An 81,063-nucleotide genomic window follows, 5' to 3' on the forward strand; every position below is an offset into this window, starting at 1 on the left:
CGGGGCGGCGGTGGCGCATGCGCTGCTGGCGGAGGGGACCGGGCTGCTGACGGTGGCCGATACCGACCCGGCGCGGGCGGAGGCGCTGGCGGCGGGGTTGCAGGCGCGCTTCGGCAGCGACCGCGCCACGGCCTGCACCGACCTTGCCGCCGCGGTGGCGGCCGCCGATGGCCTGGTGAACTGCACGCCGGTCGGCATGGCGAAGCTGCCAGGACTGCCGCTGCCGGCGGCGTTGCTGCGGGCCGAGCTGTGGGTGGCGGAGATCGTCTATTTCCCGCTGGAGACGGAGCTGTTGCGCACCGCCCGGGCATTGGGCTGCCGCACGCTGGATGGCGGCGGCATGGCGGTGTTTCAGGCCGCCGGCGCCTTCCGGCTGTTCACCGGCCTGGCGCCGGATCCGGACCGGATGCTGCGGCACTTTGCGGAGATGGCGGCGGCACCGGGTTAGGCCGCGGCGGCGCTGTCCTGCAGCAGGGCGAGCAGGCGCTGATCGTTGCTGCGGGCGACGTTGAAGCGCAGGCGGTCGCTCGGCTGGCGGCCGGGACGGAACAACTCGCCGCGCGCCAGCAGCACGCCGCGGCGCCAGGCTTCCTCGGCCAGGCGCCCGGCCTGCCAGGCGGCCGGCAGGCGTGCCCAGATGAACAGGCCGGTGGCGCTGGCATCGCCGATCTCCATCCCCAGCGCGGCGAGGTGTTGCGCCACGGCGCCACGGGCGGCGGCCAGCCTGGGGCGCAGGCGGTCGAGGTGGCGGCGGTACTGACCGCCGGCCAGCATTTCCAGGATCAGCAGTTCATCGACGGAGGAGCCGGTGAGCACCGACAGTGCCTTGGTTTCCAACAGCGCCGCCATCCGGGCGCGGGAGGTGGCGAGGTAGCCGACCCGCGCGCCGGGCCCGAGCGTCTTGGTATAGCCGCCGACATAGACCACCTGATCCCCACCGCCGAGTTGCACCAGCCGCACCGGGCTGCCGGGATGCAGGTCGCCATAGGCGTCATCCTCGACCAGCAGCAGCCCGTGCCGTTCGGCGATGCCGAGCAGCCGGTGCAGGTTGGCGGGAGTCGCGGTCCAGCCGGTCGGGTTGTGCAGCACGGACTGCACGAAGAACAGCTTCGGGCGTTGCTGGCGGCAGGCGGCCTCCACGGCGTCCAGGTCCGGCCCCTCGGGGTGGCGCGGGACGGGCAGGATGCGGACGCCGTGGCGTTCCAGCATCGGGAACAGCAGGAAGTAGCCGGGATCCTCGACCAGGACCGTGTCGCCTGGGCGCAGCCAGGTCTGGATCACCAGGGCCAGCCCGTGCGAGGAGCCGAAGGTGGTCAGCACGCCATCCAGGCCGATGGCGATGCCCTGTGCCGCCAGCCGGGAGGCGACCTGGTCGCGCAGCGCCTCGATCCCCTGCGGCGGGGCGGCATGTGGCAGGGTCTCGGCCAGGCGGCGCTGGAAGCGCGCCAGCACCGGGCCGGTCCAGGCGTCCCGCACCCACTCAAGCGGCAGGTAGCCATTGCCGGGGGACAGCGCGGTGCCCTGGGCATCGATCGCAGCCTGGGCGAGACCCAGCGGGTCCGCGGTGTCGGGCTCCGGCAGCGCGACGACGTCCTGCCGCAAGGTGGGCAGGCCGGCGAAGACGCCGGAGCCGGGCTGTGCCACGACCAGGCCGCCGGCGGCCAGCCGGTCATAGGCCTCCACCACCGAATGCAGGCTGACGCCGAGCCGGCGCGCGAGGCCGCGGATGGAGGGAAGCCGGGCCCCAGGCGCGACCTCCCCCTGCCGGATCGCTGTGGCGAAGCGCGTCGCGATCTGGTCCGCGACGGAGGCGGCGCCGCCACGCTCGACCGTGAAGACGAGGCTGGTTCCGGGGATGCGGGACGCGGGCGGCGGTTCGGGGGAAGGCTGCATGTCCGGCCAAGGTCGCGCCGCACCGTCACGGCCGCAAGATGCAACTGTATCGGCGCGCAGGCCAAACAGTTCGCTGTCATCCCGCTGTCACCGTACCGGGACGCCGCAGTGCCACGCGCCGATGCTGGGCTCAGGCGGAGGCAACGGTGATGGATGCGGCGCGGGACAGGCTGGCGGCAATCCGGGCGGAGGTGGCGCGGCAGGGCCACGCCCTGCTCGACGCCGGGCCGGTAGCCCCCGGCTTCGCCGCGAGCTTCGAGGACTTGGCGCTGGATGCGCATATGGGCGATGGCGGCCGCTACCGTCTGCGCCGGCACGCCACCTTTGCCGCGGCACCGGGCAAGGCCGGCATCGCGCGCCAGCCGCACCGGCCGCACCGTCAGGCGCTGGCGCATAACCGGCTGAATGGCGACGTGGATCGGTGGTTCGAACCGGTTTTGCCGGAGGTGGAGCCGGCGCTGGCGCCCCTCCTCGCCTTCTGCAGGGACCTGGCGGATGGCCTGCAATCGGCGCCCGCTTCCTGGGACATCGAGGTGCACCAGTTCCGCATCCTCGGCCAGCCCGGCACGCCGGGGCTGCCGACGCCGGAGGGGGTGCACCGGGATGGAGTGGATCTGGTGTTCATCATGCTGGTCGGCCGCCGCAACGTATCGGGCGGGCGGACGCTGATCCAGGACGCGGAAGGCCGCGCGCTGGCCGAGGTGGAGTTGGCGGAACCCGGCCAGGCGATGGTGCTGGACGACCACCGCATCCGGCACGGCGTCACGCCCATCGCTCCGCTTGAGGCCGGTGTGCCGGCGACGCGGGATGTGCTGGTGGTGACGCTCCGGCGGGCCTGACTACATGCCGAGGGCGCGGCGGTAGAGGTCGAGCAGGGTCTCCTGCTCCTCCACCTCGGCCGGTTCCTTCTTGCGGAGCGAGATGATCGCGCGGATCACCTTGACGTCGAACCCGGCCGACTTGGCCTCCGAGAAGATGTCCTTGATGTCGCCGGCGAGCGCCTTGCGCTCCTCCTCCAGCCGCTCCACCCGCTCGATGATCGACCGCAGACGGTCGACGGCGATGCCGCCGACCTCGGGGTCCGGGTCCTTCTCCTGGCGGTCGCGGCTGGCCTTGGCCTCCTGTTCGTCCAAATCACTCATCCGAGGCCTCCAGGCAGTATGGGGAGGCGCGGCGTATAGCGGCGGTCTGGCAGGCAGGCAAACCGGGCCAGTGCCCGGATCAGTGTCCCGGATTGGTCGCGGCAAACTTCGCCTTCTGCTCGGCCGAGGCCTCCTTCTGGTGCAGCGCCTGCCAGTCCTTGTAGGGCATGCCGTAGACGATCTCCCGCGCCTCCGGGTCCGTGATCTTGGTGCCGCGCGCGTCGGCTTCCTCGCGGTACCAGCGCGAGAGGCAGTTCCGGCAGAAGCCGGCCAGGTTCATCATGTCGATATTCTGCACGTCGCTGCGATCGCGCAGGTGCTGCACCAGGCGGCGAAAGGCGGCGGCTTCGAGTTCCGTCCGGGTGGCGGCGTCGATCTCGGGCATGGCGGGGTCTCCTGCTATCGTCCGGTAGATGGTCCATCGCAGGCCGCTTCGCCATACTGGCTGCCACAAGGGGAACCCGGATGGCCTGGACGGATAGCGAAGCCCGCGCGGCACTGACGAAGCTTTTCGCGGCGGCGGTGGCGAGCGCCGATCCACGCGTGGTGCTGGCGCGGCACCTGCCGGAGCCGCCTATGGCGGGCCGCGTCGTCGTGGTCGGCGCCGGAAAATCGGCCGCCGTCATGGCCGCGGCGGTGGAGGATGCCTGGCCGCATCGCACTTTGTCCGGCGTGGTGGTGACCCGCTACGGCCATGGCCACCCGACACGGCACATCGAGGTGCTGGAGGCGTCGCACCCGGTGCCTGATGCGGCGGGGGCGGCGGCTGCGCGGGTGGTGCTGGAGGCCGTGGCGGGGCTGACGGCGGAGGATCTGGTGCTGTTCCTGGTCTCCGGCGGCGGCTCGGCGCTGACCACCCTGCCCGCCCCCGGCCTGACGCTGGAAGACCTGATGGCCGTGAACCGGGCGCTGCTCGCCTCCGGCGCCACGATCAACGAGATGAACTGCATCCGCCGGCACCTGTCCGCCTTTTCCGGCGGCCGGCTTGCGCTGGCGGCGGCGCCGGCGCGGGTGGTGACGCTGGCGATCTCGGACGTGCCAGGCGACGACCCGGCGGCCATCGCCTCCGGCCCCACCGTGCCGGACCCAACCAGCTTCGCGCAGGCCCGTGCGCTGGTGGCACATTATCGGATGGTCCTACCCGCGGCGGTGACCGCGCATCTGGCGGCGGCGGCGGAAGAAACGCCGAAGCCGGGCGACCCCCGGCTGGGCAAGGTGGACTACCGCTTCATCGCGACGCCGCGCCTTGCGCTGGAGGCGGCGGCGGAGGTGGCGCGGAAACTCGGCCTGACGCCGCTGATCCTGGGCGATGCGCTGGAAGGCGAGGCGCGGGAGGTGGGCAAGGTGCTGGCGGGCATCGCGACGTCGGCGCGGGCGCATGGCCACCCCCTGTCCGGACCATGTGTCCTGCTATCCGGCGGCGAGACGACCGTGACCATCGGGACCGAGGGCGGCGGGCGCGGCGGGCGGAATGGGGAGGCGCTGCTGGGCTGCGCGGTGACGTTGGACGGCGCGCCGGGCATCTGGGCGCTGATGGGCGACACGGACGGGATCGACGGGTCGGAGGACAATGCCGGTGCGATCGCTGCGCCGGATACGCTGGCGCGGGCACGGGTGGCGGGGCTGGATCCGCGGGCGGTGCTGGGGCGGCATGACAGCTACACGCTGTTCAAGGCGCTCGGCGACCTGCTGGAGACCGGGCCGACGCTGACGAATGTGAATGATTTCAGAGCGGTACTGGTGGGGTAGGCAGCTCAGCCAACCCTCTCCCCCTTTCGGGGGAGAGGGCCTTGGGCAGAGGCTTAGCGCAGGACAATTTCCACGCGACGGTTCTGCGGCTCGCGCACGCCGTCGGCGGTCGGGACCAGCGGCCGGCTTTCGCCGAAGGCCTGCACGCTGATGTTGCTGCGCTGGATACCACGGCGTTCCAGCTCCGCCGCCACCGCACCCGCGCGGCGCTCGGACAGGCGCTGGTTGTACTGCGGCGTACCGGCGCGGTCGGCATGGCCGGCCACCTCGATGCGCGTCACGCCCTGGCCGGTCGCGTTCTGCGCCGCGTCACCGATGATCTGGCGGGCACGGTCGGTCAGGTCGGCGCGATCGAAGTCGAAGAACACCAGGTAGGTACGCGCCGGCGCCGGGGCGGCGGCCGGGGCGGGCATCGGCGCAGGCTCCATCACCGGCGGCGGCGGCGGGGTCTGGCCGAAGGCGTAGCGGATGCCGAGCAGGATGGAGTGGTTGTAGTTCTCCGACTTCGTGCCGCCGCGCGCCACGGTGAAGGCACCGCCGCCGCTGCTGGTGTCGATGTCGTGCTCCAGCGTGCCAAGGAAGCGGTATTCCGCGGTGAAGGCCAGGCCCGGCGCCCACTGCGTCAGCGGCACGGAGGCACCGACGATCGCCTGGTAGGCGAAGCGGCCGTCGCTGCCATCGGTGCGGACGCTGCCGCCCAGCACGTTGGCACGGACATCGTCGAACTCGCGCCAGATGTAGCCGGCGCCGACGCCGACATACGGCAGGAACGAGAAGCCGCCGAAGTTCGCGCCGACATCGAAGTCATACAGCGCGTTGGCCATCACGCCGTAGCTGCGCGCGGTGCCGGCGGCGCGGGTGGTGCCGCCGAAGCCGCCGATGCTGTCGACCTCGTTCTCACGGTAGCTGCCCTCGATCTCGGCGCGGAGGCCGTTGCCGAAGCCATAACCGAGGCTCACCACGCCAACCCAGCCCATGTCGAAGGACACTTCGCCACCGGTCGGCCGGCCGGAAAGGCGCAGCGTATCGGCCAGCTGGCCGGTGGAGGAGATGTCGGTGTCCTGCAGCCAGTTCACGCCGGCGCCGGCACCAATGTAGAAGCCGTTGACCTGCTGCGCCTGGCTCGCCGCCGGCATCATCAGGGGCACCGCCAGAAGCGGGGCGGCCAGAAGGGTCTTCCTGAAGCTCATCGATCGTATCTCCGGTCGGACGATTGTTCCGGGGCGGGTGATCTCCGGCCGCGGCGTCCTGCGGGATGAACGCGGTTCCCTGAAAAAGGCGGCATGGGCAAATTATTTTGGGAGGGGGTGTGGCAGGAATGCCGCAGACTGCCTGCCAAGCCACGCCCGCCTCGCTTTACTTAGCAAAGGTAAGCGGCAAATTCGGATTTGCAGCGCGTGCTTAGATCCCCTAAGCATAAGCCATGCGCGACCCCAATCTCGAAGCCTTGCTGATCCAGCGCGGCGCTGTCACCCGTATCGCAACCGCCCTCGGCATTTCCACCGCCGCCGTGTCCCAGTGGCGACGAGTGCCGGAGGATCGGGTGGTGGAAGTTGCCCGCGCCCTTGGCGTGCCACCCGCCACGGTCCGGCCCGACGCGCCGGAGGCGCCGCCCGAACTCCCTCGCCGCGAAGGATCAGCCCGCCCCATGGCCACCCGCCCACCGCTTCGCCGCCGGCGCCGGACCAAGATCATCGCGACACTCGGCCCGGCCTCCTCCTCGGCCGAGGTGATCGAGCGGCTGTTCCGCGCCGGGGCCGACGTGTTCCGGCTGAACTTCAGCCATGGCAGCCACGAGGACCACGCCGCGCGGATCGCCACGATCCGGGCGCTGGAAGAAAAGGTCGGCCGGCCCATCGGCATCCTGGCCGATGTGCAGGGGCCGAAGCTGCGCGTCGGCAAGTTCCAGGCTGGCCGCGTCCAGCTGCAGACCGGCCAGAGCTTCCGGCTGGACCTGTCGCCCACGCCTGGCGACGTGCGCCGCGTGCAACTGCCGCATCCCGAGATCATCCAGGCCGCCGGCATCGGCACCACGCTGCTGCTGGACGACGGCAAGCTGCGCCTGCGCGTGACCCACAAGCGGGAGGATCACCTGGAGACGCAGGTGGTGGTCGGCGGGCCGCTGTCGGACCGCAAGGGCGTCAACGTGCCGGACGTGGTGCTGCCGATCCCGGCGCTGACGGAAAAGGACCGCATCGACCTCGACTTCGTGCTGGCGCAGGGCGTGGAATACATCGGCCTGTCCTTCGTGCAGCGGCCGGAGGATGTGATCGAGGCGAAGCAGATCGCCGCCGGGCGCGCCTGGATCATGGTGAAGATGGAAAAGCCGCAGGCGGTCGAGAACCTCGACGCCATCCTCGCGGAGGCCGATTGCGTCATGGTCGCGCGCGGCGACCTCGGCGTGGAATGCCCGCCGGAGGAAGTGCCGCTGATCCAGAAGCAGATCGTCCGCGCGGCGCGGTTGCTGGGCAAGCCCGTGGTGGTGGCGACGCAGATGCTGGAGAGCATGATCACCGCGCCCTCTCCGACCCGTGCCGAGGCGCAGGACGTGGCGACGGCGGTGTTCGATGGCGCGGATTGCGTGATGCTGTCGGCGGAGACCGCCGCGGGGCAGTTCCCGTTCGAGGCGGTGAACATCATGGATCGCATCGTGGCGCGGGTGGAACAGGACCCGGATTGGCGCCGCCTGACCGACGCCGCCCGCCCGGCGCCGGAGAAGAACTCGGCCGGCGCGATCGCCGCCGCGGCGCGCCAGGTGGCGCAGACGATCGAGGCGGAGGCGATCGCGACCTTCACCTCTACCGGCTCCACCATGCTGCGCGTGGCGCGGGAGCGGCCGTCCTGCCCGATCCTCGGCCTGACCGCCAGCATGCAGACGGCGCGGCGCATGGCCGTGGTCTGGGGCGTGCACCCGATGATGACGGTGGAGTTGCATTCGATGACGGACATGGTCGCCAAGGCGATCCGTGCCGCCAGCCAGGAGGGCTTCGCCAAGGCAGGCGACGAGGTGGTGGTGACGGCCGGGGTACCCTTCGGCACGCCGGGCACCACCAACGCGCTGCGCGTCGCCATCGTGAAATAGCGCGCCGCGGTTGACCTGGGCGGCGGGCGCGCGTTCCCTGCGGCCGAAGTCTGGAGTTGCCGCAATGAGCCTGCGCCGCCTGTCCCTCGCCCTGCCGCTGCTGGCGGGCCTTGCCTTTCCCGCTTCCGCGCAGCAGGCGGGGCTGTATGACGTAACCGGGACGAACCTGGACGGCACCAGCTATACCGGGGTGGCGCAGATCCAGCAGGTTGGGCTGTCCTCCTTCACCATCCTGTGGCGCATCGGCAACCAGGCGGTGGAGGGCGTGGGCTTCGCCTCCGGCCGGACCATCGCGGTGGCCTATGGCCTGTCACGCCGCCCGGGCATCGGCATCTATACGTTGAACCCCGACGGCAGCATGGAAGGCGAATGGACCATCATCGGCGCGCCCGCCAATGCGCGGGAAAGGCTGGTGCCGCGCAATCCCCCCGCCGCCGCCGCGGCACCGCCGGCGGAGACACCGCCCGCGGCCGAGGCGCCACCTGCAAGGGAGGCACCGGCCAGGGACCCGGCGCCAGCCGCACCGGCCTCGCCGACCCCGCAATAAGACCGCATCGACCGACCGGTACGGGGAGCGAGCCATGCTGGACCATGTCTTCATCTCGGTCGCGGATGTCGATCGCTCGGTCGCCTTCTACGAACAGGCCCTGGCGCCCCTCGGCATCACCCATGGCATCGACTACGATGGCCGGGCAGGACCGCCGGGGCATCCCGACCTCAAGGGGTTCGGGCGGGAAGGCCGGACCTTCTTCTGGCTGCGGCCCGGCGAGGCGGACGGTCGCGCCGCCCATGTCGGGTTCGTCGCCGACAGCCAAGCCGTTGTGGACGCTTTCCATGCCGCTGCCATGGCAGCCGGGACGCGCGACAATGGCCCGCCGGGTCCGCGCCTGCACTACGACCCACGGTATTATGCCGCCGGAGTCCTGGATCCCGACGGCTACAGCCTGGAGGCGGTCTACAAGTCCTGGCAGCACCCAGGATAGGGCCTGGGCATCGGCCTGACCGGCTTCCCTCGACCTAACGCGACCGCGCCCGGCGTTCCCCGGCCAGCAGCGCCGCCTTGCGCGGCACGCCCCAGCGGTAGCCTGTCAGGTCGCCGCTGGCGCCGACGACGCGGTGGCAGGGCACCGCGAGCGCCACCGGGTTCTGCGCACAGGCGCGGGCCACGGCGCGCGTCGCCGCGGGCTGGCCGAGTTCCGCCGCCAGGCCGGAATAGCTGCGCGTTTCGCCAAGCGGGATGCGGGTCAACGCCTCCCACACCCGGCGCTGGAAGGCGGTGCCGCGCAAATCCAGCGGCAGGGCCAGCGCGGCGGACGGCTCCGCGATAAAAGCGGCGATAGCCTGGACCGAGGCGGCCAGGTGGTCCGGCGCCGGCGCGATACGGGCCTGCGGGAATCGGGCGCGGAGGTCGCCTTCCAGGGCCTCCGGCGGCTCCGCGAAGCCGATGTAGCAAATGCCGGCCTCGGTCGCACCGACCAGCAGCGGCCCCATGGCGCTGTCAGCGTGCGCGGTGTGGATCACCTCCCCCGCCCCGCCGCGCCGGGCGGCGCCGGGGGTCATGCCGAGATGGCGGCCAGGACTCTCATAGACGCGGCTTTCGCTGCCGAAGCCGGCGCCGGCCACGGCCTCCGCCACGCGGTCCCCGGCGGCGAGGGCGGCGTGCAGGCGGCGGGCGCGGACGCCCTCCGCATAGCTGCGCGGCGTCACGCCGGTGATGTCGCGGAACAGCCGAAGGAAGTGGTGGCGGGCGTAGCCGGCGCGGGCGGCGAGCGCCTCCAGCGAGGGGATGGTCTCGGCTGCCTCGATCATGGCGCAGGCGGCGGCGACGGCCTCGGCATGCAGGCGAGCGCGGTCGCCCTTCGGGTCGCAGCGCTTGCAGGCGCGGAAGCCGGCGGCCTCGGCGGCTTGGGCATCTGGGAAGAACCGCGTGTTGCGGCGGAGCGGCGGGCGGGCCGGGCAGCCGGGGCGGCAGAACACGCCCTGGGTGGTGACGGCGTAGAGGAAGCCGCCGCAGGGCGGATCGGCCTGGCGGTCCAGCACCGCCTGCCAGCGCAGGCCGTCGAGGATCTCGGGGAGCGGGGCTTCGGGCATGACGGTCACCACATCACTGCGTTGTCAGCCAACTTGGCACCGCAGCACCGGACGTCGCCATCCGCGGGTTGCGGCGCAACGCCTACAGCGCGACGCCGTCCACCCGCCGCACCAACTCCCGCCGCCGCTGGTCGCCGCCAGGCAGCTTCGGGTGCAGCGCCAGGGCGGCGTCGAGGCTGCGCAGCGCACCGCGCAGGTCGCCGGTTTCCTCCTGGAGCTGGGACAGTTGGACCAGCGCGCCAAAGTGCCGCGGCTCCAGCCGCAGCGCCTCCTGCAGGTCGCGCGCGGCGGCGGCCGTGTCTCCGAGGCGAGCATAGGCCTGGGCGCGTAGCAGCCAGCCATCGGCGGCGCCGGGTTCGAGCACCAGCGCGGCGTCGAAATCCTCCAGCGCGTCCGCGGTGGCATTCGCCTGGATGTTGCGGACGCCGCGTTGCAGCAGCAGCGCGGCGGCGGGGGAGACGGCACGGCTCCAGAGCGCGCGGATGCGGGCCTCGACGAGTTGGCCACCCTGCGTGTCAGGGGCAGCCTTCAGCGCCTCGAACAACTGGTCGAGCTGCGCCTGGCGGGTCTCGGCCGGGGTGGGTGCGGCCGGTTGCGCCAGCGCGGGCGGCGCGAGGAGCAGCAGGAACAGGGCGGCACGGAGCAGCATGGTTACAGCCTCCGCCGTCGGGCGTCGGGGACACCGCTTCGGCTCATGCGGCGGCACGGGCCGAGCGGGCGGTGGCCACGGCACCGGGTTCCGGGCCACCGGCCATCCAATCCAGCAGTTCCACCGTGTGAACGGTGGGCATCGCACCGCCGGCCAGCTGCGTCAGGCAGCCGATGTTGCCGGCGGCGATCAGGTCGGCGCGGGTGCGGTCCAGGTTGGCCAGCTTGCGGTCGCGCAACTGCCCGGCGATCTCGGGCTGCATCAGATTGTAGGTGCCGGCGCTGCCGCAGCAGATATGGCCCTCGGCAGGCTCCTTCACCGCGAAGCCGGCGCGCTTCAGCAACTCCTTCGGCGCTGTCGTGATCTTCTGGCCGTGCTGGAGGCTGCACGCCGAATGGTAGGCAACGGTAAGGTCCGGCTTCGGCAGGCTCGGCACGTAGTCGAACTTCTGCAGGACCTCGGTGATGTCCATGGTCAGGGCGGAGACGCGGGCGGCCTTCTCGGCCCAGCCAGCGGGCTCCGAGCGGAACATGAAGCCGTAATCCTTCACCGTGGTGCCGCAGCCGGAGGCATTGACCACGATGGCATCCAGCCCCTCCCCGTCCAACTCGGCCACCCAGGCGCCGATATTGGCGCGGGCCAGGCGCATCGCCGGGTCGTGGTGGCCCATGTGGTGGTCGAGCGCGCCGCAGCAGCCCTGGTCCTGAGTCACCACCACGTCCAGGCCCATCCGGGTCAGCAGGCGGATGGTCGCCTCGTTGATCGAGGGTGCCAGCACCTTCTGGGCGCAGCCGGTCAGCAGGGCGACGCGGCCGCGGCGGTGCCCCTCGGCCCGGTGCACGCCCGGCCGGTCCGTTGCACTGGCCGGCGGGACGCGGCCCGGGGCAAGCCGGAACATCGCCCGCAGCCGCTGCGCCGGCATCGACGTGCCCGGCACGAAGCGGGACAAATGGCGGCCGAGCACGGCACCGCGCAGCGCCAGGCGGAAGCGACCAGGATAGGGCAGCAGGGCCGACAGCAGACGGCGCAGCGCCCGTTCGGCCGGCGGGCGCTGATAGGTCTCCTCAATGTGGCGCCGGGCGTGGTCGACCAGGTGCATGTAGTTCACGCCGGAGGGGCAGGTCGTCATGCAGGACAGGCAGGACAGGCAGCGATCCACATGCTTCACGACCTCCGGCGTCGCCGGCCGGTCGTTCTCCAGCATGTCCTTGATCAGGTAGATGCGGCCACGCGGGCTGTCCAACTCGTCGCCCAGCAGCAGGAAGGTCGGGCAGGTGGCGGTGCAGAAGCCGCAATGGACGCAGGTGCGCAGGATGCGGTTGCTTTCGGCCGTATCCGGGTCGCGTAGCTGTTCGGCCGTGAAGGTGGTCTGCATCTCGATCTCCCACCTGCCCTACATAGGGTCTGCCAGGGCCGGCCGGAAGCCGCGGAGTGCGGGGCCCGGGGAACCGCCAGGCTGGCGCGGCGCTTTCTGAACTCCCATTCGCGGCGGCGTCCGCGGTGCGCGAGCCAGGCCGAGGAGACGCAGGATGCGCGACGAGACACGGATCGAGTCCGGCCACCGTCCGGTGACCAACATCCTAGCTCAGCCCGGGCAGGTCGCCCGGCTCGGCGCCACCGAGGCGGCGCGCCAGCAGGCGCTGCTGCGCATCGGCCGGCCGCAGGAAGCGGTTAGGCAGGACGGGCGCAGGGGCGACCGCCGCTCCGGCTGAGCCGGTTCGCGGCCGCCGCTATCCCCAGGCGGCGTCCGCATCCAGCGGGAAGACCGGGCGCGGCAGGCCGCGGAACGCGAAGCGTGACAGCACCGGGCTGACCAGGCCGGGCGCGTCAACCTCCAGCGTGCGGTCAGGCGTCGCGTAGATGTCGAAGCCGGCGCGGAAATGGCCGCGCGACTTCACCACGATGGTCCGCGCCGCTTCGACGTCGACGCCGAGGATCTCCAGCATCGCAGGGTCCAGGAGCTGCCGGCGCAGGCTGCCGACGGCCAGCAGCAGGCCGCTATCCTCCAGCTCCAGCAGCGCGGCCGGGCCGATGGAGAAGGCGCGGCCGGCGATGCTGCCGCGGCGCCCCACGCCGGTGCCGTCCGACAGTGCGCGCACCGTGGCGTTGGCTCGGAAGGTCTCGGCGAGGGGGCCGGGCGTCGCGTTGGCCACAGCCTCGATGCGGGCGCCCTGCCCGGCCGCATGGGCGGCTGCGGCGAGCACCGGGTCGATCAGCACGCCGAACACCACGCCACGGGCGCGTGATCCATGCAGGGCGGCCAGCAGCGCCGTGGTGTTGCCGCCACCGCCGCCGCCGGGATTATCCGCCACGTCGGCCAGCACCAGCCGCGGCACCGCCGGATCGGCCCCGGCCGCAACGGCCAGCGCCACCGCATCCGGGATGGAGGTCAGCGTCCGGGTCAGCGCCGCGCGATCCTGCCAGATGCGCTTCGCGAGACGTTCCGCGAGCGCCTTTGCCTTGGCGCCCTGCCCAGGCCGCGCCGAGGCCCAGACGCAGAGGCCGCATTTCGGAATGTCGGTATAGGCGAAGCCGCCGGTGACGGAGACTCCGACCAGGTCCGGATCCGCCTCCCGCGCCGCCACGCCCTCCGCGATGGCAGCGGAGTAGGGTGAGGCCTCCGCGGTCAGCAGGGTGACGGTGGGCGGCGTCATCGGCAGGCGGATGAAGTGGGTCTCGGGCCGTTCGCCGCTGGCCAGCATGTGGCGGATGGCGCCGGCGGCCTCCGAGGCGCGTTCGCGCATGTCGACATGCGGGTTGGTGCGGTAGGCGATCAGCAGGTCGGACAGCTCGACCTGGCGGTCGGAGACGTTGCAGTGCAGGTCGAGCGTGCCGACGATCGGCACATCCGGCCCGACGACCTCCCGCAGCATGGCGAGGATGGCGCCATCGGTGTCCGCCTCCTCCGCCGCGCGGCTGGCGCCGTGGCTGGCGACATAGACGGCATCGACCGGGCCGGCCGCTTCCAGGCGGGCACGCGCGATTGCCAGGAATTCCGGGAAGATGCCGGGCGCCATGATGCCGCCGGGGGGTGCGGTGATGACGATCAGCGGCACCGGCTCCCAGGGGCCGGTCGCGTCCATGCGGGTGTAGAAGCCGGGGATTTCGGTGGGGACGGCGCTGACCTTGGCGCGGCCGGCCTCGGTGATGGCGTCGCCCTCGACCCAGCTCTGTTGCTCGAAGTCCAGCCGCGTGGTGGGCGGGGAGAAGGCGTTGACCTCGAGGTGCAGGCCGAGGATGGCGACGCGAGGTGGGTTCACAGGCTGGCCCTCATGCGACCGGGGTTGAACAGGCCGCGCGGGTCGAGCGCGGCCTTCACGCGGCCGGCGATGGCGGCCAGGGCCGGGGCTTCCGGGGTCAGCACCGGCACGGCAGCGCGCAGCGGCGCAGGGGCGCGGAACAGGGTGAAGCTGCCGCGGGACGCCGTCGCTGCCTTCATCACGGCCTCATGTGCGGCCTCCGTCGCCGGGCCGGCGATCCAGACCAGGCCGCCGCCCCAATCCAGCAGCATCTTCCGGGCGGGATCGGCCAGGGCGGCGACCACGGCGGGGGCCGCGCTTGGGCGGACGGAGATGCGCCAGACGGCGTCCCCGGGCGCTGCGCCCAAGGGTCCCGCATCGCGCACGCGGCGCCACAATGCCTCCGATTCCTCGCGCGCCAGCAGCGTGACGTCGCCATGCGCCAGCAGGTCGTCGCGCAGACGGCCGCCGCGGTAGGCGACGCTGTCCGGGAAATCCTCCAGCCGCAGCAGCGCGGTGGCACTGCCATCCGGCGCCGGGATCAATGCCGCACCGCTGACGCCGTAGGGGCTGGCGAGGCCGGCAGACAGCGCGCGGATGCCGGTGGCGAGGCCCGCCACGGCCACCGACAGCGTCGCCTGATCGCGTGCCGCCGGCAGCACCTTCAGCGTCACCTCCGTCATCACCCCGAGCGTGCCGTGGCTGCCCGCCAGCAGCTTGCACAGGTCGAGCCCGGTGACGTTCTTCAGCACCCGCCCGCCGCTGCGCTGCACCTCTCCCATCCCGTTGACGAAGCGGATGCCGAGCAGGTGGTCGCGCATGGCCCCGACAGTGATGCGGCGTGGCCCGGACAGGTTGGTGGCGACGATGCCGCCGATGGTCGCCGGAAGCTCCGCACCGAAGAAGGCGGAGAGGTCGGGCGGCTCCGGCGCCAGCATCTGGCCGTGCTCGGCAAGCGCCGCCTCGATCTCCGGCAGCGGCGTGCCGGCGCGGGCGGACAGCACCAGCTCGGTCGGCTTGTACAGCGTGATGCCGGTCAGCGCGCGCGTGCTCAGCGTCTCCGCCGCCTGGACCGGGCGCAGCAGGGCGTGCTTGGTGCCGTTGCCCTCGATCGCCAGCGGCTCGTGGGCCGCGCGCACCACATCGGCAAGCGCAGCCTCGTCGCGTGGCTCGATCATGCGTTGTCCAGCAGCGGAAAAACCTTGTGCGGGTTCAGCAGCCAGGCGGGGTCGAAGGCGGACTTGATCGCCCGCTGCTGCGCCAGTTCATGCGGGTGGAACTGCACATGCATCAGGTCGCGCTTCTCCACGCCGACGCCGTGTTCCCCGGTGAGGCAGCCGCCGACCTCGACGCACAGCTTCAGGATGTCGCCGCCGAAGGCCTCCGCCTTGTGGAAGCTGGCCGGGTCGTTGGCGTCGAACATGATCAGCGGGTGCAGGTTGCCGTCACCGGCGTGGAAGACGTTGGCGACCTGCAAGCCGTATTGCGTGCTCATTTCCCCGATGCGCTTCAGCACATGCGGCAGCTCGCCGGTCGGGATGGTGCCGTCCATGCAGAGGTAGTCGGGCGAGATGCGGCCGACGGCGCCGAACGCCCCCTTGCGGCCCTTCCAGATCGCGACCGATTCTTCCGGCGTCTGCGCCACCTTCAGGCTGATCGGGTCGAAGCGGGAGCAGATGTCCTTGATGCGGTCGAGCAGCGCGTCCTGCTCGGCGACGCTGCCCTCCACCTCGATGATCAGCATCGCCTCCGCATCCAGCGGGTAGCCGGCATGGGCGAAGGCCTCGCAGGCATGGATGCAGGGCTTGTCCATGAACTCCAGTGCGACGGGGATGATGCCGGAGCCGATGATGGCGTCCACCGCGGCACCGGCGATCTCGGTGCCCTTGAAGGCGGCGAGCATGGCGCGCGCGCCTTCCGGGCCGCGCAGGATGCGGACGGTGACTTCGGTGACGATGCCGAGCATGCCCTCGCTGCCCGTCATCAGGCCGAGCCAGTCATAGCCGGCCGCATCCAGGTGGTCGCCGCCGATCTCGACGATGTCGCCGGTCGGCGTGACCATGCGCAGGCCGAGCAGGTTGTTGGCGGTGACGCCGTACTTCAGGCAATGCGCGCCGCCCGAGTTCATGTTGACGTTGCCGCCGATCATGCAGGCCAACTGGCTCGATGGGTCGGGGGCGTAGAAGAAGCCCTCATGCTCAACGGCCTTCGTGATGCCGAGGTTGGTGACGCCGGCTTCCACCACCGCCAGGCGATCCTCAAAATCGATCTCCAGGATGCGGTTCATGCGCATCAGGCCGATCACCACCGCATCCTCCAGCGGCAGCGCGCCGCCCGAGAGGCTGGTGCCGGCGCCGCGCGGAACCACGCGGATGCCGTTGTCGTGGCAGTACCGCATCACCGCCGCAACCTGTTCCGTCGTCGACGGCAGCACCACGGCGAGTGGCATCTGCCGGTAGGCCGACAGGCCATCGGTTTCGTAGGGCCGCAGGCGCAACGGTTCGCTGATCGTCCCCTCGCCCGGTACGATCCGGCGCAGCGCCGCGACGATTTCTCCGGCGCGGGCCAGCACCGTGGGCTTGGGCCTGGGCAGTGCGATCATGGATGGTCCCCCGCCACGCGACGATATGCGCCGGAAGATGGTCCGGCGGGCGTGGCGCGGCAAGGAGGGGCGGGTATCCGCATCCTCGGATTGATGATAGCAAATTGTTAATCAACCAAAGATTGGAAGAACCGCCATGCGTTCGACTCTGGCCGTGCTAGCCTTGTCCTGCCTGCTTGCCGTGCCGGCCCATGCGCAGCGGGCCGGAACCTATGCCGTCGAGGGTTCGGATGCCGCCGGCACCGCCTATGTCGGCACCGTGCAGCTTCAGCCCACCGGCCCGGACACCTGGCGCCTCACCTGGCGGGTGGCGGGCGAGACGACCAACGGGGTCGGGATCCTGCAGGGCGGCATCTTCGTCGTCGGCTACCAGTCAGGCCGCGAGACCGGCGTCGCCATGTACGTGCCCGAGCCAAACGGCAACCTGGTGGGGCTGTGGACCCAGGGAACGCAGGGCTCGGTCGGCAGCGAGCGCCTGCTGCCGCGCTGAGAGGCCACCACGACGAAAAGCCGCGCCGGGGGCCATCCCGGCGCGGCTTCCCATCATCACGCCGAATCACCGCCAGCCGAGGCTGGCGGCCAGGCCGGCGCCGGGACTGGCCCGGCGCCCCAGGCTCAGCCCTGGCGGGCCTTCAGGCGCGGGTTCTTCTTGTTCAGCACATAGGTGCGGCCACGGCGCCGCACCAGGATGCAGTTCTTGTCACGGACCTTGGCGGTCTTGAGGCTGTTGCGAATCTTCATGGTGATGGTCCTGCGAAGGCCGGGCGAAATACGAGGCGGGGGGCCGGGAGTCAACCTTGGCGGGTTCAATCCGCCGCCAGCTTCCCGGCCGCGCCCTCCGCCGCGATGATGCGCAGGAAGCCGTCGCGGGTCTGCGGCAGCTTGCGGCCGAGGATCTGCTCGGCCACCTGCGTCCGCAGCACCTGGGCCGTGCCGCCAGCGATGGCGAACATCCGGGCATCGCGCAGGTAGCGCTCCATCGGGTTGTCCTTGGAATAGCCCGCCGCGCCCCAGACCTGCAGCGCGTTGTTGGTGACCCGGATCGCCATCTCGCTGGCGAACACCTTGGCCTGGGCGGCGGCCAGGCGGTCCGGGAAGCCGGCCGGGCCGGCGCTGCGGGCGGCGCGGTGGACCAGGGCGCGGGCGGCCTCCACCTCGATCGACATGTCGGCCAGCATCCAGCCGAGGCCCTGGAATTCCGCAATCGGCCGGCCGAACTGGGTGCGGGCATTGGCGCGGTCCACGGCATGTTCATAGGCGCCGGCGGCGAGGCCGAGCGCCACCGTGGCGGCGCCGACACGCTGGCCATTATAGGCATCGATCAGCCGCCCGAAGCCGCGCTGCCAGCCGCCCGGCGCACGCAGCACCATGTCATCGGCCACTTCGAGGTCGGAGAACTGCAACTCCGCCTCCGGCATGCCACAGAGGCCGAGGGAGGGAATGCGCCGTGCCACGATCAGCCCGGCCGGCGTGCCTTCCCCGTCCCGCACCACCAGGAAGCCGCCGATGCCCTTGAAGGCGCCGTCCTCGATCACGCGGGCGAAGATCAGGTGCAGGCGGGAGACGCCGCCGCCTGTGATCCAGGTTTTCCGGCCGTTGATCACCCAGCGATCGCCGCGGCGTTCCGCCGTGGTGGTCATCTCGGTCGCGGCAGAACCGGCATCGGGTTCGGTGATGCAGATCGCGGGCTTGTCGCCGGCCAGGACCAGCCCGGCGGCGAGCTTCTTCTGCGCATCGGTTCCATAGGCCATGATGGCGCCGACCGCGCCCATGTTGGCCTCCACCGCGATGCGGCCGCAGACGGCGCAGGCCTTGGACAGTTCCTCCACCACCAGCGCGGCATCGAGCACGGAACCGCCTGGGCCGCCCCATTCGCGCGGAATGGTCAGGCCGGTGAAGCCGGCTTCCGCCATGCGCTTCACCATCGGCCAGGGGTACTGGCCGCTGCGGTCGGTCTCGGCGGCCTGTGCCGCGGCCTCGCGGGCGAATTCGCGGGCGCGGTCGCGCAGCGCGGATTGCTCCGGCGTCAGTCCGTCGGTGGGCGTCATGGGGCGAGCCTTTCCTCGATGGCGGCGGCGGCCTTGCGGTCCAGGCCGAGGGTCTTGGCGAAGCGGTCGAGCCAGGCGCGTTCGGGCGGCGTGATCTCCGCCATCGCCGCCACGGCGGCGGCGTAGAGGCGGGCGCGCAGCATCGGGTCGCCGGCCTGGGCGGCGAGCGCCTCCGGCGTCAGCGGCGTGTCGAAATCAGCGAGCACGAAGTCGCGTTCCTCCGGGGTGAGGTCGGCGGCGTCGAGTTGGCCAGCGATGCTGGCGCGTTCCGTGGCGTCCACCGCGCCATCGGCCTTGGCGGCGGCCACCATGGTGCGGACCAGCAGCAGGGTCTCCTGCTCCTCCGCCGCCGGCGGCGCCTCGGCGGGCGCGACGTACGGGGAGCCGGTTTGCGGGACGCGGCGGGAGGGAGCCTGGCTGGCGCCCGTCCACTCCGGCAGCGGGCGGGAGGGCGGCGGGGCGGAGGCCTGGCCCTGGTTGCGGGTCATTGCCTCGATCGCGACGCCGGCGAGGCCGGCCAGGGCGCGGACGATCTGCGCCTGGCTGCTGCGGCCGCCCAAGGCACCGCCGAAAGGCTGGGTCGTGCGGCGCCGCCGGCGCGGCGACCGTGTGGCGCCACCCAGAAGCGCGCCCAGGACACGGGTCAAATCCATCTTGCCACTCCCTGATGCCATTCCTAGGCCGGACACGCCGGCTTGGGAACCGTCACCGGCCGAGGAGACCGCGCAGGATATCGACCGGATCCGGGCGCGCCTCGGGTGCCGCGGGCTGTGGCTGGGACGCCGCGGGTTCGGGCGCGGGCGCGGTGGCGGGGACCGGACCGGCGGTGCCGCCGCGCGCCTCCGCCAGCGCCGCACTGCATTCCCCGAGAGGCGCGGCCGCCGCGCGCTGGCCACCACCGCCGAGAATCTCAGCCAGGGCCTGCAAGGACCGATCCGGCGTCCGCTGCTGCGACAGGAAGGCGCCAAGGCCGGCGGCGGCCGCGGCGCCGGGCTCCACGCCAACCCGCGGCGCCCGCCAGCCGCCGGCGATGTTCACCGGCGCGCGCAGCGCCACCGGGCCGGCGCGGAGGTCTGTCTGCAGGCGCAGCGCCAGGGTCTCGTCGCGCAGGTCGATGGCGCCGGTGCCGGCCATGCGGCCGAGCGCGCCTTCGGCATACAGCGTGGCGATGCGCAGGATGCCGCCCTCCGCAGGGGCGCGCAGCGCGAAGCAGCGCAGCGGGATGTCCTCGTTGCCGGGCGGCAGGACCATGCCCAGGACCTCCTGCGGCAGGGCGCGCAGCAGCGAACGCGGCACGCGGCCATCGACCAGCGCCAGCCCAAGATGTCCGGCGGCGCTGGCCGCGACGGCGCGGAGGTCGGCGCCGGTCCCGGCGAGGTCGGCATCGAGCTGCGCCGAACCGATCAGCAGCGGGTCGCGGCCCAGGGCGCGCGACAGCGCCGCCATGTCGAGGCCAGGCGAGGTGGCGACGACGCGCAGGCGGGGCGGGTCGGCACGGCCATCGGCCTCGACACGCAGGGTGACCGGCCCGGCCGGGGTCTGCGCCGAAAGCGGGGTGATGCGGGCATTGCCGTTGTCCAGCACCAGCCGGCCGGACACCTCGCGCCAGGGCTGGCCGCCGGCGGTGATGGCGGGGGCCATCAGGCGCAGATCGGCGTCCAGGGCGCGCAGCGCCGCGAAGGGTAGCGGCGTGGCGGGGATGACGCGATTGTCCGTGGCGGCCGGCGCCGGAGCGGGAGAAGCGGGTGCCGCGGGCGCGGCGGCCGGCGCCGGGCGGGCGGCGCGGAGCGCGTCCACATCCAGGCGCGGGAAGGCCAGCGTGCCGGTCAGGTTCGGGCGCGCGGCCAGCGCCAAGGCGAGGTCGCCCTGCACCGCGGCGGCCGGATGTTCCGCGCGAAGCCCGTTCAGCCTCAGACCACCTGCAAGGCCCGGCCCGGGTGCCACCAGTTGCGCCGCCAGGCTGCCCGGGCCGGACACACCGTAGGGCGCCAGGTCGGCGGCCTCCGCCGTGATCGCCAGGTCGATGCCGCGCAGCGCCAGGGGCTGAGCGATGGTGCCCTTGACGGTGCCGGCGACCCCCTGCCCCTCCAGGCGCAGGTCAACGGGCAGCGGTCCGGCGCCGCCGGCCAGCAGCAGCGCGGGCGTGCCGGCCTGGCCGGCGAGGCGCAGCGGCTGGCCTTCCACCGTCAGCTCCGTGGCCAGCGCGATCGGCGCCTCCAGCCCCGCCGCCGTCAACTCGGCGCTACGAATGGCGAGCCCAGGGCGCAGCGCGGACAGGTCCGAGGCGCCCACCACCAGCCGCAGGTCGCGCACTGCGGACACCGCGCCGCCGGTGCCGGCGACGCCAGCATTCGCCACCACGTTGCGGAGTGGCGGAAGCGCTGCGCCCTGCGCGAGCGGGGCGAGGCTGGAGAGGTCCGGCACGCGGGCCTCCACCCGGCCATCCCAGGCGGGACCGGTCAGCGTGCCGTTCAGCTTCGCCTCGGCGCCCGCCGCGGCCAGCGTCGCCGCCACCGGCCAGGGCTGCGCACCGCCGAACTGCGCCAGCGGTCCGGTCTCGGCGCTCAGCGCCACCGTCTGGCCGCGCAGCACCACCTCGCCCTGCGCCGTCATCGCGGTGCCGAGCGGGGCGGAGGCGTCCAGCCGGGTGATCTCGACGGTCTCCGCCAGGCCGTTGCGGGCATCGCGCCAGGCGATGCGGCCGCGTTCCAGGCGCAGCGCGTCGATGCCGAGTGCCAGCGCCTCCCGCACCGCTTCCTCCGGCGCCGGCTGGGTGGGCTCGGCGGGTTGCTGGGCGCGGGCGAACTGCCAGTTGCCGCGGCCCTGGGCGTCGACCTCCAGCAGCAGGTCGGTGTCCTCCAGCTCGATGCGGGAGATGCGGATCTCGCGGGACAGCAGCGGCAGCAGCGCGGCCTGGACCTGGACGCGGCGCGCGGTGAGCATCTGCGGCCGGCTGCCGCCCTCGGCATTGGCCAGCGCCACGTCGCGCAGTTCCACCGTCGGCACCAGGGACAGGCCGAGGCGCATCTCGCCCACGGTGAAGGCGCGGCCGGTGGCGCGTTCCACGGCGGCGACCAGGCGCGGGCGCAGCGACTCCGCATCGAGGAAGACGAGCGCCGCGCCGAGGACCAAAGCGGGCAGGCCGATGACCAGGGCCAGGAGGATCCAGGGCCAGCGGCGACGGCGGGGCGTGGTCTGTGTCATGCGGGTGTCTAGCACCCGCGGCACACCGGGACCTACCCCGCCCGTTTCAACTCACCCGGCGCGGCTTTGGCGTGCGGGGCGCCTCGAAGCCGTAAAAGGAAAATGTTTCCTTCATGTGCGGCGGCAGCGGCGCGGCCACTTCCAGCCAGCCGCCGGCGGGGTGCGGCAGGCGCAGCGCGCGGGCGTGCAGGTGCAGGCTGGCGGGCAGGCCCTCCACATGCGCGGCCTGGCCGCCATACTTGCCATCGGCCAGGATCGGGCAGCCCAGCGCCTCCGCCGCGTGGACGCGAAGCTGGTGGGTGCGGCCGGTCAGCGGCTTCATCTCCAGCCAGGCGACCTTGCGGCGCACCACGTCCAGCGTGCGGAAATCCGTGATGGCATGGGTGCCGTCCTCCCCCTGCTCGGCCGGCGCCGTGCGTTCGCCGCGCGGGCCGCCCTGGCGAACCAGCGCCATGTTGATGCGGCCGGCGGGCGGGCTGGGCTCGCCGAGGACCACGGCCCAATACGTCTTCTCGATATCGCGCCCGCGGAAGGCGGCGGCGAGGCGGGAGGCGGCGGACAGGGTGCGGGCGAGCACCAGGACGCCGGAGGTGTCGCGGTCCAGCCGGTGCACCAGGCGGGGGCGCTCGGCGGCGTCGAATTGCAGCGCGTCCAGCATGCCATCCAGGTGCCGGGCGATGCCGGGGCCGCCCTGCACGGCCAGGCCATGCGGCTTGTCCAGCACCAGCACGTCGGCATCCTTGTGGATGACCATCTGGTGCAGCGCCTTGACGTCGCGCTCATCCACCGGCTTTGGCGTGCGCGGCAGGTCGCGGGCGGGGTTTTCCGTCACTGGCGGGATGCGGACTTCCTGGCCGGCTTCGAGCCGGGTGTTGGCCTCGGCGCGCTTGCCGTCGACGCGGATCTGCCCGGTGCGCAGCATCTTCTGGAGGGCCCCCTGGGTCAGCGCGGGGAATTGGCGCTTCAGCCAACGGTCGAGACGGGTGTCGCCTTCATCGGCGGCGACTTTCTTGAGCTGCACGGTCATGGCGGGGGCATAGCATGGATGGGGCGGGTGCAAGGTCCTTGTGCCGGGATGACGCCAAGATATATGGTCATTCGAGATGACCAGTTGGACGGGACCATGCCCACCACGAAACTGATCGGCGCCACCGAGTTCAAGGCAACCTGCCTCGAGATCCTCGACCGCGTCGGCGCTGGGGAGTGGGAGCGCGTGGAGGTGACGAAGCGGGGCCGCGTCGTCGCCGTGCTGGTGCCGCCGACGCCGCCCTCGGCGGAGGTGGCGGCGCTGCACGGCTTCCTGCGTGGCAGCGTGACCATCCCGCCCGGCTTTGACCTGACGGCACCGGTCGCGGACGAACCCCTTGCCGCGGAACAGGGCCACCTGCACGGATGAGCCGCGATGGCGTGCTGCTCGACACCTGCGCGGTGATCTGGCTGGCGACCGGCGCGGCGATGGCACCGGAAGCGCTCTCCGCCATTCAGCTGGCCGGGCGCGGCGCCGGCATCTTCGTCTCGCCGGTCTCGGCCTGGGAGGTCGGGCTGCTGGCGCGACCACGGCCGAACCGCCCGGCGCTGGCCTTCCTGCCGGACCCGAAGACCTGGTTCGCCCGCGTGATGGCCGGCCCCGGCATCCGGGAGGCGCCGCTGACGCCGGGGGCCGCCCTCGACTCCTCCTGGCTGCCGGGCGACCTGCACGGCGACCCGGGCGACCGCCTGATCATCGCGACTGCCCGCGACCGGGGGTTGCCGGTGGTGACGCGGGACGCGGCGATCCTGGCCTATGGGCGAGCGGGCCACCTGGCCACCATCGCCTGCTGAGGTTGCCTATAAGGTTGCTGCCAAGGTTGCCCCTGGCCGCCCGGCGTTGTATCCGCGCCCGGACATTCCCCACCGCTCATTCAGGACTACCGCACCATGGCGAAGATGCAGGCCAACCAGATGCGCGCCGGCATGGTCATCGAGTTCGAGGGCCAGCGCTACACCATCATCCGCCAGAACATCATGATTCCTGGCAAGGGCAATGCGATCATTCAGGTCGACATGCGCAACATCAAGACCGGGTCCAAGAAGGACCAGCGCTGGCGCACGGCGGATACGGTCGAGCGGCTGATGACCGAGGACAAGGAGTTCACCTTCTCCTACGCCGAGGGCGACATGATCGTCCTGATGGACCCCGAGACCTATGAGCAGACGCAGGTGCCGAAGGACATCCTCGGCGACCGCCTGCCGTTCCTGGTCGAGAACATGACCGTCGGCGTCCGCCTGATCGAGGGCGAGCCGGTGGCCATGACCCTGCCGGAGCAGGTGACGCTGGAAGTGGTGGAGGCCGATCCGGTGGTGAAGGGCCAGACCGCGACCAGCAGCTACAAGCCCGCGGTCCTGTCCAACGGCGTGAAGACCATGGTGCCGCCCTTCATCACGGTGGGCGAGCGCATCGTGGTGAAGACCGAGGATGGCAGCTACTACGAGCGCGCCAAGAGCTGACGCGAAAGCGTCATCTCCTGGCTGTATTTGTTGCCCTCAGGCGCCGGGCGCGCGCTCCGCGCGCTTGGCTCGCCGCATAAGCGGCGGCGCCCGTTCGGGCGCTCGGCCGGCAAAGGCCGGCCGCCCATCTCGTGCCCGCCGCTCATTCAGTTCGGAATCCGTCCCATGGCCGTCTCGCCCCGCCTTTCCGCCTCCATGACGGTGCTGCAATCCGCCATGCAGAAGGCCGCCCGCCGGCTGCTGCGGGATTTCGCCGATGTCGAATCGCTGCAGGTGACCGCCAAGGGCGCCGGGGATTTCGTCAGCCAGGCGGACCTGCGCGCCGAACAGACGCTGCGCGAGGAACTGTCCCGCGCCCGCCCCGGCTGGGGGTTCCTGATGGAGGAATCCGGCGCGTCCGGCGCCGATGACTGGGATTGGCGCTGGGTGGTGGATCCGCTGGACGGCACCACGAACTTCCTGCACGGCATCCCGCACTGGGCGATCTCGGTCGGCGTCGAGAAGCGAACGGGGGAGAACACCTCCGAACTCATGGCCGGCTGCATCTACAACCCGGCAGGCAACGAGATGTTCTGGGCCGAGAAGGGCATGGGCGCCTTTCTCAACGACAAGCGCCTGCGCGTCTCGGCGCGGCGCGACATGGGATCCGCCGTGTTCGCCACCGGCATTCCCTTCGCCAAGGTGCAGCGCAAGGCGGAATTCTCGGCAACCCTGGCGCGGTTGATGCCGCACGTGGCCGGCGTCAGGCGCTTCGGTGCGGCAGCGCTCGACCTCGCCTGGGTCGCGGCCGGGCGGTATGACGGGTTCTGGGAACTCGGGTTGAACAAGTGGGACATCGCGGCCGGGCTGGTCATCGTGAAGGAGGCCGGCGGCTTCCTCTCCGACCCCGCCGGTGGCGAGACGCACTACGAAACCGGCGACGTGGTCTGCGGCAACCAGGCACTGCATCCGAAGCTGCGGGAGGTGGTGGCCGAGGGTATCGCCGCAGCCCAGGCGCATCGCGCCGCCGCCGTAACGAGCTGACGATGGCGCGGGCCCGCCTGACAGGCTAGCCTTTCGGAATCATGCGATTCCGCGCCCTTTTCGCTGCCTTGCCGATCCTCCTCGCCGCCAGCGCGGCGACGGCTGAAGGTGTCTCGCCGCGACCCGAGGGCGGCTGGCGCGTCGAGTTCTCGCAGGGGCAGTCGGCGCTGAGCACGCGGGACCGGCACGCCCTGGCCGGCATCGCGCAGACCCTGGCGCCGATTCCCGCCGGCCGCATCACGGTGCAGGCGCAGGCCAGTGGGCCAGCGGACGATGCCTCGATCGCGCGGCGGCTGTCGCTGGCGCGCGCGGCGGCGGTGCGGGATGCGCTGGTGGCCGCGGGCCTGGTGGCGACGCGGGTCGATATCCGCGCCCTCGGCCGGCTGGAACCGCCGGCCGACATTGCCGAGATCCTTCCGCCGGGCGTCCCGCGCGCCACACCGGGCACGAGGTAGCCGCATGACCAACCCGACCGTCTTCCTTTGGCGCATGCTCGCCTTCCTGGCGGCGGTGTCGCTGCTGGTCGGGCTGCTGTCGGGGGAGCTGGCCACGGCCTTCGCCGCCAACCCGATGCTGAACGGCGTCATCGCCGTGGTTCTGCTGCTCGGCATCGGCTGGAACATCCGGCAGGTCTTGGTGCTGACGGCGGAAGTCGAGTGGCTGGAGGCGTTCCGCAAGCCCGGTGCCACCGCCCCGCGCAAGCCGCCGCGCCTGCTGGCCGCAATGGCGAGCATGCTGGCGGGCCGGCGTTCCGAACGCCTGTCGCTGTCCGCCATGGCGATGCGCAGCGTGCTGGACGGTATTTCCTCCCGCCTCGATGAAAGCCGCGAGCTTTCGCGCTATGCGACGGGGCTGCTGATCTTCCTCGGCCTGCTCGGCACCTTCTGGGGGCTGCTGATGACCATCGCGGCGGTCTCCGACGTGATCGGCGGCATGTCGGTCGGCTCGGGCGACATCAATGCGATGTTCAACCAGTTGAAGACCGGGCTGGCGCAGCCGTTGCGCGGCATGTCCATCGCCTTCTCCTCCTCCATGCTGGGCCTTGCCGGAGCGCTGGTGCTGGGCTTCCTGGATCTCACAGCCGGGCAGGCGCAGAACCGCTTCTATTCGGAACTGGAGGATTGGCTGGCCGGCGCCACGCGGCTGTCCTCCGGCGCGCTGGGCAACGAGGGCGAAGGCTCCATGCCCGCCTATGTCCAGGCGCTGCTGGAGCAATCGGCCGAGAACATGGAGGAATTGCAGCGCGCCATCGGCCGTGGCGAGGATGGCCGGGCGCAGTCCAACCAGGCGCTGATGACGCTGACCGAGCGCCTGTCGATCCTGGCCGACCAGATGCGCGCGGCGCAGGTGCTGATGTCGCGCATGGCGGAAAGCCAGTCCCAGCTGATCCCGACGCTGAAGAACATGGCGGATGCCAATGCGCATGGCGCGCTGGACGATGCCTCCCGCGGGCATATCCGCAACCAGGAGCTCTACCTGGCCCGCATCCTGGAGGAGATGACCCAGGGACGCATGCAGGCCACCACCGAGATCCGCAACGAGATCAAGGTGCTGGCACGCACCATCGCGGCGTTGGCGGAAGACCCGTCGCGATGATCCTGGCAGCCTGATCCATGGCGTTGGGGGGTCGCCGGCGGCGGGGCGGTGGCGGGCTGGATGCCTGGCCGGGCTATGTGGATGCGCTCTCCACGCTGCTCATGGTCATCATCTTCGTGCTGCTAGTCTTCGTGCTGGGCCAGGGGTTTCTCTCGGTGGCGCTGTCCTCGCGGGACCGGGCGCTGGACCGGTTGAACCGGCAGGTCAGCGAATTGTCGGAACTGCTGTCGCTGGAACGCGGCCAGGCGGAGGAGCTGCGCGGCTCGCTCGGGCGGCTGACGGAGGATCTGCGGGTCGCCGTGGCGGCGCGGGATGTGGCGCTGGAGGGAGCCTCCGCGTTGCGCGAGGAGCGCGACCGGCTGGTGGGTGAGCGGGATGCGGCGCGCGGCGAGCGCTCCCGCCTTTCGGCGCGGCTTGCGGACCTGGAATTGTCGGCCCGCGATGGCTCGGCGCGCATCGCGGAGCTGGAGGGCCGGCTGGCGGAGGCGCAGGCACGGGCCGAGGCGGCGGGCGGCGACACCGCGCGCACCGTGCGCACGCTGACCGATGCGCAGCGGCTGCTCGCGGCGGAACGCGCCGCGCTGGAGGCGGTGCGGCGGGACCTGGCGACGGTGCGGGGCACCGTGGAGACTCTCGGTCGGGACCTGGCGGGTGAACGCTCGGCGCGGGAGGCCACAGCGCAGGACCTCGCCGTGCAGCAGCGGGAGGCACAGGCGCTGGCGCGCGACCTGGCGGCCGAACGCACGGTACGCGGCGCGACGGAGGCCGAGCTGGCGGAGGCGCGGGCGCTGTCGGCGCGGGAGCTGGCGGCACGGCGGCAGGAGGCGGAGGGACTGGCGCGCGAGTTGGCGGCGGCGCGGGCGGTGCTGGAGGCGGCGCAGCGGGACGCGGCGGAGGCGCAGGGCTCGGCGCAGGCATTGTCGCGCGACCTGGCGGCGGAGCGCGCGGCGCGGCAGGCGACCGCGCAGGAACTGGCGCAGGCGCGCGCCACCGCGGCGCGGGACCTGGAGGAACGGCGGCGCGAGGCGGCGGCACTGGCGGCGGAACTGGCGCAGGCACGGGCCGGGCTGGAGGCGGCGCGGCGCGACCTGGCGGCGCTGCGGGCGGAGGCCGAGCGGCTCGACCAGACCGTGACGGCGGACCGCGCGACGATCCAGGGCCGGCTGTCCGACATCGCCAGCCTGACGCAGCAGATCTCGGCCCTGCAGGCGCTGCGGGACCAGGTGGAACGCCAGGCGCAGCAGGCGCTGGCGCAGGCGGAGGGCGAGGCGCGGCAGCGGACCTCGGTGGAACAGGCGCGGGACGAGGCGCTGGCGCTGCTCCGAACTGAACAGGCGCGCGTGGCGCAGGCCGAACAGGGCCGGACCGCCGCGGCGCAACTGGCCTCGGAGGCCAATCGCCGAGCGGCGGAGGAGGAGCGGCGGCGGGCGGCGGCCGAGGCGCAGGCGGGCGAGTTCGGCCGGCTGTCCGAAAGCGCCCGCGCCCAGGTGGCGCTGCTGACCCGGCAGCTCGAAGCCTTGCGGGCAGAGATGTCCCGCGTCGCCGGCGCGCTGGATGCGGCGGAGGATGCCGGGCGGGACAAGGAGGCGCAGATCGTGGCGCTCGGCCAGCGTCTGAACGTGGCACTGGCGGCGCGGGTCGAGGAGTTGCAGCAATATCGCTCCGACTTCTTCGGCCGGCTGCGGCGCGTGCTTGGCGAACGGCCGGAGGTGCGTATCGTCGGCGACCGCTTCGTGTTCCAGTCGGAGGTGCTGTTCCCGGTCGGATCGGCGGAGATGTCGCCGGCTGGGCAGCAGCAGATGCGGGAGCTGGGCACGGTGCTTCTGGAACTGTCGCGGCAGTTTCCGGCCGATCTCGGCTGGCTGCTACGCGTCGATGGGCATGCCGACCGCAGCCCGATCCGTGGCGGCGGGCGCAATGCGAACTGGGAATTGTCAGCGGCGCGGGCGCTGGCGGTGGCGCGGCTGCTGATCGACGCCGGGCTGCCGGCCAACCGAGTCGCCGCCGCCGCCTTCGGCGACACCCAGCCGCTGGATGACCGCGACACGCCCGACGCGCTGGCACGCAACCGGCGGATCGAGCTGCGGCTGGAGCCGGCCCCCACGGGTTCGCTGCCCCAGCGGGCCGCGGCCCCGGCGGCGCCGGACCTGCGGCGCGTCCTGGCGGAGGTCGCGCAGGGCCAGGCCTGCGCGCGACTTGCGGTGACTGGCGACGACCCGCCGCGCCTGACCGGCGTCGCCCGGCGTGCCGCCGAGCCGGCGCTGCGCGGTGCCCTGCAGGCGCGCGGCGCGCCGGCGGAGGCCCTGGCGGTGAGTGGCTTCGAGGGGCCGTATTGCGAGGTGTTGGCCGTGCTGCGCCAGGCACCGATGGAGGGCGGCCTGGGACTGGTGGGCAGCGGTCCGCAGCCGGATGGGGCGGCGCTGCGCTTCGACGTCGCCATGCCGGGCTGGGGCGGGCAGCTTGCACTCTACTATCTGTCCACCAGCGGCGAAGCGGTGCGACTGGACCAGCGCACAGGGTTGCCGGCAGGGGCGCGGCTTCGGCTCGGCGAGGCCGGCTCCGGTCCCTGGCTGGTGGAAGCGCCGTTCGGCACGGACATGGTGCTGGCTCTGGCGAGCGAGGGGCCGCTGCTCGCCGCCTCGCAGTCGCAAGTGCAACCGGTGGCGGACTTCGCCGCGGCCCTGGCCTCGGCCATGGAGGCGGCGCGGCGGGAAGGGCGGCGGGTCGCGGCGCGGGCCATCGTCGTGCAGACGGTGCCGCGGTGATGGGCCAGGCGATCGGGCGAGTCACCGCCCTCACCCGCTTTCCCGTCAAGTCCATGGCGGGCGAGGCGCTGGAGGCGGCCGAGTTGCGCTGGTCCGGGCTGGCGGGCGACCGGCAGTACAGCTTCCTGCGTAGCACCAGCCGCAGCCATTTCCCCTGGCTGACGGGACGCCAGGTTCCGGGGCTGGTGCGCCATGCGGCGCGCTACCTGGAGCCCGGGAGCCTGCGGACTTCGCCCGTCGAGGTGACCGACCCCGACGGGCGCGCCATGGCGCTTGATGATCCGGCGCTGGCGGAAGCCCTGGCGGCGGAGGCCGGGGAGCCGGTGGCGCTGCTGCATCTCGGCCGCGGCGCTTATGATTCGATGCCGGTCTCGCTGGTGACGACGGGCAGCCTGGCGCGGCTCGATGCGGCGCATGGAACAGCACTGGATACGCGGCGCTTCCGCATCAACATCGTCATCGAGAGCGAGGCGGAGGAAGCCGGCTGGCAGTCCCGCCGCATCGCCATCGGCGAAGCGGAGCTGATGGTCAGCGGGCCGGCGCCGCGCTGCGCCATGGTCACCATCTGCCCCGATACGGCGCGGCGCGATGCCACCGTGCTGCGGACCGTGGCGGAGCATTTCGGCAACGACCTCGGCATCTATGCCGCCACCGCACGCTGCGGGCCGATCAAGGTTGGCGATGCAGTGCGGCTGATGGATTGAGACAGGATCTTCAAACGGATGCCGCCCATGTCCACCCTGCACATCGTCGACCACGCCCTGCTGGCGCACCGCCTGGCGGAGCTGCGCGATGCGGCCACCCCCTCCCCGCGCTTCCGCAAGCTGCTGGCGGAGATCGGCGCGATCCTGACCCTGGAGGCCACCCGCGACCTGCCGACGGAGCTGCGCGCTGTCACCACGCCGCTGGTGCGGATGGACCACCGGATGCTGGCTGCGCCGGAGCCGGTGTTGGTCGCGGTGCTGCGCGCCGGGCTCGGGTTGATGGAGGGTGGCATGCAGGTGCTGCCGGAAGCCCCAGTCGGCCATGTCGGCCTGGTGCGGGACGAGCATACGCTGAAGCCGAGCCAGTACATGCTGCGGATGCCGCCGGAAGTCCGCACCCGCGGCGCCATCCTGTTCGACCCGATGCTGGCGACCGGTGGCAGCGCCGTGGCGGCGGTGCAGCGGGTGAAGGAGGCCGGCGCGCCGCATCTGCGCTTCGTCTGCGTGGTGGCGGCGCCGGAAGGGGTGGCGCGGCTGGCCGCGGCGCATCCGGACGTGCCGATCTACACCGCCGCGCTGGACGAGAAGCTGGACCACCGCGGCTTCATCGTGCCGGGCCTCGGCGATGCCGGGGACCGCTGCTTCGGCACGGTGGAGTAGGCGATCAGATCAGCCGGGCCTCGAAGGGCGGCTTCAGGTCGGGCGCATCGAATTCCACCACCCACAGATCGGGGTCGCGCTGCACCTGGCGCTCGACATAGGCATCGGCCGTAGGCTGGTCCACCGGGGCGGTGCCGGTGCCGCGCATCCAGGCGGGGCGGCCTTCGGCATCACGGACCTGCGACAGCACCATCATCTCGTTGCGGGCGCGCAGCACGCACAGGATGCCACCCGCATCCGGGTCGCCCTTGCGCAGCACAGCCCCTGACCGGCCGGCGATATCTGACAGGCGCAGGGCCATGGAAACCCATATGCCTGCCTTAACCTTCGGTTCCATGCGCCGGATAATCTGCCCATGGCCGGGGCGGCGCAACCCACGGCGCGGTGCTTCAGCCGCCGCAGCAAAGGTGCGGCCGAACACCATCTTGCGAAGCCCTCGCCGCCGCGCCATTGACGCGGCGGACGGAGAGACCTCGCCATGGCGAAGACGCAGGAATTGACCGAAGGGCAGCGCGCCTATGAGGCGCGGAGGGCGGCGAAGGCCGGGGTCAGCCTCGACAAGTGGCTGGCCGAGAAGGACCGGCGAATCCGCGCCGAGGAAGCTGCCGCGGCGAAGCTGGCCGCGGCCGAAAAGCCGGCGGAGCCCGAGAAGAAGGGCTGGTTCGGTCGGCTGATGGACCGCGCCAACAAGCCCATCAAGTAGCTCCCGCCCCTACAGCATCCGCAGCAGCGTGCCGTCGCGCCGGATGGCGTGGTGGTAGATGGCGCCGCCGATATGCGCGGCCAGCAGCAGCGGGAAGGTCCAGCCGAGCAGGCTGTGCATCCAGTGCAGCACGCCTGCCAGGGCCGGCGCGGCTTCCATGAACTTCGGCAGGTCGATGAAGCCGAGGAAGGCGGTGGCGCCCTGCATGGGGAAGCCATAGGCATTGGTGGTGAAGAAGCCGAGCAGTGGCTGGATGATCAGCGCCGCGTACAGCGCGTGGTGCACGAAGGCCGCTGCGCGGCGCTGCGCCGCCGGCACGTGGTCCGGCAGGACCGGCGCCTTGCTGAAGCCGCGCCAGGCGAGGCGCGCCAGGCTCAGGCCGAGGATCAGCAGGCCGAGGCTCTCATGCAGCGCGTAGAAGGGCATCTTGGCGTCATCCTTCATGAAGCGGATGACCAGCCCCGTCAGCAGCGCCAGGAACAGCAGCGGCACCGTCAGCCAGTGGAACCACTTGGCCAGCCGCGAATACTGGCCGTCGGGGTGCAGCGTGTCCCGCCCCTTGATGGGCGCCTGCATCGGCGTCTCCGTCGCCAGGTCCATGCGCAGCCTGCCTCCCGTTCGGGCCGCGACTATGGCACGCCGGCCGGCGATCCATGAAAGCGAAACCATGATCGCGGCGCATGCGGATTGGAGCATCGCGCCAGGCAAGCGCTGGATGGCGGTGGCGCGGCGGCAGGGCGGAGGCTGGCAGGCGGAGGCGCCAAGGCCGGTCGGCGACACCGCACGCCTGCTGCCGGACCTCCTCGTCCCGGGTCTGCCGGTGGCGCTGGGGCTGGACCTGCCGCTTGGCGTGCCGCGGGACTGGGCGGCGCTGCGGCCGGAGGCGGATTTCCCGGTCTTTCTGGCGGGGCTGGTCGATGATCCGGGCTTCTTCCGTGTCGCGGCGACGCTGGCGGAGGTCGCGGCCACCCGGCCCTTCTACCCGGCGCGCGGCATCAAGGGGATGACCCGGGCGGGCCATGCGGCGGCGCTCGGCCTGGCCGGGCCGCAATCCCTGTCGCGGCTGTGCGACCGGGCGACGGCGACGCGGCCGGCGGGGGCGCCGGTGTTCTGGACGCTGGGCGCCAATCAATCGGGCAAGGCGGCGATTGCGGCGTGGCGGGACTGGATTGCGCCGGCACTCGCGGCCGGCGCGCCGGTTGCGCTGTGGCCCTTCGCCGGCGGGCTGCATGCGCTGCTGGCGCCGGGCCGCGTGGTGCTGGCCGAGGTCTACCCGGCGGAGGCGCTGCGCCAGCTCGGCCTGCGGCTGGCCGGCAGCAAGCGGATGCAGGCGCCGCGCAGGGCGATGGCGGCGGCGCTGAGGGCAGTGATGGCGCGTCTGCGGGTGGACCCCTCCCCGACCCTTGCCGCCGTCATTGCCGATGGCTTCGGCGCCGATGCGGCGGGGGAGGATCGGCTGGATTGCGTGCTCGGCCTGCTGGCGCTGGTCGCAGTGCTGGATGGGGCGCGGCCGGACCATGTGCCGGACGACCCCTGGGTGCGGCGCTGGGAAGGCTGGGTGCTGGGGCAGACCGACCTGCCGCGATGACAGGCGCCCGGAGCGAAACCGGCATCGCGCGCGTTGTCCGTCTGCCACCCGATCGCAGATGGAGCCGCCCCCGGTGTTGTTCGAAAGTTGGTTCGGGCTCCTGCGCGTGCTGGTGGTCGGCACGTTGGCCTATGCGGCGCTGGTCCTGCTGCTGCGGGTCTCGGGCAAGCGCACGCTGGCGAAGCTGGATGCCTTCGACCTGATCGTCAACGTGGCCCTCGGCTCGACGCTGGCGACGGTGCTGCTGAGCAAGTCCGTCGCCCTGGCGGAGGGATTGGCCGCCTTCGCGCTGCTGGCGGGACTGCAATATGCGGTGGCGTGGCTGTCAGTGCGGTCACCGCGCTTCAGCGACCTGGTGAAGTCCGAACCGACGCTGCTGCTGCATCGCGGCCGGTTCCTGGAGGGCGCGATGCGGGCACAGCGAGTGACGCGGGCGGAAATCCTGGCCGCCTTGCGCAGCTCCGGGGCGGCCGAGCCGGGACAGGTGGCGGCGGTCGTGCTGGAAACCGACGGCAGCCTGAGCATCGTCCAGGGCTCCGCCAGTGGCGCAGGTGCGCTGGAAGGCGTCGGTGGCTCCCGCTAGGCTTTCACGTCCGGGTACAGACCCGCCGCGCGCGAGGCCTGCTTCGCCAGCGCGACCAGCAGGTCGAGCTGCGGGGTCGGCGTGCCGGTCATCCGCGCCAGTTGCAGCGGGATTTCGAAGATGCCGTCGATCTCCATCGGCCGGCCGATCTCGAGGTCCTGCAGGATGGAGGGCTTGTGCGCCATGTTGGCGCCGGCCACGCGCTCGATTGCGGCATCGGGCAAGTGGATGCCGAGTGCTGCGGCAATCGCGCGGGCTTCCTCCGCGCTGCGCCGGGCGGCCTGGCGCAGCACCGGGTCGGCGAAGGTGTCGCGCACGCCGCGGCGGGACAGCACGGTGAGCGGGCCGTTGGACAGGTTCCCGAGCAGCTTGGACCAGACTTCGAAGCGGATGTCGGGCGTCACTGGCGAAGGCATGCCGCCGGCCGCCAAGACGGCTGAGATGGCCTGGGCGCGGGCGGAGACGGCGCCGTCCGGCTCGCCCAGGATGACGCGGATGTTGCCGTGTTCGGAATGCACCACGCCGGGGGCCACCACCTCGGCCGCGGAATAGACCACGCCGCCGATGGTCCGGCCGATGCCGACGGCGCGTTCCAGCGCGCCGTCCGGGTCGACCTCCGGCAGCCGGCGGCCTTCGTGCGGGCCGGGTTGGGCCAGGAAGTACCACCAGGGGATGCCGTTCATCACGAAGGCGACGGCGGTATCCGGCCCCAGCAGCGGGGCGATGCCGGCAGCGACCGCGGGCAGCGCCGGGGCCTTGACGGTGACGATGACGGCATCCTGCGCGCCGAGGTCCGACGGGTTCTCGCTGGCCTTCGGGTGGCTGAGATGGGTGCCGTCATGGGCGTGGACGGTCAGGCCATTCGCCTGGATCGCCGCCAAGTGCGCGCCGCGCGCCACCAGCGAAACCTCAGCCCCGCCGCGCGCCAGGCGCGCCGCGATATGCCCGCCGATGGCGCCGGCGCCGTAGACGCAGATTTTCATAGGCATGGCCTTCCCTGGATCAGGCGAGCAGTTCGAGCGCCGCGCGGGACAGCACCTGGACGCCGTTGCCGATGCAGGCCTCGTCGGGCTGGTAGTGTGCGTTGTGCAGGCGGTCGTCACGGCCGGGGGCGCCGCTGCCGATGCGGAGGTGGAAGGACGGCGCGCGGGCGGCGAATTCGGAGAAATCCTCGGAGCCCATGGAGGGTTCGCCCTCCTCCGTCACGTCGCCGAACTGCGCGGCGACAGCGGCCAGCACCGGTCCCATCACCCGGTCGTCATTCACCAGTGGCGGCACCATGCGCTGGTAGTCCAGCGCGCACTCCACCCGCATCGCGACCTCCAGCCCCGCAGCGAGGCGGCGGATCGCCGATTCGGCGGTGGTGCGGGCGGCTTCGTGCAGGGTGCGGACGGTGCCCTTCAGGTGCACCCGTTCGGGGATGATGTTGTAGGTGGTGCCGCCGGTGAACTGGCCGATGGTGACGACGGCGGGGTGCAGCGGCCTGACCTCGCGGCTCACCACGGTCTGCACCTGCGCCACGAAGCTGCTGGCGGCGACGATCGGGTCGATGGCGGCGTAGGGGTGCGCCGCGTGGCCGGACTTGCCGCGCACGACCAGGTCAAAGCGGTCCGACGCCGCGAGGCAGGCGCCGCGGGCGAAGCCGAAGCGGCCGACCGGCAGGTCCGGCTGGTTGTGGAAGCCGAGCGCGAGGTCCACCCCATCCGCCGCGCCATCGGCGATCATGGCGGCCGCGCCCTGCAGCACTTCCTCGGCCGGCTGGAACACGAGCCGCACGCGACCGGCCAGCATCGGCGCCAGGTCCTTCAGCAGGGCTGCGACGCCGAGCAGCGTGGCGGTGTGGATGTCGTGGCCGCAGGCGTGCATCTTGCCGGCGACCTGGCTGGCGAAGTCGAGGCCGGTCTCCTCGTGGATCGGCAGCGCGTCCATGTCCGCGCGGATGGCCAGGGTGGGTCCGGGGCGGCCACCCTCGATGGTGCCGATGACGCCGGTGCCGCCGAGTCCCGTGCGGTGCGGGATGCCCAGGCGCGCGAGTTCGGCGGCGACAATACCGGCGGTGCGCGTCTCCTCGAAGGCGAGTTCCGGATGCGTGTGGATGTCCCGCCGGATCGCAACCAGCGCGGGCGTGATCCGGGCGGTTTCCTCACGGATTCGGCGCTCCGGATCATTGATGCGCATTTCGGGTTGCTCCACGCAATTTCATGGCGCCATGGTAGGTGAAGAAGAGGTCATTACAAGGCCACCGGCTTGCGACGGCGGGAAGCACCGTGGCATAGGCTTAACAAAGCTCATTGGTCCAAGAATTGGGGAGACCTTCATGTCCATGCGACTGACGCGACGGAGCCTGGTTGGCGCGACCGCCCTGGTGGCTGCGCCGGCCCTGCTCGCGCCGCGGCCGGCGCGGGCGCAGGGCTGGCCGAATGGCCCGATCCGGCTCGTGGTGCCCTTCGCGCCGGGCGGCAGCACGGACCTGTCGGCACGGCTGGTGGCGGATGGGTTGGCGCAGCGGCTTGGCGTTCCCGTGGTCGTGGAAAATCGGGCCGGAGCGGGGGCGACAACCGGTAGCCAGATGGTCGCCGATGCGCCGCCGGACGGCCAGACCCTGGTGATGAGCAACATCGCCAGCCACGCCATCAGCCCGACGCTGTACGGCAACCTGCGCTACGACCCGGTGCGGTCCTTCACGCACATCGCCATGGTCATCACCAACCCGTCGGTCTGGGTGGTGCATCCGCGAAGCGAGATCGCCAATCTGGCGGACCTGGTGCGGCTGGCGAAGACGCGGCAGGGCGGGCTCGACATGGCGTCCTCCGGCGCCGGGTCCTCCAACCACCTGCTGATGGTGCGGTTCTGCGAGCAGGCGGGCATCCCCTTCACCCATGTGCCGTTCCGCGGCGCCGGCCCGGCGATGACGGCGGTGATCGCGAACCAGGTGCCGATGATGTCGGACAGCCTGCCCTCCGCCGCTGGCCATATCCGCCAGGGCAGCGTGCGCGCCATCGCGATGAGCAGCGCGCAGCGCCACCCGGGCTTCCCGGGGGTGCCGACCTTCATCGAGCAGGGCTTCGACCTGTCCAGCACGTCCTGGTTCGCGCTTTCCGGCCCGGCCGGCATGGACCCGGGGGTGGTGCAGCGGCTGAACCGGGAGGTGAAGGCGGTGGTCGCGACGCCGGACAGCCAGCGGCGCTTCGCCGAGATGGGCGGCGCGCCCGGCGACATGACGCCGGAGGAGTTCACCGCCTTCGTGGCGGCGGAGGTCGCGCGCTGGGCGCCGGTGGTGCGCGCATCCGGCGCGACGGTCGGCTGATGGCCCGGGACGATGTGATTCGGCTGGTGTCCTGACCTTTCGCGGTTGGCGCGGCAGCCGGGCTTGTCTAGGGTCTGCCGGGTTAAGGCGGGTAAGGCGGGTGACGGACCTGCCGCCCGGAGGCAGGCACGGGTGACGCGGCGCTGGGGCCGCGCCACCCGATTGGCGTAACTGGATCGGGCCGCATGCGGCCGGCAGCAACTGAGGTGCGGATGAAGATCAACGCGAGAGACCTGACGGCGGGGCTGATGCTCCTGGCAATTGCCGCCGCGGGGTTGTGGTTGAACACGGACCACACGCTGGGCGACGCGCGCCGCATGGGCCCCGGCTACATGCCGTTGCTGGCCTTTGGCACGCTGTTCGGCCTTGGGGCCGTGGTCTCCATCATGGCGCTGTTCAGCGGCCCGGACCCTCTGGAGCGCTGGGCCTTCCGGGAACTCACCCTGATCCTGGTCGCGCTGTGCGTCTTCGGGCTGATCCTGGAAAAGGCCGGGCTGTTCCTGACGCTGGCCGTCACCATCGGCATCTCGACCCTGGCCGACCGGACGCACAAGCCGCTCGGCGTCCTCGGGCTGACCGTCTTCCTGATGGCGCTGTGCTGGTTCGTGTTCATCTACGAACTCGACATCCGGATCAGCGTCTGGCCAACCGTGTTCGGGTACTGAGGGACAGATATCGATGGAAACCCTCTTCACGAACCTGGCCCTCGGGTTCAGCGTTGCCTTCAGCTTCGAGAACCTGGCCTTTGCGCTGCTCGGGGCCTTCATCGGCACCGCGATCGGCGTGCTGCCGGGCATCGGGCCGGTCGCCACCATCTCCCTGCTGCTGCCGATCACCTTCGGCATGTCGCCGACCACCGCCATCATCATGCTCGCCGGCATCTACTACGGCGCGCAGTATGGTGGCTCGACCACGGCCATCCTGCTGAATCTGCCAGGCGAGGTCAGTTCGGTCGTCACCGTCATCGAAGGCTACAAGATGGCGCGGAACGGGCGGGCGGGGGCGGCGCTGGCCACCGCGGCGCTCGGCAGCTTCTTCGCCGGGTCCGTGGCCACCGTCGTCGTCGCGGCCTCCGGCCCGCTGCTCACCTCCGTCGCGCTGTCCTTCGGACCGGCCGACTACTTCTCCCTGATGTTCCTCGGCCTGATTATCTCCGCCGTGCTGGCGCAGGGCTCGGTGATCAAGGGCGTCGCCATGGTGGCGCTGGGCGTCAGCCTCGGCATGGTCGGCACCGACGTGCAGACCGGCCAGCAGCGCTTCACCTTCGGCATTCCGGAACTGTCGGATGGCGTCGGCTTCGTCGCCATCGCCATGGGCATGTTCGGCATTGCCGAGATCGTGCTGAACCTGGAGCGTCCGGAATCGCGCAACGTGCTGACCCACAAGGTCGGCAGCCTGTTCCTGACGCGCGAGGAATTCCGCCGCGCCGTCCCCTCCGTACTGCGCGGCACGGTGCTCGGCACGGTGCTGGGCATCCTGCCGGGTGGTGGCGCCTCTCTGTCCTCCTTCGGCTCCTACATGCTGGAGCGGAAGGTCTCGAAGAACCGGCACCTGTTCGGCACCGGCGCGATCGAGGGCGTTGCGGGGCCGGAGGCGGCGAACAATGCCGCGGCGCAGTCCAGCTTCATCCCGCTGCTGACGCTGGGCATCCCGGCCAACGCCGTGATGGCGCTGATGGTCGGCGCGCTGATCATCCAGGGCATCCAGCCTGGCCCGCGCATGGTGGAAGCGCAGCCGGACCTGTTCTGGGGCCTGATCTGCTCCATGTGGGTCGGCAACCTGATGCTGCTGGTCATCAACCTGCCGATGATCGGCATGTGGGTGAAGCTGCTGGAAGTGCCGTATCGCCACCTGTACCCGGCGATCATGATCTTCTGCGCGATCGGCATCTATTCCATCAACAACAACGTCTTCGACGTCTACCTGATGGTGCTGTTCGGGCTGTTCGGCTACCTCTGCTCCAAGCTCAAGCTCGAAGGCGCGCCGCTGCTGATCGGCTTCGTGCTCGGGCCAATGATGGAAGAACACCTGCGCCGCGCCATGCTGCTGTCGCGCGGCGACGTGATGGTGTTCATCGAGCGGCCGATCTCCGCCACCATGCTCGGCATCGCCGCCCTCGCGATCCTGGCCATGGCGTTGCCAAGCCTGCGCTCCGGCAAGGAAAAGGCGATGGCCGAGGGCGGCTGAGGCTTTTTCTGAGCGCCACGAAACGGGGGCCGTCCTGCGAGGGACGGCCCCTTCTTCATTCCAGGAGAACTCGACATGGACCTGCAACTGGCCGGTAAGGTCGCGCTGGTGACCGGCGCCTCCGCCGGGCTCGGCCGCAGCATCGCGCGCCTGCTGGCGGAGGAAGGCTGCCGCCTGGCGCTGCTCGCCCGCCGCATGAACCGGTTGGAGGATTTCGCGGCCACCCTGCCCGCCAGCGCGGAGCCGCTGCTGCTGGCGGAGGACGTGACCGACCCCGGCGCCGCCGCCCGCAGCCGCGATGCCGTGCTGGCCCGATTCGGGCGCTGCGATATCCTGGTGAACAATGCCGGCGGCAGCCGTCCGCAGACCGACCTGGGGCCCGATGACGTCTGGCAGGAGTCGATGGAGATCAACTTCCACGCCGGCCGCCGCATGGCGCATGCGCTGATCCCTTCCATGCAGGCGGCCGGGTACGGCCGCATCGTCAACATCACCGGCAGTGACGAGCCGCACATCATCAACGCGGCCAACGCGCCCAACGGCGCCGTGCATATCTGGGCCAAGGCGCTGTCCCGGCAGCTGGGCCGGGACGGCATCACGGTGAACTGCGTGCCGCCCGGCCGCCTGCGATCCGAGCAGATCGATGCCCGCATCCTGCCGACGGAGGAGGCGCGGCGTGACTGGGCGGCGCGGGAGGTGCCGGTGGGCTTCATCGGCGAGCCCGATGACCTCGGCGTGCTGGTGGTGTTCCTATGCTCCCCGCGGGCGCGCTACATCACCGGGCAGGTCGTGCATGTGGATGGCGGCACGCATCGCTTCAGCCACTGACCCGCGTAACGGGCAAGCCTGGGGAACCCATCAGGGTCTAGGCTGCCGGCGGATCCGGATGACCCGCCATGACCGATGCCAAGCCGACCCATCTGCGCCGCACCATCGCCCGCGCGAAGCGGCGCCGCGCCAATGCGGCCCTGCCGCGTGCGGCCACCCTGCCCGACCGCCTGGCCGATGCGGTCGCGGCGCGGGTCGGGTCGTGGCGCTTCATCCTGGTGCAGTCAGGGCTGCTGGTCGCCTGGATCACGGCCAATGCGCTGGTCGGCCCGGGCGGCTGGGACCCCTACCCCTTCATCCTGCTCAACCTCGTCCTGTCCTTCCAGGCCGCCTACACGGCGCCCATCATCATGATGAGCCAGAACCGGCAGAATGGGCTCGATCGTGACCGATCTGTCGCCGACTACCAGGTGAACCTTCGCGCCGAGGCCGAAATCACGCTGCTGCACGAAAAAATCGACCTGCTGCGGGAGCAGCAATTGACGGAGATCACTGACCTGCTGCGCCGGGCACTGGATCGTATCGAGGCGTTGGAGGCTGCACGGGGGACATCGTCATGACCTGGTTGGTGCGGGGCCTGCTGCTGGCCGCCGGTGCGATCGCCGCGTTGTTCGTGGCGCGGGATGCGCCGAACTTCGCAGTGGTGGAGGGCATGGTGGCAGTGGTGCTGGTCGCCGGGATCGTACTGGCGGTGGCGCTGACCCGGCGGAAATAGGCGCGCTTTCCGCCGGTACGCTGGCGGCCATCGCGGGAACGGGCTTGCCTCCGCCCCGGCTTGCCCGGATACGCTGGACCCATGGAAATCGTGCAGGCCGTGCTGGCCCTGATCGCGGCCTGCATCGGCTTCGCGCTGATCGCCCGCCGGCTGAACCTGCCCTACGCCATCATCCTGGTGCTGGGCGGCATGGTGCTGGCCTTCATCCCCGGCCTGCCAAGCGTGACGCTGGACCCGCAGATCGCGCTGGCCTTCTTCCTGCCGCCGTTGTTGCAGGGCAGTGCCTGGCGAACGGATTGGCGGGCCTTCCGGACCAACCTGCGGCCGATTCTGCTGCTCGCCATCGGTGCCGTGCTGTTCAGCGCGGCCTGCGTCGCAGTGGTGGCGAAGCTGCTGATCCCGGACCTGCCCTGGGCGGCGGCGGTGGCGCTGGGGGCCATCGTGGCGCCGCCGGATGCGGTGGCGGCGGCGGCCGTGCTCAGCCGGCTGCCGATGCCGCGCCGCCTGGTGACGGTGCTGGAGGGCGAGAGCCTGGTGAACGACGCGACGGCCCTGGTGCTGTATCGGTTCGCCATCGCGGCCGTCGCCGTGGGCGGCATCTCGTTCGGGGAAGCCGCCGGAAGCTTCGTGCTGGTCGCCATCGGCGGCATGGTGGTCGGCTGGTTGTTCGGCTGGCTGGCGGACCATGCCTTCCGGCGGCTGCGCGATCCGCTGCTGGAGATCTCCGCCAGCTTCGTGGCCTGCTTCGGCAGCTTCCTGGCGGCCGACGCCATCGGGCTCTCGGGCGTGATCGCCGTGGTCACCACCGGGCTGATGCTGGGGCAGTTGCAGCACCGCTCGCTGAGCCCGGCCAGCCGGTTGAGCGCGCAGGCCGTGTGGGCCTTCGTGGAATTCGTGCTGACCAGCCTGATCTTCATCCTGGCCGGGCTGCAACTGCGCGCCATCCTGGAGCGGCTCGGGGAGCGTGGCGTGCTGGAACTGGCGGTGCTGGCGGTGGCGGTCTCGGTCGCGCTGATCGGAAGCCGGTTCCTGTGGGTGTTTCCGACCGCGCTGGTTCCGGGGGCGCTGCCGGGTCCGGATGGCAGGCGGGCGCCGGTCTCGCACATGGTTGTGGTGTCCTGGTGCGGGATGCGCGGCGTGGTCTCGCTGGCTGCGGCGCTGGCGCTGCCGCTGGATTTCCCGGAACGCGACCTGATGGTGTTCCTCGCCTTCTGCGCCATCCTGGCGACGCTGGTGTTGCAGGGCACCACGCTTGAATGGGTGATCCGCCGGCTTGGGGTGGCGGAGAAGCGCGTCGCGGGAATGCCGCCGACGGAGGCGCAGGCCCGGCGCCATGTCGCCCGCGCCAGTCTGGCCGAGGTGGAGCAGCGGGCGGAGGACATCCTGGAAGGTGCCGTGGCGCGCGACCTGCTGGCCGAGTACCGGGAGAAGGCGCGGGTGTTTCACGGCGTCGCCGATGGCGGCGGGCATGCGGAGTTGGAGGCGCGGATGCGCATCCGCCTGGCGGCCCTGCGGGCCGGCCGCGCCGCGCTGCTGGACCAGCACCGCGATGGCGCCTTCAATGACATGATGCTGACCAGCCTGGAGCAGGAAATGGACCTGGAGGAACTGCGCATCCTGCGCCTGCTCGGTGCGACCCCCGCCGCATGAGTGACGCCCTGGCCGAACAGTTGGAGGCGGCGCGGCGCGGGCTGCTGGACCTGTCCACCCGCAACCGCCTGCTGGCGCTGCCGCAGCCCGGGCGGTCCCGCGGCGTGGTGCGGCTGGATGACGAGGATGCCGGCTTCGTCCTGTCCGCGCTGCTGGACGGCCGCGGCTTCGGCTTCGAGGCGGCCCATGACGCGCCGGAAGCGGCCCCACGCCGTGGCCGCAGGACGGTGCGGGCGGAGGGTGTCGCCACGGCGGATGCGGATCAGAGCCGCGAGGATGCGCGCCGCGACAACCGCCTGCGCGTGCGCCTGCCGCGGGAGGACCTGGCGCGGCGCCTGCGCGACCTGATGCAGGATGCGCGCACGGCGCGGGAGGAAACCGGCATCGCCACGCTGTCGCTCGCCATCGGCGGGCTGCTGTGGCGCGACCCGGCGACGCCGGAGACCGAGCGTCTGGCACCGCTGGCGCTGCTGCCGGTGGCGCTGGAACGCCAGGGCGTCTCGCAGAACTTTCGGCTGAAGGGCAATGGGGCGGAGCTGGAGGAGAACCTGTCGCTCCGCCAGAAGCTGCTGGCCGAGTTTCGCGTCGAGCTGCCGCCATTCCCGGAGGAGGAGTTCGACCTCGCCGCATGGACGGCCGCGGTGAAAGCCGCGATCGGGGCCCGCGAAGGCTGGGACGTGGTCTCCGATTCACTCGCGGTCGGGCTGTTCTCCTTCCAAAAGTTCCTGATGTGGCGGGACCTGGACCCGGCGGCGAACCCCGGTCTGCTCACCCAGCCGGTGATCCGCGCGCTGGTGGGCGGCGAACAGCTGGAGACCACGGCGCCCTTCGGCGACGACGCGGATGTGGATGCTGAGATCCCGGTCGAGCGGCTCGACCATGTGATGGAAATGGATGGCAGCCAGTCGCTCGCCGCCGAGGCGGTCCGGCGGGGCGGGCATGTGGTGATCCAGGGGCCACCGGGCACCGGGAAAAGCCAGAGCATCGCCACCATCATCGCCCAGGCCGTGCTCGACGGCCGCACCGTACTGTTCGTGGCGGAGAAGCTGGCGGCGCTGGAGGTGGTGGAACGGCGTCTCGCCCAGGTCGGGCTGGGGCCGGCCTGCCTGGAGCTGCATTCGGAAAAGCAGTCGAAGCGCGCGGTGCTGGACGAGCTGCGCGCCACCCTCGCCCGGCCGCCGGTGGCGATGCCGGACCGGGCTCCGGTGGTGCGGCGACTCGGCGCGCTGCGCGGGCGGCTGAACCAGCATGCCCGCGCCATGGGGGCCGCGGTGGGCGAGAGCGACCGCGCCCTGCACGCGGTGGTGGGTGGGCTGGCGGCGCGGCGGGTGGCCGGCGTGCCGGTGCCGGATTTCGCGTTGGCCGCTGCCGAGTGGGATGCGGCGCGGATCGCCGCGGCGCGGGCGGCGGTGGCGGAACTGGCCGCGACGGCGGGCGGGGCGCGCAGCATCTGGCGCGGAGTCGGCGAGATCCAGCCAATGGCGCAGGAGCGGCTGATGGCGCGGCTGCCGGCGTTGATCCGGGCGCTGTCCGCCGGCGCCGCGGCGCTGGCCTCGGCGGGGTCACCGGGACGGCAGGAAGCGGGGCGCCTGCTGGCCCTGTCACGCGCCGTGGCCGCCGCGCCGGCGCATGACCGGGCGGCGATGGCGCATCCGGCTTGGGCAGCCGACCCGGGCCCACTGGCCCGCGCCGCGGCGGCCACGGCTCTGGTCGCCGCGGCCAGCCGCGACCCGCGCCTGAAGCCGGGTGCCCTGCGCGTGGGCGGGCTGGCGGAGGCGCGGGCGACGCTCGCGGCTGGCGGCGGTTTCTTCAGCTTCCTGTCCACGGCGCAGCGCAATGCAAAAGCGCTGGCAGCGCAGGTTGTGGCGGAAGGAGCGCCGGTGCTGCCGGCGCTGGAGGCGGCTCTGGCCGCGCAGGACGCCGCGCGCAGCCTGGAGGATGCCACGCTGCGCGCGGCCTTCGGCACGCTGTGGGGCGATGCGCCGGCCATGGCGGCGCTGGTCGACTGGCGGGCGCAGCATGGCGCGGCGGCCGCGGCGGCGCTGGCGGGTGGGATGGCCGTTCTGGATGCCGCGCCGGTCGAGGCGGCGATCGCGGCGCAGGACGAACTGGCGGAGGCGACTGGCTTCGACGTAACCGCCGCTTTCGGCGTGGCGGACCCGCCGCTGGCCGAGGTCACGGCGCGGCTCGGCGACTGGGCGGCGGAGCCGGAGGCCCTGCCCGCCTGGCTCGCCTGGCGTCGCGCGCGGGAGGCGGCCGGAGACGCGCTGGCGCCGCTGGCGGAGCGACTGGCGGATGGGCGGCTGGCGCCCGAGGCAGCCGCGGAAAGCTTCGCGGATGCGCTGGACGAAGCGCTGCTGAAGGCGGCGATGCGGGCGCGGCCGGAACTCGCCGCCTTCGACGGCGCCGGCTTCGACCGGCTACTGGCGGATTTCGCCGAGGCCGATGCGGCGCGGATCGAACTTGCGCGGGCGGAGGCGGCCGCGACGCATGCGGCGGCGCTGGCGCGGGTGCGCGAGATGCAGGGCTTTCGTCTACTGCTCGGCGAATTCGAAAAACGTCGCGGCCACTTGCCGGTGCGGGAATTGCTGCTGCGGGCGGGCGGCGCGGTGCAGGCGGCGAAGCCGGTGTTCCTGATGTCGCCGCTGTCCGTCGCGCAGTTCCTGGCGCCGCCGCATGGGCTCCGGCCAGGGCTCAGCTTCGACCTGCTGGTGATGGACGAGGCCTCGCAGATCGAGCCGGTGGATGCGCTGGGCGCCATCGCACGCTGCCGGCAGGTGGTGGTGGTCGGCGATGACCGGCAGATGCCGCCGACTCGCTTCTTCCAGCGCATGACCTCGGAGGACGAGGCGCCGGACCAGGAGGAGTTCTCCGATAACGTGGAGGCGCGGGAGGTCGAGAGCATCCTCGGCCTGGCCAACGCGCGCGGCGTGCCCAACGTCATGCTGCGCTGGCACTACCGCAGCCGGCACGAGAGCCTGATCGCCACCAGCAACGCGCAGTTCTATGGCGGGCGGCTGATGGTCCTGCCCTCCCCGCGCGGCCGCTCGCCGGCACTCGGCCTGTCCCTGGTCCGGGTGGATGGGCAGTGGGAGGCCGGCGCCGGAGTCAACCGTGCCGAGGCCCAGGCGGTGGCGGAGGCGGTGCTGCGCCATGCGAAGGAGACGCCGGGGGAAACGCTCGGCGTCGCCGCCTTCTCGCTGCGGCAGCGCGACGCGATCCTGGACGCGGTGGAGAAGCTGCGGCGCGAGGATGACACGGCGGAGGCCTTCTTCACCGCGCATCCGCAGGAGCCGTTCTTCGTCAAGAACCTGGAGAACGTGCAGGGCGACGAGCGCGACGCGATGTTCGTCAGCGTCGGCTACGCCAAGGGCGCCGATGGCAAGGTCGCGATGCGCTTCGGGCCGCTGTCGCTGGAGGGCGGCGAGCGGCGGCTGAACGTGCTGATCACCCGCGCCAAGACGCGCTGCGTGGTGTTCTCCGGCCTGGGCGCGGAGGATATCGACCTGGAAAGGGCCCGCGGCCCCGGCGTCGCCGCGCTGAAGACTTTTCTCCAATTTGCCGCTGGCGGGGACCATCGGCGGGCCACCGGCGGGGCGGCGGAGGCGCCGCTGGCGCGGCTCATCGCCGGAGAGATTGCGGCCGCGGGGCTGGAGCCGGTGGCGCGGGTCGGCAGCGCCGGCGTGTTCCTCGATGTCGCGGCGCGCCAGGAGGGAAACTTCCTGCTCGGCGTGGAAGCGGATGCGGCGGAATGGGCGGCAATGCGCGCGGCGCGGGACCGCGACCGCGGACGGGGCGCGGCGCTCGGCCGGATGGGCTGGCGGCTGCACCGCGCCTGGAGCCTCGCCTGGCTGCAACGGCCGGAGGCGGAGCGGGCGCGGCTGCGTGCGGCACTCGGGCTGGCGCCGCCGGTGGCGGAGGCCGCGCTGGCCGGGGCCGATCCGGGTCTCGCGGTGCCCTATGTGGAGGCTGCGCCGGTGGTGGACCGGACGGTGCCGATTCCCGACACGCCCTTCGCCGGCCTGGCGGACACGCTGGCCGAGGTGATCCGCGTCGAACAGCCGGTGCATGGCGAGGCGGTGCTGGAACGGGCGCGGCTGCTGTGGGGGGTCGACAGCCTGGGTGCTGCGGAACGCGCGGCCCTGCAACAGGCGCTACGGCTGGCGACACAGTTGCAGGGCGTCAGCGAGGCCGCCGGTTTCTGGACCGCGGAGGACGCCGGACCGGTCGCGCCACGCGACCGTCGCGCCGTGGCGCCGCATCTGCGCCGCGCAGCGCTGCTGCCGCCCGCGGAGATCGCCGCGGCGGCGCAGGCGCTGCTGGAGGCTTTGCCCGGCTCGACGGAGGCGGAGCTGGTGGCGGGCGTGGTGCGGCTGCTCGGGCTGGAGCCGGCGGCGGCACCCGGCGTTGGGGCGCGCATCGCGGCGCTGGTCGGCGCCGGCACCATCCGGCCGGCAGGCTGACCCTCAGCCGCGGATCAGCACCACAGCCTCGATCTCCACCGCGATGCCGCGCGGCAGGCTGCCCATGCCGACGGCCGAACGGGCCGGGCGGCCGGCATCGCCGAACACCTCCACGAACAGGTCGGTGCAGCCGTTGATGACCTCCGGCTGCTCGCCGAAGTCGAGGCCGGCGCGCACCATGCCAAGGACCTTCAGGATGGTGTCGACGCGGTCCAGCGTGCCGAGCGCGGTGCGCATGTTGGCCAGCAGGTTCATCCCGCAGAGGCGCGCTGCGTCGTAGCCCTGCGCCACCGTCAGGTCGCCGCCGAGCACGCCGGTGACGGAGCTGCCATCGGCGCGCCGCGGCCCGACGCCGGACAGGAACAGAAGCCCGCCGCCGATGCGCCACGGGACGTAGTTGGCGAGTGGCGCGGGCGCGCTGGGCAGGGTCAGCCCGAGTTCCGTAAGTCGGCGTTCAGCGGACATGCGCGTGATCTCCCTCGGCGTCAGGCGGCGGCCCAGCCATGCTGCGCGAGGATGGCATGGCTGGCGCGGATGTCACCATCCGGGTCGGCACCGGGCTTTGTCGCATCCGTGATGATCTCGAGCACCGTCAAGCCGGCATAGCCGATCTCGCGCAGCGCGGCGCCAGCGGGGCCAGGCTGGACGATGCCGGTGCCGAGGCGGTTGTGCTTGAAGACCTCGTACCCGCTGTCGGAGATGTGGACGTTCTTCAGGCGGCTGCCCATCATGCGGATGGCGGCGGGCACGTCTTCCCTGATGTAGGCGCTGTTGCAGACGTCGAAGTTCAGCCCGACCTCCGGCCCGATTTCCTGCGCCACCTCCAGCATGTCCTGCGCGGTTGGCAAGAAGGTGAAGGGCACGTTCTCCAGGATGATCTCGACGCCGGAGCCCTTCGCGAAATCCACCAGCTCCCGCATGCCCTCGATGAACCAGGCGCGCATCCAGTCGACCGGCGGATCGATCAGTGAATTCACCGGTCCAGGGATGGCGCAGACATAGGGGCAGCCCCAGTCGGCCGAGAGGTCGATCGCCTCGCGGTACCGGTCCAGCGTGTAGCGGCGCATCTTGGCATCGGTGCTGTTCGGATTGTTGTCGAGCAGCGGGTAGCAGAAGGAGGTGATGGCGCAGCCGGTGTCGCCGAGCCAGGCCTTGTATTCGCGGCGCTTCGCAGGCGTGAGTTCCGACGGCCAGCAATGCGGCGGGAAGATCATCATCTCGAAGGCCTTGTGGCCCTGCGCGTGCAGGTGGCGCAGCGCGCCGAGACCATCATGCGAGTAAAGGTAGGGGAAGGTGGAGACGGCGACGGGCAGGTCGGCCATTGCGGGATTCTCCTACAACGTGTGTTCGAGGCGGGTGTTGACGACGAGCTCGGCGATGGTCGCGGTGTCCGGCAGCCGCAACAGCAGCGCCACGATTTCAGCGACCGTCGCCGGCGACAGCCGTGTGGAGGAAACGCCCGGCAGACCCGCCAGCAGTTCCGTGTCGATGGCGCCGGGACAAAGCGCGGTGACGCGCACGCCTTCCTCCCAACCCGCGAACTTGGCCGCCTGGCTGAGCGCAACCAGCGCGTGCTTCGTCATGGCGTAGCCGATGGAGACCGAGGGGTCGCGGATGCGCTTGCCGTCGGTGGAGGCGATATTGACGACGCGGCCATGCCCGGCCGCGCGCAGATGCGGCAGGGCGCGGCGCGTGGCGCGGAACGGCGCCTTCACGTTGACGGTCCAGAGCTCGTCCAGCTCCGCCTCCCCGCCATCGTCCCAGGTTACGCGGCGCAGGATACCGGCGTTGTTGATGAGGGCATCGAGGCGGCCATGGTGCGCCACCACGGCATCGATCCAGGCCTCTGCCGTGGCGGGTTCGGCGGCGTCGTAGCGATGGTAGCTGATGCGATCCTCGCCCAGCTTGCGGCGCGTCGCGGTCGGATCACGCAGGCCGAGCGCCAGCGTGTAGCCCTCCGCGTGCAATCGCTCCGCGATGGCGGCGCCGAGGCCGCGCGAGGCACCGGAGAGTGCGACAACGCGGCCTTCCGGGCGCAGCAGTTCCGCATCGCGCATGGTCAGAACAGGCCCTGGTAGACGCCGCCATCGTTGACCAGGTTCTGCGCCGTCATGAAGCCGGCCTGCGCGCTGCACAGGAAGGCGACCAGGTCGCCGTTTTCAGACGGGTCGGCGAAGCGGCCGGCGGGGCAGCTGCCAATGCGATCGGCGACCATTGCCTCGTAGGTCGTGCCGCGACGGGCGGCGTGGCCGTGCAGGTTGGTGCGCAGCGCATCCGTGTCGAACAGGCCGGGACAGACGGTGTTGATGGTGACGTTGTGCGGAATCAGCTCTCGCGCAATGGAGCCGATAGCGCCGGACAAGGCGACGCGCGCCGCGTGCGAATGCGCGAAGCCGATCTGCGGGAACTTGATGAAGCTGACGGAGATGCTGACGACGCGACCGAATTTGCGGTCGGCCATGCCGGGTGTGACGCGCGCGATCAGGTCCATCGAGGAATGGAAGTGCACGTCCCACCAGTACAGCCACTCGGCCCGGTCCCATTCCCGGAAGTTGCCGGGCACCTGGCGGACGCCGGGGTTGCACACCAGGATGTCCGGTGCCGGGCAGGCCGCGAGGATGGCGTCGCGACCCTCCGCCGCATTGACATCCGCCGCCACGGTCTGCACCGCGACGCCGGTCTCGCGGCGCAGCTTCTCGGCGGTCGCCTCCAGCGCCTCCGCCCCGCGTGCGACGATGGTGAGATTCACACCTTCCTTCGCCAGGGATCGTGCGCAGCCCTCGCCCAGGCCACGGCTGCCGCCGCAGACGATGGCGTGGCGCCCCCTGATGCCGAGATCCATCTACAACAGCCCCAGTTCGACAAGGCCACTGCGCAGCCCGTCCAGTGGCGCCCCGGACAGCGAGCGCAGCGGTGGGCGTGGCACGCCGCCACCCGCGAAGCCGAGCATGTCCATCGCCGCCTTGGTCGCGGGATACAACGTGCGGCCGCCGGAGGTGAACAGATCAGTCATGCGGCGTCCGGTTTCCTGGAGAGCGGCCGCTTCTGGCTTGCCGTCGCGGGCGGCGTAGAACAGGTCGAGGCAGCCGGTCCAGACATTCGGGAAGCAGTCGACCGTGCCATCGGCACCCAGGGCCACCGCCGGCACGCCGAAGACGGAAGACGGGCCGCAGAACACGCGCAGCCGGTCCTTCACGGCCAGCATGGTGCCGTAGAAGTTGTTCCAGTCGCCGGAGGATTCCTTGATGGCGACGACCTTCTCCAGATCAGCGAGGCGGTCGGCCAGCGCGGGGCTGATGGCGTTCACCGCGTTGCCGGGGATGTTGTAGACCGCCATCGGCAAGTCGATCGCGTCCGATACGGCCTTGTAGTGCGCGAAGATCTCGTCATCCGACAGCATCACGAAATAGGGCGGCAGCACCAGCACCCCATCCGCTCCAACCTCCTTCGCGTGCCGCGCCAACGCGATCGTATCGGCCTCACCGATGCAGCCGGTGCCGACGATGACGGTGCCGCGGCCGGCGGTGGCGACAACGGCTTCAGCGTAGAGGGATCTCCGCTCCTCGAGGCTCAGCGCCCAGAACTCCCCGGTACAGCCGACCGCGACGATGCCGGTGGCGCCGGCATCCAGCATGCGGCTGACATTGGCGCGGAAGCCGGCGCTGTCGATACGGCCATCGGCGTGGAAGGGCGTGGTGAGGGCGGGCATAGGGCCCGACCAGTCGACGTCGTCGCGGTTCACGGGGTGACTTCCTCTCGCGCATCGAGGCGCAGCGTGGTGGTGGCATCGAACAGGTGGAGGCGGTCCGGGCGCAGGTCGAAGGGCACGACCTCACCGGCACGCAATCCGGATTCGGCTGGTGCACGGGCGGTGAGTGGGGAGCCGCCGGCATCTAGCATGACGATGGTCTCGTGCCCCGTGGGTTCCACCACGCGCACGGTGGCCCGGTGCGGGCCCTGGCCCAGCAGCACATCCTCCGGACGCACGCCGAGAGCGACCTTCGTCGGGGTTCCGGCAGGCCGGAAGGGTATCGTCATGGCGGGATGGCGGAAGTGGCCATCGGCGAAATCGCCATGCAGGATGTTCATCGGCGGCGTGCCGATGAAGCCGGCTACAAAAAGGTTGGCGGGGCGGTCGTAGACTTCCCGCGGTGGCGCGAACTGCCGCAGCTCGCCACCCTCCATCACCGCGATGCGGTCCGACATCGTCATCGCCTCGAGCTGGTCATGGGTGACATAGACGAAGGTACGGCCGAGCGAGCGGTGCAGCTCGATCAACTCGGCGCGCATATGCGCGCGCAGCTTGGCGTCGAGGTTCGACAGCGGCTCGTCCAGCAGAAAGACCTTGGGGCTGCGGACCAGGGCGCGGCCAAGGGCGACGCGCTGCTGCTGGCCACCGGAAAGCTGGCGCGGCTTGCGCGACAGCAGCGCCTCCAACTTCAGCATTTCCGCGATACGCCGCACCTGCGCCTCACGCTCGGCCCGCGCCAGGCCCTGCTTCTTCAGCGGGTAGGCGATGTTCTCGCCAACCGTCATGTGCGGGTACAGCGCGTAGGATTGGAACACCATGGCTACGTCGCGCTTGCCTGGCGCGATGTCGTTCACCACGCGGCCGGCGATGCTGATGGTGCCGCTGGTAGGGAATTCCAGGCCCGCCAGCATCCGCAGGCTGGTGGTCTTACCGCAGCCGGAGGGGCCGAGGAGCGAGACGAATTCGCCGGCGCGAATCGCCAGATCTAGCTCGCGCACCGCAACGGCGCCGCCGAAGGATTTGTGGATGCGTGTGAAGGTGACCTCCGCCGCGCTCACCCCTTGACGCCTCCGGCGCCGAAGCCGCGCGTCAGGTAGCTTTGCAGGAAGGCGAAGATGATGATGAGCGGCAGGCTCATCATGACGGAAGCCGCCATCAGAAGGGACCATTCGATGTTGAAGGCGCTGACCAGCATGCTCATCACGCCGGTCGTCAGCGGTCGCGCCTCGTCCGTGTTCACCAGCACCAGCGCATAGAGGTACTCGTTCCAGGACAGGATGAAGGTGAAGAGACAGGTGGAGATGATGCCGGGCAGCGCCTGTGGCAGGATGACGTCCACGAACGCCTCCATCCGCGTGGCCCCATCGACCAGGGCCGCGGCCTCCAGATCATCGGGAATGCCCTGCATGAAACTGCGCAGCAGCCACAGCGCATAGGGCAACGCGAAGCTGGTATAGGCGATGACCAGGCTGAGCAGCGAATTGGCGACGCCGAGCCAGACCATCATCAGGTACAGCGGCAGGATCAGCACGACGGAGGGCAGCAGATAGGTGAACAGCACCAGTTGCGCCAGGCGGTCGCGGCCCGGATACCGGAAGCGTACCAGGCTGTGCGCGCCCAGCGTCGCCACCAGCACGACGAGGATGGTGGTGGAGACCGACAGCACCAGGGAGTTGCGCATGAAGGTGAGAAACGGCGTTTCCCACAGCAGGCGCGTGTAGTGCTCGAAGGTGATCTGTTCCGGCCAGAAGGTCGGCGGCATGCGGAACAGCTCGAACTGTGGCTTCACCGAGGTGATCAGCATCCACAGTAGCGGGAAGGCCGTGACCAGCACGATGGTCCAGGCCATCAGGTTGAACAGGATGCGCTTCATCTCTCGGCCTTCGCGCGGCGCAGGTACAGCACCATGAAGACCAGCATCACCAGCATCATCGCAACGGCGACGGCGGTGGCGCGGCCCATGGCGTCCATGCCGAAGGCTTCCTTGTAGACCATCAGCGGCAACGTCTGCGTGGCGATCAGCGGCCCGCCTCCGGTCATCAGGAAGATCAGGTCGAATTCCTTGAAATCCCAGATGGCGCGCAGCAGCACCACAACCAGCAGCACGTCCTTCAACTGCGGCAGCGTCACGTCCCAGAAGCGGCTCCAGGCGCCGGCGCCGTCGATGGTCGCGGCCTCGTAGAGTTGGTCGGGGATGGTCTGCAACCGCGCCAGCACGGCGATGACGACGAAGGGAAAGTATTTCCAGGCCCCGACCAGCACGATGCTGACCATCGCATTCGGCATGGAACCCAGCCAGTCCAGCGGCATGTCGAGGATGCCGGCCCACATCATCATGTGGTTCAGAATGCCGTACAGGTCATTGAACAGCCAACGCCAGACAAGTACCGCGACGACAGTCGAGACGAAGTACGGGAACAGGATCAGGCTGCGGGCCAGTGCGCGGAAGACGATGGCCTGGTGCAGCATCAGCGCGGCGGCGATGCCGAACACCACCTGCAAAGTCAGCGTGCACACGGTCCAGACCAGCGTGTTGAACAGCGAGCGCCAGAACTCCTGGCCCGCGAACAGCTCCGCGTAGTTCTGCAGGCCGACGAAGTTGCCGCGCAGGGTCGGCGTGTAGATGTTGAACAGGCTGAGATAGATGGCCGAGACCAGCGGATAGACGATGACGGCACAGAAGATCAGCACGCTGGGGGCGATGAGCATCACCCCCAGCCAGGCGTCGCGCCGATCGAGCGGATTCATACCAGCGGATTCATGGCGAGGTGGTTCAGCCGCGCATGATCTGCTCAAGCCGCTGCGCCGTGGTGGAGACCACCGCCGCCATCGGCTCGTTGTTGACGACGTAGCGCTGCACCGCCTCGGCCAGCACGTGGCTCGCGATGATCCGGCCGGCGGAGGTGTTCGGCTTGTGCGAGGTCGATTCCCAGCCGAGGTTGTGGCCCGCTGCGGCGGAAGACGACATCAGGTCGACCTCGGCGCGGTACTTCGTGATCAGCGCGTTCTCCTGGTACTGAGGCATGGCGGAGATCGTCTTCAGTACCGGCAGCACATGCCCCGGCGCCGCATGCAACTGGCGGATGTAGCCATCGGCGCGGAACAGGTGGGCCGCGAAGCGCTTCGCCAGCGCCATGTTCGGCGCCACCTTCGGGATCATGACCGAGGGGAAGTCGTTGAAGGTCCAGTGCGGCACGCTCGTGGAAATAGTGGGGTACTGCGCGCAGGTCACGCTGTCCGCGATGCGCGGGTTCTGCGCGGCGACGTTGGCGAGCACGCGGCCGGTGTAGATGCCGGTGGCGGTGGCGCCGGCGACGAAGGCCGTCAGGCTCTCGCCCCAGGAATAGTTGGTGGCGCCCGGCGGGCAGAACTCCCGCATCGACTTGTAGAACTCCAGCGCGTTACGGAAGCCGTCGCTGTCCACCGCCACCTGCAGGTCCGGCGTGAAGACCTGCCCGCCGGCACCGTGCACGAAGCAGACAAAGATCAGGCTGGTCATCGAGTTGCGCGCATAGGGCAGCGGTGCGCCGAAGACACCGCCGCGCTGCATCTTGCGGCAGGCGTCGCGCAACTCGTCCCAGGTGCGCGGTGGGGCACCGATGCCGGCGGCCTGCATCAGGTCGCGGCGCAGCCACATCATGTTGGCGGCGGAACTGCCCATGCCGGTGCCGGCATACTGGCCGGGCGTGATCTCATAGATGCGGTTGGCACCCTCGTAGTAGTTCGCAGTGCCGACCGCTTCGATGACGTCGTTCATCGGCTCCAGCAGGTTGTTCTGCCAGTAGGTCGCCACCGCGAAATGCGGCAAGTGCGTCACCACGGAGGGCACCTGGCCCGAGGCGAAAGCGGCGGCCATTTGCGCCGGATAACCCTCGTCTGAGGTCGCCTCGAACACCACGCGGACGCCGGGGTTGGCTTCCTCGAAGGTGCGGATCTGGAAGTTGTAGGCTTCGCGCTGCGCCGGCGCGGTCTGCGGCGACCACCAACGCAGTGTCGTCTGCTGCGCCTCGGCGGGGCGCGCCACGGTGCCCGCAATGGCTGCGGCACCCAGTCCCAACCCCAGGCTGCGGCGGCTGAAATCCGTCATGTCTCGTTCCCTCCCTCATGTGGCGTCGCCATCGGCGGCGACCGCCAGGCGAACGAGTGACCGCAGTGTGAAACGCGTTGTGACGCCTCCGCAAGGGGGCAACAGCGTTGACGCCTCAGATTTTCAGCGCCAGTGTTCGCCCAGCGAACAGCCGGAGCCTGCCCGATGGATGATGCGATGCCCCGCGACCTGCACTTGGCGGAGCCGCAGGCGACGCCGCGTGGCGAGGACCGGGAGATCGTGCAATCCGTGCTGCGCGCGCTGGATGTGCTGCGCAGCTTCGACCGCCACACGCCGCGGCAGACGCTTTCCCAGGTGGCGGAACGCACCGGCCTCAGCCGTGCCACGGCGCGCCGCTTCCTGCTGACCTTCCGCCAGGCGGGCTACATGGAACAGGAGGGTGCGCTGTTCCGGCCGACAGCGAAGCTGCTGGAACTCGGCCATTCGGCGGTGGCATCGCTCGGGCTGTGGGACATCGCGCGACCGATCATGGCGGAGCTTGCGGCGAAGCTGGGCGAGGCCGCCTTCGCCGCGGTGCTGGATGGGCAGGATGCACTCTATGTCGCGCATGCGCCCTCCCCCGGCCGCGTGGTTGCGGTGGGCATCGCGGTCGGGCGCCGGCTGCCGGCATATTGCACCTCCGTCGGCCGCGTGCTGCTGGCCGGGCTGCCCGAAGTGGCGCTGGCGCAGGCGCTGGCGACGATGAAGCCGGTGGCCTTCACCGACAACACCGTGACGTCCCGCCCGAAGCTGCGCGGGCTGATCGAGGATGTGCGGCGCGATGGGTGGTCCATCGTCGATGAGGAGTTGGAAGTCGGGCTGCGCTCCGTCTCCGTGCCGTTGCGCGCGCCCGGCGGTGCCGTGATCGCCGCGCTGAACGTCTGCGGCCCGAGCGCGCGGGTGACGCCGGAGGCACTGCACAGCCGCTTCCTGCCGGAGATCCTGGCGGCGGCGGAGCGCATCAACCGGTCGCTGCGGGACTGAAGCGCGCGGCGGTGAAGCGCGCGATATCGAAGCCGGGATCACGGCCTAGCAGAAGCGCCGCCGCCATGGAGGCGACCAGCGGGCCGAGCGTGTAGCCGGCGTCGCCCGGCACCGCGACATGCACCCGAGGCTCTCCGGGCAGCGGGCCAAGGATGCACTGGCCATCCGCGGTGGTATTGACGCCGGCCCAGCTTCGCAGCAGCCGCAGGCCGCCGATCGGCGGCACGATGTGTTGCGCCAGCGACAGGTTTCCGATCAGGGACGCAGGCTCCACCGTCGGGAAATCCTGCGCGCCACTGAACCGCGCCGGCCAGCCGCCACCGATCACGACCTGGCCGGCGGCGAGCTGCTTCAGCGTGATCATGCGCTCCGCATGCTGCACCAGATGCAGGATCAGCGGCGCGGCGGCCTCCGTGATGTTCATGTGCAGCGGCTCCGCCAGCACTGGCACATGCAGGCCAAGCGAGGCGGCGAGGCCCGCGGTGCCGGCGCCCGAGGCCAGCACGGCACGCCCGACCCGCACCACCTCGCCACCGGCACAGTGCAGCAGCAGGGCATCCCGTTGAGGCTCGATGCGCATGACCCGGGTGTGTGCGTGGTGCGGCACGGCGCGCGCGCGCAGGTCGCGACGCAGTGCCTCGTTGGCCAACAGCGGGTTGAGCTTGCCCTCGTCCGCGCAGAATTCCGCGCCGTGCACGGCCTCGGCGAGGTAGGGCGCGATGCGGCGCAGCGCGGCGCGGTCCAGCATTTCCACATCCAGGCCCAGCTCGCGCTCACGGGCACATTTGCGGGCGAGGAATTCGTAATGCTCCGGCGTCTCGCACACCATCAGGCCGCCGGAGCGGCGCAGCTCGAACTCCGCGCCGAGGTCGGCTGCGAGCGCCTGCCAGTTTCGTACGGCGGCGGGATACAGCGGCAGGGAGGCTTCGAGGTTCGGCACCAGTTCCGGATACATGCGCAGGAAGCGCGACTGCATCTGTACGTGCAGGCTGCCAGCATTGGCGGTGGTGCCGGCGTGGTGGCCGGAATCGATCAGCACCACGTCCTGGCCCTCGCGCGCCAGATCGCGCGCCAGGCACAGGCCGATGATGCCGCCGCCGATGATGGCGATGTCGTGCGTCACGCGGTGAGGTCGGAAATGCGGACCGGACGCGTTGGCGCGCGTGGTGCGAAACGCTCGCTGACGCCGAGCAGCTCGGCCAGCAGCGGTGCGCAGGCGCGGCCCTGGCAGCGGCCCATGCCGCAGCGCGTACGCCGCTTCAATTCGCCGAGGTCGCAGGGCAGCGCGGCTTGCACCTCGCCGAGCGTCACCTCCTCGCAGCGGCACAGCACGGTGTCGGGCGTCGACAGCGTCAGGGCCGGGAACGGCGCGGCGAAGACCTGCCAGAGGGCGGACTGGAAGGCGCGGTGGCGCGCCAGGCGGCGGCGCGCGGCGTGGTCTTCGGGAACGGCGTGGCCCAGCAGGCGGGCAGCGGCGAGGCCGGCTAATCGCCCCTCCTCCCGCGCGGCCGGCGCGCCGCCAAGGCCGGTGGCGTCGCCGACGGCGAATAGGTTGGGCGGGCGTCCCTCCGTCTCGAAGGCGCGCAGCAGCGCATCCTCTGGTGCAAACCCGTGGCCGCAAAGCACGGCGTCGACCGTGTAGCAGCGGCCGTCGGACAGTTCGGCGTGCAGCGCACCGTCGCGGGTGACGCGGTGGAGGACGGTGCCGCGCAGCAACGGGATCCGGCGGCGGCGCAACGTCGCCAGCATCGCGGCGCCCTTGGCGGCAAGCGTCGGCGACGCGGCGGCCATGCTGGCAAGCGCGGCGAGCGGTGCGCCACGCGAGGCCTCCGCCACCGCCACCACCTGCGCGCCGCCCGCGGCGAGTTCCAGCGCCACCTGGATGTTCAGCGGCCCGTTGCCGGCGACCAGCACCCGCGTGCCCGGCAGCGTCCGGTGGCTGCGCCACAGCGTCTGCGCCGCGCCCGTCGTCATCACGCCCGGCAGTGTCCAGCCCGGGAAGGCCACGGCGCGTTCGTAGGCGCCGGTTGCGATGACCGCGGTGCGTGGGCGAAGGCGCAGCGTGCGGCTGCCCTGCGTTGCGAGGAACAGCAGCGGCGCGAAGGCGCCCCAGACCTCGACGCCGCCCAGGATGCGCGTGCCGGCCTGCTGCGCCGCGTGCAGCAGCGCGGCGCCTTCGCGCTGCTGCGCATCCAGCAGCGTGTGTCCCGGTGCCGGCTGCTTGTAGTACTGGCCGCCGGGTGTGCTGCGTTCATCCACCAGCAGCACATCAAGGCCGGCGCCACGCGCGGCGATGGCGGCGGACAGGCCGCCGGCGCCGCCCCCGATCACCAGCAGGTCCGGCGTTTCCTCCGGCAGGTCGGCGAAGCCGATGGGAGGTGTGCCGGCCTGGCGCGGCGCGATGGGGGCCGGATGCGGCTGGCGTTGCACCACCATGCCCGGTGCCACCGTGGTCATGCAGGCGCGCCGGTTCGGCAGCCCGTCCACCACCATGACGCAGTCCTGGCAACTGCCCATGCCGCAATACAGCCCACGCCCTTCCGCGCCACGGCGCGTGTCGCGCAGATCCAGCACGCCGGCGGCGGTCAGCGCGGCGGCGAGGCTCTGGCCCTCCCGCGCCGGGATGTCGCGCCCCTCGAAGCGGATCACTCGGCGGCTTGCGACAGGCGGGCGGCGCGCTTGCGCAGATGTGCGCGCCAGGTGGTGGCCCAGCGTGCCGGATCCTCCGGTGCCTCGCTGTCCACGCGGCCGATCGGCGCGTGGTGCGGGGCGGTGCGGACGAGGTCCGGGTTGCTGCGGGCTTCCTCGCAGACCTTGGCGAGAACGTCACACCACAGGTCGATATCCTCCTTCGACCACAGTTCGCCCGCTTCCGGCGTGAAGGGTTCGGGCACCACCCAGGGCTCGTGCGAGAGCCATGGCGCGTCGATGCCGTAGTCGGTCATGCGGTTGCCAACTTCCACCACGCCAATGCCGGTCTCCTCCTTCAGCGGGCCGAGGCCGTAGCGCGTCATCTCCATCCGCCACGCGGTGCCGTTGGGGTTGGAGCGTGCGACGCCGGGAATCGCGAGCAGCTTCTTCTCCATGTAGTTGTTGGCAAGCACGGCAAGGTCCGCCGCTTCGCGAATACCATCGGCCCCCATGCCGCGCGACCACAGGTAGGCGCGCATGACGATGTGCAGGTTGCCAAGGAATTCGCGCACCTTGCCGACGGATTGCGCACGGTCGTGGTCCAGGCGGTAGCGACCATCCTGCTTCACCACCACCGGCTTCGGCAGGAAGGGCAGCAGCTCCGCCGAGCATCCATAGGCACCGACCGCCGGCCCGCCGCCCCCCTTCGGCCCACCGAAAGTCTTGTGCAGCATGAACATGCAGGCGTCGAAGCCGAGTTCGCGCGCGCGGATGCGGCCCATCACGCCGTTGAAGTTCGCGTGGTCGTAGAAGGCGAGCCCGCCGGCCTGCTTCACCAGCGCGACCCATTCGGCGATCTGCGGGTTGTAGACGCCCATGTCGTCGGGGTTGTTGATCATCAGCGCCGCGGTGCGGTTCGACAGCGCCGCCTTCAGCGCCTCGATGGAGGGATAGCCGTTCTCCTCCAGCATCAGCGTCACCACCTTGAAGCCGGCGGTGGCCGCGGTGGCGGGATTGCACGGGTGCGCCTGGATCGAGGTGATGATCTCGTTGCGCTGCTCAAGCTCGCCCTTGGCGGCCAGCCAGCCGCGCGTGACGCAGGCATGGGTGTAGGCGGCATCGGCGCCACCGGCGGCCTGGAAGGTGAAGCCATCCATGCCGGACAGCTCACGCAGGATGAGATCGAAATTGTGCACGATCTCCAGCAGGCCCTGCATCGTGGAGTCGGGCTGCAACGGGTGCATCTCCGCCATCTGCGGCCGCAGGCCGAGTGCCTCGCCGAGGCGCGGGTTGTATTTCATGGTGCAGGTGCCGAACAGGCTGACGCCCATCATGCCAAGCACCTGCTGCGACAGGTGCAGGTAATGGCGCAGCGTGTCGTGTTCCGTCATTTCCGGTAGCGCCGGCTTGCGGGTGCGGCGCATGCCCTTCGGCACCAGCGCGCTGGTGTCGGACTCCGGCTTCGGGAAGACGATGCCACGGCGGCCGGGCGCGCCAAGTTCCATCACCACCGGCTCATGCCACTTCGCTTGCTGGATCGTCTTCATCGCAGAATTTCTCCAAGTGCATCAGCAAGTCTGTCGATGTCCTGGGGCGAGTGGATCTCTGTCACCGCGTAGAGCGCGGACTGGCCGAGTTCGGGAATGTCTACGGAAAGATCCTTGCCGCCGAGGATGCCGCGTTCCAGCAGCGCCGCGTTGACCTGCGCCACTGTCCGATCTGCGAAGGTGACGACGAATTCGCGGAAGAAGCCGCCGGTCCAGCGCACGGATAGGCCGGGGATGGCATCGAGCTTCCGTGCCGCGTCGTGCGAACGGGCCAGGATCAGCTCGCCGAGTTCGGCAAATCCATCCGGCCCCATCAGGGTCATGTAGGCGGCGTTGGAAATGGCGGTGAGATAGACGGAATTGCCGGTCCAGTCCTTGCCTTCCTCCCGCATCCCGTAGCTGGACTGGTGCGAAAGGCTCAGCGCGAAGCCGTGCTCGCCGGGGTTGCTGGTGGTGGTGATCGAGATGTTCAGCGTCGGGTACTCGCGGGCAAACCGTTCCTCGTCCCGCGAGGCGATGAAGCCGCCGGCGCCGCCGCCCGCGCTCATATGCGCGCCGAGCGTCTGCGTGGTGCCGACGACGAGATCCGCGCCGTAGTCGGGCGGCGGCGCCAGCACGCCGAGGCTGATGGGATCGACGCCGGTGATGACGAAGGCGCCGGCCGCATGCGCCAGGCGCGCGATTTCCGCGCCCTGCGTCTCGATCAGGCCGAGGAAGGAGGGGTTCTCGAAATACACCGCCGTGGTGTCGGCATCGAGCTTCGCACGCAGGTCCGCGAGGTCCAGCAGCCCGTCCCGCATCGCGACGGTGACCACCGCGATGCGGCTCGGCATCGCCTCCGGCTCGCAATACTGCCGGATGACGGCCAGGCGTTCCGGGTCCATCCATTCCGGCACGAGCACCGTGCGGCGGCCGTTGATGCGCGACGCCATGCGGATGGCGTTGCCCGCGGCGCAGCCCCAGGAATACACCGGCAGGCCAACATAGTCGCAGGCGACCAGCTCGCCGAGTTGCGAGCAGAACTCGAACCAGGCCTGGTTACGGCCGTGGTCCGACATCGGCGTGCCCCAGACCGAGGTCAGGAATTCGCTGCGCCCCGCAATCTCGTCGCAGATGGCAGGCACATGGTGCTGCCAGATGCCGGCGCCGAGGAAGGAAAGCAGTTCCTCGCAGCTGCGGTTCTTGGCCAGCAGGGACAGCATGTGGCGGCGCAGCTCCGGCTCCGACCGCAGCGCCGGTGGCAAGGCGAAGGCGTGCTTCGTGCGGTGGGCGTCAGGGATCTGCTCGAACAGCGCCTCGATGGAGGGCGCGCCGGTCTCGTGCAGCATGGCGTCCTTGATGGCGGGCACGGAATTAGCCATCCAGGGATGGGCAGTGGTCATGCGGGGCTCCTGTCAGGCGGCGATGCGCAGCATGGCGGTGCGGCCGGGCGCGGTGTGCACAGCGATGTAGCCGGACAGCGCCGCATCCAGCGCCGGCTCCCCGGTGTCGACATGCAGGCAGGCGGGGTCGAGCAGCGCGAGTTTCTGCGCGCCCGCCACCACCATGATGTTCTCCCGCCCGACTCGGCGCAGCACCGCCGGGCTGAGTTGCTGGTTGCCGCGACCGAGCAGGAAGCCCTGGCCGCCGGTGACGCCGAGAATCGCCGTGGCGGGCGCCTGGCCTAGCAGCCGCAACAACTGCGCCTCCGACACATCGGCGGCCAGCAGGCGGCGATCCAGCGCCACGTCGATGCCCATCAAGGTGCCCGCGAATCCCAGCGCCCGCTTGATGCGGCGCGTGGTGGTGCCGCAGCCCAGCAGGTACAGCCGGCCCGGCTGCATCTGCGCGACGATGCGCCGCGACAGGGCCTCCAGCGCCGCCTCATCCGGAACCGAAGCCCCGGCCTTGCACGCCTGCATCAGCGCGCGTTCCCGGGGCACCAGCGCAAATCCGTGCAGGCGCGGGCTGACGCGATCGTCGCGCAGGGCCTCCTCGTCCAGGTCCATGACCTCCGCCTCGCGCAGCAGTCCATCGCGAAGATAGCCCGCGGCGACGCGGCCGGCGGCGGCGGGGCTGGTGGCGAAGACGGCGGATTGCATCTTCACGCCGGTCGGGATGCCGAGAATGGGCAGCGCCATGCCGATGGCGGCCAGCACATCCCGCGCCGTGCCGTCGCCGCCGGCGAACAGCAGCAGGTCCACGCCCGCCCGCTGCATGGCAAGCGCCGCGGCGCGTGTCGCCTCGGCGCCGGTGGCGGAGATGGCCAGGGTGGCGCAGGGCCGGCCCGCGGCGGTGCAGCTTGCGGTGCCCATCGTGCCGGGTGCTGCAAGAAGCTCGAGCCCCTCCGGCAGTTCACGCAGGGCACGCGCCGCGTGTTCGGCGGAGACGGGTTGCGCGCCGAGTTCGCGCGCGCGTGCCAGCGTGGCCGCGCCATCGGTGCCCTTCAGCCCGACCCGCCCGCCCATGCCCGCGATCGGGTTGACGATGACGCCGATCCGCCGCAACCCCACCACTCCCCTGTTCGCAGGCCGAACAGGCCTCTGCACCGCGCACAGTCTGGCGGCGCAGGGCCGGCAGCGCAACCGTTTCCCGCTGGCCGGATGGATGGCGCGGCCCGCAGGCACGGACCCACTAATGTCGGCGCGACCGGTTGAAGAGGCGAGCACCTGCTTCGGCAGCCCGGGCTTCGTTGCAGGCGGCCGGGCCGAGGTGGCCGGCAAGCCGCGGCACCGCCGCGGCGAGGGCGGCGAGGTCGCCATGTTCCGGCACCCTCAGATGTGCCACGCAGACCGCGCCGGTCGCGGTCCAGCCGGCCTCGAAAGCCTGCGTAGGATCATTGGCGGGGTGCTGGATGCCGATGTGGTCGTAGATGTCGATGGCGGTGCCCTCCCGCGTCCAGGCGCGCTCGCCGCCACCATAGGCAGCGCGCAGCATGTTGACGCAGGCGGCGTGATAGGGGGCGAGCGATGCGCCACCCGGCCCGCTGGCCCAAGGGCGATAGCCGAAGCGGATGCATTTGCCGATGCCGCCCGCGGAGCAGGTCAGGCTCAGCGCAACATCACTGCCCGGATAGACCATTCCGAGCCGTTCGCCATCCGGATCGGCTTCGCAGAAGGGCTGCCATGCGCCGTCCGTACCGCGAATGGACATGCCGAACAACCAGACATCATCGGCGGAAACGGTTGGCATCGCACCCGGAACGCCGGCGTCGCGTCGTGCGCTGTCGAGCCGCATCTCGCCGCCATCGAAGCGCAGCACCGCGCCCACCAGGTCGGCGCCGCGCAATACCTGGCCGTTCGACAGGGTGGCACGGAAATCGCCGCCCTCCGCGCGCAGGTCCAGCAGGCGCGGCGGGTCCTGCGCCACCGCCATCCCGCCAAGCAGAAGGGCCGGTAGGCCCAGGCCAGCGAGCGCCCCGGCGTGGCGCCTGCATTCGGGGCGAGGCATGCCGGCGGGCCGGGTCAGCGGGCCTGGAGGACGAGGCCGTTCGGCAGCACCAGGGCCTGGAAATCCGGCGTCGCCGCCTGGGCCCCAGCGCCTTCTCCGCCGTTGGTGCCCAGGCCGTTGAACTTCAGGCCATTGAAATTCAGACCGTTCATCTTGAAGCCATTCATCTTGAAGCCGTTCTCGGCAGTTCCGTTGAATGACAGGCCCTGCAGGACAAGACCCGGACCGGCCATGGCGGGGGTGGCGAGGCCGGCCATCAGGGCGGCGGCGGCAGCAGTGGCAAAGCGGGTCATGGCGTTTCTCCGGTGAGGGATGGCTGCGTGCCGTCCGATCACCGACTTCTCGACCACCTCTGTTTCGTTTTCGTATCACTGCGCGTCCGGATCGGTGATCGTGTGTCGCCATGTTGCGCGGCGGTGGCTGCGGCCCCGCAACACGACGCGGCGGAGTCACCTTGCCGCCATCGGGATTGCTCCGCCTTCCGGTGCCTTGCAGGTCACCTGCCCTGCTTGATATCGATCCTGCGTTGCTGCGCCGTCGCCTCGGCGGATCTCGGGAGGGTGACGGTCAGGACCCCTTTGTCGAAGCTGGCCTCGATGCGTTCGCGGTCCACCCCCCGGGGCAACTGGAAGGATCGACGGAAGGAGCCGAAGCGGCGTTCCGCGCGATGGTAGTTCTCGGTCTTCTCCTCACGCTCGTCCTTCTTCTCGCCCTTGATGGTCAGCACGTCGTCGCTCAGCGCGAGTTCGACGTTGCTCGCATCCAGGCCGGGAAGCTCCGCCTTGATGCGGAACTCCTTTTCCGTCTCGACGACATCGATGGCCGGCGCCGCCATTCCGAAGACGCCGTCGCCACGCCACAGCGGCTGCGGATCCGTGTCGGCCTGCCGCCCCGCGCCAACGGGTCCGACACCGCGCCAGAAACTGTCGAACAGCCGGTCCATCTCATTGCGGAGGGCGGCAAACGGCTGCCACAGACTCTCGGGCCGGCCACTGCCCGGCTGCGGCGGATTGGACTCGGTCTTTGCCACGCCTTGGGTCTCGCTCATTGCATGCATCCTTGTCCCGCTGTTCCTCCGGAGCAAGCCGGCGGCCTGCCGCACGGCATGACTCCGATCTCAGTTCAGGCAAATGCCTCCCGATCCGGCTTGATCCAGGTCAATCGACCGGCGGCGAAGGCATCACGAAGCGGCGAAGGACGCGGACGCTCACGATCCCAGAAGGTGAGATCTGGCATCATGTTTCTGCGATCATGCCCGCGCCTGCGGTGACCCGCACTAGGGTGGTTGCACGCGCCTGCGTGGGAGAGTGCGATGGGCATCAGGGATTTCCTTGTACATCTCGGCACGGACAAGGCCAGCAGCGTCCGGCTCGACTTTGCGGCGGATCTGGCCGAGCGGCTTTCGGCCCACCTGGTCGGCCTGCACGTCATCGACGTCCCGCTGCCGATCCTCGCCGGCGCGGAGTTTGGTGGTGGCGCCGCTGTCGCCGAGATGATCGAGCGGATGCACCGCGACGCGATCGACGCTGCGGCACCGGTCGAGGCGCGGTTCCGCGAGCGGCTGCGCCTGGACACGCTGAGCGGCGCCTGGCGACAGGTCGAGGGCAGCTTGGCGGGGCAGATGGCCCTGCACGGCCGCTACTCCGACCTGATCGTGATGGGCCAGACCGATCCGGACGACGCCGAGACCATCGGCGACTCCGCGATTTACGCCGCCCTGTTCGAAAGCGGGCGACCCGTGCTGCTGCTGCCACGCGTGGGCGCGCCAACCCGCCTGGGCCGCCACGCCCTGATAGCCTGGAATGCGCGGCGGGAGGCGGCGCGCGCTGTGCATGACGCGCTGCCGCTGCTTGCCCTGATGGAGGAGGTGACGGTCCTGACCGTGATGCCTCGGAAGGACGAGGACGGACATGGCGAGCAGCCAGGCGCCGACATTGCCGCCCATCTGGCGCGGCACGGGTTGCGGGTGACGGTGCGCAGCGTTGCCGGGGCCGATGTGACCGTCGGCGACCTGTTGCTGAACGAGGCGGCGGACCTCGGTGCGAACCTGCTGGTCATGGGCGGCTACGGACATTCCCGGTTGCGGGAGTTCATGCTCGGCGGGGCGACGCGCACGATCCTGGCACAGATGACCGTGCCGGTGCTGATCTCGCACTGAGCATGGCCCGCCGTGCCTTTCCGGTCGGGCTGCGGCCACGCTGGCGGCTGGCGCTGCCCCTGCTGCTGTTGAGCACGCCAGGGCGTGCCGTGGCGCGTGACGAGCGCTGCACGAAGGCGCCGCTACGGATCGAGGCCGCCACCGACAACGACCTGATCCATGCCTGCGAGGCCTGGCGCCGGGTCGAAGGGTTCCTGGTCGTGCAGCGTGGGCTTCGGATGACAGCGCCGCTCGACCTGATCTTTGCCGAGCGGGTCGAACTTGATCTTGGAGCGACGACCCTCCGGGTGCTGGGCCGTTACGAACGGAGCCGGCGCATCCTCCGCGTGACGTCGGCGCAGGCGGATTGGCTGCGAGAGCCGGACCGGCTGATGTTTCGTCAGCCCATCGATGCTGAAATGCACACGAGCCTCATCGTGCATGAGCTGGCCCATGCCTTGCTGCTCGACAACTTCCGCGTCGCCGAGCCGGGGCGGGTCTGCAGCGAGTACATGGCGTATGTGGTGCAACTGGCGACCATGCAGCCTGCAACCCTCATGCGCGTGCTGGCGCAATATCCGGAGGACGATTTCGCCTCGCTCGCGGAGATCACGGAGATCGCCCATCTGATGGATCCACATGGCTTCGGCATCCGTGCCTACCGGCACTTCATGCGGGAGGGCCACGCCACGATCCTCGACGACATCCTCGGCGGAAAGGTCGGGACTGATCTTCCGATGTAATCGCGGGCGATGGGCGGCCCACAGACAGGGATGACGTTTCCGCGAGCCTGGTGCGGCGCCGTGCCGAACTTGACAAACCGCAAGGTGGCCGAGGCGGGAGGCTTGCGATGCTGCGGCGGCAACCCAGCCCGTGCGGGTGGAAGGGAGGTGGTGATGATGCGTCGACGCCTGCCTCGGCGGCAGCCCGCCGGCGCGTCAGCGCAGATACGCCTCCGCCGCGTACCGGCGCATCATGCGCTGGCTGTGGAAGCGCGAACCGATGCGGGCGACGGCCTGCTTCATCATCCAGCTCCAGCGGCGCTGGTCGCCGTGCCAAAGCGGCAGCACCGTGCCGCCCAGCTTGGCGTAGAGCGCCTCCGCGTCATGCTCCGCCGGGCCGCTCGGTCCGCCGATGGCCCAGCCGGTCACGCCTTCCTCGCAGGCCTCGGCCCACCAGCCATCAAGGACGCTGAGATTGAGCCCACCGTTGAGGGCTGCCTTCATGCCGCTGGTGCCGGACGCCTCCAGCGGCGGCAGTGGCGTGTTCAGCCAGATGTCGGCACCAGCCACCATGATCCTGGCCAGCCCCAGGTCGTAGCCGGGCAGGAAGGCTGCCGGCACGGCGCCGTCCAGCGCGCGGATCGCGGCATGGATCTCCGCGATGAGCTTGCGACCGGCCGTGTCGCGCGGATGCGCCTTGCCGCCGATGAGGATCTGGAACGGTGTCCGTGCCGCAATGGACCGCAGCTGCGCCAGGTCCGTGAACAGCAACTCCGGCCGCTTGTAGCCGGTCATCCGCCTGGCATAGGCCAGGATGGGCAGGTCGGGACGCAGTCTGATGCCGGTACCGCGCTCCACCTCCTGCAACAGCGCCGCCTTCGCCGTCGCACGCGCGGCCCGGATCGCCTCGTCCGACAGCGCATCGGCGCGCAGGAGCAGGTCCGGGTCGTGCGCCCAGCCAGGCGCGACCCCGTCGTACAGCCGCGCGAAGGCGGGATGCGCCCAGGTCGGCGCGTGAACGCCGTTGGTGATGGCTCGGATGCGGTAGTCGGGAAACATGCGCCGCGCCGTCTCGGCGTGCCGCATTGCGACGCCATTGACCCAGGCGCTCATGCTGAGCGCGAGCCTGGTCATGTTCAGGTGGTCAGGCCCGGCCAGCAGGCGAAGCTGGTCCGGCTCGAAGAAGTCGCCGAGGACCTCCGCCACCAGGTCATAGGGGAAGCGGTCGTGCCCGGCTTCGACCGGCGTGTGGGTGGTGAAGATGCACCGCTCCCGCACCGGATCGAGGTCGTACAGCAGCGGGCCTTCCAGGGGCTGGTCGCCGGTGGCGCGGCGGTAGCGGCGCAGCAGCGACAGCGGCAGCAACGCGGCGTGGCCCTCGTTCATGTGCCAGGTCACGATCTCGAAGCCGAGCGCGCGCAGCAGGTGCTCGCCGCCGATGCCGAGCACGGCCTCCTGCTTCAGCCGCATCGCAACATCGCCGCCGTACAGCCGATCGGTGATGGTCCGATCGCGTGGATCGTTCTGCTCAAGGCGCGTGTCGAGCAGGATGATCGGCACGCAGCCGCCATGCGGGCAAGCCAAAGGATACAGCCAGGGGCGGACCCAGACCTGGCGCCCCTCCAGGCGTATGGCGGCCATGGCATCCAGCGGCGTTGCATGCGCCGCCAGGTCCCACGGCTCGGCGTGCTCGACCTGCGTGCCGTCGGCTGCGATCTCCTGCCGGAAGTAGCCCTCTCGGCTGGCCAGGGTGACGAAGACGACGGGCAGTTCCAGGTCGGCGCAGGACCGCGCGGTATCGCCCGCCAGCACGCCGAGGCCGCCGGCGTAGGTCGGGATCGCCGGGTCCAGCGCCATTTCCATCGACAGGTAGGCGATGCGTGTCCGCGCGACGAAGCGATCGAGGGGCGGCACCTGGCGGATCTCCTTGCGGATGGACCGGCGTATCCGCCGGGGCTGCACATGGTGGACCGCCGCCGCGGCCGCGGCGCAGACAACGCCGCGGCACTCGCCAGGATGTGAAACAAGTGGAGGACGACAGGACGATGAGCCTCGAGAGCATGCGCCCCCCGGTTGCCATCCCGCTGCCCGTACCGGGCCTGGACTCGGATGGGGCGGCTGCGGACATGGGAGGTGACGGACGGCTGGACCGCAGGACGCGGGCCTTGATCGGGCTGGCCGTGGCGGCCGCGCTGCGCAGCGACGCGCAACTTCTGCGTTGGGTGGCCGAAGCGCGTTGCGCGGGAACGCCACGGGATGAGGTTGCGGCCGCCTTGCTCGCCGCGGTTCCTGCCGCGGGCGCCGAGGTGCTGGCGATGCTGGCACCCGCGCTGCGGGCCTTCGACGAGCCTTATCAGCGTGGCCAGGACTGAGGCGTTCGGGACGGGGCACGACGTCGCAGGGGAGAACTCGGATGCCGCAGGAACTTGTGGTCTGGTTCGAAGAACTCGGCGTGGCCGATGTGCCGCGGGTCGGCGGCAAGAATGCGTCGTTGGGTGAATTGACGCGGGCGCTCGCCGCCGCCGGGGTTCAGGTTCCGGCCGGCTTCGCCACGACGGCCACTGCCTACCAGGCCTATGTTGCCGCCAACAATATCGCCGCGCCGATGCAGCAGAGGCTCGCCGCCTTCCGCGCCGGCAGTGCCAGCCTACAGGAGACAGGCGATGCGATCCGCCACCTGTTCCTCGACGGCGAGATGCCGCGGGACCTCGCCGAGGCCATCCGCGCCGCGTACCGCGCACTCGCCGATCGGCAGGGTGACACGACGCCCTCTGTCGCCGTGCGCAGCAGCGCCACGGCCGAGGACCTGCCCACCGCGAGCTTCGCCGGCCAGCAGGAATCCTTCCTGAATGTGCGTGGCGAGACGGCGCTGATGGAGACCTGCCGGCGCTGCTACGCATCGCTGTTCACCGACCGCGCCATCGCCTACCGCGAGGCGCAGGGCTTCGACCACATGACGGTCGCGCTGTCGATCGGCGTCCAGGTGATGGTGCGCTCGGACCTGGCGGGATCGGGCGTGATGTTCACGCTGGACACCGAAACCGGTTTCCCCGGCGTCGTCGTCATCAGCGCCGCCTGGGGCCTGGGCGAGACGGTGGTGCAGGGTACGGTCGAGCCGGACAAGTTCACCATCTTCAAGCCGCTGCTCGACAACCCGCGCAGCAGTCCGCTCATCGAGCGGACGCGCGGCGCCAAGCAGCACAAGATGGTCTACGCCACCGGCGGCAGCGCGCGGACCGTGCTGATCGAGACCACGCGGCGGGAGCGTGAGGCCCTCGTGCTGGAAGCGGCGGAAGCGCTGCAGCTGGCACGATGGGCGGTGGCCGTGGAACGGCATTACGGCCGGCCCATGGACCTCGAATGGGCGAAGGATGGCGAAACCGGCGCGTTGTTCATCGTGCAGGCGCGGCCGGAGACGGTGCAGGCGCGTCGCGTCGGCCCGCTGCGGCGGTGGAATCTGCGGGCGCATCGCGCGCGGCCGATCCTGACTGGCTCCGCGGTGGGCGAGGCGATCGCCGCCGCCGAGGCCTGCGTCATCCGCAGTGCGGATGACATCACCCGCTTCCGCGACGGCGCCATCCTGGTGACGGAGGCGACTGACCCGGACTGGGTTCCCATCATGCGTCGCGCCGCCGGGATCGTGACGGATCACGGCGGCACCACCAGCCACGCCGCGATCGTCAGCCGTGAGCTTGGCGTGCCGGCCGTGGTAGGCACCGGACGTGCCACCGCCGAAATCAAGGATGGCCAGGCCATCACCCTGTCCTGCGCCGAGGGCGATGAGGGACGCGTCTATGACGGCAGGCTGGAGTTCAGCTCGACCGAGCTCGATATCGATACCCTGCCGCGCACGCGCACCGCGCTGATGCTGAACCTGGCCAACCCCGCCACGGCACTGCGCTGGTGGCGCCTGCCGGCGGCCGGGGTCGGCCTCGCGCGCATGGAGTTCATCGTCAACGACCACATCCGCATCCATCCCATGGCGCTGGTGCGCTTCGAGACGCTGCGCGACGCCGAGGCGAAGCGGCAGATCGAGGCGATGACGGCAGGCTGGGCCGACAAGACGGAGTACTTCGTTGATCGCCTGGCGCATGGCATCGCGCGGCTCGCGGCACCGTTCCATCCGAACCCGGTCATCCTTCGCCTATCCGACTTCAAGAGCAACGAATACGCCCACCTGCTCGGCGGCGCCGAATTCGAGCCGGTGGAAGAGAACCCGATGCTCGGGCTGCGCGGCGCCTCCCGCTACTATTCGGACCGCTACCGGGAGGGCTTCGCGCTGGAATGCCGCGCCATCCGCCGGGTGCGGGAGGAGATCGGGCTGCGCAACCTGGTCGTCATGGTGCCGTTCTGCCGCAGCCCAGCCGAGGCGGACCGTGTGCTGGCCGAAATGGCGCGGCACGGCCTGCATCGCGGCGTGGATGGTCTGCAGGTCTATGTGATGTGCGAGATCCCCTCGAACGTCATCCTGGCCGAGGACTTCGCCGCGCGCTTCGACGGCTTCTCCATCGGCTCCAACGACCTGACGCAGCTCGTGCTCGGCGTGGATCGCGATTCGGCGGAGCTGGCGCCGCTGTTCGATGAACGGGACGCGGCGGTGAAGCGCATGATCGCGGATGTGATCCGGCGCGCCCATGCCTGCGGCGCCAAGGTCGGCATCTGCGGCGAGGCGCCCAGCAACCACCCGGACTTCGCTGAATTCCTGGTTGAGCACGGCATCGATTCCATATCGCTGAATCCCGACAGCTTCGCCGGCACGCTGCGCCGGGTGGCGGAGGCGGAGGCGCGCCTGGGCATTGCAACGGGAGACACACCATGACGACGCAGAGCGTGCTGGCCGAAGTCGCGGCGGAGCGGACGCGGCAAGATGCGCAGTGGGGCGGCGCGGCGCGTGACGATGCGATGCCGGTTCCCGCCTTCGTGCAGTTGATGGGCGACTACGCCGGCTGGGCACGGGTGAAGGCGCGCGAGGGCTCGCTGGTGGAGGCGCGGCAGCGGCTGGTGCAGGTGGCGGCGCTGGCGGTGGCGGCGGTGGAATCGCTGGATCGTCGCAGCGGCGGGCGGGGGGAGGCGGCGCCGCCCGCTGAAACCGCGCCGGTCTCAGCCGACACCACCGCAGGACGCGACGAGGGGTTGAATTGGGAGTGAGCACCGCGCGCCCGGGATCTCCGGGGCGGTGAGGCGCGGGCCGAAGCTTCTGCTCGCCATGATCGTGCTCGGCGTCATGCTGGCTGCCGGTGGCTGGTCCTGGTGGCAGGGACGCCAGGCGCGGCTGCCGGAGGGCATCGCCTTCGGCAATGGCCGGCTGGAGGCGGAACAGGTGGACGTGGCCACGCAATACGCCGGGCGCGTGGTCGAGATCCTGGCGCGGGAAGGCGAGATGGTGGAGGCAGGCCAAGTCCTGGCCCGCATGGACACGGCGGAGCTTGAGGCCCAGCTCCGCCAGGCCGAGGCCGAGGTCCGGCGCTTCCGCCACTCGGTCGAGGAAGCGCTGGCGCTGCTTGAGCAACGGCGTGGCGAGGCCTTGCTGGCGGCCCGCAACCTCGACCGGACCCTGCGCCTGGCATCGCAGGGCCATGCGCCGCAGCAGACCGTGGACCGGCAGCGGACCGAGGCGCGCTCGGCCGAGGCGGCGCGCGATGCGGCGGCACGGCACGTCGAGGCGCTGCGGGACGCGGTGGAGGCCGCGGAGGCCGGCGTGCAGCGGCTGGACCAGCAGATCCGGGACGCCTCGCTGCGGGCGCCGCGCACCGGCCGGGTGCAGTATCGCCTGGCGCAGCCGGGGGAGGTGCTGGCCCCCGGCGGCAAGCTGTTGACCATCCTGGACCTCGGCGATGTCCACATGACGATCTTCCTGCCCGCCAGGGCGGCCGGGCGTTTGGCAATTGGGGCGGAGGCGCGGCTGGTGCTGGACGCGGTGCCGGAGACGCCCCTGCCCGGCCGCGTCTCCTTCGTCGCCGCCCGCGCGCAGTTCACGCCGCGCCAGGTCGAGACACGGGAGGAGCGGGAGAACCTGATGTACCGCGTGCGGGTGAAGCTGCCGCCGGCGCTGCTGCGGCGCTACGAGGACCAGGTGAAGGTCGGCATCACCGGCCTCGCCTATGTGCGGCTGGACCCGGAGACCAGGTGGCCGGACCACCTGCAGTCCCGCCTGACCGAAGCCGACTGGTGGGGCGGGTGAGCGGGACGCCCGCGGTGGAGGCGATGGGCCTGCTGCATCGCTACAAGGCGACGCTCGCGCTGGACGATGTCTCATTGGTGCTGCCGGAAGGTGGCACGATCGGCGTCATCGGGCCGGACGCGGTGGGCAAGTCCACGCTGCTCGGCCTGCTGGCCGGGGCGCGGCGCATCCAGGCCGGGCGGGTGCGCGTGCTCGGTGGCGACATGGCCGATGCCGCGCATCGCCGTGCCGTCTCGCCGCGCATCGCCTACATGCCGCAGGGCCTGGGGCGGAACCTGTATGCCGACCTCACCGTGCGGGAGAATGTCGACTTCTTCGCCCGCCTGTTTGGCCATGCGCGGGCGGAACGGCGCCGGCGGATCGCGGACCTGCTCGAGGCGACCGGGCTCGCACCGTTTCCGGACCGCCCCGCCGGCAAGCTCTCGGGCGGCATGAAGCAGAAGCTCGGCCTGTGCTGCGCGCTGGTGCACGACCCGGACCTGCTGGTGCTGGACGAGCCGACGACCGGCGTGGACCCGCTGTCGCGCCAGCAGTTCTGGGAGCTGATCGAACGTATCCGGCAGCGGCGACCCGGCATGGGTGTCGTCGTCGCCACCGCCTACATGGAGGAGGCGGAGCGCTTCGACCGGCTGGTGGCGATGCAGGCGGGCCGCGTGCTCGCCGCCGGTACGCCGCAGGACCTGCGCGCGCGAACCGGCACGGCGACGCTGGAGGAGGCTTTCGTCGCGCTGTTGCCGGAGACCGCCCGGCGCGGCGCGCGCCGCCTGGAGATCCCCCGGAAGCCGGAAAGCGCGGCAGAGCCGGCGATCGTGGCCGAGGGCCTGACGCGGCGGTTCGGCGCCTTCATCGCGGTCGATCACGTCAGTTTCCGCATCGCTCGCGGCGAGATCTTCGGCTTCCTCGGCTCCAATGGCTGCGGCAAGACGACGACGATGAAGATGCTGACGGGGCTTCTCGCGCCGTCCGAGGGCAGGGCCTGGCTGTTCGGCGCGCCGGCAGGCGGCGGCGGATTGGAGACGCGGCGGCGCGTCGGCTACATGTCACAGGCCTTCTCGCTGTATGCAGAATTGACGGTGGTGCAGAACCTCATCCTGCATGCGCGCCTGTTCCACCTGCCGCAGGCGCGCATCCGGCCCCGGGTCGAGGAGATGGTCGCGCGCTTCGACCTGGCCGCGCATCGTGACGCGCGCGCGGCGGACCTGCCGCTTGGCGTCCGGCAGCGGCTGTCTTTGGCCGTCGCGGTGATCCACGCGCCGGAGATGCTGATCCTTGATGAGCCGACCTCGGGCGTCGATCCACTGGCGCGCGACGCCTTCTGGGAGTTGCTGGTCGACCTGTCGCGCCGGCAGCAGGTGACGATCTTCATCTCCACCCACTTCATGAACGAGGCGGCGCGCTGCGATCGGGTCTCCCTGATGCATGCCGGCCGTGTGCTGGCCAGCGGGACGCCGGAGAAGCTGAAGGCGGCGCGCGGCGCGGCGACGCTGGGCGAGGCCTTCATCGGCTATCTGCGCGAGGCGGAACAGGCGGGTGCGGCGGAGATGCCGCGACCAGCGGCCCTGCCGGACCACGGCACGGTCGCCGCGCCACCAGGCGGCACGGCCCGCGCCGGGCTGCGCCGCCTGCTCGCCTATTCCTGGCGCGAGGCGCTGGAGCTTCGACGCGACCCGATCCGGCTGTCGGTCGCACTGATCGGTACGGCATTGCTGATGCTGGTCTTCGGCTTCGGTATCTCGACCGACGTGAACCGCCTGACCTTCTCCGCCCTCGACCGCGACCAGACCATCGAGAGCCGGACCTATGCGCAGGAATTTTCGGGCTCGGCCTATTTCGCCGAACGGCCGCCGATCACCAGCGAGGAGGATATGTGGCACCGCCTGCGGGCGGGCGAAATTGCCGTCGCACTGGAGATTCCCGCGGGTTTTGGCCGCGATCTGCGCGCCGGACGGCCCACGGAGGTGGCTGCGTGGCTGGACGGCGCGCTGCCGTTCCGGGCCGAGACGGCGACCGGCTATGTCTCCGGCCTGCATGCCGGCTTCCTCGCCGCGCGCGAGCCTGGCCGGACGCAGCCCGCGCCGCCGGCCGTGGTCGAGACGCGTTTCCGCTACAACCAGTCCTTCAAGAGCATCTACGCCATGGTGCCGAGCACCATCGCGATCCTGCTGATGCTGATCCCGTCCATGTTGATGGCGCTCGGCGTGGTGCGGGAGAAGGAACTCGGCTCGATCACCAACTTCCACGTCACGCCGGTGACACGGCTTGAGTTCCTGCTGGGCAAGCAGTTGCCCTACATCACGCTCAGCATGGGCAACTTCGCGCTGATGCTGCTGATGGCGCTGACGGTGTTCGGCGTGCCGCTGAAGGGCAGCCTCGTGGGGCTAACGCTTGGCGCGCTGCTGTATGTGACGGCGGCGACCGGCATCGGCCTCGTCATGTCCGCCTTCACGCGCACGCAGATCGCGGCGCTGTTCGGCACCGCCATCGCGACGATGATGCCGGCGACGCAATTCTCCGGCATGTTGCAGCCTGTCGCCAGCCTGGAGGGCGCGGGCCGGGTGATCGGCGAGCTTTTCCCGACCGGCTATTTCATGAAGATCAGCGTCGGCACCTTCACCAAGGGGCTGGGCTTCGCGGACCTGCTGCCCTTCCTGCTGCCACTGGCCACCTTCATCCCGGTCCTGACGATGGCCAGCGTCCTGCTGCTCCACAAGCAGGACCGCTGACCCGTGATCCGGTCGCTGTCCAACATCCTATGGCTCGGCCTGAAGGAATTGCAGAGCCTCCGCCATGACACCTTCCTGCTGGCCTTCGTCGTCTACTCCTTCACCTTCGCGGTCTACAGCCACGCCACCGGCGTCACGCACAACCTGCGCAACGCCGCAATCGCGGTCGTCGACGAGGACCGGTCCACGCTGTCCGCCCGCATCGCGGATGCTTTCCTGGCGCCCGCATTTCAGAGCCCGGACCGCATCGCCCCGGCCGAGATGTCCCAAGGCATGGATGCCGCGCACTGGACCTTCGTTCTCGACATCCCGCCCGATTTCGAGCGGGACGTACGGGCCGGACGGCAGCCGCTGGTGCAACTGAATGTCGATGCCACTGCGATGCTCCAGGCCGGCATCGGCGCCGGCATCATCGAACGCATCGTCACGGAGGAGGTCGCGCGCGGCACGGGGGGCGAGGCAGCGCTACGGAATGCGGCAGAGCCGGTGGCGCTGCAATTGCGGGTCGCCTTCAACCAGGCACTCGACAGCGCACGCTTCTCAGGCGCCATGGCGATTGTCAGCAACGTGACGATGCTCTCGGTGCTGTTGGCGGGTGCGGCACTGATCCGGGAGCGCGAGCACGGCACCATCGACCATCTGCTCGCCATGCCGCTGACGCCGATCGAGATCATGCTGGCGAAGCTGTGGGCGAACGGCCTGGTGATCCTGACGGCGGTCTCGGTCTCCCTCATCGTCGTGCTCGGCTGGGCGGTGGGCGTAAAGCCGGCGGGATCCATCCCGCTGTTCCTGGCCGGCACGACGCTTTACCTGTTCTTTGCGACGTCGCTTGGCATTTTCCTGGGCACCGTGGCGCGGTCCATGCCGCAGCTCGGGCTGCTGTTCATCCTGACGGTGCTGCCGATGAACATGCTGTCAGGCGCCGATACGCCGATCGAGAGCATGCCGCTGCCGCTGCAATTCACCATGCAGCTGGTGCCCTCAACCCATTTCGTGAGTTTCGCCCAGGCGATCTTGTTCCGCGGAGCCGATCTCGCGATCGTCTGGCCGCATTTCCTGGCGACAGGGGCGGTCGGGACGGCGTTCCTGGCATTCGGGCTGTCGCGATTCCGGCGCGCGCTTGCCACGTGACTTGAGCCTGGGGACACCCAGGCCGGCGTGGCGCGAGAGTCGGCTGGCGGCGCAGCGAGGGTTGGCGATCAGGCGCATCAGCTCGAGGTTCAGCGTCGTCTACCCATCAGGCCGGTGGTAGCACCCCGACCGACTGATCGAGACCAGCTCGCACTGCCGCACCACCGATAGCTGCGGGTGCCCCGGCTCCATCATCTGGCGGCGCCGCTCCAGGCTCATCGACCGGACGCTTTCGCCAAAAAGTCCCGTTCCAGCAGCAGCTGCCCCATCTTGGCGTGCAGCCTCTCGATATCCGCCTCGACCGCCTTCGCGCTCTCCTGCGCCGCTGCCTTGCCCAAAAGCACCGCGGTCAGCCCTTCCACGGCCTGCCGCTTCCACTCGCCGACCATCGTCTGGTGAATGCCGTGCTTGGCCGCCAGCTGCGCTGCCCTCAGATCACCACGCAGCGCCTCCAGCGCCACCTTCGCCTTGAAATCCGCCGAATACCGTGTCCGCTTGCCCGTCATTCAGATCCGTCCTTCTCGCAGGTGGACCGAGCTTAGCCACCCGTCCGAAATCCTGGGACCACCTCACTTTCGGCAGGAACTCGACCGCGGCTCGATTCAGTACGGTGGCACCCGGGAGTTCACGCTGGATCGGATGTAGCCGCTGATGAAATCTGCTGGCCTGAGGCACCGAATTGTGCGAGCGGCGTTGAACCACGCAGGGCCGTGCAGGCCGGTGGGGCATGCAGATGAGTGGGCGTAGCATTTTGGGAGCCGAAGGCCTGGCTCGTGATGGTCACGATGCATCAGTCCGGAGGCGGCTGGAATCCATTGCGCGTGTCCTGGACAGCAGGTGGCGCATCCCGGGTACTGGCATCCGGTTCGGTGCGGATGCCGCGTTGAACGTCATACCGGGCATCGGCTTGGTAGCCTCGAAAGGTGTTTCGGCCTACCTCATCCTGGAGGCGCGGCGGCTGGGTGTGCCGCCGGGCGTCTTGATGCGGATGATTGGCAACATTGGTGTTGACGCCTTGATCAGTGCAGTGCCCCTCGCCGGCTGGATTGGGGACGTCTTCTTTCGCGCTAATCTGCGCAACATGGCACTCCTACGGCAGCATCTCGACCGGAAGCAACGCCCGGCCGATTGACCTGCACCTCGGTCAAGCCTGTTGCCATCGTCCCCGCAGGGACCCGCGCCACCGTCGTGTGCGTCCAGGTCATCCCATCCCTCGGCGTCGGTAGCCCGCGCGCAATCAGGAGGCGCGCCAGAGCCTGACGGGTTGCCGCACCGGCCTCGCGCACTGCTCAAACATCCAGGGCCAGTCGATGCGCTGCCTGCTCGGCTACCTGGCAGCGCACCAGGGCTGCTGCGTCGCTGTCAGGGCCAGCAGCGGGCCGGTAGCCCAGCAGCCAGTGCACCCACGATCAAATCCTGAGACGGAGACCCTTCTATAGTTTAGTCTGAGCCAGGCGTGCAGCCTTGCGTCGACGGCACAGTCCGAGCCCAAGCAAGCCAGCTCCGAGCATCATTGCGCTCGTGGGTTCGGGAACCGCGACAGGTGCAGCCAGCGCGCGGATGTTGTCGACACCCAGCATGCCCACGATCGGGTCAGGCCGATCAGCGCCTTCGCTGTGAATGATGCGCAGGAACGTCACTCCACTGAGCAGCTGGTTTGGATCCCCGACGATCGGCGCCAACGCTGCTGGAAAGACTGGAAACGCCACGCGGACCCAGGCACCGCCTGCCGGAAGCTGCGCCCCAAAGAGCGTTACGGCCTCGTCGGTCGGCGGAGCCTGCACGGGGTTTTCTAGAAGAAGGCGCACGACAAGGTCGGAGGTGCCCAGGTTGCGCAGGTCCATCTCGATGGCACCCACGCCTGCACCCAGGTAGTTACCGCTCCACTGCGACCCGTTGAGAACCGCGAGCCGACTACCTGGTCCGCCGCCGCCGGTGGCAGTGATCTGCAGATATGCGTCCCCGGCTCCGGTGGGTCCTCCGTCCGACACCACCTGCGGCGGCACCGGTGGCACTGCGCCGAAGGGGCCGACGCCCGTCAGCCAGCCACTGGTGGTGCCGCTCTCGAAGGTGTCGACCTGACCGATGACGGGAGCGGCCCGAGCGGGATCAGGAGGAAGGCCGAAGGCGAGGGCTAGTGGGACCGCCACGGCGAAGAGGGGCCAGCTGCGGCGCGTGCGCCGTGACTGCTTCGGAAAGCGCATGCGCCAATCTCCCGAGATTATCCAGCTGGGTTGACTCACGCATGGACAGAGCACGCGGCGCAACGGTCTTCACCAGGCCGACCGCATCACTTCTCTAGTAACGATAGAGAGACCGAGCGGCCCGCGTCTTGCGGGCTGCAGACCGGCTCGCACGCAAGTTCAGCGATTGGCTCCCCGGGTCCTGGGTTGTGACTAGTAGCTTGATTGCACGGTGACGGTGGTCGACGACGGCTGCGGTGCCACAACTGTGGGAGAGGGCAGCATAATTACTGTCGCCGGCTGCGCGGCGGCCGCGTCAAACAGTGTGGCGCAGATCCGCCCCATGACCCACTGCAGGCTCCGGCAACTGCCAAGCGTGCCTAGCCGAAATCGTCCCCGCGCAGCACCCGCTCACCGGGTCCGCCGACCGACCGCGGGCCCGAGGCGCCAAATGCGGATGCGGCGCACCGTGGTGGTGGCGTGGTGCTGGAGGGCTCCCCCGGTGCGCCAGCGCGGCCCCCCGATGCCGACGCCGCCTCGGTCAGCGCCATCGCATTAGGCGCCCCTGCGCTGCCAGGACGCGCGGCTCCGGCAGATAGGCTTGCCATTAGAACATATTGGGAACATACTTCATCCATGAACGAGGGCAGTCCGATCGATCCTGAAGTCCTGCGCCGAATGCGCGAGGTGATCGTTACCGCCATCGCCACCCGACGCATCAGCGTGACCGAGGCCGCAGCCGAGGCACCTGGCCTGGGACGGGGGCTGCAGCCAGCGCTGCATGCCAGCACCATCGACGCGGCGGTCACGCAGATCCTCCGCAGTCTCGGCGCCTGTCAGCCACAGCCCGAGCCGGTTCAGGTTGACGGCCAGTGGCTGCACTCCGTGAGCCAACCGGAGGTGGCGGACTCGCTCGCCTACGCGATGCGGTCCGACGCGACCGGCAAGGCCCGTCGCACTGGTGCCGAGTACGTCGCGCCGGCCGCCGCGGAGCAGTTGCTTCGGCAGCTCGCCATGAGCGGCTACGTGCTGATGCGGCGCGGTGGACCTCCGGCGCGGAGCACCTGATCGCCATGCAGGCGGCCGATCCGACCATGACCTTCACCGTGGCTGATCTTGCCGACGACGAAGCCGTGCTGCTGCCCTGTGCCTGTGGGGTGCGGGCGTTCACCAAGAGGGAGCTGGCAGCGCTGATCGGCCGTGACGCCCGGCTGCACCTGATAGGCCTTCGGCGCGAGCTCTGGTGCGGCGAGTGCGGCGAGGTGCCATTCGAGGGCAGCGTGGTCAGGCGCGACAGGGTGCACCGTTAAGTCGGGCAGACTCACCCGACGGCGCGCTGCAGAACTCGCGCCACGGTCGCGTGGGTCCATGTGGCGGTGCCACGCGGCGTCGGCACCTGACGCACTGTCAGCGCTGCGCCAGTGGCGCCTGGAAGCCTGGCCGCCGGTCGTCCTTGCCGCTGGCGATGTCGGAGAACTCTGCCGCCAGCGTCCAGCCCTGGGCCGCCACGAAGGCGCGCACGCTGGCCTGCTGCGCCTCCAGGCCAAGCCCGCTCTGGCCCTGCTCCGCGGCCGAGACCCGGTAGAGGCCGACCGCCAGCCGCGAGGCGCTGTGCTGCGTCGTGCGCATCGGGCCGGCACCGCGGCGATCTGGTAGACGCTGTAGCTGCCCTTGGCGCCGGTCTTGTTCGGACCAACCTGCCGCACACACTCCAGCACCGTGACCTCGATGCCGTGCCGCGTCCGGAGACCCGCAAAGAACCCGCGCACCGTGTGCGGCGCCCAGCCAGTCGCCTCGACCACCTGGGCCACCGTCGCGCCCTCCGGCCGGCGCAGCAGCGCCAGCACCGCCGCCTGCTTGGTGCCTCGCGCGGCCTGCGAGGGGTGTCGGCTGCTCGTGGCGCGCGGGGCGGCCGGCCGGCGAGGATCATGCGCAGGGAGGCCAAGGCGGCGTCGAGCGGCTGGGAGGCTTCCCAGGCGGTTATCACCGCCGTTGCGGCCGCTCGCAGGTTGGCCCGGCCGTCGTGGACGCTCGGCGCGGGAGTGCCTTCGCAGGGCCTAGAGGCGGGCCCAGGGGGCATCGCCCGAGTCTGCCCCCGTGTGTCGCCTTTCCTGCGCGGGAGCCGCAACGGCCTCGCCGGGGCTGTCTTGCGCAGGAGCCAGGCCGATGGCGGCCCGGCCACGCTCGATAATCCGCGGGGCAATCCAGGCACCCGCCTCGTCCTGACGCCAGCCGCAACCGGCATGCTCCGGTAGCGCTGGCACCTCGGTCAGCAGGCAGCCCTTCAGCATGCTGCGGAACACCGCGTTGCGTGCGGCAGCGGGGATCTTCGGCATCGCGGCCAGCCCGGCCTCGTGTTCCGCCGCCTCGCCAAGGATCTGGGACTGGGTGTCGGACGGCGTCATGACGGTGGTCTCCGGTATCGGGCGCCGAGGATCGGCCCCTACCACCAGGCGCCCCGCCGGGCTGAACCCGGTCGGAGCGTGCTCCACGCTTCGCGCTGAGCGCGAGCAAAGCCAAGCGCCTTCTGCGATCTACGGCGCGCCGGCGCGCGTAGCTGTTGGCCACGGTTTGGTATTGACGCGTGCCGATGCTCTCC

80 protein-coding genes and 2 pseudogenes (1 of these 82 only partly in view) are annotated in these 81,063 nt (G+C 70.8%); 40 read left to right on the forward strand and 42 right to left on the reverse strand.

Going from position 1 to position 81,063, the window contains the following annotated elements; all coding sequences use genetic code 11:
• Positions 1-448: the 3' portion of a shikimate dehydrogenase gene (locus tag ACLF3G_RS04075; RefSeq protein ID WP_430668042.1), read on the forward strand. The gene continues 425 nt to the left of window position 1, outside the view; 448 of the gene's 873 nt are visible here — the last part of the coding sequence; the start codon falls outside the window, past its left edge; it ends in the stop codon at positions 446-448.
• On the opposite strand, the gene ACLF3G_RS04080 is transcribed toward ACLF3G_RS04075, so the two are convergent.
• Positions 445-1,893 (reverse strand): PLP-dependent aminotransferase family protein, encoded by a 1,449-nt coding sequence (locus ACLF3G_RS04080; protein ID WP_430668043.1) that lies wholly within the window; start codon positions 1,891-1,893, stop codon positions 445-447. The two genes, ACLF3G_RS04075 and ACLF3G_RS04080, sit on opposite strands and share 4 nt — an antisense overlap.
• A 149-nt stretch (positions 1,894-2,042) precedes the next feature.
• Here ACLF3G_RS04080 and ACLF3G_RS04085 point away from each other — a divergent pair, with 149 nt between their 5' ends.
• On the forward strand, positions 2,043-2,732 hold the full coding sequence (locus ACLF3G_RS04085; RefSeq protein WP_430668044.1) for a 2OG-Fe dioxygenase family protein: 690 nt from the start codon (positions 2,043-2,045) through the stop codon (positions 2,730-2,732).
• Here the strand turns inward: ACLF3G_RS04085 and ACLF3G_RS04090 are convergent, their stop codons facing one another.
• Together ACLF3G_RS04090 and ACLF3G_RS04095 are read right to left on the reverse strand one after the other, a co-directional pair.
• Positions 2,733-3,035, reverse strand: coding sequence for a DUF2312 domain-containing protein (locus ACLF3G_RS04090; RefSeq protein ID WP_430668045.1), 303 nt, complete (start codon positions 3,033-3,035; stop codon positions 2,733-2,735).
• 79 nt (positions 3,036-3,114) lie between these two features.
• Positions 3,115-3,420, reverse strand: coding sequence for a DUF1244 domain-containing protein (locus tag ACLF3G_RS04095; protein WP_430668046.1), 306 nt, complete (start codon positions 3,418-3,420; stop codon positions 3,115-3,117).
• A gap of 80 nt (positions 3,421-3,500) precedes the next feature.
• On the opposite strand from ACLF3G_RS04095, the gene ACLF3G_RS04100 reads away from it, so the two are divergent.
• Complete coding sequence (locus ACLF3G_RS04100; protein ID WP_430668047.1) at positions 3,501-4,784, forward strand: glycerate kinase type-2 family protein; 1,284 nt, start codon at positions 3,501-3,503, stop codon at positions 4,782-4,784.
• A gap of 53 nt (positions 4,785-4,837) precedes the next feature.
• On the opposite strand, the gene ACLF3G_RS04105 is transcribed toward ACLF3G_RS04100, so the two are convergent.
• Positions 4,838-5,974, reverse strand: a complete 1,137-nt coding sequence (locus ACLF3G_RS04105; protein WP_430668048.1) for an OmpA family protein — start codon at positions 5,972-5,974, stop codon at positions 4,838-4,840.
• A 458-nt stretch (positions 5,975-6,432) separates the two neighbouring features.
• Here ACLF3G_RS04105 and pyk point away from each other — a divergent pair, with 458 nt between their 5' ends.
• The 3 genes from pyk (at position 6,433) to ACLF3G_RS04120 (ending at position 8,849) form a co-directional block, all read left to right on the forward strand.
• The gene (gene pyk, locus ACLF3G_RS04110; RefSeq protein WP_430668137.1) at positions 6,433-7,866 is read left to right on the forward strand and encodes a pyruvate kinase; all 1,434 of its coding nucleotides are present in this window, start codon (positions 6,433-6,435) and stop codon (positions 7,864-7,866) included.
• Positions 7,867-7,930: 64 nt separating this feature from the next.
• A complete protein-coding gene (locus tag ACLF3G_RS04115) occupies positions 7,931-8,413 on the forward strand; it encodes a hypothetical protein (RefSeq protein ID WP_430668049.1) in 483 nt (160 codons plus the stop codon).
• A 34-nt stretch (positions 8,414-8,447) separates the two neighbouring features.
• A complete protein-coding gene (locus ACLF3G_RS04120) occupies positions 8,448-8,849 on the forward strand; it encodes a VOC family protein (protein ID WP_430668050.1) in 402 nt (133 codons plus the stop codon).
• A gap of 34 nt (positions 8,850-8,883) precedes the next feature.
• Here ACLF3G_RS04120 and ada read toward each other — a convergent pair whose 3' ends face one another.
• The 3 genes from ada to glcF form a co-directional block, all read right to left on the reverse strand.
• The gene (gene ada / locus ACLF3G_RS04125; RefSeq protein WP_430668051.1) at positions 8,884-9,957 is read right to left on the reverse strand and encodes a bifunctional DNA-binding transcriptional regulator/O6-methylguanine-DNA methyltransferase Ada; all 1,074 of its coding nucleotides are present in this window, start codon (positions 9,955-9,957) and stop codon (positions 8,884-8,886) included.
• 82 nt (positions 9,958-10,039) lie between these two features.
• Positions 10,040-10,606 carry a tetratricopeptide repeat protein gene (locus ACLF3G_RS04130; RefSeq protein ID WP_430668052.1) on the reverse strand — a complete coding sequence of 189 codons (567 nt, stop codon included), beginning with the start codon at positions 10,604-10,606 and terminating at the stop codon, positions 10,040-10,042.
• Positions 10,607-10,649: 43 nt separating this feature from the next.
• A complete protein-coding gene (gene glcF, locus ACLF3G_RS04135) occupies positions 10,650-11,981 on the reverse strand; it encodes a glycolate oxidase subunit GlcF (RefSeq protein WP_430668053.1) in 1,332 nt (443 codons plus the stop codon).
• 154 nt (positions 11,982-12,135) lie between these two features.
• On the opposite strand from glcF, the gene ACLF3G_RS04140 reads away from it, so the two are divergent.
• On the forward strand, positions 12,136-12,318 hold the full coding sequence (locus ACLF3G_RS04140) for a hypothetical protein (protein ID WP_430668054.1): 183 nt from the start codon (positions 12,136-12,138) through the stop codon (positions 12,316-12,318).
• An 18-nt stretch (positions 12,319-12,336) separates the two neighbouring features.
• On the opposite strand, the gene ACLF3G_RS04145 is transcribed toward ACLF3G_RS04140, so the two are convergent.
• Genes ACLF3G_RS04145 through ACLF3G_RS04155 form a run of 3 tightly spaced genes read right to left on the reverse strand, consistent with a single transcriptional unit; the run spans position 12,337 to position 16,447 of the window.
• Positions 12,337-13,866, reverse strand: a complete 1,530-nt coding sequence (locus tag ACLF3G_RS04145) for a M81 family metallopeptidase (protein WP_430668055.1) — start codon at positions 13,864-13,866, stop codon at positions 12,337-12,339.
• Complete coding sequence (glcE, locus tag ACLF3G_RS04150; RefSeq protein ID WP_430668056.1) at positions 13,863-15,023, reverse strand: glycolate oxidase subunit GlcE; 1,161 nt, start codon at positions 15,021-15,023, stop codon at positions 13,863-13,865. Before glcE ends, ACLF3G_RS04145 begins: the two co-directional genes overlap by 4 nt.
• Positions 15,020-16,447, reverse strand: a complete 1,428-nt coding sequence (locus ACLF3G_RS04155) for an FAD-linked oxidase C-terminal domain-containing protein (protein ID WP_430668057.1) — start codon at positions 16,445-16,447, stop codon at positions 15,020-15,022. The genes glcE and ACLF3G_RS04155 overlap by 4 nt, the downstream gene beginning before the upstream one ends.
• A gap of 136 nt (positions 16,448-16,583) precedes the next feature.
• On the opposite strand from ACLF3G_RS04155, the gene ACLF3G_RS04160 reads away from it, so the two are divergent.
• On the forward strand, positions 16,584-16,937 hold the full coding sequence (locus ACLF3G_RS04160; RefSeq protein ID WP_430668058.1) for a hypothetical protein: 354 nt from the start codon (positions 16,584-16,586) through the stop codon (positions 16,935-16,937).
• Positions 16,938-17,062: 125 nt separating this feature from the next.
• Here the strand turns inward: ACLF3G_RS04160 and ykgO are convergent, their stop codons facing one another.
• The 5 genes from ykgO to ACLF3G_RS04185 form a co-directional block, all read right to left on the reverse strand.
• Positions 17,063-17,188, reverse strand: coding sequence for a type B 50S ribosomal protein L36 (gene ykgO / locus ACLF3G_RS04165; protein WP_430668059.1), 126 nt, complete (start codon positions 17,186-17,188; stop codon positions 17,063-17,065).
• Between the two features lie 65 nt (positions 17,189-17,253).
• Positions 17,254-18,495: a 3-sulfinopropanoyl-CoA desulfinase gene (gene acdA, locus ACLF3G_RS04170; protein WP_430668060.1), complete on the reverse strand. Its 1,242-nt coding sequence runs from the start codon at positions 18,493-18,495 to the stop codon at positions 17,254-17,256.
• A complete protein-coding gene (locus ACLF3G_RS04175) occupies positions 18,492-19,148 on the reverse strand; it encodes a DUF533 domain-containing protein (RefSeq protein WP_430668061.1) in 657 nt (218 codons plus the stop codon). The genes acdA and ACLF3G_RS04175 overlap by 4 nt, the downstream gene beginning before the upstream one ends.
• Positions 19,149-19,200: 52 nt before the next feature.
• Positions 19,201-21,699 carry an AsmA family protein gene (locus ACLF3G_RS04180; RefSeq protein WP_430668062.1) on the reverse strand — a complete coding sequence of 833 codons (2,499 nt, stop codon included), beginning with the start codon at positions 21,697-21,699 and terminating at the stop codon, positions 19,201-19,203.
• A gap of 46 nt (positions 21,700-21,745) precedes the next feature.
• Positions 21,746-22,726, reverse strand: a complete 981-nt coding sequence (locus ACLF3G_RS04185; protein WP_430668063.1) for an RluA family pseudouridine synthase — start codon at positions 22,724-22,726, stop codon at positions 21,746-21,748.
• 96 nt (positions 22,727-22,822) lie between these two features.
• On the opposite strand from ACLF3G_RS04185, the gene ACLF3G_RS04190 reads away from it, so the two are divergent.
• From ACLF3G_RS04190 to upp, 9 genes are all read left to right on the forward strand, one after another.
• Positions 22,823-23,095, forward strand: coding sequence for a type II toxin-antitoxin system Phd/YefM family antitoxin (locus tag ACLF3G_RS04190; protein ID WP_430668064.1), 273 nt, complete (start codon positions 22,823-22,825; stop codon positions 23,093-23,095).
• Complete coding sequence (locus ACLF3G_RS04195) at positions 23,092-23,520, forward strand: type II toxin-antitoxin system VapC family toxin (protein ID WP_430668065.1); 429 nt, start codon at positions 23,092-23,094, stop codon at positions 23,518-23,520. The genes ACLF3G_RS04190 and ACLF3G_RS04195 overlap by 4 nt, the downstream gene beginning before the upstream one ends.
• Positions 23,521-23,616: 96 nt before the next feature.
• Entirely contained in the window at positions 23,617-24,186 is a 570-nt protein-coding gene (gene efp, locus ACLF3G_RS04200; RefSeq protein ID WP_430668066.1) for an elongation factor P, read from the forward strand.
• A gap of 165 nt (positions 24,187-24,351) precedes the next feature.
• Positions 24,352-25,209, forward strand: coding sequence for an inositol monophosphatase family protein (locus tag ACLF3G_RS04205; RefSeq protein WP_430668067.1), 858 nt, complete (start codon positions 24,352-24,354; stop codon positions 25,207-25,209).
• A gap of 41 nt (positions 25,210-25,250) precedes the next feature.
• Positions 25,251-25,664, forward strand: coding sequence for an OmpA family protein (locus ACLF3G_RS04210; protein WP_430668068.1), 414 nt, complete (start codon positions 25,251-25,253; stop codon positions 25,662-25,664).
• A gap of 4 nt (positions 25,665-25,668) precedes the next feature.
• A complete protein-coding gene (locus tag ACLF3G_RS04215) occupies positions 25,669-26,805 on the forward strand; it encodes a flagellar motor protein MotA (protein ID WP_430668069.1) in 1,137 nt (378 codons plus the stop codon).
• A 17-nt stretch (positions 26,806-26,822) separates the two neighbouring features.
• On the forward strand, positions 26,823-29,570 hold the full coding sequence (locus ACLF3G_RS04220; protein WP_430668070.1) for a peptidoglycan -binding protein: 2,748 nt from the start codon (positions 26,823-26,825) through the stop codon (positions 29,568-29,570).
• Positions 29,570-30,274, forward strand: coding sequence for an MOSC domain-containing protein (locus ACLF3G_RS04225; protein ID WP_430668071.1), 705 nt, complete (start codon positions 29,570-29,572; stop codon positions 30,272-30,274). Before ACLF3G_RS04220 ends, ACLF3G_RS04225 begins: the two co-directional genes overlap by 1 nt.
• A 27-nt stretch (positions 30,275-30,301) precedes the next feature.
• The gene (gene upp, locus ACLF3G_RS04230; RefSeq protein WP_430668072.1) at positions 30,302-30,934 is read left to right on the forward strand and encodes a uracil phosphoribosyltransferase; all 633 of its coding nucleotides are present in this window, start codon (positions 30,302-30,304) and stop codon (positions 30,932-30,934) included.
• A 4-nt stretch (positions 30,935-30,938) separates the two neighbouring features.
• On the opposite strand, the gene ACLF3G_RS04235 is transcribed toward upp, so the two are convergent.
• Complete coding sequence (locus ACLF3G_RS04235; RefSeq protein ID WP_430668073.1) at positions 30,939-31,271, reverse strand: DUF1491 family protein; 333 nt, start codon at positions 31,269-31,271, stop codon at positions 30,939-30,941.
• A gap of 141 nt (positions 31,272-31,412) precedes the next feature.
• On the opposite strand from ACLF3G_RS04235, the gene ACLF3G_RS04240 reads away from it, so the two are divergent.
• Positions 31,413-31,637 carry a hypothetical protein gene (locus ACLF3G_RS04240; RefSeq protein WP_430668074.1) on the forward strand — a complete coding sequence of 75 codons (225 nt, stop codon included), beginning with the start codon at positions 31,413-31,415 and terminating at the stop codon, positions 31,635-31,637.
• 9 nt (positions 31,638-31,646) lie between these two features.
• On the opposite strand, the gene ACLF3G_RS04245 is transcribed toward ACLF3G_RS04240, so the two are convergent.
• Positions 31,647-32,237, reverse strand: coding sequence for a cytochrome b (locus tag ACLF3G_RS04245; protein WP_430668075.1), 591 nt, complete (start codon positions 32,235-32,237; stop codon positions 31,647-31,649).
• A gap of 67 nt (positions 32,238-32,304) precedes the next feature.
• Between ACLF3G_RS04245 and ACLF3G_RS04250 the strand changes: the two genes are divergently transcribed.
• Entirely contained in the window at positions 32,305-33,225 is a 921-nt protein-coding gene (locus ACLF3G_RS04250) for a hypothetical protein (RefSeq protein WP_430668076.1), read from the forward strand.
• A 58-nt stretch (positions 33,226-33,283) separates the two neighbouring features.
• Complete coding sequence (locus ACLF3G_RS04255; protein ID WP_430668077.1) at positions 33,284-33,808, forward strand: DUF421 domain-containing protein; 525 nt, start codon at positions 33,284-33,286, stop codon at positions 33,806-33,808.
• Here ACLF3G_RS04255 and ACLF3G_RS04260 read toward each other — a convergent pair.
• Entirely contained in the window at positions 33,805-34,797 is a 993-nt protein-coding gene (locus tag ACLF3G_RS04260) for a ketopantoate reductase family protein (RefSeq protein ID WP_430668078.1), read from the reverse strand. The two genes, ACLF3G_RS04255 and ACLF3G_RS04260, sit on opposite strands and share 4 nt — an antisense overlap.
• A gap of 13 nt (positions 34,798-34,810) precedes the next feature.
• Complete coding sequence (locus tag ACLF3G_RS04265) at positions 34,811-35,986, reverse strand: M20 metallopeptidase family protein (protein ID WP_430668079.1); 1,176 nt, start codon at positions 35,984-35,986, stop codon at positions 34,811-34,813.
• A 139-nt stretch (positions 35,987-36,125) separates the two neighbouring features.
• Between ACLF3G_RS04265 and ACLF3G_RS04270 the strand changes: the two genes are divergently transcribed.
• The 8 genes from ACLF3G_RS04270 to ACLF3G_RS04305 all read left to right on the forward strand — a co-directional run bounded on the left by ACLF3G_RS04270 (position 36,126) and on the right by ACLF3G_RS04305 (position 46,958).
• Positions 36,126-37,115, forward strand: coding sequence for a Bug family tripartite tricarboxylate transporter substrate binding protein (locus tag ACLF3G_RS04270; protein ID WP_430668080.1), 990 nt, complete (start codon positions 36,126-36,128; stop codon positions 37,113-37,115).
• 185 nt (positions 37,116-37,300) lie between these two features.
• Entirely contained in the window at positions 37,301-37,780 is a 480-nt protein-coding gene (locus ACLF3G_RS04275) for a tripartite tricarboxylate transporter TctB family protein (protein WP_430668081.1), read from the forward strand.
• A gap of 13 nt (positions 37,781-37,793) precedes the next feature.
• Entirely contained in the window at positions 37,794-39,302 is a 1,509-nt protein-coding gene (locus tag ACLF3G_RS04280) for a tripartite tricarboxylate transporter permease (protein WP_430668082.1), read from the forward strand.
• Positions 39,303-39,377: 75 nt separating this feature from the next.
• Complete coding sequence (locus tag ACLF3G_RS04285) at positions 39,378-40,130, forward strand: SDR family NAD(P)-dependent oxidoreductase (RefSeq protein WP_430668083.1); 753 nt, start codon at positions 39,378-39,380, stop codon at positions 40,128-40,130.
• A 68-nt stretch (positions 40,131-40,198) separates the two neighbouring features.
• On the forward strand, positions 40,199-40,690 hold the full coding sequence (locus tag ACLF3G_RS04290; protein ID WP_430668084.1) for a DUF1003 domain-containing protein: 492 nt from the start codon (positions 40,199-40,201) through the stop codon (positions 40,688-40,690).
• A complete protein-coding gene (locus ACLF3G_RS04295; protein WP_430668085.1) occupies positions 40,687-40,845 on the forward strand; it encodes a hypothetical protein in 159 nt (52 codons plus the stop codon). The genes ACLF3G_RS04290 and ACLF3G_RS04295 overlap by 4 nt, the downstream gene beginning before the upstream one ends.
• An 81-nt stretch (positions 40,846-40,926) precedes the next feature.
• A complete protein-coding gene (locus ACLF3G_RS04300; protein WP_430668086.1) occupies positions 40,927-42,495 on the forward strand; it encodes a Na+/H+ antiporter in 1,569 nt (522 codons plus the stop codon).
• The gene (locus ACLF3G_RS04305) at positions 42,492-46,958 is read left to right on the forward strand and encodes a DUF4011 domain-containing protein (RefSeq protein ID WP_430668087.1); all 4,467 of its coding nucleotides are present in this window, start codon (positions 42,492-42,494) and stop codon (positions 46,956-46,958) included. The genes ACLF3G_RS04300 and ACLF3G_RS04305 overlap by 4 nt, the downstream gene beginning before the upstream one ends.
• Positions 46,959-46,961: 3 nt before the next feature.
• On the opposite strand, the gene ACLF3G_RS04310 is transcribed toward ACLF3G_RS04305, so the two are convergent.
• Genes ACLF3G_RS04310 through ACLF3G_RS04350 form a run of 9 tightly spaced genes read right to left on the reverse strand, consistent with a single transcriptional unit; the run spans position 46,962 to position 54,796 of the window.
• Complete coding sequence (locus ACLF3G_RS04310) at positions 46,962-47,423, reverse strand: RidA family protein (protein ID WP_430668088.1); 462 nt, start codon at positions 47,421-47,423, stop codon at positions 46,962-46,964.
• Positions 47,424-47,443: 20 nt separating this feature from the next.
• Complete coding sequence (locus ACLF3G_RS04315; RefSeq protein WP_430668089.1) at positions 47,444-48,280, reverse strand: sugar phosphate isomerase/epimerase family protein; 837 nt, start codon at positions 48,278-48,280, stop codon at positions 47,444-47,446.
• 12 nt (positions 48,281-48,292) lie between these two features.
• The gene (locus ACLF3G_RS04320; protein ID WP_430668090.1) at positions 48,293-49,015 is read right to left on the reverse strand and encodes an SDR family NAD(P)-dependent oxidoreductase; all 723 of its coding nucleotides are present in this window, start codon (positions 49,013-49,015) and stop codon (positions 48,293-48,295) included.
• Between the two features lie 2 nt (positions 49,016-49,017).
• Entirely contained in the window at positions 49,018-49,800 is a 783-nt protein-coding gene (locus tag ACLF3G_RS04325) for an SDR family oxidoreductase (protein ID WP_430668091.1), read from the reverse strand.
• Positions 49,801-50,700 (reverse strand): dihydrodipicolinate synthase family protein, encoded by a 900-nt coding sequence (locus tag ACLF3G_RS04330; RefSeq protein ID WP_430668092.1) that lies wholly within the window; start codon positions 50,698-50,700, stop codon positions 49,801-49,803. It lies immediately after the preceding gene.
• Positions 50,697-51,767, reverse strand: a complete 1,071-nt coding sequence (locus tag ACLF3G_RS04335) for an ABC transporter ATP-binding protein (RefSeq protein WP_430668093.1) — start codon at positions 51,765-51,767, stop codon at positions 50,697-50,699. Before ACLF3G_RS04335 ends, ACLF3G_RS04330 begins: the two co-directional genes overlap by 4 nt.
• Positions 51,764-52,582 (reverse strand): carbohydrate ABC transporter permease, encoded by an 819-nt coding sequence (locus ACLF3G_RS04340; protein WP_430668094.1) that lies wholly within the window; start codon positions 52,580-52,582, stop codon positions 51,764-51,766. The genes ACLF3G_RS04335 and ACLF3G_RS04340 overlap by 4 nt, the downstream gene beginning before the upstream one ends.
• Complete coding sequence (locus ACLF3G_RS04345; protein ID WP_430668095.1) at positions 52,579-53,457, reverse strand: carbohydrate ABC transporter permease; 879 nt, start codon at positions 53,455-53,457, stop codon at positions 52,579-52,581. The genes ACLF3G_RS04340 and ACLF3G_RS04345 overlap by 4 nt, the downstream gene beginning before the upstream one ends.
• A 25-nt stretch (positions 53,458-53,482) precedes the next feature.
• On the reverse strand, positions 53,483-54,796 hold the full coding sequence (locus ACLF3G_RS04350) for an ABC transporter substrate-binding protein (RefSeq protein ID WP_430668096.1): 1,314 nt from the start codon (positions 54,794-54,796) through the stop codon (positions 53,483-53,485).
• Between the two features lie 165 nt (positions 54,797-54,961).
• On the opposite strand from ACLF3G_RS04350, the gene ACLF3G_RS04355 reads away from it, so the two are divergent.
• Entirely contained in the window at positions 54,962-55,780 is an 819-nt protein-coding gene (locus tag ACLF3G_RS04355; RefSeq protein WP_430668097.1) for an IclR family transcriptional regulator domain-containing protein, read from the forward strand.
• Here ACLF3G_RS04355 and ACLF3G_RS04360 read toward each other — a convergent pair.
• From ACLF3G_RS04360 to ACLF3G_RS04395, 8 genes are all read right to left on the reverse strand, one after another.
• Positions 55,758-56,903 (reverse strand): NAD(P)/FAD-dependent oxidoreductase, encoded by a 1,146-nt coding sequence (locus tag ACLF3G_RS04360; protein WP_430668098.1) that lies wholly within the window; start codon positions 56,901-56,903, stop codon positions 55,758-55,760. The genes ACLF3G_RS04355 and ACLF3G_RS04360 overlap by 23 nt on opposite strands.
• Positions 56,900-58,429, reverse strand: coding sequence for a 2Fe-2S iron-sulfur cluster-binding protein (locus ACLF3G_RS04365; protein WP_430668099.1), 1,530 nt, complete (start codon positions 58,427-58,429; stop codon positions 56,900-56,902). Before ACLF3G_RS04365 ends, ACLF3G_RS04360 begins: the two co-directional genes overlap by 4 nt.
• Positions 58,426-59,958, reverse strand: a complete 1,533-nt coding sequence (gene gcvPB / locus ACLF3G_RS04370) for an aminomethyl-transferring glycine dehydrogenase subunit GcvPB (protein ID WP_430668100.1) — start codon at positions 59,956-59,958, stop codon at positions 58,426-58,428. Before gcvPB ends, ACLF3G_RS04365 begins: the two co-directional genes overlap by 4 nt.
• Positions 59,955-61,340 carry an aminomethyl-transferring glycine dehydrogenase subunit GcvPA gene (gene gcvPA, locus ACLF3G_RS04375; RefSeq protein ID WP_430668101.1) on the reverse strand — a complete coding sequence of 462 codons (1,386 nt, stop codon included), beginning with the start codon at positions 61,338-61,340 and terminating at the stop codon, positions 59,955-59,957. Before gcvPA ends, gcvPB begins: the two co-directional genes overlap by 4 nt.
• 12 nt (positions 61,341-61,352) lie before the next feature.
• The gene (locus ACLF3G_RS04380; RefSeq protein WP_430668102.1) at positions 61,353-62,444 is read right to left on the reverse strand and encodes an ATP-NAD kinase family protein; all 1,092 of its coding nucleotides are present in this window, start codon (positions 62,442-62,444) and stop codon (positions 61,353-61,355) included.
• A 127-nt stretch (positions 62,445-62,571) separates the two neighbouring features.
• Positions 62,572-63,387 (reverse strand): ADYC domain-containing protein, encoded by an 816-nt coding sequence (locus tag ACLF3G_RS04385; protein WP_430668103.1) that lies wholly within the window; start codon positions 63,385-63,387, stop codon positions 62,572-62,574.
• A 14-nt stretch (positions 63,388-63,401) separates the two neighbouring features.
• On the reverse strand, positions 63,402-63,737 hold the full coding sequence (locus ACLF3G_RS04390; RefSeq protein WP_430668104.1) for a hypothetical protein: 336 nt from the start codon (positions 63,735-63,737) through the stop codon (positions 63,402-63,404).
• A gap of 146 nt (positions 63,738-63,883) precedes the next feature.
• Entirely contained in the window at positions 63,884-64,435 is a 552-nt protein-coding gene (locus tag ACLF3G_RS04395; RefSeq protein WP_430668105.1) for an Hsp20/alpha crystallin family protein, read from the reverse strand.
• A gap of 264 nt (positions 64,436-64,699) precedes the next feature.
• Here ACLF3G_RS04395 and ACLF3G_RS04400 point away from each other — a divergent pair, with 264 nt between their 5' ends.
• Both ACLF3G_RS04400 and ACLF3G_RS04405 read left to right on the forward strand, forming a co-directional pair.
• The gene (locus ACLF3G_RS04400) at positions 64,700-65,545 is read left to right on the forward strand and encodes a universal stress protein (RefSeq protein WP_430668106.1); all 846 of its coding nucleotides are present in this window, start codon (positions 64,700-64,702) and stop codon (positions 65,543-65,545) included.
• A 2-nt stretch (positions 65,546-65,547) separates the two neighbouring features.
• Positions 65,548-66,267: a DUF6639 family protein gene (locus ACLF3G_RS04405; RefSeq protein WP_430668107.1), complete on the forward strand. Its 720-nt coding sequence runs from the start codon at positions 65,548-65,550 to the stop codon at positions 66,265-66,267.
• Between the two features lie 195 nt (positions 66,268-66,462).
• On the opposite strand, the gene glgP is transcribed toward ACLF3G_RS04405, so the two are convergent.
• On the reverse strand, positions 66,463-68,160 hold the full coding sequence (gene glgP, locus ACLF3G_RS04410) for an alpha-glucan family phosphorylase (protein ID WP_430668108.1): 1,698 nt from the start codon (positions 68,158-68,160) through the stop codon (positions 66,463-66,465).
• 212 nt (positions 68,161-68,372) lie between these two features.
• On the opposite strand from glgP, the gene ACLF3G_RS04415 reads away from it, so the two are divergent.
• The 6 genes from ACLF3G_RS04415 to ACLF3G_RS04440 are packed head-to-tail and all read left to right on the forward strand — an operon-like array spanning position 68,373 to position 76,281.
• On the forward strand, positions 68,373-68,618 hold the full coding sequence (locus ACLF3G_RS04415) for a carboxymuconolactone decarboxylase family protein (protein ID WP_430668138.1): 246 nt from the start codon (positions 68,373-68,375) through the stop codon (positions 68,616-68,618).
• A 41-nt stretch (positions 68,619-68,659) separates the two neighbouring features.
• Positions 68,660-71,065, forward strand: a complete 2,406-nt coding sequence (gene ppsA / locus ACLF3G_RS04420) for a phosphoenolpyruvate synthase (RefSeq protein WP_430668109.1) — start codon at positions 68,660-68,662, stop codon at positions 71,063-71,065.
• Positions 71,062-71,394 (forward strand): hypothetical protein, encoded by a 333-nt coding sequence (locus tag ACLF3G_RS04425; RefSeq protein ID WP_430668110.1) that lies wholly within the window; start codon positions 71,062-71,064, stop codon positions 71,392-71,394. The genes ppsA and ACLF3G_RS04425 overlap by 4 nt, the downstream gene beginning before the upstream one ends.
• A 28-nt stretch (positions 71,395-71,422) precedes the next feature.
• On the forward strand, positions 71,423-72,427 hold the full coding sequence (locus ACLF3G_RS04430; protein ID WP_430668111.1) for an HlyD family secretion protein: 1,005 nt from the start codon (positions 71,423-71,425) through the stop codon (positions 72,425-72,427).
• Between the two features lie 23 nt (positions 72,428-72,450).
• Positions 72,451-75,150, forward strand: coding sequence for a ribosome-associated ATPase/putative transporter RbbA (rbbA, locus tag ACLF3G_RS04435; protein ID WP_430668139.1), 2,700 nt, complete (start codon positions 72,451-72,453; stop codon positions 75,148-75,150).
• Positions 75,151-75,153: 3 nt separating this feature from the next.
• Positions 75,154-76,281, forward strand: coding sequence for an ABC transporter permease (locus tag ACLF3G_RS04440; RefSeq protein ID WP_430668112.1), 1,128 nt, complete (start codon positions 75,154-75,156; stop codon positions 76,279-76,281).
• Positions 76,282-76,389: 108 nt separating this feature from the next.
• Here ACLF3G_RS04440 and ACLF3G_RS04445 read toward each other — a convergent pair.
• Positions 76,390-76,787, reverse strand: a pseudogene (locus ACLF3G_RS04445) (transposase); the annotation flags it as partial.
• A 227-nt stretch (positions 76,788-77,014) separates the two neighbouring features.
• Between ACLF3G_RS04445 and ACLF3G_RS04450 the strand changes: the two are divergent.
• Entirely contained in the window at positions 77,015-77,413 is a 399-nt protein-coding gene (locus ACLF3G_RS04450; RefSeq protein WP_430668113.1) for a DUF4112 domain-containing protein, read from the forward strand.
• Between the two features lie 301 nt (positions 77,414-77,714).
• Here ACLF3G_RS04450 and ACLF3G_RS04455 read toward each other — a convergent pair whose 3' ends face one another.
• Positions 77,715-78,485 (reverse strand): PEP-CTERM sorting domain-containing protein, encoded by a 771-nt coding sequence (locus ACLF3G_RS04455; protein WP_430668114.1) that lies wholly within the window; start codon positions 78,483-78,485, stop codon positions 77,715-77,717.
• A 615-nt stretch (positions 78,486-79,100) separates the two neighbouring features.
• Here ACLF3G_RS04455 and ACLF3G_RS04460 point away from each other — a divergent pair.
• Together ACLF3G_RS04460 and ACLF3G_RS04465 are read left to right on the forward strand one after the other, a co-directional pair.
• Complete coding sequence (locus tag ACLF3G_RS04460) at positions 79,101-79,532, forward strand: hypothetical protein (RefSeq protein WP_430668115.1); 432 nt, start codon at positions 79,101-79,103, stop codon at positions 79,530-79,532.
• Positions 79,533-79,558: 26 nt separating this feature from the next.
• Positions 79,559-79,774, forward strand: coding sequence for a hypothetical protein (locus tag ACLF3G_RS04465; protein WP_430668116.1), 216 nt, complete (start codon positions 79,559-79,561; stop codon positions 79,772-79,774).
• A gap of 97 nt (positions 79,775-79,871) precedes the next feature.
• On the opposite strand, the gene ACLF3G_RS04470 is transcribed toward ACLF3G_RS04465, so the two are convergent.
• From ACLF3G_RS04470 to ACLF3G_RS04480, 3 genes and pseudogenes are all read right to left on the reverse strand, one after another.
• The gene (locus tag ACLF3G_RS04470; RefSeq protein WP_430668117.1) at positions 79,872-80,093 is read right to left on the reverse strand and encodes a recombinase family protein; all 222 of its coding nucleotides are present in this window, start codon (positions 80,091-80,093) and stop codon (positions 79,872-79,874) included.
• 101 nt (positions 80,094-80,194) lie between these two features.
• Positions 80,195-80,518: pseudogene (locus ACLF3G_RS04475) on the reverse strand (DUF3489 domain-containing protein); the annotation flags it as partial.
• Positions 80,519-80,521: 3 nt separating this feature from the next.
• On the reverse strand, positions 80,522-80,869 hold the full coding sequence (locus ACLF3G_RS04480) for a hypothetical protein (RefSeq protein WP_430668118.1): 348 nt from the start codon (positions 80,867-80,869) through the stop codon (positions 80,522-80,524).
• Positions 80,870-81,063 lie beyond the last annotated feature (194 nt).

The organism is Falsiroseomonas sp. HC035 (genome assembly GCF_050563525.1).
Taxonomy (GTDB): domain Bacteria; phylum Pseudomonadota; class Alphaproteobacteria; order Acetobacterales; family Acetobacteraceae; genus Falsiroseomonas.

What these genes read in the sequence shown, in the direction of transcription:
- rbbA (WP_430668139.1), top strand. Translation starts at nt 72,451, where the DNA reads ATGGGCCTGCTGCATCGCTACAAGGCGACGCTCGCGCTGGACGATGTC.
- ykgO (WP_430668059.1), bottom strand. Translation starts at nt 17,188, where the DNA reads ATGAAGATTCGCAACAGCCTCAAGACCGCCAAGGTCCGTGACAAGAAC.
- ACLF3G_RS04395 (WP_430668105.1), bottom strand. Translation starts at nt 64,435, where the DNA reads ATGAGCGAGACCCAAGGCGTGGCAAAGACCGAGTCCAATCCGCCGCAG.
- ACLF3G_RS04280 (WP_430668082.1), top strand. Translation starts at nt 37,794, where the DNA reads ATGGAAACCCTCTTCACGAACCTGGCCCTCGGGTTCAGCGTTGCCTTC.
- ACLF3G_RS04400 (WP_430668106.1), top strand. Translation starts at nt 64,700, where the DNA reads ATGGGCATCAGGGATTTCCTTGTACATCTCGGCACGGACAAGGCCAGC.
- ACLF3G_RS04350 (WP_430668096.1), bottom strand. Translation starts at nt 54,796, where the DNA reads ATGACGGATTTCAGCCGCCGCAGCCTGGGGTTGGGACTGGGTGCCGCA.
- acdA (WP_430668060.1), bottom strand. Translation starts at nt 18,495, where the DNA reads ATGACGCCCACCGACGGACTGACGCCGGAGCAATCCGCGCTGCGCGAC.
- glcF (WP_430668053.1), bottom strand. Translation starts at nt 11,981, where the DNA reads ATGCAGACCACCTTCACGGCCGAACAGCTACGCGACCCGGATACGGCC.
- ACLF3G_RS04205 (WP_430668067.1), top strand. Translation starts at nt 24,352, where the DNA reads ATGGCCGTCTCGCCCCGCCTTTCCGCCTCCATGACGGTGCTGCAATCC.
- gcvPA (WP_430668101.1), bottom strand. Translation starts at nt 61,340, where the DNA reads ATGACCACTGCCCATCCCTGGATGGCTAATTCCGTGCCCGCCATCAAG.
- ACLF3G_RS04120 (WP_430668050.1), top strand. Translation starts at nt 8,448, where the DNA reads ATGCTGGACCATGTCTTCATCTCGGTCGCGGATGTCGATCGCTCGGTC.
- ACLF3G_RS04425 (WP_430668110.1), top strand. Translation starts at nt 71,062, where the DNA reads ATGACGACGCAGAGCGTGCTGGCCGAAGTCGCGGCGGAGCGGACGCGG.
- ACLF3G_RS04295 (WP_430668085.1), top strand. Translation starts at nt 40,687, where the DNA reads ATGACCTGGTTGGTGCGGGGCCTGCTGCTGGCCGCCGGTGCGATCGCC.
- ACLF3G_RS04090 (WP_430668045.1), bottom strand. Translation starts at nt 3,035, where the DNA reads ATGAGTGATTTGGACGAACAGGAGGCCAAGGCCAGCCGCGACCGCCAG.
- ACLF3G_RS04250 (WP_430668076.1), top strand. Translation starts at nt 32,305, where the DNA reads ATGATCGCGGCGCATGCGGATTGGAGCATCGCGCCAGGCAAGCGCTGG.
- ada (WP_430668051.1), bottom strand. Translation starts at nt 9,957, where the DNA reads ATGCCCGAAGCCCCGCTCCCCGAGATCCTCGACGGCCTGCGCTGGCAG.
- ACLF3G_RS04085 (WP_430668044.1), top strand. Translation starts at nt 2,043, where the DNA reads ATGGATGCGGCGCGGGACAGGCTGGCGGCAATCCGGGCGGAGGTGGCG.
- ACLF3G_RS04450 (WP_430668113.1), top strand. Translation starts at nt 77,015, where the DNA reads ATGAGTGGGCGTAGCATTTTGGGAGCCGAAGGCCTGGCTCGTGATGGT.
- ACLF3G_RS04155 (WP_430668057.1), bottom strand. Translation starts at nt 16,447, where the DNA reads ATGATCGCACTGCCCAGGCCCAAGCCCACGGTGCTGGCCCGCGCCGGA.
- ACLF3G_RS04305 (WP_430668087.1), top strand. Translation starts at nt 42,492, where the DNA reads ATGAGTGACGCCCTGGCCGAACAGTTGGAGGCGGCGCGGCGCGGGCTG.
- ACLF3G_RS04415 (WP_430668138.1), top strand. Translation starts at nt 68,373, where the DNA reads ATGGGAGGTGACGGACGGCTGGACCGCAGGACGCGGGCCTTGATCGGG.
- ACLF3G_RS04080 (WP_430668043.1), bottom strand. Translation starts at nt 1,893, where the DNA reads ATGCAGCCTTCCCCCGAACCGCCGCCCGCGTCCCGCATCCCCGGAACC.
- ACLF3G_RS04355 (WP_430668097.1), top strand. Translation starts at nt 54,962, where the DNA reads ATGGATGATGCGATGCCCCGCGACCTGCACTTGGCGGAGCCGCAGGCG.
- ACLF3G_RS04185 (WP_430668063.1), bottom strand. Translation starts at nt 22,726, where the DNA reads ATGACCGTGCAGCTCAAGAAAGTCGCCGCCGATGAAGGCGACACCCGT.
- ACLF3G_RS04470 (WP_430668117.1), bottom strand. Translation starts at nt 80,093, where the DNA reads ATGCGCACGACGCAGCACAGCGCCTCGCGGCTGGCGGTCGGCCTCTAC.
- ACLF3G_RS04190 (WP_430668064.1), top strand. Translation starts at nt 22,823, where the DNA reads ATGCCCACCACGAAACTGATCGGCGCCACCGAGTTCAAGGCAACCTGC.
- ACLF3G_RS04095 (WP_430668046.1), bottom strand. Translation starts at nt 3,420, where the DNA reads ATGCCCGAGATCGACGCCGCCACCCGGACGGAACTCGAAGCCGCCGCC.
- ACLF3G_RS04130 (WP_430668052.1), bottom strand. Translation starts at nt 10,606, where the DNA reads ATGCTGCTCCGTGCCGCCCTGTTCCTGCTGCTCCTCGCGCCGCCCGCG.
- ACLF3G_RS04220 (WP_430668070.1), top strand. Translation starts at nt 26,823, where the DNA reads ATGGCGTTGGGGGGTCGCCGGCGGCGGGGCGGTGGCGGGCTGGATGCC.
- ACLF3G_RS04245 (WP_430668075.1), bottom strand. Translation starts at nt 32,237, where the DNA reads ATGGACCTGGCGACGGAGACGCCGATGCAGGCGCCCATCAAGGGGCGG.
- ACLF3G_RS04385 (WP_430668103.1), bottom strand. Translation starts at nt 63,387, where the DNA reads ATGCCTCGCCCCGAATGCAGGCGCCACGCCGGGGCGCTCGCTGGCCTG.
- ACLF3G_RS04225 (WP_430668071.1), top strand. Translation starts at nt 29,570, where the DNA reads ATGGGCCAGGCGATCGGGCGAGTCACCGCCCTCACCCGCTTTCCCGTC.
- ACLF3G_RS04345 (WP_430668095.1), bottom strand. Translation starts at nt 53,457, where the DNA reads ATGAATCCGCTCGATCGGCGCGACGCCTGGCTGGGGGTGATGCTCATC.
- ACLF3G_RS04320 (WP_430668090.1), bottom strand. Translation starts at nt 49,015, where the DNA reads ATGCGCGATGCGGAACTGCTGCGCCCGGAAGGCCGCGTTGTCGCACTC.
- ACLF3G_RS04195 (WP_430668065.1), top strand. Translation starts at nt 23,092, where the DNA reads ATGAGCCGCGATGGCGTGCTGCTCGACACCTGCGCGGTGATCTGGCTG.
- ppsA (WP_430668109.1), top strand. Translation starts at nt 68,660, where the DNA reads ATGCCGCAGGAACTTGTGGTCTGGTTCGAAGAACTCGGCGTGGCCGAT.
- ACLF3G_RS04240 (WP_430668074.1), top strand. Translation starts at nt 31,413, where the DNA reads ATGGCGAAGACGCAGGAATTGACCGAAGGGCAGCGCGCCTATGAGGCG.
- ACLF3G_RS04215 (WP_430668069.1), top strand. Translation starts at nt 25,669, where the DNA reads ATGACCAACCCGACCGTCTTCCTTTGGCGCATGCTCGCCTTCCTGGCG.
- ACLF3G_RS04235 (WP_430668073.1), bottom strand. Translation starts at nt 31,271, where the DNA reads ATGGAACCGAAGGTTAAGGCAGGCATATGGGTTTCCATGGCCCTGCGC.
- ACLF3G_RS04260 (WP_430668078.1), bottom strand. Translation starts at nt 34,797, where the DNA reads ATGCCTATGAAAATCTGCGTCTACGGCGCCGGCGCCATCGGCGGGCAT.
- pyk (WP_430668137.1), top strand. Translation starts at nt 6,433, where the DNA reads ATGGCCACCCGCCCACCGCTTCGCCGCCGGCGCCGGACCAAGATCATC.
- ACLF3G_RS04160 (WP_430668058.1), top strand. Translation starts at nt 16,584, where the DNA reads ATGCGTTCGACTCTGGCCGTGCTAGCCTTGTCCTGCCTGCTTGCCGTG.
- upp (WP_430668072.1), top strand. Translation starts at nt 30,302, where the DNA reads ATGTCCACCCTGCACATCGTCGACCACGCCCTGCTGGCGCACCGCCTG.
- ACLF3G_RS04105 (WP_430668048.1), bottom strand. Translation starts at nt 5,974, where the DNA reads ATGAGCTTCAGGAAGACCCTTCTGGCCGCCCCGCTTCTGGCGGTGCCC.
- ACLF3G_RS04140 (WP_430668054.1), top strand. Translation starts at nt 12,136, where the DNA reads ATGCGCGACGAGACACGGATCGAGTCCGGCCACCGTCCGGTGACCAAC.
- ACLF3G_RS04290 (WP_430668084.1), top strand. Translation starts at nt 40,199, where the DNA reads ATGACCGATGCCAAGCCGACCCATCTGCGCCGCACCATCGCCCGCGCG.
- ACLF3G_RS04455 (WP_430668114.1), bottom strand. Translation starts at nt 78,485, where the DNA reads ATGCGCTTTCCGAAGCAGTCACGGCGCACGCGCCGCAGCTGGCCCCTC.
- ACLF3G_RS04460 (WP_430668115.1), top strand. Translation starts at nt 79,101, where the DNA reads ATGAACGAGGGCAGTCCGATCGATCCTGAAGTCCTGCGCCGAATGCGC.
- ACLF3G_RS04285 (WP_430668083.1), top strand. Translation starts at nt 39,378, where the DNA reads ATGGACCTGCAACTGGCCGGTAAGGTCGCGCTGGTGACCGGCGCCTCC.
- ACLF3G_RS04480 (WP_430668118.1), bottom strand. Translation starts at nt 80,869, where the DNA reads ATGACGCCGTCCGACACCCAGTCCCAGATCCTTGGCGAGGCGGCGGAA.
- ACLF3G_RS04275 (WP_430668081.1), top strand. Translation starts at nt 37,301, where the DNA reads ATGCGGCCGGCAGCAACTGAGGTGCGGATGAAGATCAACGCGAGAGAC.
- ACLF3G_RS04315 (WP_430668089.1), bottom strand. Translation starts at nt 48,280, where the DNA reads ATGGCCGACCTGCCCGTCGCCGTCTCCACCTTCCCCTACCTTTACTCG.
- ACLF3G_RS04270 (WP_430668080.1), top strand. Translation starts at nt 36,126, where the DNA reads ATGTCCATGCGACTGACGCGACGGAGCCTGGTTGGCGCGACCGCCCTG.
- efp (WP_430668066.1), top strand. Translation starts at nt 23,617, where the DNA reads ATGGCGAAGATGCAGGCCAACCAGATGCGCGCCGGCATGGTCATCGAG.
- gcvPB (WP_430668100.1), bottom strand. Translation starts at nt 59,958, where the DNA reads ATGAAGACGATCCAGCAAGCGAAGTGGCATGAGCCGGTGGTGATGGAA.
- ACLF3G_RS04310 (WP_430668088.1), bottom strand. Translation starts at nt 47,423, where the DNA reads ATGTCCGCTGAACGCCGACTTACGGAACTCGGGCTGACCCTGCCCAGC.
- ACLF3G_RS04340 (WP_430668094.1), bottom strand. Translation starts at nt 52,582, where the DNA reads ATGAAGCGCATCCTGTTCAACCTGATGGCCTGGACCATCGTGCTGGTC.
- ACLF3G_RS04115 (WP_430668049.1), top strand. Translation starts at nt 7,931, where the DNA reads ATGAGCCTGCGCCGCCTGTCCCTCGCCCTGCCGCTGCTGGCGGGCCTT.
- ACLF3G_RS04255 (WP_430668077.1), top strand. Translation starts at nt 33,284, where the DNA reads ATGGAGCCGCCCCCGGTGTTGTTCGAAAGTTGGTTCGGGCTCCTGCGC.
- ACLF3G_RS04100 (WP_430668047.1), top strand. Translation starts at nt 3,501, where the DNA reads ATGGCCTGGACGGATAGCGAAGCCCGCGCGGCACTGACGAAGCTTTTC.
- glcE (WP_430668056.1), bottom strand. Translation starts at nt 15,023, where the DNA reads ATGATCGAGCCACGCGACGAGGCTGCGCTTGCCGATGTGGTGCGCGCG.
- ACLF3G_RS04265 (WP_430668079.1), bottom strand. Translation starts at nt 35,986, where the DNA reads ATGCGCATCAATGATCCGGAGCGCCGAATCCGTGAGGAAACCGCCCGG.
- ACLF3G_RS04210 (WP_430668068.1), top strand. Translation starts at nt 25,251, where the DNA reads ATGCGATTCCGCGCCCTTTTCGCTGCCTTGCCGATCCTCCTCGCCGCC.
- ACLF3G_RS04325 (WP_430668091.1), bottom strand. Translation starts at nt 49,800, where the DNA reads ATGGATCTCGGCATCAGGGGGCGCCACGCCATCGTCTGCGGCGGCAGC.
- ACLF3G_RS04175 (WP_430668061.1), bottom strand. Translation starts at nt 19,148, where the DNA reads ATGGATTTGACCCGTGTCCTGGGCGCGCTTCTGGGTGGCGCCACACGG.
- ACLF3G_RS04405 (WP_430668107.1), top strand. Translation starts at nt 65,548, where the DNA reads ATGGCCCGCCGTGCCTTTCCGGTCGGGCTGCGGCCACGCTGGCGGCTG.
- ACLF3G_RS04180 (WP_430668062.1), bottom strand. Translation starts at nt 21,699, where the DNA reads ATGACACAGACCACGCCCCGCCGTCGCCGCTGGCCCTGGATCCTCCTG.
- ACLF3G_RS04465 (WP_430668116.1), top strand. Translation starts at nt 79,559, where the DNA reads ATGACCTTCACCGTGGCTGATCTTGCCGACGACGAAGCCGTGCTGCTG.
- ACLF3G_RS04300 (WP_430668086.1), top strand. Translation starts at nt 40,927, where the DNA reads ATGGAAATCGTGCAGGCCGTGCTGGCCCTGATCGCGGCCTGCATCGGC.